The organism is Olleya sp. Ti.3.14 (assembly GCF_038154885.1).
Lineage (GTDB): Bacteria > Bacteroidota > Bacteroidia > Flavobacteriales > Flavobacteriaceae > Olleya.
Genome location: NZ_JBAKAO010000010.1, coordinates 1 through 115,343, shown reverse-complemented (window position 1 = coordinate 115,343; position 115,343 = coordinate 1). Strand labels below are relative to the sequence as shown.

The window sequence follows — 115,343 nt, the reverse complement described above, 5'->3', positions numbered from 1 at the left end:
AACGTATTTACTTTACTGGTCAATCAAAGAATAGTAAAACACCATTCAATATAGAAGATTGGTCTTCTAAAACCGTTCTACCACAAAATGAATGGGAGAAATTAATTAAAGAAAAAATAGCAAAATGCCATTTTCTAATTGTTTTAGTTGGATTAAAAACTTCTACTGCAACTGGTGTAAAAAAAGAAATAGCATTTGCTAGAGACCAAAATGTTCCTGTTTTTGGAGTTTATGTTGGTGGAGCAAACACAACAACAGACTTACCGACTGGTTTACAAAGAAACAGAACAATAAAATGGACTTGGGATGGAATTGCATCAGCAATAGACCAAATGATGACAGAAGGTAAAAACAAATAAAATGAGAAAAGCTTTAGTAGTAGGTGTAGATTATTACGATACAATAAATGGCTTATTTGGTTGCGTAAATGATGCTTATGCTATGAAATCTGTTTTAGATAGACATAGTGATGGCACAAAGAATTTTGATGTAAATATTGAAATTGCAACTGGACCAAAAGCTCGAATAGAAAGAAAAGAACTAAAAAACAAAGTAGAAGAACTTTTTAGAGATAAAAGTGACATAGCACTATTTTATTTTTCTGGTCACGGTTATATTGAAAGTACTGGTGGTTATTTAATAACATCAGAATGCAAAGACGGAGATGATGGATTACCAATGAATGAATTATTGCAAATTGCAAATAGTTCGCCTGCAAGAAACAAAATAATCATATTAGATTGTTGTCACTCTGGAGTAGCTGGTAATAGTTCGCCAAATGAAGATAAAGCAATTATCAAAGAAGGAATTACTATTTTAACAGCTTCAAGTGCTGAACAATATGCAATTGAAGAAAAAGGTTCAGGAGTTTTTACAACATTGTTCATTGATGCAATGAATGGTGGAGCATCAAACCTTGTTGGAGATATTACACCTGGTAGCATTTATGCACATATCGACCAATCTTTAGGTTCTTGGGAACAGAGACCAATATTTAAAACAAACGTTACAACATTTACAACTTTAAGAAAAGTACAACCACCTATAGAACTTTCTGACCTTAAAATGATAACCGAATTATTTCCGAAAAAAGGACAGGAATTTCAACTCGACCCAAGTTTTGAACCAGAAAGCAATAGTCCAGATGATGACAATACAGAGAAATTTGCATTACTTCAAAAATTCAATAGAATTAACTTGGTAGTTCCTGTTGGTGCAAAACATATGTATTTTGCTGCGATGGAAAGTAAATCTTGTAAATTAACAATTTTAGGAGAACATTATTGGGATTTAATAACCAAAGAAAGAATATAAGAACAGAAAGCACTACCCACAACACCGTATATAATTTATTGCTAGTTCTAGCCTACTTACGAAAATCCTCGCGGATTTTCTATTCGGTTTTTATTTGCTAAATTTAGTACTTAAACCACGCAACAAACCATATACAAACACGTTGCCTACAATTGCAAAACTCAATTCAAAACGTGTAAAACCGAATATAAAAACCACTGATTTTAAGCTAACTTAATTAGTCTTTAGCTAACGTAATGCACATAATTAACCAATTCAGAATTTTAGCCAGATTGTGAATCTAAAATACCGATTAAATGCCTGATAGTTTTTCGCGATTTTTTTTAGAATTTTAAGGTAGTAAAAGCCAAAAAGTAAGTAATACAGAATTTTACTCAGACGCAATATTGACGCAAACAGAATTAGCTTGTTGCTCAAAAAAGTAAAATTTAAAAACTGTAGGCAACACAGCATATAAAAAATTGTTTACTTTAGTGCTTAAGTTATGGAAGTTGTCTATTTACTTACTGCTGAAATTCCTTCGGAATTTCATTGCTCGTAAACACAACTTTCCATATGCAACACGTTAGCCACAATTAAATGCAGCACCTACAACTAACAAGAAAAGAAATAGATAGACTGACTGAAATTAAAAATTCAGTTCAAAAACTTGTTGATGAAGTAGAAAAACAAAGAACTCATCTTGAGATATCTGAAAACCACAATGTTTTTATACAAAGAAGAACTGAATATGAAAACCGTTGGAAAAAATACAAAAATCAAATTTTTTATATTGTAAACGATTCAGAATGGAAAAAAAACCTACCAGAATGGATTGCCAAATTATGTATAGAAAAAGAAATAAATAAACATCATTATTTGGATATTTCTGCTCTAAATGTTTTTTTACACAATCTGTTAGTTCTACAATATCCCACAATAACTGAACCGACAACTCGTATGATTAATGCAATTTTTACCGAACAAGGTTACGAAAATGGAATTTCAACCATTAAAGAATTATACAAAGAAGAGAAAGACAAAAATATAAAGTCTGAATTAGAAAAACGAATAAGTAGTTATCAAGTCTTTTCAGAATACAAAACAGAATTAATTGACAACGCATTGAAAAATGAAAATAGCATTTCGGAATGGGCTAATTCAAATCGATTGACATCTGAAAAAAGTTACGAAATATTGCTTGAGTTTTATACTTCAATAGATTACATCGATAAAACTAAAGATAATCGAAAAATTGACGATGAACTATGTAATGTTTTAGATGATTTGTGGAGTAAAAAAATGAAGAAATAACTGTGGCTAACACCGTATATAATTTATTGCTAGTTCTAGCCTACTTACGAAAATCCTTGCGGATTTTCTATTCGGTTTTTATTTGCTAAATTACTTGCTAAACCACGCAACAAACCATATACAACAACGTTGTAGCCAATTTGAGAAAATGAAAAACTTTCGACTAACTTTAATTACTAAAAACCAAAATTCTCTTGATAAAGGGAAAAAGTTTGCGGAATTGATATGCGAAACTCTGAATTGTGAAAACGGATTTGAAATCTCAAAATATGAGAAACTGAAAAACTCATACCGAATTGAAATTATTGGAAAAATAACTGACCAAAATAATTCGATTTCGGAATCAATTGAATTGACTGACAGAATTTGTTCGCCTTGGATTGTAAATTTTGACCGAACCGAAAATGACGTGGAACTGATTTTTAATAAATCGGAATTAACTAATTATCGGAATGTGAATTTCAACACTCTGAATTGGGCAAATTTCGAAATAAAAAAATAATAAAAACTACTATTAAATGAGTATTGAGGTTCCATTTATAATTCTGATTCTTGCCATTCCAACCTACTTTTTATCCAAATGGATTTTAAAAAGACTGAATTTAGGAAATGAGAAGAGCAGAAAATTAATTGCCTTAATTCCGACTATATTTTTTAGCCCGATAATTTACATTGGACTTATTTATTTGTGGATATTTTCAGCATCGTATTATCCATCAAATGATTTTGACAAACAAGAATGGGAAACAAATGTTGAGGAAAGATATAAAATGTCCGAAGACATTATTGAAAGTAAAATACTAATTGGAAAAACGAAAGAAGAAATAACAAAATTATTAGGACAAGATTTTTACTCATACAACGAAAATCACATTGCGTATGAACTTGGATTTGTTCCTGGACTTTTTAATATTGACCCAGACGTTTTGGACATATATTTTGAAAACGGAAAAGTAACAAAAGTTGAACAACATCAAACTTAACGAAAATAAAAACTGGCTACAACACCGTGTATAATTAATTGCTTGGTCACTGCCGACTTACGAACATTCCTGCGGAATATTCTATCTGTGATTTATTTGCTAAATTAGGTGCTGAAACACGCAACAAACCATATACAAACACGTTGCCATTCATTGTGGCTCTGAATTTTCCTGAAATAGGTTGACTAAAAATTAAGCAATTAATTACAGTCACTTATGAAAACAAAAAATGAACACCGGCTAAAAAAAAGCTATCAAAAAGCTACTTTAGAAACCAAACTTTTAGTCGTTGACCAAATCTTAAATGGTCAGATTTCAAACAACCAAGCTTCTAAAAAATATGATATTCCTAGAACAACTATTTCTTATTGGTTAAGAAAATACAGTACCTTAGTGCAACAAAAAATGGGTATAAGCAAAAACGATGAGATTAAAAAGCTAAAGGAGAAGATTGAAGAGCTTGAGTTTCAAAAAGACTTCCAACAGGACATTATCGCTGATATGGAACTTATTACAGGAGTCGATATGTCAAAAAAGTCATTACCCAAAACATTAGCAAAAGAGATAGAGCAAAAGAAAAAACAGCGTATAAAAGAAAATGGCTCTATGGATGTTTTGGGATATCTAAACAAGCCTTCTACAAAAGACTAAGAACGCAACAGAAAAAAGAAATAGATCATCAAAAAATGATCAAAATGGTTAAAGACTACCGTAAAAAAGTAGGCTCTAAAACTGGTGGAATAAAACTACACAAGGAGTTAAAGAAAGACTTTATTAATGCTAGTATCAAGATAGTTAAAGACAAGTTCTATCGCTTCCTAAGACTAAATAATCTTTTGATTCCAAAAACTAAAAATTACATCACAACTACAAACTCAAACCATATGTACAAAAAGTATAAGAACCTTGTAAAAGGCCACGTTCCTAATCGACCGGAACAACTCTGGGTTAGTGATATCACTTATATTAAAACAGAAAACGGACACAACTATCTAGCGTTAGTCACAGACGCCTATTCTAAGCAAATTATGGGTTACAAACTTGATAATCATATGAGAACATCGCTTTGCTCAGATGCGCTAGCTATGGCTATTAAAAACAGAAAATATCCTAATCGAAAACTTATTCACCATTCAGATAGAGGATTCCAATACTGCAACCCCAAATACACGCAGTTTGCTGAAGATAATGGAATTGCAATGAGTATGACTGAACAATACGACCCTTATGAAAATGCAGTAGCAGAACGCATTAACAGAACTCTTAAATACGAATACGGGCTAAAACAAAACATTAAAAACACTGAATTAGCACAAAAAATGACACGACAAACGGTGTATATTTATAACAATTTGAGAAACTATTTTAGCCTGAATCTCAGAAAACCTACTGAAGTCCATCTGAATCCAAACATTAAATACAAATCCTATCGAAAAAATAATGTAAATTTACCTGAACTAACGATTTAAGAATGGACCTAGTTCAAACTATTTTTTTTACCTTCTAAACGTCTAAAAAAAATCTTTTGAACTGGAAAATATTAACAAAAAAAGGTCAACCTATATCAGTATAATACAGTTTTAACTTTCCTGTATTAGGGTCCCGATAAGAAAAATAAACATACCAACGTTTTTTGAGGTCTCCGTTTGCTGAGTAAATCTTAGGGGGAGAATAATTTTTTTTCAAAGTTAAATCGTATTCAATTTCGTATTCATTTTGCAATTCTTGTGCAAGATAATCAAAAATAGTATGCATAAAAAAACGGTTTAGCGAAAGCCAAACCGTTGTTTTTGAAGTAATTCCAATTAGTAGCGGGAACTGGACTCGAACCAGTGACCTTCGGGTTATGAGCCCGACGAGCTACCTACTGCTCTATCCCGCGATTTTTATTTCCGAAGATTATCTTAGCTTTTAACTTTCGATTCATAATATCGACCTAATCGTTTCGGACTGCAAATATACAACCCTTTTTGCATATTACAAGCATTATTTCAACTTTTTTTATTGCTCAATATTAATGGCTTCAAAACCAATAAGTTCAGCCTCCTCAAATTGTGGAGAAATTTGAATTGGATTGCAACACACCTCGCAATCCTCTACATAAGTTTGCTTAGTTACACTTGGATCTAGTAACATTGATATGGTTTCCCAACAATATGGACATTGAAAATAGTGTTCAAACATAACTTACTTTTTATCAAAAATAAAAATAGCCAACCAAAGGTTGACTATTTTAAATATATTTTAACAGAAAGTTATTCTTGGTTTAAAACAACTTCTGAGTCTTCTAAAAATAATGCCATTTTGTTTGGCGAGTCGTCCACTACTGTAAGATAATCATTATTTAGTAAATTATCACTTACCATAACTAATTTTAAATTAGATAATTGAGATAACTCAAAAGGTAACGTTCCAGACAACTTATTGCTTGATAACACTAACTCTTCAAGGTTTGACAATTCGGCAATGCTTTCTGGAATTTGACCCTCTAATTGGTTATCTAATAAGCTTAATTTTTTTAATGATTTTAAGTTACTAATATCAAAAGGTATTGTTCCACTTAAAAAGTTACTTCCTAACTCTAAGTTACGTAATTTAGTTAGACTTGTAATTGACTGTGGAATTTCTCCTGTAAATTGATTACTGTATAATGCTAAAGATTCTAAATTAGAAAGGCTACCAATCCAGTTAGGAATTTCTCCATCAAATTGATTTAAAAACAATTGTAAAGAATACAAGCTTTGCATGCTAGACATAGTTTCTGGCAGATCTCCGGATAACTTATTAAAACTTAGATTTAATACTTGTAAGTTGCTTAATTGTGCTATTTCTGAAGGTATTGATCCTTGTAGATTATTAAATGACAAATTTAAACTTACAATTTTAGAATCTAAAATTGTAACGCCATGCCAAGTATTTATTGAGGCATCAAGATCCCAAGTAGTATTCCACTCTGGTCCATTAGTATTATTATAAAGTGCTATTAAAGCTTCTTTCTCAGAATTTGATACACTTGCGAATGCTACACAAGCAAAAAGAAACATCACTAAAGTTAATTTTATCGTTTTCATGTTAATGATTTAGGATTAACTACATCAAACTTAACACAAAAGAGGTTAAATGACAAATTATTTCGATTAAATGCATTAAACATTAACATTTAATTCGAAATTTAACTCCATTTTACAAAACTAAAGTCAATATCTCGTCGTTCACTAAAATTCTAAACCGTTTTAAACGATTGAAAATAAAAACTTTAAAACTTCACATTCAATAATTCACCGCTTAATTGTAGCAATTGTAATTCTGCTAATTTAGCTTCATATTTTGCTTGGTTTCTACTTAATTCCGCATTAAGTAAGTTAAGCTGAGCTTGTCTAAACTCGATTGAATTAACTTGACCAATTTTAAATTGCTCTTGCGTACGTTCAAAATTACTTTCTGAAGTTATAATATTTTGTTGTTGTATTGTATATATATTTAGCTTATTGTAGAAATCTTCCCAAGCATTTTCAAAATCTCTTTCAATACCTATTAAGATGTTTTGTTTTTGAAGTTGTTGCGTCTCTAGATTAACTTTAGCATTTTTCACTCTAGTTATTGTTCCGCCTCCATCAAACAAATTCCATGTTAAATTTAAACCTCCAGATAAGCCTGTATTTGTACTAACTGCTACAAAAGATGCTGCATTATTATTGTTTTTATTCCAACCGTAAGTTCCATTTAAGCCTACTGTTGGCAAGTAGCCTGATTTACTTGATTTAATATCCAATTGGCTTATTGCAATATTTTTATCTGTTTGAAGTAAAGCTACATTTCTAGTTCTTGCTTTTTCAAATAAGCTATCTTTTTGAAACTGTAAAGTAAAGTCTACTGCTGTACTAACAGAAAAATCCGATTCTAAAGCATTACCTAATACAACATTTAAGTCACGCTTTGCATTTTTTAATTGTTGCGTAGCAGAGATTATATTTATACTGTCGTTATTTATATCCACTTCGGCATTTAAAACACCTAATTTAGTATTTTGACCGTAATCAAATTGGTATTGTGCACGTACTAATCTATCCTTTGAAACATTCAATGTTTCTGATAAGGCATCTAAATTTTCTGTAAGTTGTGCGACGCTATAATATACAGAAAACAACTGTGTAATTGTATTTTCAATAGTCTCTCTGGCTTGCAAATCTGATAATTGGTATTGTTCTTTTAAGCTTTTATAATTATAACGTCTACCTAAACCATCAAATAGTGTATAATTTAAGCTCACTGAAGCATTATACCTATCACTTTCTGCTCCATTTAAAACGGTTGATGTTCCGTTTGAAAATTCAGCTTCGGTGTTATCTAAATTATAAGTTGCTCCTGCATTACCTGTAAGTGTGGGTAAAAAACCAGAATTTAAAATGCTTGTATTATTTTCGGCAACTCTAAGTGCGTTATTCGCTATTTTAATTCCGTAGTTATTTTCTAAAGCTAATTTTACAGCTTGTTCTTGTGTTAAAACATCTTGCGCTTTACCTATGGTAACACAACAAAATATTGCTATAACTAGATTGTAATTAATGCTCATTTTCTTCATTTTGTTCTTTAATAGCACGTTCTACTTCTTCTTTAGTTACCTCATTACCTGTGTACAACCATTTAGCTTTTTGCTTAATAGTATTACTAAACGATAAAAATAAAGGCAACACTAATAAGGTCAAAACAGTTGCATATGCTATACCAAAAGATATAGAGATTGCCATAGGTTTTAAAAATTGTGCTTGTCTACTTTTTTCTAATAGCAAAGGTGCTAATCCTGCAATTGTAGTTAAAGACGTTAGAAAAATGGCTCTAAAACGTGATTTTCCAGCTTCAGAAATTGCTACATCAAACGTCATACCTTCTTTTAAGTTACTATTAAACTTACCGATAAGTACCAACCCATCATTAACCATGATACCTATTAACGCAATTATACCTAATAGCGATAAAATGTTAACCGGAAACCCTAATATCCAGTGTCCCCAAGCTACTGCTGTTAAACTAAAAGGAATTAATAATAACAGTAATATAGGTTGACTGTAGCTTCTAAAAGTAAAAGCTATTGTAATATATATTAGCAATAAAATTGGTATTCCTGCTTGCGCTAAAGAACTTGATAATTTAGTTGCTTCCCTATTTTGTCCTTCAAATGAAGCTGTAATTGTTGGATATTTGGATTGTAATTGCGGAATAAAATTAGCTTTAATATCATCCAAAATATCTGTACTACTTGTACTAGGATCTTTTAAATCTGCAGATACTCTAATTTCTCTTAAACCTTCTAAGTGATTAATTGCGACATCACCTCTTTCAATTGTATAGCTAGCAATATCTTTTAAATTAACACGCTCTCCAGTTGGTGTTAAAATACGCATATCGTCTAAATCGTTAATCGAGTTTCTGTTTGGTCTATCATACCTAACCCAAACTCTAATCTCATCCTGTCCACGCTGAAAACGTTGTGCTTGCACACCAAAAAATCCAGAACGTACTTGAGTCATTACTGTACGTAAATCTAACCCTAAAAGATAAGCACTTTCTTTAAGTTGCAATCTAATTTCTTTAATACCAGCTGGATCATTATCCTCTATATCCTTAAGTAGCGGATTAGTTTCTAAATAGTTTTTCATTTCTATTTTAGACGCTTTAAGCTCTTCGATATTATTACCTAATAACGATACAGATACAGGACTACCACCAAAGTTTCCTCCAGATCCAAATATTAAACGCTCTGTACCAATAACTGGTCCGACTAACTCTCTTAATCTATTAGCAACCATTGACGCTTTAATGGCGTCTGGACGTTCTTCTCCTGGAAGCATATTTAATCTTAAAGATGCGCTAGAACTACTACTTAGTGTCAAAATTGTGTTTTCAAACAATTGTTTATCTGATCCTTTTAAATACTTTTCTGTTAGCTCTTGATTAACTATAAAAGATTTTTCTTCTATCATAGAAATAATAGAATCTGTAACCTTAACATTTGTTCCGTTAGGCATTTCTAGCTGAATGGTAACCGTATCACTAGCTATACTTGGAAACAAAGTTACACCAATAATACCTCCTCCAATAGACCCAAAAGTTAACACTAACAACCCAATAAAAATACCTAAAGACAATATTTTAAACTCAAGTACAAAGTCTAAAGTTGGTGTGTAAACTTTATCTCTTAAAAAGGACATCAATCTATCTCCCGACTTATTAATAAACCTCATTTTACCAAAAAACTGTTTTAGTTTTGATGGATTTTCTTCTTCAACATGAGGTCGTAAAGCTTTAGAATGCGCTAAGTGAGCTGGTAAAATAATTAATGCTTCAACCAATGATACCACTAAGGTTAGAATAACTATGACGGAAACTTCACCAAAAAACTCTCCAATCCTACTATCTAAAAATAAGAATAGCGAAAAGGCTAATAATGTTGTTATAATTGCTGAAACCACAGGAGGAATTACTTCCATTGTACCATCAACAGCTGCTTGAATTGGTCTCTTACCTTTTTCGTAATGTTGATATATATTCTCTGCAATTACAATACCATCATCCACTAAAATACCAATAACAATAATCATCCCAAATAAGGATAATACGTTAATAGTAACATCAAACTGTGCTGCAAAAATAAACATTCCTAAAAATGAAATTGGTAACCCAAAGGCTACCCAAAATGCTAATCTTGTATTTAAAAATAGCGATAGAAATACTAATACCAAAATCATTCCGACAATAGCATTTTCTGCAAGCAACTCTGTACGCTGATTTAATGTAATAGATAAATCTCTTACAATATTTAATTGTGCATTATTATGTTTTTGATTATACGCAATAATGTAATCCTTAACTTTATCTGCAGAGGTTATAAGATCTTCATTATTTGTACTTGTAACAGTAATATTAACTGCTAATTGCTGATTAAAATACGTGGCATTTGGTGTTTCAGAAAAACGATCTCTGACAATAGCGACATCCTTTAAACGCACTACTTTGCCATCTGCTGAAGCTTTGACAATAATGTTAGACATTTCGTCTCCGTAATATTGTTTATTGTTAGCCCTAATCAGATACTCCTCTGCATCTGTTTTTATATTACCTCCTGTTACTAATATATTAGATGTTGATACTGCATTGGCAACATCACTAAATGTTATATTATACGCTAACAAACTGCCTTCATTTACAGCAATTTCAATTTCTTCTTCAGGATAACCAGACACTTCAATTTGCGAAATACCTTCAATAGCACGTAAGTCATTTTCTACCTGACGACCTAATTGTTTTAATGTGGCTAACGGAATGTCTTTTCCGCTTAAAGCGAAAGAAATAGTTTGGCGGACTTCTTCCTGTTTTGAAACGACTAGAGGCTCCATACCTGTTGGAAAGGTTGGCACTCTGTCCACTGCATTTTTCACCTCAAGTAGCATAAAGTCAAGGTTTTCACCTTTTTCAATCTCGACAGTAATTGTTCCGCTATTTTCTCTAGAAACAGAGGTGACACGATCGACACCTTTAAGACCTTTTAAATTTTCTTCGATTTGAAGTACAATACCTTCTTCAATTTCTTGAGGAGATGCTCCAGGATACGCTATACTAACGTTAATAATTTTAGACTCCACTAAAGGAAAAAACGAAGATTTTAAAGACGAATATCCTAGAATACCAAAAACAGCAAATGCTAAAATAAAGACATTAACTGCTACGTGATATTTGATAAAATAAGTGATTATTTTTCTCATTATTCTGCGCTATTGTTTGTTTTGTTATTTTCAACAAATGGCTGTACTAACATTCCTGCATACGCTCCTGGAACGGTACGTTTTAAAATAACTGTTCCGTTAGGTACGTCTTTTAAAACTACTTTAGTATCAGAAAAATGAATTGGTTTAGCTGGCATCACATCCAGCAAACTGTCCTTTATAACAAATATTTCTTGGTTGTCTGTTAGTAAGTTTCGGTCTATCTCAATAGCGTTGTCTATACTTTTAGCATTTAAATTTGCTTCTAAATACATACCTTCTTTAAGGTTACTATCTTCAACTTCAATAAAAGCAGTAACTGTTTGTGTGGTTGCGTCAATACTACCGTTAACACGCGACACTTTACCTGTATAAGATTCTGTTTTATCTAAATTAGTTAAACTAACGGTTTCGCCTACTTTTAAGATATTGGCAAAGCTTTTACTAATAGCAACTTGCATCTCATAAACTGAAGGATTAATAAATTCTCCTAGTTTTTGACCATTTCTAATTAAAGAACCCTCAGTAACTAAAGCCTCAGTCAAAATCCCATTAAAAGGTGCAGATATTGTGTACTTAGATAAGCGTTGTTCTAAGTTTTTTACATTGTAGTAATTAGTTATAATGCCACGACCAGTAATAAAGTAGTTTTCTTTATCTGATGATATTTCTGGTAATTTTGGTGTGGTTTTGTTTAAGTCAAAACTAGTCAAATAGCTTTGCCATTTTTGAAACACATCTGGAAAATCCAAACGTAAATCTGGCATTATTGCAGCTATAGAGTTGTATAAATTACTTTTTGAAGATTGTACACTAGCATAATACTCTGCAGCATCCACACGAATTAAGGTTTGACCTTTGCGATAGTTTTGACCTGGTTTAAAAAGGTAACTACCATTACGAAATATACCTTGTACTTCCGAGTAAAGCTCCACACGTTGCTTAGCTGTTAAGTTTCCATTTGCAGCAATTACAATAGGTATAGTCGTATTATTGACCGTATCTGTAAATACAGTTTTAATAACTTTAGCTGCTATAGGCTTTGGTTTATTTTTATTATCTACTAAAGATTTAGAAATAAAAATGGCAGCAATAATAAATAAAACACCTAAGATTGATAGTATAATTTTGCGCATGTACTTGGTTTTGACGGTAAGACCACAAAATTAGCCTATAGTTTAGACGTTAAATGTTAAAAAAAACCTAAAAGAAATGACTAAAAGGCTTCCAATTGCAACGTGATATCTTCCCAATCTTGCATTAGCTTTGCTAATTGGTCTTTTTTAGCTTGATAATTTTCAAAAAACTTAGGTTTAGCAACGGTTTCGTCGTAATTAGTAGCTAACTCAGCATCAATTGATTTAATATCTTTTTCTAATTGATTAATTTTAGACTCGCAATTACTTAACTTGTTATTTAAGGACTTAACTTTTTTCTGGTCTTCGTAGGATTGTTTAGGTGTTTCTTTAGGCTGACTTTTAATAACCGTTCGTTTTTCTACTTCACGTAAGTTTTCAACATTACGTTGCTCTAAATAATAATCAACATCTCCTAAATACTTTTTAATGTTTCCATCTTTAAATTCAAAAACAGTATTAGTTAATCCTTTTAAAAAATCCCTATCGTGAGATACTAATATTAAAGTTCCTTCAAAACGCTGTAAGGCATCTTTTAAAACGTTTTTAGATTTAATGTCCAAGTGGTTAGTAGGCTCATCCATTATCAAAACATTAAATGGCTGCAACATTAATTTAGCTAGCGCTAACCTGTTACGCTCTCCTCCAGACAATACTCTAACATATTTTTCTGCTTCCTCACCTCTAAATAAAAAAGATCCTAAAATATCACGGACTTTACTTCTATTGGTTTCGTTAGCAGCATCAATCATAGTATCTAATACGGTTTTACTACCATCTAAATATTCTGCTTGATTTTGGGCAAAGTACCCTATTTGCACGTTATGACCTAACTTAAGATGACCATCATGCTTTAAATCTCCAACCAAAATCTTAGCTAAGGTTGATTTACCTTGACCATTTTGACCAACAAAAGCAGTTTTAACATCACGTTCTATTAATAAATCAACACCAGTCAAAACTTGATTATCACCATAACTTTTTGAAACACTATTAGCTTCGACCACAACTTTTCCTGGCGTTATAGACACTGGAAAATTTAGGGTCATTACACTATTATCATCTTCATCCACCTCAATACGATCAATCTTATCTAGCTTTTTCATTAAAGATTGTGCCATAGTTGCTTTACTGGCTTTGGCTCTAAACTTTTCAATCAACTTTTCAGTTTGTTCTATCTGTTTTTGTTGATTTTTTTGAGACGCTAACTGTTGTGTTCTAATTTCTTCTCGCAACACTAAATATTGCGTATAAGGTTTTGGATAATCATAGATACGTCCTAAAGAAATCTCTATAGTACGATTAGTTACATTATCTAAAAACATCTTATCGTGCGACACAATTGCGACAGCACCTGGATAATTTTTTAAAAAACCTTCTAACCAGATAATAGACTCGATATCCAAGTGGTTAGTTGGCTCATCCAAAAGTAGCACATCATTATTTTGTAATAGTAATTTGGCCAACTCGATACGCATACGCCATCCACCAGAAAACGTATCGGTTAGTTTATTAAAGTCTTCTCGTTTAAATCCTAAACCTTGTAGTATTTTTTCAGTTTCACCTTGATAATTATAACCACCTAAAATCTCATATTGATGTTGTATATCACTCAGCTCTACCATAAAATCATGATACGCATCACTTTCATAATCTGTACGCTCAGCTAATTGCGTATTAATATGCTCAATTTTTGCTTCAATCTCTTTAATTTCTGTAAAAGCTTGATACGATTCTTCTAAAACAGTTCTACCTAAAACAAAATCTATGTCCTGTTTTAAGAAACCAATTTTTAGAGTTTTGTCTGCTGCAATCTGACCAGAATCTGGTTCTAATTCCTTTGACAAAATTTTAAGCATCGTTGACTTTCCAGCTCCATTTTTACCAATAAGTCCTACTCTATCACCATTTCCTAATTTAAATGTGATGTCTTCAAAAAGGTATTCTCCTTGAAATGAAATGGATAAATTATGAATATTTAGCATGAATTGTGACTTATGTTACTTAATGTTGAAAGAATAAAACTTAAATTTGTAGTTGAAGATTTAAACTTCACTACCATTTTTTTTGAATTGCAAAAGTACACAATTATTATGTTTAAAAAAGGCTCTAAATTATACTCTATTTTTACAGGTGCTTGTCCAAAGTGTCACCAAGAATCTATGTATACAAATCCAAACCCATATGTACTAAATAAACTTTTTAGTATGAATGAGCGATGTAGTCATTGTAACACTAAATATCAAATAGAACCTTCCTTTTTTTATGGGTCAATGTACGTTAGTTATGGTGTAGGAATTGCTTTTGCTGTTGCTGCTTTTGTAATAAGTTACATATTTTTAGGCAGTACACTTAACACTGCTTTTATTGCTATTATTGCAGCAATGATTGTCTTTTACCCAGTTATAGTTAGACTATCAAGAAATATTTGGATTAATATTTTTATGAGTTATGACAAAAATTTAGCCGAAAAAGCTACTACCAAAAAATAACACTATTTAGTAAAACCTACTGCAATCAATCTCAGTATCTATTGCTACATTGTTTTCTATAAAATTGTATAATTGGTTAGCTACATAAGGTGCTATCATAACTCCACGTGAGCCTAAACCATTAAAAAGGTACATGTTTTTAAAATCTTTATGTCTACCTACCAAAGGTTTTCTATCCTTAACTGTTGGTCTAACACCTGCTACTTGAGTCAACACTTTAAAATCACACTTTACAAAGGTTTTAAGCTTATCTAAAAGCAGATCTTTAGCCTCTGTTGTAATTGTATTGGTCTTATCTTTTTGTTCGTATGTAGACCCAACACGATAAGTATCATTACCTAATGGTATTACAAACACACTGGATTTAAGTACATAATCCAATTTTAATTCTGGTGCATGTATAGTTAACAACTGTCCTTTTGTACCACCTAATGGTAATACATTAAAAAATGGGTTTTGCTTAATTCCAAAACCTTCTGCAAAAACAATGTGTTTAGCCTCAATATCATTATAAACGACTTGATTGTCTTTAAAAACTAAACTATTATGATTAAAAGACTGACTAATCAAGCAACCTTTAGATAATAAATCAGATTTATAATTTTGGACTAACAGTTTAGTGTCTAATCTTCCGGTACTTAAAACCTCTCCAAGCTTAAACTGTGCGTCTACATTAGGATTTGCATTATCTATAAGTGTAGTATTTATAAACGGTTTTAAACTGACTTTATCAGATGCTTCAAACCAATTATTTTGCTCCTCTAAAGACGTAAAACGTCGTCTGACTGGAACCTTATAATCTAAGACGACACCAAAATCTTTTTCCAGTTGATTATAAACAGGTATGGCTGTTTTTAATTGCTCTTCACTTTTCCAAACAGGAGTAAATCTTTTTAAAGTTACAGGATTATATAATCCACCTGCAACAATGGATGATTGCTGAGAGCTATCTTCAAAAACTACAAACGATTTCTTATTTGCTTTAAGCTTTTCGCAAAACGAAATACCAGCAAGTCCACAACCTACAATTATATAATCTACTTTCATAATGCAAAAATAGAATATCTAAATGAATAATATAGAAACTAGTAAAAACAAAAAAACGTTCACTTTTCAGTGAACGTTTTTATATAATTAAATCAAACTGTTATTAGTAAGACCACATGTCTAACTCAAAGTTTCTGATTTTTTCTTTAATTCTTTCAGACTCTAATAATTGCATTAATGAATTTTCAGCAATATATTCTTCAACCTTACGGTCTCCAAAAACATTCTCTTCTTTAAATATGATACCACTAAAACGACGTGCGTTTAATATATGATCAAAAGAGAAAGGCATTGCGCTGTTTTTAGCATTAAATGCTTTAGCTTCATGTAAAATGTCTCTTGCGTCTGGATAAAAAATCCAGAATAAAGGAATAGGTTCTTTATTAGCTTCGTCATTAGAATTAACATAGTTAACATCTGGTGCAGCTGGTGCTATACCTAAAAGTCTATATTTTAATTCACCTTGACGCTTATCAAAATACCACATACCTTTAATTAAGTAAGCAGAAACATCATAAGATGAAATAGTAGTTGTAGTAATATACTCTGGATCAACATAACCATCAGCATTTAACTGATCGTATCCAATGTCCATAGTATCTACAGCTGTTCTAATTTGAGCTAACTCTTTTTTAGTACGTTTTCCTGTAAAATAAGAATCGTTGTATACATTTTCGATTTGACCTTCGTCAATAGCTTTTGTAAGCACATCAAATAAAGAACGTCTATCACTTCCAATGTTATTTGTATCTACTGGGTAGTACAATGGGAAGTTTACACGCTCATCTAATACAACTTTCTCCCAAGTCATTTTAGCAAACATAACATCTCTATCATCAACATAACCGTATTCTAGAGGCTTATCGTTATCTAACGCTTTTTGTTCATCTGTTCTAACACCAATCTCTTTTGGAGATTTAGCATTAAGAATATTAGATTGCGCATTGATTTGTGCGGTAAAAGCAACACCAAATACGACTGCTAATAAAGATTTGTAATTCATCTGAAAATTGTTTTTATAATTTTTAATTAATCAAATAGTTTGATTAGTTAGCTAATTCAATTGCTATTGGACTTGCTGGTTTAATTCTAACGCTTGAATTTGCTTTAGACTTAATATCAAATATTTGTACTGCGTCACCTCTTCTTGCTTTTCTTAATGCAGCTTTAGCAGTTCCATTAAGTTTGTTACCGTTAACATTAACAGTAGCTTGACCAGGTACTTTAAATTTAAATGACGTTACTGATAAAGGTAAATCAAAATCAAAGTCAGTCAATTCTGCTTTAATTGTACCAATTTCAATGTTATTTCTTGGTAAACCACCTTCAGACTGACCTGCAATAGTTCCAGTAGGCTTTGGAATATCTTTAATTCTAAAGACCGCTCTATCTGAAGCATTTGAACCATCATCTAGTTTAGCTGTTACGTTAATAGTAACTTCTTTACCTGTTCCTGGATTCATTGAGTATTTTCCAATACCACTAGCTTTAGATAATCCTGCTCCAGTAGCATTAACTTTATTATCAGGTACACCTGCAAAAGAAATAGTCATTGGATTAGAAACACCTCTATAAACCACATTCATTTTATCAGCTGATATAGTTGCTGAATTTGGTCTTGGCACTACAACGTAGTTTCCAATAATAGGAATTTCTAATTCTTTACCATCTTCTACGAAAGTAAATTTACCGTCAATATCATGCTCTCCAACGTTACCAACATTAAAATCTAATGTTGCTGCTCCAGTTGAATCGATTGCTTTGGACAAATCAACTTCTTTACCTGCTACACTCATTTTAGTTGGTGCAACGTTAGCATATTTACCTAATACTACTTTTCCTTGAAATTTCTCTCCAGCAAAAAACGCAGATTTATCAGCTAAAACAATCGCTGTATAATTTTTTAAAGACGTAGCGTTACTAACTAAGTTTCCTAAAAATCCGTTGTAGATATTAGTCTCAGTAGCTTTAACATCATTTTGCATTGCAGTTAACTTAGTGTAAGATGCGATAGCTGGAAAACCTTGGAAGTGGTAGTCTAACCATTTTTTCTCAACACCATCGTTATCTTTAACAGGAGCAGTACTAAAACGATCTTCAAAACTTTGAACTACAGGCTGCCATTTACCTTCTTTAGGTAATACAGCTTTGATATCTGCCTTATACTTCTCTATTCTGTCTAAAACCTCTTGTCCTCTTTTTGTTAATCTGTCTCCAGTAAACCAAAGCTCATCAAGTTTATCACCTTTATCCATTTCTTCGTAAGGTAAATCACCATTTGCTTCTAACTCATAACCTCCATTTTTAACAATATCATTCGTTTTTACAGTTCCTAAGAATTTATAAAAATCGTCAGATATTGCACTAATTTGGTTAGCTAATTTATTTGCTGAATCAAATTCATCAGGCTTTTCTTCAGCCTGTGTTTTTAACTGCGTTAAAATACCATTATTTGATGCGATAGCTAACTCATTAGCTCTATCAAATTTCTTATCCATTAACCCGAATGCAGATAGCACTTCTTTTGACATAGTCATTGCAATCATTGCAATAAATACTAAGTACATCAAGTTAATCATCTTTTGTCTTGCGGACTGTTTTCCTCCTGCCATTTCTAATTAGTTTATTATTTATTAATATTAGTTGATATTAATCACTAATTAGTTTTTGTTCATTGCAGATAACATACCACCATATACTCCGTTTAAAGAAGATAAGTTAGATGCTAAAGATTGCATTTGCTCTTTTAATTTAGTTGCATTTTCAACAGCTTCTTCATTGATTGAAGCTTGGCGACTTGCACTTTCCATTTGTACTTTATAAAGACTGTTTAAAGACTCCATTTGTGCAGCAGCTAAGGACATTTCTTCACCATACTTTTTAGTTGCAGCCATAGAATCTACTGTTGGAGAAATTCCTTTTGCAGCGCCTTCAAAGTTTTTGATGCTTGCACCTAAGCTACTCATTAATTCACCATCAATTTTAGCTTCTCTTAATAAGTTATCTAATTTTTTAGATAATAATCCTTCAGCATCTTTTGGCTCTTCTTTAGCAGCTTTTTTAGTTGTTGCTTGTCCACCTGCTAATTCTGGGTATACTAATGCCCAATCTAATTCACCACCTTGCTTTTCAAAAGCAGATAAAGTAAATACGATTGCTTCAACAATCATTCCTATTGTTAAAATAAGAGATCCATAAGGCCAGTGTTGTATTTTAAATAAAGCTCCAATAATTACAATTGCTGCTCCAATACCATAAACCATATTCATTGTTGATAATTTCTTTTGTGCCATAATTTCTAAGTTTTTTTAGTTGTTAAGTTTTAGTTGTTAAGTATTTAGTTGTTTAGTTTAATTATTGTCTTGCGTTAGCAGTTACGTCTGTTCCCATGTAATCTTGTACAGTTCTGAAACCAATATAACTTCTTGCAGAATCTGCATATTCATAATCTCTTGAACTTACTTGCAGGTAATATGCAACATCTTTCCAAGAACCACCACGAACAACTTTACGTTTGTTATTAGCATCATTTACACTTGGGTTTATTGTTGAAGCATATTCATATGAAGAAGGATCGTAAGATGAGTCTACCCATTCTGAAACGTTTCCAGCCATATTATATAAGTTAAAGTCATTTGGCTCATAAGCATCAGCCTCTACAGTATATAAAGATTGATCTGCTGCGTAATCACCACGTAATGGTTTAAAGTTAGCCATGAAACATCCTCTATCATTTTTAGCATAAGGTCCTCCCCAAGGAAAAGTTGCAGCTTGAAGACCACCTCTTGCAGCATACTCCCATTGTGCTTCTGAAGGTAATCTATAACGTGCTACGTTATGCATTTTTCTTTCTCTTCTTGCATCATTATGGTGTTTTGTTCTCCACTCACAAAATGCTTTAGCTTGTTGCCAAGACACACCTACTACAGGATAATCACTGTAAGCATCATGCCAAAAGTAGTCATTGTGCATAGGCTCGTTATAAGAATATGCAAAATCTCTAATCCAAGATGTAGTATCTGGATAGATTTCAACCTCTTCTCTAACAATTACATCTTTACGACGTAAGTTTTTATTTTTTGCAGCTTTGGCTATATCCATATAAGTATACTGGAACTTAAATTTAGTTACATCCCAAGTACGTTGACCGTTATAAGATTCTTCTAATGGTAAGTACATTGTATCCATAACCTCTACGTAATACTCATCTGGATAGTCTGCAGTATCAAAAATTAAATCAACATCGTGATTTAGTTTTCTACCTTCATAACCAGTTTCTCCTAGACCACTATAATTATCTAGCATGTATTTTTCGTAAGCTGAAGAATTGGTTGTATCTGCATCTTTAAAAGCAAATTCTCCAATACCACCATCAGCTTGAGTCATTCCAACCTCATCAGCTAATATTGCTAATTTAGTACGGATTGTAGAATCTCTTACCCATTCTACGAATTGACGATACTCACTATTAGTTATTTCTGTCTCATCCATGTAAAATGATGCTACAGTTACTGTTTTTGCAGGTGCGTCTTGGATTCCAGCTAAATCATCATCTGCTTTACCCATAATAAAAGCTCCACCAGGAACTAATGTCATACCGTAAGGTTTTTCTGGGTGCCATTTTTTACCTTTGACACCAACAAGCTGACCCTTATCTTTTGATCCACAACTTACTAATAGTGCGAAAACCGCTGTTAATAATACAAACTTCTTCATATTCATTTAAAACTCGAGGTTAATTTTATACTCTTAAATTTTTTAAGAGCGTAAACATATTTATATATTTTTTAAAAAACAACTTTTTAGACAAAAAAAAATACATTTCGTCGTAAAAATTTAACATTTAAACGATATTAATTGTCGTTTATCTGTTCGTCTATATCGATTACACGCTATTTTTATGAAATGCCTTATACCAACGCTCTGGTATTTTGTCATTACAAGCATCTAGATAGTCTTGATGCGTGCATGGTAATAACGTGTGTTTTTTTAATTTATTATTAACATTTGCTAAAAATGGTATTTCTATCCACCAGCGTCCTGTTTTTGTGCTCTTATAAAAAATTAGTTCGTGAGACTCCGCTAAAGTAATGAATTTTTGATGATTATCACCATTAGAAAAATCATCATCTTTAACTCTGCAATTTACACCTTCTATAAAATACCATATCATTTGAGATATTAGCATGGATGTAATGTCGTCATCTTGAGATGGTTTATACTCGTAAATACCAAATGAAGATACTTTATTGCTGATTCCTGCATATCTTGCTACTGTGCAAATTTCTTTTCCATCCAAACCGTTTGGCGAAACTTTTTGTTTTTGACTTACCTCAGATGCTTTTAAGGCTCCTAAGTCTACCGTAACTATATTAGCATCACGCATTACTGGCTCTACCAATGTAAGATCATTAGATATTTCTCCTAAACGATAAGGTTCAAAATATAAACGCTCCATTAAATCTATCTCTTCTTGACTATTAAAGTAAGTTTGATAACCTATAATGGCGTAATTAAAAAGGTTATAAGGCTCGTCTAAAATAATTTTCCCAACGAAGCTAGTATTTTTTATTGGTTTAGAAGAATCTCCTAAATCAAAAGATTTATCCACATTTACAATGTTAACCATTGGCATTAAACTATCATAAGCACGATAGTTTACGTAGGACAAATCTTGACTACCTCCTATTATTACTGGGATAATCTTATTTTCTATTAAAGTAATTAATGTTTCTTTTAAGGCAAAATAAGTATCCTCAACAGTATCTCCTTTTTGAATATCGCCAATATCTGCAATCGACGAACTCCAACTTCCAGGGTATAAAGTGTAGAATGATTTTCTTATTTCATTCAAATTAAAATCTTCTCCAATGTAATTAACATCGTTTCGATTTTCAAGAACGCCTACAATTGCAATTTTAACGTTATTAAGATCTGGCAGTCCATGCTGCTCAGAATGAATTTTAATTTTTTGACCTAAACTTAAAGGCGATAATAATTGATTATGCGCTAAAACAGTATCTGGGACTGGAGTAAGAAAATTAAAATTCATTATGTAATACTATTTCTTTTTTGCTGTTGTTTTTTTCTTAGTGGTTGTTTTTTTCTTTGCTGGCGCTTTCTTCTTAGCTGCTGCTTTCTTTTTAGGCGCTTTCTTTTCGATCATATCTTTAACCTCATCCAAGGTTAAAGCTGCAGCGTCTACCGTCTTAGGAAGCTCTATTTTAATTTTTCCTTTTAAAATATTATGTCTTCCCCAACGTGCTTTTTCTACACGTATGCCTTCATCTTCCCAATTATGAACAACTTTATCTATTTCTTTTTGAATTTTAGCATCAACTAATTCTTCAATTTCTTCATTAGTTAAGTTATCCCAATCGTATTTTTTATTGACATTTATAAATAAACCATTCCATTTAATGAAAGGTCCAAAACGTCCTTTTCCTTTTGTGACTCCGTGTCCTTTATAATTATACACAGGAGCGTCTGCAATTTCTTTTTCTTTAATAAGTTCTATTGCATCTTCAATCTCTATATTTAATGGATCTTGACCAGGAGCTAAGGATACAAATTTTTCACCGTATTTTACATAAGGACCAAAACGACCATTATTTACTTCTACGGTTTCATCTTCATACTTACCTAAAGTTCTTGGCAATTTAAATAAATCCATTGCTTCTTCATAGGTTATACTACCTAATTGCTGATCTGGACTTAAACTAGCAAAGGTTGGTTTTTCTTCGTCGTCTACAGTTCCCATTTGTACCATTGGACCAAACTTACCTAAACGTACGCTTACTTGCTTACCTGTTTTAGGGTCTTTACCTAAGATACGCTCTCCGGATTCTCTATCTGCATTTTCTTGTACATCAACGACAACTGGATGAAATTTCTTATAGAAGGTTTTCATCATTTTTTTCCAGTCTTCCTTCCCTTCGGCTATATCATCAAATTGACTTTCTACTTTTGCAGTAAAATTATAGTCCAAAATACTTTCAAAATGATTTACTAAAAAATCTGTAACTATCATACCAATATCTGTTGGCACAAGCTTTCCTTTATCTGAACCTACTTTTTCTGTTAACGTATTATCCTTTACACTACCTTCTTCTAACATTAACTGTGTGTACTCACGTTCAACACCATCAATTGCTCCTTTTTCTACATAATTCCTGTTTTGAATAGTAGAAATGGTTGGCGCATATGTAGATGGTCGTCCAATACCTAACTCTTCTAACTTCTTAACCAAAGAAGCCTCAGTATATCTATATGGTGCACGACTATAACGCTCAGTAGCTGATATGTATTTATTTAAAAGCGTCTCATTGGTTTTCATTGCTGGAAGCATACCTTCTTGCTCTAAATCCTCATCATCAGTACCTTCTAAATACACTTTTAAAAACCCTTCAAATTTAATTACCTCTCCATTTGCTGTAAAGGTTTGGTCATGCGTATCTGCTTCAATTTTAACATTTGTTCGTTCTAATTGTGCTTCACTCATTTGTGATGCAATAGCACGTTTCCAAATTAAATCGTATAATCTAGCTTGATCGTAATCTATATCTACGCTATGCGTTTTAAAGTCGGTTGGTCTAATCGCTTCGTGAGCTTCTTGAGCACCTTTGGACTTACCTTTAAAGTTACGTTCTTTAGCGTATTCTTTACCGTATGCTGCTATAATTTCTTTTTCGGCACCTTTTCTAGCTTCATCAGATAAGTTAACACTGTCTGTTCTCATATAAGTAATCAAACCAGCTTCGTATAAACGCTGAGCCATAGTCATAGTCTTACTTACAGAAAAATATAATTTACGTGATGCTTCTTGTTGTAACGTTGACGTTGTAAATGGTGCTGCTGGAGATTTTTTTGCTGGCTTTTTAGTTAAATCAGCAACCTTAAAGTTAGCAGCTGCATTACTTTCTAAAAAGTCAAATGCTTCTTTTTTAGTGCCAAACGTTTTTGGTAATTTAGCTTTAAAAGATTGGCCTGCTTCGTTTGAAAACTCCGCATCAATCCTGTAAGATGCTTCTGGGTTAAAATCTTGTATTTCGCGTTCACGCTCAACAATTAATCTAACTGATACTGATTGTACACGACCTGCAGACAGACCTCCTTTTACTTTACGCCATAAAACTGGAGATAGCTCGTAACCTACAATTCTATCTAATACACGACGTGCTTGTTGTGCATCTACTAAATCGTAATCTATTTGTCTAGGATTTTCTACTGCTTTTTGAATTGCAGTTTTTGTAATCTCATGAAAAACGATTCGTTTTGTTTTATCTTTATCTAGGTTTAAAGACTCGGCTAAATGCCATGCAATAGCCTCTCCTTCCCTATCTTCATCACTTGCTAGCCAAACCATTTCGGCTTTTTTAGCTAAATCTTTTAATTTTTTGACTAGTGACTTTTTATCTGAAGACACTTCATATTTTGGATCAAAATCTCCGTCTACATCTACTCCTAATTCCTTAGATGGTAAGTCAGCAATATGCCCAAAACTGGATTCGACTTTAAAGTCTTTTCCTAAAAATTTCTCTATTGTTTTTGCTTTTGCTGGTGACTCTACTATTACTAAATTCTTCGCCATTCTTCGATTTTTGTGAGTGCAAAGGTATATCAAAAAAAATTTATCATCCTAATTTTATAACGTTTAGCTAAAATTAAAGGTCTGTCAGATTGTCATAATTTTAAAATAATCCTATCTTTGCGTGCTTATTGGAGATGAGTGATTTCAATATATTTATGGAAAAGACAATAGACGAAAACAAACAAGGAGAGACATTAGTTATCCCTGAAAAAAAAGAGAATAGTAAAAAACTTTTTATAGAAAGTTATGGCTGCTCTATGAATTTTAGTGATAGTGAGATTGTTGCTTCTATCCTTCAAAACGAAGGATTTAATACGACACAAGTTTTAGAAGAAGCAGATTTAGTATTGGTTAACACCTGCTCTATACGTGATAAAGCAGAACAAACAGTACGTAAACGTTTACAAAAGTATAATGCTATAAAAAGAGACATCAACCCTAAAATGAAAGTTGGTGTGTTAGGCTGTATGGCAGAACGTTTAAAAAGTAAGTTTTTAGAAGAAGAAAAAATAGTTGATCTAGTTGTAGGACCTGATGCCTATAAAGACTTACCTAATTTAATAGCCGAAGTAGATGAAGGTCGCGATGCGATAAATGTAATACTGTCTAAAGAAGAAACCTATGGAGACATTAGTCCTGTAAGATTAAACAGTAATGGTGTTACCGCTTATGTATCAATAACTAGAGGTTGTGATAATATGTGTACGTTTTGCGTTGTCCCTTTTACAAGAGGAAGAGAGCGTAGTCGTGATCCACAAAGTATTATTGAAGAAGTAAATGATCTTTGGAACAAAGGCTATAAAGAAATTACATTACTAGGACAAAATGTAGATAGCTACCTTTGGTATGGTGGCGGAATGAAAAAAGATTTTGAAAAAGCCACAGATTTTGAAAAAGCGACTGCTACAGATTTTGCTAAGCTATTAGAGTTATGCGCCAAAGCACAACCTACTATGCGTATTAGATTTAGTACGTCTAATCCACAAGATATGCATCTTGAGGTTATTGAAACCATGGCTAAATACGATAATATATGTAATCACATACATTTACCAGTACAAAGCGGAAGTAATCGTATATTAAAAGCAATGAATCGCTTACATACACGAGAAGAATATTTTACCTTAATAGATAATATTAAAAGAATAATTCCAAATTGTGCGATTAGTCAAGATATGATTTCAGGTTTTCCAACCGAAACTGAACAGGACCATCAAGACACATTAAGCTTAATGGAATATGTAAAATATAACTTTGGATACATGTTTACCTACTCTGAGCGTCCTGGGACTTTAGCGGAACGTAAATTTGAAGACGATATACCTGAAGAAACAAAAAGTAGACGTCTAAGAGAAATCATAGCACTACAATTAATACATAGTGAATATAGAACTAGACAGTTTTTAAACACAACAGTTGAAGTTTTAGTAGAAAGAGAATCAAAAAAATCAAACCAAGAATGGTCTGGTCGCACACAACAAAACATTGTTGTTGTTTTTCCAAAAGAACATTATAAAATTGGAGATTTAGTAAACGTAACTGTAACAGATTGTACTAAAGCTACACTTATTGGTAAAGCTGTAAACAGCGCAAACAATTAATCGAATTGACCTTATTATAACATATCATGAAAAAAATAATTATATTACTAGTAACACTTGGCTTTATAACCTCTTGTCAAAACGAACCTTTAGAAGGCTTTGCTGCAGACGACACAATTACAGGCGATCCTGACCCAACAGAAGGAACAGGTAGTGATGATTTACAATTATCAAGCTACACTTGGGATGTTGATACAGAAGTCCCTTTTTTAGGACCAATAACCATAAATACAGATTTTACTTTTAATGACAATAATAAGGTATCAGATTTAGATGTCGAAACTGTTGCTTTTGGTTTTCCAATAGTAGCCAGCGGAACGCTTACTAGAGACGCTTCTGGAAAAATTATTACAGTTAAAAACTTTGAAGGATCTACTCAAATCAACCAAACTAATATTAGCTATTCTTCAGACAATATTTCTCAAATTGCATATGATGACTTTGAAGACGACACAGAAGACTACACCTATAACTTTACAACATCAGGAAATACTATAACTAAAACACAGGCAGGAAATCCAGTAGAGACGCAATACAAAAAAGATGCTTCAGGTAGATTAATTGAAAAAATATCGTTTGAAGACGGTTTTAGCATCCAGCAAGAAATTTTAACTTATAATGCTAACGGAAACTGCATATCTGTAATTTCTTCTGGAGAAAATGACAACAACACAACCTATGGATACGACAACTTTACCAATCCTTTAAAAGCAGGGTTTAGTGATCAATATTGGTTATCTATTTTGGATGATGATTATACTGAAGAGGCTGGACCAATCATAGTTCAGTTTCATAGTACAAATAACTGGAATTCTGTTACAGCAGAAGGAAACACAGTTACATTTATGATGACTTACAATACCTCAAACCGAATTACAAGTAGAACAGGTGTATTTTCTTTAGATGGCATAAGCTTAGTACAAGAAGAAAATTTTAATTACACTAACTAAAAAGTTAAAATGGAATCTATACAATCAATAAAACAACGTTTCGGAATTATTGGAAATAGCCCGACATTAAATCGCGCTATTGAAAAAGCAATTCAAGTCGCTCCAACAGATATTTCTGTTTTAGTAACAGGAGAAAGTGGTGTTGGAAAAGAGAGTATTCCAAAAATAATCCATCAATTATCGCATCGTAAACACGGTAAATATATTGCAGTTAACTGTGGTGCCATTCCAGAAGGAACAATAGATAGCGAGCTTTTTGGACACGAAAAAGGTGCCTTTACAGGTGCTACTGCTACTAGAAGTGGCTATTTTGAAGTTGCAGATGGAGGCACCATTTTTTTAGATGAAGTTGGAGAGTTACCATTAACTACACAAGTACGTCTTTTACGTGTTTTAGAAAATGGTGAGTTTATAAAAGTTGGATCCAGTAAAGTACAAAAAACCAATGTAAGGATTGTTGCAGCAACAAACGTAAATATGTTTGATGCTATTAAAAAAGAAAAATTTAGAGAAGACCTATTTTACCGTTTAAGTACAGTAGACATCAATCTTCCGCCTTTACGAGAGCGACAAGAAGACATCCATATATTATTCCGAAAATTTGCTAGTGATTTTGCATTAAAATATAAAATGCCAACCATCAAATTATCGGATGATGCCATAAATTTATTATTAAAATATCGCTGGAGCGGAAATATAAGACAACTGCGTAATGTTGCAGAACAAGTTTCTGTTTTAGAACAAAACAGGACCATTACAGCACAAGTTTTAGATAGTTATTTACCAAGCGGAAATAATCTTCCAGCAGTTATTAATAATGCCAAGTCCGAAGGTGATTTTAGTAGCGAGCGTGAGATACTATACAAAGTATTATTTGACATGAAAGCCGATTTAAACGACTTAAAAAAGCTAACCATGGAATTAATGAAAACCGGTAATGCAAAAGATGTTCAGAAAAACAATGAAACATTAATTCAGAAAATTTATGGCGAAAATGAAAGTGAAGCCGAGTTTGATGAGCATGTAGAAGACATGGAAGTATTATCTATAGCACAAAATTCTGGGATTTCTAATTCTAATCCTATAGATACTGCTCAAGATAAATACCACTTTGCAGAAGAAATTGAAGAAGAAGAAACCTTGTCATTGCATGATAAAGAACTAGAATTAATAAAAAAATCTTTAGAGCGTCATAACGGAAAACGCAAACTAGCAGCAGAAGAGTTAGGTATTAGCGAACGTACACTTTATCGTAAAATCAAACAATTTGATTTATAATCTAACGTTTTAAAGCAAAACAATAATTACATGAAACCACTTAAATATATTTTATTACTAACCATTATTGCAACCGTGTTTGGTTGTGGTGCATATTCATTTACAGGTGTACAAGACCTAGGAGATGCTAAAACGTTTCAGGTTAATTATTTTCAAAATAATGCACCTTTGGTAGAGCCAGGATTAGAAAGAGATTTTACCATAGCTTTACAAGACTTAATACTAAATCAAACCAGTTTAAGCCTAGTTAACTCAAATGGAGATTTAGTGTACGAAGGCGAAATTACAGAATACCGTATTTCTCCAACTACTGCAACAGCAAACAGTACTGCAGCACAAAACAGATTAACTATTGGTGTAAATGTTAGATATTATAATAAAAAAGATGACGAAAATGATTTTGAAAAAAAATTCTCTTTTTACTATGATTATACAGGTAGCGAGCTATTATCAGGCGCAATCAAAACCACTGCTTTTGAAGAAATTTTTGAACGTCTAACACAAGATATTTTTAACGCATCACTTGCTAATTGGTAAACAAATGACTAGCCAAGAATTATCCAAAATACTTCAACAGCCTCAACTAATAAATACGGATCAAACAGACCTGCTTGATAGTATTATTAAAGAGTTTCCGTATTTTCAATCGGCTAGAGCCATTTATCTTAAAGGTTTAAAAAACAAAGAAAGTTTTAAATACAATCAAGCGTTAAAAACTACAGCTGCTTATACCACAGACCGAAGTATTTTATTTGACTTTATTACCTCTGAGACTTTTAATCAAAATGAAGTTTCAGAATACATAAAACATAATTTAGACTACATCAATAGCATAGAAGTCGTTACAGAAGATATTTCTGCAAGCAATATAACAAGCCATGACGCTGCGCTTAATCAACATATTGAAGACGCTAGACATACTATAAATCCAGAATTATTTCAGCCAAAAACTGAAAACAATAAATTTGAAGACAGCAATTTAGATACCGTCAAAACTAATAACGATACTGAAAAAGCAGAAGCTATACTTAAAATAGGAACGCCTCTACAATTTGAAAAATCAGAAACACATAGTTTTAACGAATGGTTAAATTTAGCGCAATACAAGCCCATTGAAAGAGAAACAGTTGATAACAAAACAACTAATGCTACCGCTGAAACAGAAAAGAGTAATGATATAAATGAAATTGAGCGTGCTAAAAAGTTTGAGTTAATTGATAAGTTTATTACTAAAAACCCAAAGTTAGAAGCAAAAAAATCAAACATTACAAACCACAATATAGCTAAAGAACAAATGATTCAACCAGAGTCATTAATGACCGAAACTTTAGCACGTATTTATGTGGAACAAAAAAACTATAAAAAAGCGATTCAATCTTATAAAATTTTAAGTTTGAAATATCCAGAAAAAAGTGGTTTCTTTGCAGACCAAATTAAAGCAATAGAAAAATTACAAGAATAAATAACATATTATAATGAGCACATTTGCAATCTTTTTAGTCCTAATCGTGATAGTAGCATTTCTACTAGTAGTCGTAATAATGGTACAAAACCCTAAAGGTGGAGGATTATCTTCTTCTTTTGGAGGTGGTGGAACACAACAATTAGGTGGTGTCAAAAAAACAACAGACTTTTTAGACAAAAGTACTTGGACATTAGCAACTATCTTATTAGCATTAATCTTAGCTTCTAGCTTAGGTATTGATAGAAATGGAACTGCTGGAGAATCTAAAATTTTAGAAAGTGATAATATAGAGTTACCAACACCTACTACTCCTGCTCCAACTGCAGATGAAGCAACAAAAGAAATTACACCTGAAGCTGGAGAATAATCCTTTTTCAAAAATATACTTTAAAATGCCAACTTAATCAGTTGGCATTTTTTGTTTCTGCAAGTTTGTCAGTTGTCTTCTATTGGCACATTTTTAGCTTATTGTTAAGCACAAATATTCTAATTAATTAAACATATATATTATGAGTAAATTAAACATTAAGCCACTTGCAGACCGTGTGCTAGTTGAAGCACTTCCTGCGGAAACACAAACAGCTTCTGGTTTATACATACCAGACACAGCTCAAGAAAAACAACATAAAGGAACTATCGTTGCTATTGGAAACGGTAAAAAAGACGAACCGTTAACGGTTAAAGTTGGAGACACAGTACTTTATGGAAAATATTCAGGATCTGAAATCAAATTAGACGGAAAAGAGTATTTAATGATGCGTGAAGAAGACATTATGGCTATTATCTAATATGGCTTACAATTTAGGACAAAGCGTTCTTAAAAGTTTTCAAAACAAAATTATTACAATTAATCAATCTTATAGTTCATAGATAATTCTTCAAACTGTAAGTAAAATAAAATAAAAATGGCAAAAGACATAAAATTTGATGTAGAAGCACGTGATGGATTAAAGCGTGGTGTAGATGCATTAGCAAATGCAGTAAAAGTTACTTTAGGACCAAAAGGAAGAAACGTTATTATTAGCCGATCTTTTGGTGCTCCTGTCGTTACTAAAGATGGAGTAAGTGTTGCTAAAGAAATAGAATTAGAGGATCCATTAGAAAATATGGGAGCTCAAATGGTAAAAGAAGTAGCTTCAAAAACTAATGATTTAGCAGGAGACGGAACAACTACCGCTACTGTATTAGCACAAGCTATAGTAAAAGAAGGTTTAAAAAACGTTGCTGCAGGTGCCAATCCAATGGATTTAAAACGTGGAATTGACAAAGCAGTAGAAGCTATAGTAACTGATTTAGGTAAACAATCTAAAGAAGTAGGAAACTCTTCTGAAAAAATAAAACAAGTTGCCTCTATATCTGCAAATAACGATGATGTTATTGGAGATTTAATTGCTAAAGCATTTGGCAAAGTTGGAAAAGAAGGTGTTATCACTGTAGAAGAAGCTAAAGGAACGGAAACGTACGTCGATATTGTAGAAGGTATGCAGTTTGATAGAGGTTATCTATCTCCTTATTTTGTGACTAACAGTGACAAAATGATTACTGATTTAGAAAATCCATACATTTTATTATACGATAAAAAAGTATCTACAATGAAGGATTTATTACCAGTATTAGAGCCAGTTGCTCAATCAGGTAAACCTTTATTAATTATTGCAGAAGATGTTGATGGAGAAGCTTTAGCGACTTTAGTAGTTAATAAATTACGTGGATCTCTTAAAATTGCTGCAGTTAAAGCGCCAGGGTTTGGAGACCGCAGAAAAGCTATGTTAGAAGATATTGCAATTTTAACTGGAGGAACTGTTATATCTGAAGAAAGAGGATTTACTCTTGAAAATACTACTTTAGAAATGTTAGGTACTGCAGAACGTGTTACAATTGACAAAGACAACACAACTGTTGTTAATGGAGCTGGAGACAAAAGCTTAATTAAAAACAGAGTTAATCAAATTAAAGCTCAGATTGAAACAACAACTAGTGACTACGATAAAGAGAAACTACAAGAACGTCTAGCTAAGTTAGCAGGTGGTGTTGCAGTACTATATGTTGGTGCAGCTAGTGAAGTTGAAATGAAAGAGAAAAAAGACCGTGTAGATGATGCTTTACACGCAACTCGTGCTGCTGTAGAAGAAGGTATTGTTGCTGGAGGTGGTGTTGCTTTAGTTAGAGCAAAATCTGTTCTAGAAAAGATTACTACTGAAAACTTAGACGAAACTACAGGAATACAAATTGTAGCGCGTGCTATTGAAGCGCCTTTACGTACTATAGTTGAAAATGCTGGTGGAGAAGGTAGCGTTGTTGTTTCTAAGGTTATGGAAGGTAAAAAAGACTTTGGATACGATGCTAAGACAGAAACTTACGTAGATATGCTTAAAGCTGGTATTATAGATCCTAAAAAAGTAACAAGAATTGCATTAGAAAATGCTGCTTCTGTTGCTGGAATGATCTTAACTACTGAGTGCGCTTTAATTGATATTAAAGAAGAAAGCGCTGGAGGCGGAATGCCTATGGGTGGAGGTATGCCAGGAATGATGTAATACATTCTAAACCTATCATTAAAATACAAAAAAAGCCTCAACAAATGTTGAGGCTTTTTTATATACTTAAATCTAAATTAGTTAATCGTAACTTTTTTAGATAATGTTCTTCCATCTTTTAAAGTAACATCTACAATGTAAACTCCAGTACTTAAGTTACTAAGTTTAACTCCTGAGCTTACTTGGTTTGCACTTACATTAGTCATTTTCATTACATTTTGACCTAGCATATTAATTAAATTTAAGCTTTTTACATCTTGACTCAAACCTTTAATATGTAGTTGGCTTAGATTATTATTTACAAAAATTGAAATATCGTTAGCAGCTTCAAAGTCTTCGTTTGATAAAGATTCACCTGAATTAAATACAATTTTAAAACGAGTAGTATCTTCTCCTGCTGTCGCACTAAAGTTATAATCTCCTGTTCTTAAATCATGATATACACCTTCTAAGGTATCATATAAATAGATTACTTGATCATCATCAATATTTTCTACCTCAGTCATTCTAATAGAATAAGTTACAGTTGCATCACTATTTAAAACTAATGCTACTTCTTTATCAGATTGAATTGTAGAATATGCTTGAATAGCATATTTTTCGTTATTTAAAGTTGACAATAAATCATTTGCAAATAAATCATTTGCTTTAGCATCATAACCGTAATCAAAAACATCATCTCCAGTATTATCCCCAAATCCTAAAACTAATTCTCTAATTAAATGATTAGATGTTTCAAATTCTAATCTCATAATTTGCATTTCTGAAGCATCATTATTTTGCGTTGTAATTGAGCTAGATCTTAAAAATTGAGATTCACCAGACGCTTCCGTTTTAAACACACGTTGATCGTTGTTAAACTCTATATTTCCACTTCCTACAATTTCAGCCATAAAACCTTGAGCAACTGGAATGTAACGTTTTGGAGTTTTAGTTCCGCTTTGCACACCTGTATCTGCTCCATCTAAACCTACAAATTGATATGCTCTAACTCCAGTTAATTTATTTAAAATAGCATAACCACCTTCATATTGATTTAAAACATGGCTATTACCAGCCCATTGCTCCCAAAGGTAGACTGCTCCATTAATTAAACCCTCATTATCATCAATAAAAGCATTTGCATCGATAGCTGACGGATAAGGATTACCCAATAAATACTGTGTTTTAGATATACCTCCTACAGATCCAGGTCCACCTGCATCATTGACACTAATTAAAATATCACCATTATTTGGTTTGCCTTCAAAAATGTACTCAAAATCAGTAGTCCCTACTCCTGTTCCTTTTTGCGAATAACCTACTCCTGCTTCAATACCAGAATTTTCATCCAATGGAGCCCATTGATAGTAGTTAAATCCATTTTTGTAAGTATATAACCAATACGTACTTAACGTTGCTGGAGTAGTAACTGGAGGCGTATAACCTGTTGTAAACTGTATTGCTCCATCAGCATCACTTAACATATTTAAAGAGAAGTCTGTATTATTAGCCACTGTACTTTGTGCTCCTACAGGAGAACTCCAATAGTTATATCTGTAAACATTATTAGTCCCTTGTTGACGTCTTAAAATTTTACCAGAGCTTGTCACTTTTAATTCACTTAATCTAGTTTGTACTAACTGAGATTCATTTTTTAAATTTAAAACACCATTTAACTCTAAATACCAAGTATTTTTAATCTCATTATCTCCATTAACGACAAGCCTTTTATTATTGTCTATAATTAAACCTAAATGTGTGTGTGACGCATTAGTAGTCACTCGGTTTTTAATATGTACTATTGACCAATCTTTGTTTGGTAAGTTTTCGATATCCCAAACATCACCATGTAACCAAGTGCTTTCGTCTGTCCAAGCTCCATTACTAGATGACTGATAAGGCATAGGTGCAGTTTGTTCTTGTATTGTTGTTATGTTATTTAATTTTAAATGACGCGATGCATTAGATTCGTCATAAGCTAAACCATTAACAATACTTGTCATTGGATAGTATGCTTCTAATGTAGACCATTGTATTGGTGCTGACGTTGTAAAATCAATAATATTTTTTTCAATTGTAGCACCTTGTATTGTTCCAGAATTATTTTCAATTTCTTGATAAACCATACTCTGTAATTGATCTGTAGTTAACGCTTTTTTAAAGACTCTAACCTCATCTATATTACCATCTAAATGTCCAAAACCTGCTGGACTAGTATTGGTTGGATATCTTCCAACAGTAAAAGGTCTACTTGAATAAATATGAGACGTTCCATTAAAATTTTTAGTTAGTAATTCTGAATTTAATAATGGATCTGTTTCAGTACCAACTAACTCACCATTAACATATAGTTTAACAGAGTTTGTTGATGCATCAAAAACACCTGCAATATGATACCATAAATCACTTTCAATTTTTAAATTAAGTGAAGGATCTGGTAATGCTGTAAAACTTGTATCAGGATAGTTATCTGATGCAGTAACTTGATCCTGAGTATACACAAGAAATCCTGGCACTCTACCATTGCTAATGTATAAGCGCATATTTTCTTGTCCGACTATGCTAAACAGATTTGGTAGTGCAGTATTATTCCCTTCAATTTTAACCCAAGCCATCATTGTAGCTTCTGTCCAATTACTAATAAAATTAGGTGCATCCAAATAATCATCAACACCATCAAAATCTATGGTATTAGATCCAATAATAGCTGTATTATTATCCCTATAATCTAAATCACCTCCTGTTGCTGCATCATTATCAAAATCTCCAAAAGAAGACACAAGGTTTGGAATATCTCCTGTAGTCACTTCGTCATTTGAGTCGTATACTACAGTTACAAAATCAAAATTATTATCTAAACCATCTTTATCAGTATCAATATTAGATAATGAGCTAGCCTGACCGTTTTCGTTAATATCTAAAATTCCGTCATTATCAGTATCTGTATCTAGGTAATCTGGTAAATCTGTCCCATCTGTATTAACAGGTGTAAATCCAGAACCATAATTATTATACATACCATTATTAGCACCACTTGTATTTACAACTCCACTTGGAGCTATATATCCAGCTGTTGTCTGTGCTTCAACATTGTCAGGAATACCATCATTATCAACATCAATATCAAATTGTGGTTGACATAAAAAACTGTAAGCTAAACTATCTAATCCATGAGGATCATGAGTGCTCGCTCCTAATTGACCCGAAACTACAATGTGTCTAATAGCAACATGACTAACAGGATCACTAGTAACAAAACCTATAGTGTTTTCAATATTTTGTCCAGCTAAGACAGATCCTCTAAAAGTACCGTTAGCATCATATAAATTAATGTTTCCTAATTGGTCATCTCCAATATACGCATTGCTAAAATATGCGATTAAGTTTCCGTCTGCATATACTTCGTAGTTTATAACCTCAGTATTAGCATTAGTATCGTATATATCTACAAAATCAAAACTAAATGATGCTACAGGTTCAGTAAAATTTACGTTTACAGTATAGTAATCTCCCGTTAGATTACCTACCTCTGGGTGGACATATAAACCATTAGAAGGGCCACTACCCGAAGTAAAACCACCAGAAGTAGTTGTTCTAAATTGGTGAATTGGTGTAGGTCTGTAAATGTAATTATGTTCAAAATCTAACGTACCATTTGCAAATGTCCCTAAAGTAGTTGTAGCTGTACCTGCTGTAGTTTGCGTAAAAGAATAATCCGAAGCACCATTTAAAACCGTTAAAGGCTGACCTCTATCATACACTTCTTTTTGAAAACCAGACTCTTGGTAACCTAAACCGTTAGTATTAGCTCCAATTGTATAAACTTGAATATTATTTAATTCCCAAGAAATTTTATCACCTTGTGCATTAGCAGCTCCAGGAATAGTGGGACACTCTACAGTATCTCTGATCCCATCGTTATCGTCATCGACATCTAATCGATCAACAATACCATCACTATCAAAATCTGATTCTTGAGCTTGGGCTGTAAAAGACAAAAATAACATCGCACACAAAAGCGCACTGAAAAACAAAGTAGTTTTCTTCATAGGTTAAGATTTTTAATTTGAGGGATATATCATCACTTGGGCAAAGTAAATGATATTGAAGCAAAAGTAGGTTTACAACAATAGACTGAAATCATTTAATCGCTAAAAATCAACTATAACCGACTAAGTGTAAGAAAATGATTATTTTAACGATAAAAAACACTAAAAACAAGCATATTAGAGTACTGTAACCTTAAATTATTGGCGTAATTTATTATAATAAAATGCAGGAAACAGCAATAGCAAAATAATAGGTTGTATTAAAAAACGACGAAGGTTAAAAAAGATATAATAATTTTCTTGTTTTGGATCTAAAACAAAATACAAGTAGCACATTATCAAAACAATAAATGAAATTATATAAATTATACTAGAAAATGTTATCAAACTTTTTTCTTTAAAAAAAGCATATAATATAAGTAACGAAATTACTGTATTTAAAAAATATCTAAACGAGGTATTGACCACTAACTTAAACACCTCTTGTCTTGGAGAATCCATGTATAGATAATCATTATGAAAAAACAATAAATAGGGATCATAAAACAACTCATTCTCAAACCATCTTATTAATGCCAAAAGCATAAATAAAAAAGCTACTATAACATATTTATACCATTTTTTCATCTACTTATTGATATTGGAAAACCGATTAACCCAAAACATCCACAATAAAAAAACCATACCATAAATTATAGCGGGAAAAATAACTGTATGCAACTCTTCCTTACGCCAAGGATAATGGTATAATCCAATAGATAATATAACGATGCGTAAAAGATTAACTACATACAATAAGACACAACCTGATAATAAATATAAAACTGTTGTTTTAATTTTTCCTGAAAAAGCTACAATAAAAGAAACAAATAGAATAATTATACTCATACCATTGCAACCCTCTATTACCCTAGCCAAATACTTACCTTCTAGTATCAACTTCATCGATGGTTCATTTGGATGCGGAATAACTTGTGTCGAATATCCAAAATTTTCTAGTAAGTTTTTAGATTGGTTAGCGACCAAATTAGTAATGTAATCGGGATAATACAAACTACTTTTTGATGCGTCTAAATAAAAGTTATATGCCAGAGATAAAAATCCGTATACCAACAAAAAAGTAAGTATAAACTTGATTACTAGTCGATATTTTACAATTAAATCTTTCAATAAAAAAGAATAAATTTTAAGTTTTTATAATGGTTAAAATTACGTCTTTTTAAATACTTTTACCAAAATTTTCAAATAAATGGCTTTCGAAACTTTAAAACCTCAGATTGAAACTATTGTTTCCAATACAAATAACACTAGAGACGAAAAATTATTACAAATTTGCCAACTACTAGATGACAACGTTTCCTATTATAATTGGGTAGGTTTTTACTTTAAAAATGGAGATAAAAACGAGCTTAAACTAGGACCATACGTTGGCGCACCAACAGACCATACCATTATCCCTTTTGGAAAAGGTATTTGTGGTCAAGTCGCAGTAAGCAATCAAAATTTTGTAGTCCCTGATGTTGCTGCACAAGATAATTATATTGCATGTAGCATAACTGTTAAGGCTGAAATTGTCGTTCCTATTTTTGTAAATGGAGAAAACATAGGACAAATAGACATCGACTCTAACACTCCTGATCCTTTTACAGAAGCTGATGAGCGCTTTTTAGAGTTTGTTTGTAGTAAAGTTTCAGAAATACTTTAGATGTTAATAACTACTTGTTTTAGTTGAAAAACCACTAAAGTTTTTCAACTAAAACAATTTCCTTTTGCTTAAATTTGCTTGCTTATTAACACAACTATAATGAGCAACAAAACAATTAAATCTGCATTAATCTCAGTATTTAGCAAAGATGGACTAGAACCTATCGTTAAAGAGCTAAATAAACAAGGTGTAACCATTTACTCTACTGGTGGAACCGAAACTTTTATTAAAAATCTTGGTATTGATGTCGTTCCTGTAGAGGATGTGACCTCTTACCCTTCTATTTTAGGTGGTCGCGTAAAAACGTTACACCCAAAAGTATTTGGAGGAATTTTAAATAGACAAAACCATGATGGTGATGTTAAAGAAATGAAAGACTTTGACATTCCACAAATAGATGTCGTTATAGTTGATTTATATCCTTTTGAAAAAACAGTAGCTTCTGGTGCTTCTAACCAAGATATTATCGAAAAAATTGATATTGGAGGGATTTCTTTAATTCGTGCTGCTGCAAAAAACTATGCAGACGTCATTTGCGTGTCTTCTGTTGATGATTATGCTGAATTTTTAGAATTAATTACTGATAAAAAAGGAAATTTATCTGAAGCTGACAGAAAAGCATTTGCTGCAAAAGCTTTTAATGTGTCATCGCATTACGACTCTGCTATCTTTAACTACTTTAATGCAGACCAAACTATTCCTGCTTTAAAAATTAGCGAGACTAATGGTAAAGTTTTACGTTACGGAGAAAACCCACACCAAAAAGGGTTTTTCTACGGAGACTTTGATGCACTTTTTACACAACTACATGGTAAAGAACTAAGCTACAACAACCTTTTAGATGTTGATGCTGCAGTAAATTTAATTCAAGAATTTAAAGGTGAACAACCTACATTTGCAGTACTAAAACATAACAATGCTTGTGGGTTTGCACAACGTGACACAGTATTAAATGCGTATTTAGATGCATTAGCTGGTGATCCAGTATCTGCTTTTGGTGGTGTTTTAATTAGTAATACTGAAATTGATGAGGCTTGTGCTTCAGAGATTCATAAATTATTTTGTGAAGTTGTAATTGCACCTTCTTTTACTACGGAAGCCGAAGCAATTTTAAAAGGTAAGAAAAACAGAATCTTACTTGTTTTAAAAGACACTGATTTTGCTCCAACAACAGTTAGAACTTGTTTAAACGGAGTTTTAGTACAAGATAAAAATAATAAAACAGACCAAATTGAAGATTTAACTTATGTAACAAATAGCAAACCTTCTAGCGATGCTATTGATGATTTAATTTTTGCCTCAAAAATATGTAAGCACACAAAATCAAATACTATTGTTTTAGTAAAAAATAGACAATTATGTGCTAGCGGAACTGGTCAAACTAGTCGTGTTGATGCTTTAAATCAAGCCATACATAAAGCTATGTCTTTTAACTTTGATTTAAAAGATAGCGTCATGGCTAGTGATGCATTTTTTCCGTTTCCTGACTGTGTTGAAATAGCTGCTAACGCAGGAATCACTAGTGTAATCCAACCTGGAGGATCTATTAAAGATCAATTAAGTATTGATTATTGTAACGATAATAATATTGCAATGGTTATGACTGGTACGCGTCATTTTAAACACTAATCAGTTTTATTTTTAAACGAAAGAATTTCAAATAACTAAAAGCTTCAGTTTAAAGACTGAAGCTTTTTTTTATACCATTTGGCTAAATTTCCGCGAAAGCGTAAAACGTCCAAAACTTGTTTTTAAACGTATCTTCTAATTGTGTGACGATTAATAAAATTTGTAAGGTATTAAATCCTTATATTACCATACTTTTATTACTTTTACCGCATCTTTTTAATAACGCCTTATAATTACAAATAAAACATGGGATTTTTTGATTTCCTGACAGAAGAAATCGCTATAGATTTAGGTACTGCCAACACTTTAATTATTCATAACGACAAAGTCGTTGTCGATGCTCCTTCCATAGTTGCACGTGACCGTATTAGCGGAAAAATCATTGCTGTTGGACAAGAAGCCAACATGATGCAAGGTAAAACGCATGAAAACATTAAAACTATTAGACCTTTAAAAGATGGTGTAATTGCAGATTTTGATGCGTCTGAGCAAATGATAAGTTTGTTTATTAAAAATATTCCTGCGTTAAAAAAGAAATTATTTACGCCTGCTTTACGTATGGTTATTTGTATTCCGTCTGGAATTACTGAGGTAGAAATGCGTGCGGTAAAAGAAAGTGCCGAACGTGTAAATGGTAAAGAAGTTTACTTAATACATGAGCCTATGGCTGCTGCTATTGGTATTGGTGTAGATATTATGCAACCAAAAGGGAATATGATTGTGGATATAGGTGGTGGTACTACTGAAATTGCAGTCATTGCTTTAGGAGGTATTGTTTGTGACAAATCTGTAAAAATTGCAGGTGATGTTTTTACTAACGATATTATTTATTACATGCGCACACAACATAACTTATATGTTGGAGAGCGTACTGCTGAAAAAATTAAAATACAAATTGGTGCTGCTACTGAGGATTTAGACCTTCCGCCAGAGGATATGAGCGTTCAAGGACGTGATTTATTAACTGGAAAACCTAAGCAAGTACAAATTAGTTATAGAGAGATTGCTAAGGCTTTAGACAAATCCATTTTACGTATTGAGGATGCGGTTATGGAAACTTTATCTCAAACACCTCCAGAGTTAGCTGCTGACATATACAATACTGGTATTTATCTTGCTGGTGGAGGATCTATGTTACGTGGTTTAGATAAACGTCTGTCGCAAAAAACAGATTTACCTGTTTATATTGCAGAAGACCCATTACGCGCTGTTGTTAGAGGTACAGGAATCACACTTAAAAATATTCCGAAATACAAAAGTGTATTGATAAAGTAGTAACAAAAACCAAATGCAACAAATTGTAAATTTTATACTTAGAAACAAATCGTTTTTGTTTTTCTTGTTGTTGCTTTGCGTTTCAGTAGGACTGACAATACAATCGCATTCTTATCATAAAAGCAAGTTTATAAACTCGGCTAATAATGTTACTGGTGGTGTTTATAATTTAGGAAACTCGGTTAGCAGTTATTTTCATTTAAAGGAAGAAAATGACAAACTACATGAGGAAAATACACGTTTACGATCTATATTAAATAATCAAGCGGAAAAGTCTGAGACCTTTATAGACTCGACTTCCTACAACACTAAATATAAGTTTACAACCGCAAAGATTATTAAAAATAGCTACGCGTTACAAAACAATTTTTTAACTATCAATAAAGGTAGTAAAGACAGTATTAAACCAGATTTAGGGGTGATTTCGTCTAAAGGTATTATTGGTATTATTGGTAATACTAATAGTAAATATGCAACTGTAGTATCAATTTTAAACACGACTAATAAAATTAGCGGTCAGTTAAAAAAATCAAATCAGTTTGGTACTTTAAGTTGGAATGGTAAATCACCAAGATATATTCAGTTATCAGATATTCAAAAAAATGCAAAACTTAACAAAGGTGATACTATTATAACCTCTGGACGCTCTTCCATTTTTCCTAAAGGAATTTTAGTAGGTCAAGTTGAAGGTTTTAAACTAGATGCTACCAAAAATTACTACGAAGTAGAAGTACTATTGTTTAATGACATGACTAATCTTGAGCATGTTAGTGTGATAGAAAATAAGGATAAAAAACTAATTATTAATTTACTTCAATCTAATGAATAACCTACTATCTATACATACTGTAAGATTTGTTGTTCTTATATTACTGCAAGTACTTTTATTTAGTAAAATAAACTTTTTAGGTTATATAAACCCTTACATCTATATTCTTTTTATCGTTTTATATCCTGTTAAAAACAATCGCATTCTGTTTTTATTTATTAGTTTTTTAATGGGACTAATAATTGATATTTTTATGGATTCTGGTGGAGTAAATGCTACAGCTGCTTTGGTAGTTGCTTTTATAAGACCTGCTGTTTTAAAGTTTAGTTTTGGAGCAGTATATGAGCATCAAGCCCTAAAATTTAATAACATTGATTTTGGTCAAAGACTAACGTATATAACGATACTAACATTTATTCATCATTTTACTTATTTTTTATTCGAAATATTTAACATATCAAAAATAATTTTAGTCCTTCAACACACGTTATTCTCTAGTATATTCACAATAACGCTATGTATTTTGATAACTTCTATATTTAGCACAAAATCTAAATGAGAAAATTATTTCTTCTTCTTTCTGTAATTATTGTAGGCCTTGTTTTTACTGGACGCTTGTTTTACTTACAAGTATATAAAGCAACCTCAACAAATTTATACGAAGATAATGCGATTAGAAAAGTTTTTGACTATCCTAAGCGTGGTTTTGTATATGACAGAAATGGTAAACTTTTAGTATCCAACCAACCATCATACGATGTCATGGTAATCCCAAGAGAGGTTAAACCTTTAGATACTATTGAGTTTTGCAATCTTCTAAAAATAGACAAGCAAACTTTTATTGAAAAATATAATAAAGCTTATAGATATTCGCCACGATTACCATACGTATTTGTATCGCATTTATCCAAAGAGGATTATGCTGTATTACAAGAAAAAATGCGTAAGTACGAAGGGTTCTATATTCAAAAAAGAAATTTAAGAAAATACGAAACAGCTATCGGAGCCAATGTTTTAGGAGACATTGGAGAAGTTAACAATAGAAATATACAAAACGATAGCTATTACCAATCTGGAGACTTAATTGGTAAACAAGGGGTTGAAGCCTCTTACGAAACGACTTTACGTGGACAAAAGGGAATTAAATTTATACAAAAAGACAGATTTAATAGAAACCTTGGACCTTACCAAGACGGTATCCATGACACGTTACCAGAAGCAGGTAAAGACATAAAAATAACTATTGATGCTACTTTACAAGCCTATGGCGAGTTATTAATGACTAATAAACGAGGAGGTATTATTGCCTTAGATCCTAAAACGGGCGAAATTTTAGCTTTAGTGTCTGGACCTAGTTACGACCCTAATATATTGGTCGGTAGAGATCGATCAAAAAACTTTACAAAACTTTATAACGACTCTATAGCTAATCCAACTTTTGATAGAGGATTACAGGCACAATATGCACCAGGTTCTCCTTTTAAAGTTATTAACGCACTTATAGGATTGCAAGAAGGTGTTGTTAACCCAACCGAACAATTTAGTTGCAGAATGGGTTATTATTATAACGGTAGAAAATTACATGGATGCCACAGTCATAGAAGTCCTGTTGATATGAATTTAGGGATCTACGAATCTTGTAATGCTTATTTTGTGAATGTCTACAGACGTATCGTAGAAAAATATCCAAATGCAGCCACAGGAATGGACGCATGGAGTAAGCATGCTAAAAGTTTTGGTTTAGGTGATTATCTTGGATATGATTTAGTTGTGGGTAGAAAAGGACGCATTCCTGACAGTAAATTTTACGACAAATGGTATGGTAAAAATAGATGGAGCTCTACCTTTATGACCTCTAACGCAATTGGTCAAGGTGAAGTCGAAGCAACACCTATACAACTGGCAAATATGGTTGCAGCAATAGCTAATCGTGGCTATTTTATAACGCCTCATATTATTAAAGAAATAGAAGGAGAACCAATTGACGAAAAGTATAGAACACCAAGATATACTACCATTGACAGAAAACATTTTGAGCCTGTTGTACAAGGTATGTTTGATGTTTATAACAAGGGTACAGCAGCAAGTCTTCAAGTGGAAGGTATAGAAATTTGCGGGAAAACTGGGACTGCAGAAAACTATGCAAAAATTGATGGCGTACAAACTCAGCTTACCGATCACTCCATATTTGTTGCTTTTGCACCAAAAGACAATCCTAAAATAGCGATTGCTGTTTTTGTTGAAAATGGGTATTGGGGAAGCCGATTTGCTGGTAGAATGGCAAGCTTAATGATTGAAAAATATTTAAAAGGAACCATATCACGAACAGATTTAGAAACTTGGATTTTAACACATAGTCTAGAAAACGAATATGCTAAACCGCAATCCGGAGCACCTTTTAAAATTAACAGAGAAACACAAATGCAAATTGTGCCTGCACCTACATCAAAAGATGCCGACTTATTGCAGGAAGTGACACCTAAACTAAAAGATGAGGCAAACTGATAGATATTATAAATTTGATTGGTTAACAATCTTCCTATTTTTTATTCTAGTCATTTTTGGTTGGGTAAACATAATCTCTGCATCCCATTCTGGTGAAGCTTTGGAGTTTACAAATTTCTCTCATTTTTACAGTAAACAACTAGTATTTATAGGACTATCTATAGTATTAATTGTTTTGGTACTCTCCATAGAGTCTAAGTTTTACGAGCGGTTTTCTAGCATTATTTATTTTGTTGCCTTAATATCCTTAGCTGGTCTTTTTGTTTTTGGTAAAAATATAAATGGAGCAACATCTTGGTATCCAATCGGATCATTCACCTTTCAACCAGGCGAATTTGCTAAGGTTGCTACTGCGTTAGCTGTTGCTAAATATGTTAGCGATTTAAATACTGATATAAGACGATTTAGTGATCAACTAAAAACCTTTGCTATTATAGTTGTACCTGCTCTTTTAGTTTTACTACAACCAGATGCTGGAAGTGCCATAGTTTATGGTGCATTTTTCTTTGTATTATATAGAGAAGGATTACCACACATTTACTTAATTATTGGTGTTTTATTAATACTTCTATCCATATTTGCTCTAAAATTTGGAGTTATTAGCACACTATTAATTACTTCAATTGTAGTACTTACATACTATTTTACACGAAAAAAGAAGCCTTCTATAATACAACCATTAGTTGTAATATTACTGTGCACATCTTTAGCATTTACTGTCCGTTTTTTTTATGAAAACATACTGCCTGATCATCAAAAAGATCGTATTACAGTTTGGCTAAGTTTAGAGAAAGATCCTGATAAACTAGAACGCATGAAGAAGACCGTTGCTTACAACCTTAACGAGTCTGAAAAAGCAATTAGTAGTGGTGGGTTTAAAGGAAAAGGCTTTTTAGAAGGCACACGTACAACTGGTAATTTTGTACCAGAACAACACACAGATTACATTTTCAGTACAGTTGGTGAAGAATGGGGTTTTATTGGAAGCTTCTTAACAGTCGTTGTATTTTTACTTTTAATTGTAAGAATATTAGTTTTAGCCGAAAGACAGAAGAATCAATTTAGCAGAATGTATGGTTATGCTGTAGGTGCCATCTTATTTTTACACTTTTTAATTAATATAGGCATGGTTATGGGATTGATACCTACTATTGGTATACCTCTACCCTTTTTTAGTTATGGAGGTTCTGGACTTTGGGGCTTTACTATATTAGTTTTTATTTTCATTAAGTTAGATTCTAACCGTATAAACCAATGGTAATACCAATAAAAATTACACTTACCAATCTAAAACGCTCAACCAAGCATACAACAATATTAAGACTACTCTATATAGAAAAGCCCTTTAAACAATTGTTTAAAGGGCTTTTACCTAAGACTAATTATGTAACTTATAGATTATAAATAAACCTTGCAGTTAAAAATCTTGGTTGTATAAAATACTCACTAGTGCTAACTGAAAATGCTCCATTACTATTCTGTATTCTAGAATCTGTATCTAATAAGTTAGTTGCTTTTAGTTCATATTCCCATTTACTATCACTGGTTTTACGGTATGCTAAATTAGCATTCCATAACCCAAAACTATTACTATTACCATCAATAGTTTGACGACTATAAGTATAATCTGTTTTAAAAGTAAACTTTTTAAATATTAATGCGTCAAACTCAACAGCTGGTGCGTTAGTATAAATTTTAGTTCTTCTAGTACCTTGATCATTATCATTAATACCATAAGTGTAACGCAACTCAAAGTTAGGTGCATCTCTAAAATTAGATCTTAACTCTGTTGTGTAGTTTTGACTGTAGTTTTGGTTTTCAGAAATTTGAGTATTAATAAATTGATTAAACTTAGAGTAATTAAAGGTTCCCCTAACACTAGCTTGTAACTTACCAAAACGTCTCTGAAAACGTCCACTAGCGCTTAAACTTTCATCCTCTAAGCCAGAATTATAAGGTGTACTAGTTCTAATAACCGATCCAGGCTGAAACTCTGATACGTTTCTAATGTTATCAATATTCTTAGAATAATTTATAAATGCAAATACATTAGTATAATTAAACATATTAAAGCTAAAGTAGCTTAAGTTTATATTATGTGATAATGCACTTTCTAGCTCTGGATTACCAATAAACTGCGAGTTATAATTATTTAAAACTAAACCTTGAGCAAACTGATTTACATCTGTAAATTGGGTTTGCATTTTGTATGATAAATTTAAGTTTTCAGTTCCTTTTAATTGCACACGTACATTTAAATCAGGAAGTACTCTAAAAAAGTTATCTTTAGTTGTTGTGTTAAATTGATCATTAACTGCACTATAAGCATGCGCAGATAAACCTGGGCTGATAGTAAATTTACCTGTTTTAAATCGGTAATGCGCACCAAGATATATATCGCTAAATGTATATTTAATATCATTTATATCTGACACTCCTGGTATTGATGTGTTGGTGTCAACCTCGCTACCATCATCCAAAGTCTGAAACACATTAGAATCAAACTGTTGATTACTATATATGGTACCAACAGTAAAGTTAATATCACTTTTTTTGTTTAAAATATTCCAGTAGTCAACCTTAGCATCCAATTGATTAGTCTTAACACGTTTTTGTTGATTTACATCGTAAGAAACCTGCGTACCATCTAAACCTAAACCTACTGCAGTATTATCAAATGGATCTGCAGAACTTGTTGGGTCATTTTGTAATAGTGCATTATAAAAAGGATCTTCATCTTGTAATAAATGTTGAACGGATAATGCAAAAATATTATCTTCATCCATGGTATAATAATAATTCAGGTTTTGATTTATTTTATACGGATTAGTTTCTTCAAATTGCTCAATAGCACCAACAACATTAGAAAAAGTTCCATTTAATTGTTGATCCTTAGAGGTACGTCCAAGTATATCATAATCCAATTGATTATTAGCATTTGGCTTATACTTAGCACTAAATTTAACTAGTCCTAAATCACTTTTTTGTTGCGTATTACTAGCTGTAGTTTCATCTGGAATCCCTAATGTCTGATCTGTATATAAGACTTGACTATCTTCTTGTAATTCAATTCTGCTACTAGCAAAAATCGCAAATCCACTAACGTCCAAAACACTTGATGGCGAGTAACTAAAGTTAGCTGCACCAAATTTGGTATTTAAACTTTTAGCTTGATTATTTTGAAGCTGTCTAAAGCCCAAATCATTGCTTCCTAAGCTAATATTGGTTCCGCTTTGCTGACTAGGTTGTTGGAAACCACCTGAAAAATTAAATATATCTCGTCTAGATAAAGCCAACTCTCCAATATTGTTTAAGTCACCAATAAAGTTTATACTTTTTTTAGGACTATAGTAAAATAATTTAGGTTGCGCTAAGTACAACTCGCCACTACTAGAATCTCCTGCTCCAGCTGTTATTGTACCAAACCAAAAGTTTTTCTTACCTTCTTTTAATTTAATATTAATAGCAATATTATCTTGATTATTAGTCACACCACTTAACTGTCCAACTTCAGAGTAGTTTTTTAATACTTGTACTTTATCAATAGCATTTGCAGGAATATTTTTTGTTGCTAATTTAGTATCTCCATCAAAAAACTCTTTACCATCAATCATGACTTTACCTACCTTTTTCCCTTCTATTTCTACCTCACCATCATCATTAACCTCAACGCCTGGCATTTTCTCTAATACATCACCAAGTTTACGTTCTGTTCCGTTTTTAAAAGAATCTGCATTATAGGTTATTGTATCTCCACTTATGGTAACAGGCATTTCATAGGTGATTTCAATTTCATCTAAACTATTATCCATAGCCATTACATAATCTTTAAAAAGATCAGCTTCCTTAGTTTGAATGGTTTCAGAAATTTGTTTCATTCCAATATAACTAACCTGAATGCTATAAGAAGAATTAACATCTAAATTTAATTTATAACGTCCTTTATCATTAGTGATAGAATACGCTTCAAGCGTTTTTGTTGCTTGGTTTATAGCAACAACATTAGCTAACTCTAGTCCATATCCAGTACTATCCTTAACGACACCTTCAAACTTGACTTGAGCAAAAGTGGTACTTACTACTAAAAACAGTAGTGTTGTAAATAAGTGTTTCATTTGTTATTTTTGATTGGTTTTTATTGAAAAAAATTAATTTCTACCTCTTCCACCACGTGATCTAAACATCTCGCGCATTTCTTCCATTTTTTTCTTTACAATGTCTTGGTATTCTTCCATTGTCACTTCTTTACCTTTGGTTGGTTTTTTAATTTCGTTTTTATCAGAAGGATTCATAACAATTTTAGAACATAATATAGTTGTTCTACCTGCATTAACCTCTAATATTAAACCTGGAAGTCCCCAATATTCACCAGGACCACTATTAACTGGTATGTCCATTGTGTACCATGCAGTCACTTCAATTTCTTCTGGAATTTCAATATCATCAAAAGGATCTTTTGGTGCATCAGTTTTAGTGCTATCTTTTTTTACTTCTGCAACTTCTTTATTATCCTCCTTCTTTTTATCTCCATCATTTCCTCTTCTTCTCATATTTGTCCAATCTGCAGCGTCTACTTTTTTGGTTGCAGTAGCCTTAAAAGCAGTGTATTTACCTATTTGCTTAGACTCACCACTCATTTTCCAATCTAATTTTACTAAACTATCGTTAATTAAAAACTGCTTACCAAAAAACTCTTGGTCATGTAATAGTACGTTTTCTTTTACATCCTTATAGATTGTTCCAGCAGCCATTCCACCCATCATAAAACCTCTACCTCCACCACCAGGAGCCTCTAATGCTTCGTCTTCTTTATAAGTAGATTCTGATTTATTAAAATCTAAAATAAATGTTTTTTCAAGCATTGTTTTCATACGCTCCATTATCATTTTTTTACGCTCTGGACTTAACTCACGACCACCAAAATTATCCATATCCATTGTCGTTTTTGACATGTAAGTTGCCTGACCCTGAAAAGCATCTTGCGCAAAAACGCTTGAAGTGATAATCAATACTAACAGTGTTGCTAGATTTTTAAAAGTTGATTTTAATTTCATTTTATTTAAATTTTATTGTTTGATATTCCACACTTTAGACTCTTATTTTTACAGATAGTTTAATCTATATCAGATAAAAGTTACTAATAAAATTATTAGTCTACTTGACAAACAAATTGTTACAGGTTTGGTTTAGTTTTTGTACATTGTTAACCCATGAAACAACTAGTGCTTTTCTTTTTTATCAGCTGCTTAACACTGTCCGCACAAGACAAAATATCTGCAAATTACATAGCATTGGACAGCCTCAATGCTGATGTTTTTATTTCTAAAAATAATTTTGAAAACCTATATTATGTTCAAAATAATGTGCTTTTTAAAAAATCGGATAAACACACTATTAATTACAGCAATATCCAATTAGGCAATATAACGTCTGTACACACTTTTAATCCATTAAAAATTAATGTGTTTTATGGTGACTTAAACACTGTAATTATATTAGATAATAGATTAGCCGAAGTCTCTAAATTAGACTTTAACACGTTACAACCTTATAAAAATATTTCTCACGTTACAACGGGATTTGACAATACGATATGGTTATTTAATCAAGATTTTCAATACTTAGAGCTGTATGATTATCAAACCAAAACCACACGTTATAAGACAATTCCGGTTAGCTCCAAAGTATTAGACCTGACTAGCAATTATAATTATTGTTGGCTTCTTACCGAAAACAACTTGTATTGCTATAATTATTTTGGAAGCTTAGTTTATAAGTTTAAAAATGATGGCTACACAAACATTAAAGCTTACAACGAAAATTTAATACTTCAAAAATCAAATGATTTGTTATTTTACAATAATAAAACAAAAACTATAAGTGCGATCGATATACCAAATATGTTAATAAGTCAGTTTTTTGTAACCAATCAAATCCTGTATATTTACACTCGCAAATTACTTTATCAATACCAACTTAAAACAGACTAACTATGCACGTTGCCATAGCAGGAAATATAGGCGCAGGAAAGACGACGCTTACTAAATTATTAGCCAAACATTTTAACTGGGAGGCTCAATTAGAAGATGTTGTAGACAACCCTTATCTTGACGATTTTTACAATCAAATGGAGCGTTGGAGTTTTAACCTACAGGTTTACTTTTTAAATAGTCGTTTTAGACAAGTATCACAAATTCGCGAAAGCGGAAGAGATATTATTCAGGATAGAACAATATATGAGGATGCGCACATTTTTGCACCCAATTTACACGCAATGGGTTTAATGACCAATCGTGATTTTGAAAACTATAAATCGCTATTTGATTTGATGGAAGGTTTTGTTGAAGGTCCAGATTTATTGATTTACCTACGTAGCTCTATCCCAAATCTAGTATCGCAAATACATAAACGTGGTCGTGATTACGAAAACTCAATTAGTATTGACTATTTAAGTAGATTAAATGAACGTTATGAAGCTTGGATCCATGGATATACTAAAGGTAATTTATTAGTAATTGATGTAGATAATATGGACTTTGTTGCTAATCCTGAAGATTTAGGAACTATAATTAATAAAATTGATGCTGAAATAAATGGATTATTTTAGAATAACTTAACTTGTTTAAAAAACAGTTTAAATATAAAAAGGTTACATAATTATGTGACCTTTTTTTTATGACTATAAGGGTAACTACTTAATAAATCCGTTTGTCCTAGCATGTATTATAGCGTCCTTGCTAGAATTAACTAATAAAACAGGCGTTTTATTATAAGCGTTAAGTAAACTTTTTACTCTTTTAATTTTTTTATTATCGTTTACACTTCTTAAATAAACCGCTTTAATACGATTGGGAAAAGTATTAACAATCTCTAGATAAATATCTGGATCATGCTCTCCGCTATCACCTATTAATATAAAAGTAAAATCTGGATATGTCTTTAATATGTTTTGTATTTCTAACTGTTTTGCTGGCTTACAAGTAGATGACTTTTTCTTAAAAATAGTTCTGAAACTTCTAAGTAAAATAGGGCCTTTTGGGAAATTATTTTTTTTGAGAAAAAACTCTAAGTAGCGATACAAATTCCATGGACTATGACTAACATAAAAAATAGGATTAGCCTTATCTCCATTTGGTCCTTTATGCAATAAATGATAAAACTCAGCTGCGCCTTCTAGTGGTATTCTATTTTGAGCATGCTTAAAAAAAGTATTATATAGTACACGCCATTTTAATATAGAAACCACTCCTGTATGTAATATAGTGTCATCAATATCACTAATAATTCCAAAATCAGAATTTAAATTAGGGATAAGTATTTGTGCAGGAAACTTATTTTGATTTTGTATGGTTCGCTTTAGGGTAGCATCGTCATAGGCGACTTCAATATTTAACCAACCTTCTGTGTTTATTAAGGACTCTACATCCTCAATTGCTCTATCTATTTTATAATAACCATCTTTATCTGTCTTGGTATAAATGACTTTATTATTAGGCAATGTTATTTTTAGCTTTGTCTTTTTAACCTCATCTGTTTCAAATCTTTTCCATGTATTTAAAACTAAAGCTAGTAAGCTTTTTTGTTCCAAATCAATAGTTTCATCTTCCAACGCACGACCACGATGGTATAATCGCTTAGATGTACCATAACTTAAAAATGAAATAATTTGCAAAGGATCTTTCTTAAACCAACTCATCACATCAAATATAATATAAAAAAAACCTGCTAAAGTCATTAGCAGGTTTAAAATTTAAATTTCTGATATAGGATTACCCTTTTTTGACATCAATTTTTTTAATTGTTTTTTTGTTTTGTTCAGTCGCTACGTTATTGGACGCTTCAAAGTCTCTTAATTTAGCATCCACATCTTCCTTACTTCCTCTAAATTTTTCCTCTTTAACAACCTCTTCTCCGTCAATAATTACAGAATATGTTATTGTTGCCTCAGCAATATTATCTTTAACTATCATTTCTTTTTCAATAGTTACTTGGTCTGTATTAGCTACTCCAGTTTCGGTATGACCTCCTAAAATTGGTGCAATCACTAAACCAATTAAACAGGTTAACTTAATTAAAATATTCATTGATGGTCCAGAAGTATCTTTAAATGGATCTCCAACAGTATCTCCAGTTACTGCTGCTTTATGTGCATCACTACCTTTAAATGTCATCTCACCATTAATTTCGACACCTGCTTCAAAAGATTTTTTTGCATTATCCCATGCGCCTCCAGCATTGTTCTGAAAAATAGCCCAAAGCACACCACTTACAGTAACACCAGCCATGTAACCTCCTAGCATTTCAGCAATCGCTAAATGTTCCATCCCAAAAATCATAGGAACAAAAGCAATAACCAAAGGAAACCCAATGGTTAATAATCCTGGTAACATCATTTCTTTTAAAGATGCTTTAGTTGAAATAGCAACACACTTATCGTACTCTGGCTTACCTGTACCTTCCATTATACCTGGAATATCTCTAAATTGTCTACGGACTTCTTCAACCATTTCCATAGCTGCTTTTCCTACAGCATTCATTGCTAATGCAGAAAAAACTACAGGCACCATTCCTCCAACAAATAACATTGCTAAAACTGGTGCTTTAAAAATATTAATTCCGTCAATACCTGTAAATGTGACATAAGCAGCAAATAAGGCCAATGATGTTAATGCTGCAGACGCAATCGCAAAACCTTTACCTGTTGCTGCAGTTGTGTTTCCAACCGAGTCAAGTATATCTGTACGTCCTCTTACAATTGGTTCTTGCTCACTCATTTCGGCAATACCTCCTGCATTATCAGATATTGGTCCAAACGCATCAATTGCTAATTGCATTGCAGTTGTTGCCATCATCGCAGAGGCTGCTAAAGCAACACCATAAAATCCTGCCAATGCGTACGATGCCCATATTGCTCCTGCAAATAGTAATACTGAAGGAAATGTAGATATCATACCTGTTGCTAAACCTGCAATAATATTTGTTCCTGCTCCTGTACTAGACTGTTGTACTATTTTTAAAATTGGCTTTTTACCTAATCCTGTATAATATTCGGTTACCGAAGAAATTACTGCTCCTACAAATAAACCCACTAAAGTGGCATAAAACACTCTTATGCTAGAAATATCTTGCAAACCTTCTCCAAAAAAGTTCATTTGCATTGTTTCTGGTAGCATCCAAGTCACTAATCCATAACATGCAGCAGCGACTAAACCAATAGACACCCAGTTTCCAAGGTTCAAAGCTCCCATTACTTGTGACTCTTTAGCGTCATTACTACTAATTTTAACTAATAGCGTCCCAATTATAGAAATTATTATTCCCACTCCTGCAATAGACATAGGAAGTAAAATAGGACCAATACCTCCAAAAGCATCAGTGATTGCTCCACCCATATCTTTAATTACATAATTACCTAAAACCATTGCTGCTAAAACAGTTGCAACATACGATCCAAATAAATCGGCTCCCATACCAGCAACGTCTCCAACATTATCGCCAACATTATCTGCAATAGTAGCAGGATTACGTGGATCGTCTTCTGGTATACCAGCTTCTACTTTACCTACTAAATCAGCTCCAACATCTGCAGCTTTAGTGTAAATCCCTCCACCAACTCTTGCGAATAGTGCAATAGACTCTGCTCCTAATGAAAAACCAGCCAAAGTCTCTAATACAATAGTCATATCCATAGTATTAGTCCAAGCTCCATCCATAAATACTTGAAAGAATGCTATAAAAAATATCGTTAAACCTAACACTGCTAATCCTGCAACTCCTAATCCCATGACAGTTCCTCCTCCAAACGAAATTTTAAGCGCATTTGGTAGACTTGTTCTTGCAGCTTGTGTAGTCCTAACATTTGTTTTAGTTGCTATTTTCATACCGATATTTCCTGCTGCTGCAGAAAAAACAGCTCCACATACAAAGGCTATTACAATTAAATAACTTGTAGTTGGTACAAAATATGCGACAACAGCAAGTAGCACACTTACAATAACCACAAAAACTGACAACAATCTATATTCTGCGTTTAGAAAAGCTAGAGCACCTTCGTAGATATGGTCCGAAATCTCTTTCATTTTACCATCACCTGCATCTTGCTTCATTACCCAAGATTGTTTAATAACCATGTAAATTAAGCCCAAAATTGCCATAGCAATAGGCATATAAATCATCATTGATTCCATATAAGTTTGTTTGATTAGTTTTTAATTACTGCTAAAGTAACAAAATCAAACAGAAGTTAAAATATTAACATCGCAATTTTTTAACATTAAATTTACATTTATAATAATATTTAAAAACAAAACTAAAGTTATTATTTGCTATTATGACAAAACTACAAGTAATTACAAAACAGATAAATCAAATAGTATTGCAAACAAAAAACCCTCTCATTATACAATGAGAGGGTTTTAATTAAAATTTAAACATATTACTTAGATAGTAAAATCTCCATTTGTTTTATGCTCGCTATTTTCATAACGCTCTACACATTTATTTAAGATTTCATATGCCTCTTTAGCATCTCCCCATCCACCAACATCAACTTTCTTTTTCTCTAAGTCTTTATACACTTGAAAAAAGTGAGTAATTTCTTTTATTCTATGTGGATTTAAATCCTCGATATCATTACAGCTATTCCAAATAGGATCTGTAACAGGTACACAAATTATTTTTTCATCAGGACCTTTTTCATCTGCCATATGGAAAACACCAATAGGTTTTACTTCCATTACACACATTGGAAAAGTAGGCTCTGTTCCCATTACTAAAACGTCTAATGGATCTCCATCTAAAGCTAAAGTTTCTGGTATAAAACCATAATCTCCTGGATACATCATTGAAGAAAACAACATACGATCAAAACGAATTTTGTTTAATTCAAAATCGTACTCATACTTGTTTCTACTTCCTTTAGGTATTTCAATTAATACGTCAAATGTCTTTTTTCCAGATGGACTCATATAATATTATTTTAGTTTTCCGTCAAGCGGAATTTAAATTTTGCTTTACTTTTTCGGCTTGCAAAAGTACAAGATTATTTAGGTTTTGACAAATATAAAAAACGAAAAATACCGATTAAGGTTTTAATTGTTAAGTTAATATAAAATCAACCGCTAAATTTTTACAATAATTAAAAATTATCCTAATTATTTGTTTTAGTAATTCCTATACAATTAATATTTATCCTTGTACAATTTACAGTAAACGTGTTGTGTATTTATTTAAAAATAAAAGCCAAAGCTTCCAGTAACTCCAAATTTTCTAGCATCTGGGTTGGTTACTGCGTTTAAGTAATTACCTCTAAAATTAAAATCTATTCTTAGTACTTTAAATATGTTACCTACTCCAACGCTATACTCGTAATACGCTTCTTTAGTTGGCGCTCTATATATTAATCCCGAAGCATTTATATCGCGATTTTCTTGACTAACATCTCCAATAACACCTCTTGCACCAACTATGGCTCTTAAATTATATTTTTTTAAGAATGGTATACGAGAAAACAGACGTCCATTAAAATTATGCTCGACATGTAACGTTGCATATTCATCTGTAACAAACTCGTAAAAATCTAAATTAGAGAAGGTGTTATAAATTGAAAAATAACTTTGATTTCCAGGTACAACACTTAATAAACCTAATGGTACTTCACCATAAGTCTTTCCTGCTTCTACGGTTGTGTATAATCGTCCAAAACCACCTAAAGACCATGGTTGTGTATATGAGAATTGTAATTTAGTATAATCAAAATCACTGTCTAAAACCCCTTGATTACCGACTGATACTTGTGCAAATAATCTAGCAAAGTCATCATTTTTAGTTCGTCTTTCTACACCATAACCTGTCATTTCTCTGTTAGGGAAAAAGGACATAGAAAATGCTGTTTCGTATTGTTTAAGATCCGACTTGGTAGTGGTTTGTGTTGCATCTGTAAAGTAATCTAAACTAAAGGTTGGTGATGCTGACTCTAAAGTCCTATAGCTTCCGCTGACACGTGTTACCAAATTTCTAAATGGCTCTGCTTCGATTGATAACGTGCTTAAATTGATGTTTGTTAATTTATCGTTTGTACCTGTTCCAACTACTGAGCTACTGGCTAAACTTCGACCTAAAACATCTGTACTTGTTGTTAGACTTGCTCCAATTTGCTCTACATCACGTCGGTTTCCTCCTGATATAATTAATCGACTACGTTTATCTAGTAACCATTTACCTGATAATCCATATTTAAATTTATTATCCTTAAATCCATAAGCTGTATATCCTTCTATACGCCACATATCGTTTTGACCAAAGTATGTACGTCCACCTGCTCTTAGTCTTACGCCTTCTACTTCGTTATAACCAAAGGTTGAGAAGATTGGTCCATAATCCAAATTAAGCTCTGGAAACTCGACATAACCTGAAGCTAATATGCTTCCAAGATTATAAAGACGTTTAAACTTTTGGGTGTTTTTTAATGAGTCTAACATGACATAAACACCTTTTTCGTCTTTACTTAAAGATTCCATTCTGTTTTTGTCCCAAAAGCTATCGTCTTGATTATAGATGTCTTGGTCAAAGGTGTAAACTTTTTCTTTATAAAATTTAGGATCTTTTACTTCATCAAACGTATAGTTATCATATAGTGTGGTACGTTTACCGTAAATTCCCTTTGATTTTTCTTTTTTATTAAATGCAAAATCACTCATGAAGTAATCTCGTTTAATAAGAAAGACAGAATCGTTAAGGACTTCAAATTCTTGTTCTATATAAATTTCCTTAACCCAGTTTATATTTGCGCTTTTAGAGGCTTGCATGTTAATTTCTTTAATAGCAAAAGTGGTGTCTGCCACCCAAAAATCTCCTTTAAAGGTTAATTCGTTTTTACGCCTTGGATAGTAAATGATATTATAACACCATTTGTTATCTATAAAACTACTGTCTGCTAGCACGTAATTATAGGTCTGAATTCCGGTTCTAGAAATTGGACTTGTAAAACTTTTATCAAAAAACTTTAAGTAGTTATCATATACATCGTAATCCGAGTATAGGTCATCTACAAAGTCTATAATAATTTGATTATTACTAAAACCTGAGTTTTTATTACCTTTTAATACTTCGCGTTTTTCGTTTATAATATTATCACCATACACTTGGCTAGAGGACTCATTAATAAACATTGGCAAATACGTTTTACCTGTTACGTTAGAGGTATCTACTTGCTCAAAAACAAACTCCATACCTTTAAATAGCTTACTTTTCATTAATGAGCTATCGATTGTATTTAGGTCAAATTCTACTTTTTCGTATTTATCGTATTGGTATTGTTTGTACTTTTTTAATCCATTGCTACGTTTATTTGCCCATATTTTTCGGAGGATATCAATCGCTGGATTATTTTTTTTGGATTGCTTACCAGATACTATGACTACTTCATCTAAAGCTGCAACTTCTTCTTTTAAAATAACTTTTAAGTCGTAATTTACTTTTTTAGTTAGCTTAATTTCTTGAGTTTCAAAACTTATAAATGATATAGATAGTGTTTCCCAGGTATTACTATCTTCCATATAAAAACGTCCTTCTTCATTAGTAATAACACCAATTGAAGACCCTTTAAAAATTACATTTGCAAAAGACACTGGCTGGTCATACTCATCAAATACAACACCACTTACTTTTGTTTGTGCAATTGCAAAAAGACTTCCAAATAAAAAAAAGAGGCAAAAAAATTTACTATTCATATATGGTTATTTAATACAAAAAGCTTCATCAACAATCATGCTAATGAAGCTTTTGATAAATCTAAAATACTATTTTTTATTTATACATTACCTTTTTAACAGCTGTGATAACATCTTTATGGTCTGGTAACCACTCTGCTAACAATACTGGAGAGTAAGGTGCAGGTGTATCTGCTGTATTAATTTTTATAACTGGCGCATCTAAATAGTCAAATGCTTCGCTTTGTACTAAATATGTAATTTCTGTCGCTACGTTACCAAAAGGCCAAGCTTCTTCTAAAACAATTAAACGATTAGTCTTTTTAACAGACTTTAAAATTGCTGCTCTATCCATTGGACGCACTGTACGTAAATCGATAATCTCACAAGATATACCTTCTTCAGCTAATTTATCTGCTGCGATATAAGCTTCTTTAATAATCTTACCAAAAGATACGATTGTTACATCTGTACCTTCTCTTTTTATTTCGGCAACACCTAATGGTATTGTGTATTCTCCTTCTGGCACTTCACCTTTATCACCATACATTTGCTCGCTTTCCATAAAGATCACAGGATCGTTATCACGAATAGCAGATTTTAATAACCCTTTAGCATCATACGGATTTGATGGCACTACAACTTTTAAACCTGGTGTGTTTGCAAACCAATTTTCAAAAGCTTGAGAGTGTGTTGCTGCTAATTGTCCTGCACTTGCTGTTGGACCTCTAAATACTATTGGACAATTAAATTGACCTCCAGACATTTGTCTAATTTTAGCTGCATTATTAATTATTTGGTCAATACCAACTAACGAAAAGTTAAACGTCATGTATTCTACGATTGGTCTGTTACCTGTCATGGTAGACCCTATAGCAATACCTGCAAAACCAAGTTCGGCAATTGGTGTGTCAATAACACGTTTTGCACCAAACTCATCTAACATCCCTTTTGACGCTTTATAAGCACCATTATATTCTGCTACTTCTTCTCCCATTAAAAAAATGCTCTCATCTCTACGCATTTCTTCGCTCATGGCTTCGCAAATAGCTTCTCTAAATTGAATTGTCTTCATCTAATTAATAATTTGAAAAGCAAAAATAACAATAAATGAAAAACTTTAGACTAAAGAATTATTTAAAATTTACTATGCATGCATAGTATTTTTTCAAAATAAAATAATTATCTTCGTAACCGTAAGATTTAAGCGCATTTTTTATGCCTAAATTTGTTCAAAAATAAAATTAAGGTTAGACGTACTATATCGTTATAGTTGATTACATCTAACGTAACAGAACTCATAAAAAACAAAAAAATATGAAAATTTTAGTGTGTATTAGTCATGTACCAGATACGACATCAAAAATTAATTTTACAGATGGAGATTCAAAATTTGACACAACTGGAGTACAATTTGTAATTAATCCTAATGACGAATTTGGTTTAACACGTGCCATGTGGTTTAAAGAAAAACAAGGTGCATCTGTAGATGTTATTAATGTTGGAGGTCCTGAAACAGAACCTACATTACGTAAAGCATTAGCTATTGGTGCAGACTCTGCAATTAGAGTGAATACTGAAGCTAAAGATGGTTACCAAGTCGCTAAAGAAATTGCTAAAGTTGTAAAAGATGGTAGTTATGATTTAGTAATTGCTGGTCGTGAGTCTATTGATTATAATGGAGGAATGGTACCTGGTATGATTGCAGAAATGGTTGACGCTAATTTTGTAACTAATTGTATCAGTTTAGAGTTAGATGGCACTAACGCTAAAGCTGTTAGAGAAATTGATGGTGGTAAAGAAAGCGTATCTACTGCACTACCTTTAGTAATTGGTGGTCAAAAAGGATTAGTTGAAGAGAGTGATTTACGTATACCAAATATGAGAGGTATTATGCAAGCACGTCAAAAACCATTAAATGTTTTAGAACCAATAGGTGCATCAGTAGAAACAGCGTCTGTTAAGTTTGAAAAACCAGCTCCAAAAGGTGCTGTAACGTTAGTGTCGCCAGATAATTTAGATGAATTAATTAACTTACTTCATAACGAAGCTAAAGTCATTTAATTAGTAATTAATCTTAAAACAAAAAAAACATGTCAGTTTTAGTATATACAGAATCAGAAAACGGAACCTTTAAAAAAACAGCTTTTGAAGTTGCATCTTACGCCAAAGCAGTCGCTGACCAATTAGGTACGACAGTTACAGCAGTTGCAGTTAACGCCAATGATGTTTCAGAATTAGGAAAATACGGAGTAGATAAAGTATTAAAAGTATCTGATGATGCTTTAAAAAACTTTAATGCAAAATCATACGCTTCGGCAATTGCACAAGCAGCAAAAAACGAAGGGACTAAGGTCGTAATATTAAGTCAAAGTGCAGATAGTAAATATTTAGCACCAATATTATCTGTAGGTTTAGAAGCAGGTTACGCATCTAATGTAATGGAAGTACCAACTTCAACAGCTCCTTTTACAGTTAAACGTACTGCTTTTACAAATAAAGCATTCAACTTAACAACAATAGATACAGATGTTAAAATTGTTGGAGTCTCTAACAATTCTTACGGATTAATAGAAAATAATGGTGCAGCTGCAGCTGAAGATTTTTCGCCTAGCTTACCAAATTCAGGTGTAAATGTAGAGTCGGTTGATAAAGCAACAGATAAAGTTACAATTGCTGATGCAGAAATAGTAGTATCTGCAGGTCGTGGAATGAAAGGACCAGAAAATTGGGGAATGATTGAAGAGTTAGCAGATGTTTTAGGTGCAGCAACAGCATGCTCTAAACCAGTATCTGACTTAGGTTGGAGACCTCATAGTGAGCACGTTGGACAAACAGGAAAACCTGTAGCTTCTAACTTATACATTGCTATCGGAATATCTGGAGCTATACAGCATTTAGCAGGTATTAATGCCTCTAAAGTAAAAGTAGTTGTTAACACAGATCCAGAAGCGCCTTTCTTTAAAGCAGCAGATTATGGTGTTGTTGGAGATGCTTTTGAAGTTGTCCCACAACTTATTGAAAAATTAAAAGCGTTTAAAGCAGCAAACGCATAATTTTTTATAAATTTAAGTTCTATTAACAAAGGACTGTTTAAATTATGTACAAAAACTGCCTAGTGCAGTTTGGTAAAGTCCTAATTTAAGCAGTTCTTTGCTTTTTAAATACTATGAGTTTAGTCCGATTAAATATAAAAGGCATATCGTATAGCCAAACACAAAATGGCGCTTACGCACTAATTTTAAACGAATTAGATGGCGACCGAAAACTACCAATTGTTATTGGTGCTTTTGAGGCGCAATCCATTGCTATAGCTTTAGAAAAAGAAATAAGACCTCCAAGACCATTAACTCACGATTTATTTAAAAACTTTGCTGACCGCTTTGATATTGTAGTCAAACAAGTCATTATACATAAATTGGTAGATGGTGTTTTCTATTCTTCTTTAATTTGCGAACGCGATAATATTGAAGAAATTATAGATGCTAGAACTAGTGATGCTATAGCATTAGCATTACGATTTAATGCTCCTATTTTTACTTATAAAAACATATTAGATAAAGCAGGAATCTATTTGAAAGTAGATCCAACAAAGAAAGAGGATCCAGATAATATCTTAATTGAAGATATTATTAACGAGGAATTAGAGATGGAACCTTCTCAAGACGATTATATTTCCAAAACAGTAGAAGAATTACACAACCTTCTAGACGAAGCTGTAACTAACGAAGATTACGAAAAAGCAGCTAAAATAAGAGACGAAATCTCTAAACGATAATCCCTTTACAATGAAACATTTTGCACTTGCTATTGTAGCGACCCTAATAAGTATTACGTCTATTTTTGCCCAAGACATTGAAAAAGATTGGCAACTCGAGGCCAGCAAAACAAAACTAGACTCTACAAGTATTAACCTATTGGCTAATGACATACTTACTTTAAAAGAAGGCGCATTTACACACAATAATCAAACGGGAGATTATCTATTTCAAAATAATGTATTAGTCTTTTATTACGATACTCCAGCAGATGTAACTAAACGACTTAAAGTACAAACATTAACAGACTCTACATTAGTATTCAAAGAAAAACAAAACGTCTATTTTTTTAAAATAAAAGAAAAAACAGCTGCTCAACTAGCAGTATCAGAAGCCAATAAAATTATACCAAGCGAAGGATTTTCGTTTAATAGTTTATGGCGTGGCGCCTTAGGTATGGTAGCCCTAATTTTTATCTCGTTTTTATTTAGTAGTAACCGTAAAGCAATCGATTGGAAGATTGTTGGAATAGGTCTAGCCTTCCAACTATTAATTGCTATTGGTGTTTTAAAAGTTGAATTTATTAAAACTGCTTTCGAGTTTGTTGGTGGTTTATTTATAAGTGTATTAGATTTTACTAGAGCAGGAAGTAAATTTTTATTTGAAGGTTTAGTGGTAGATATGGATACCTTTGGATTTATTTTTGCTTTTCAAGTTTTACCAACTATTATATTCTTCTCTGCATTAACGTCTTTATTATTTTATTTAGGAATTATCCAACGTGTAGTAAAAGCTATGGCTTGGCTATTATCTAAAGCACTTAAAATATCTGGTGCAGAAAGCTTAAGTGTCGCAGGAAATATCTTTTTAGGTCAAACAGAAGCACCTTTACTTATTAAGGCATACCTAGAAAAAATGACTAAATCAGAAATGCTATTAGTTATGATTGGTGGTATGGCAACAGTTGCAGGAGCAGTACTTGCTGCCTACATAGGCTTTTTAGGAGGAGATGATGAAGCTTTAAGATTATTTTATGCTAAGCACTTATTAGCAGCATCTGTAATGGCAGCTCCAGGAGCGATAGTAATCTCAAAAATACTATTTCCACAAACAGAAGAGGTAAACACTGACGTTGAAGTGTCACAAGATAAAATAGGGTCAAATATTTTAGATGCTATAGCAAACGGAACGACTGAAGGATTAAAATTAGCTGTTAATGTTGGTGCAATGCTACTAGTTTTTGTTGCATTTATTGCAATGGTTAACGGAATCCTTGGATGGGTTGGAGATGTTACTTCTTTAAACGAATGGATTGAACATAATACAAGCTACACTGCCTTATCATTAGAGCTTATTTTGGGTTACATATTTGCACCTTTAATGTGGTTAATTGGTGTTGCACAAATAGATATGGCACTTATGGGACAGTTACTAGGTATTAAATTAGCAGCAAGTGAGTTTGTTGGATACATCCAATTAGCAGAACTTAAAGACGTTGCCCAAGCAACTCACTTAACTTACGAGAAATCTATAATTATGGCAACGTATATGCTTTGTGGTTTCGCCAACTTTGCATCTATTGGTATTCAAATTGGAGGTATTGGATCATTAGCTCCAGGACAACGTAAAACGTTATCTAAATTTGGAATGAAAGCATTATTGGGTGGTACTATAGCCTCACTAATTTCTGCTACAATTGCTGGTATGATTATCGGATAGACAGTTAATAACTTTTTATATATATTTTAGGGTTGACATTTTAATGTTAACCCTTTTTTATACTTTTAAATTCTTGAAAACTTAATAAAAATGAAACAATACCACGACCTAGTACAACATATATTAGAACACGGAAACGTAAAAGGAGATCGTACAGGAACAGGCACAAAAAGTGTTTTTGGCTATCAAATGCGTTTTGATTTAAGTGAAGGTTTTCCAATGGTAACCACTAAAAAATTGCATTTAAAATCCATTATTTATGAGTTATTATGGTTTTTAAAAGGCGATACAAACATTAAGTATTTAACAGATAATGGAGTTAAAATCTGGAATGATTGGGCTGATGAAAACGGAGATTTAGGACCTGTTTATGGACACCAATGGAGAAATTGGAATAGTGATGAAATAGACCAAATTAAAGATGTTATACATAGCTTAAAAAACAATCCAGATAGTAGACGTATGTTAGTCTCAGCATGGAATCCTTCAGTATTGCCAGACAACTCAAAAAGTTTTTCAGAAAACGTTGCCAATGGTAAAGCTGCATTACCACCTTGTCATGCTTTTTTTCAGTTTTATGTAGCAGATGGTAAACTTTCGTGTCAATTATACCAACGTAGTGCTGATACTTTTTTAGGTGTTCCTTTTAATATTGCATCATATGCATTATTTACTATGATGATGGCTCAAGTTTGTGGTTATAAAGCAGGTGATTTTATACACACCTTTGGAGATGCACATATTTATAGCAATCATTTTGAACAATTAGAATTACAACTTTCTAGAGAGATTAGACCATTGCCAACAATGAAAATTAACCCTGATGTTAAAGATATTTTTGAATTTAAATTTGAAGATTTCACCTTAGAAAATTATAATCCACATCCACACATAAAAGGTGCTGTAGCTGTATAAATTTATCAAATGAAATATATCTATTTATGTTTATTTTTGTTTTCAAGTTTTGCATTTAGCCAATCAAAACCTGAATATAATCGCGAAAAAGCAATATTTCCTGGTTGCCAGAGTGCAGAGGATTTAGAATTATGTTTTGAAGATAAGGTTTTACAATTCATAGATTCTTCATTAACAAAAAGTGTAAAAACTAAAATAATCCGTCATTCAAAAAAAGATACACTAGACCTATCTGCCAATTTATTTTTTAACGAAGAAGGAGATTTAATAAAAAAAATGTCTGGATTTCATATTTATATGGACAGTTTAAAAAATGAATTAAATTATCTTGAGGATAGTTTTCCTAAAGTATTACCTGTATTAGACAAATATGATAATGGAGTTGCCGATTATAAAAACCTACTCCTGGGTTTTAAAATTAATAGAGCAGATAGTACCATTATACCATTAAAAAACTACATACCTAAAGATGTTCCGTTTTCTCTAGTAGAACAAGTACCTGTATATCCAGGTTGCGCTCCAAGTTTACTCCAAGAAGCAGCAAGAAAATGTATGAGCAATGCTATTGGCAGACACGTGCTACAAAATTTTAATACTAACTTAGCATCTACACTTAATTTGCCTTCTGGAGTTATCAGAATATATGTTGGTTTTAAGATAGACAAAGAAGCCAAAGTTGTGAACATACTAACTAGAGCGCCACATCCTGCTTTAGAAAATGAAGCCAGAAGGGTAATAAAACTTTTACCTCAACTAGAATCACCAGGAATGCAAAAAGGTAAGGCAGTAAACGTTCCTTACGGTTTACCAATAACCTTTAATATTGCAGAGACAGCTGCTCAAAGAAAAGAACGTAAAAGGCTTAAACGCAAAAAAAGAAAGGAATAACTGTAGACCAATTTTAGCATATTAAAACCTTATAACTTTATAACACTATTATCTGTGGCTGCATAATCACTCCATACATAAGCGTCTGCCTCTACTTCGTTTTCCCATTGTCCATCAACAACATATTTAAACTCGTAAGCCTGACCAGCTTCTAGATTTACAGTCCCTTTAAATGTTCCGTTTTTCAACTTTTTTAATGGTTCGGCTGCAGTATTCCATTCATTCCAATTACCTGCAACAGTAACTTGCTTTGCTCCTGCTGCTGGAACAGTAAAAGTGACTTTACAAACGGGTTTACTCTTTAAAAATTGTTTCTTAATAGCCATAATATTAATGTTTTAAAGCTCTAAAATTAGATAAGATTTTTTCAGTCATCAACATAAAAATTAATTAATTTTAAACTTTTATGAGATTATTAAAATTAACGCTTAAAATCATCATTTTCATTAAATTAAGTATACTAAATTGTTAATAATAACAGCACAAAAACAACTGTAAATAACTGACAATCAAACTAAATCGATTTCGTTTAAAATTTACAAAATCAAATATCATAAAATCATTAACTTTACATTATAATAGTTAGCTATGTTTGGATTAAAGAAAAAAGAAAAACCGCAAATAGATAAAGAACAGTTAGAATTAATTAAAAATGCACAACGCAGGATTAAGCAAAAAAAGCGATTATACGCTCATTTTGTAATTTTCTTAATTGGGGCAATTTTTTTAATAATTGCAAATACAGTTTTAGGCATTGGCAAAGACACTAAGTTTTTTGGCATTAATTGGTTTGTATTTGCCATAATGGCTTGGTTATTTATCTTTTTATACCATGTATTTAATGTGTTTGTAACCTCTAAATTTATGGGTAAAGAATGGGAAGATCAACAGTTAGCCAAACTTGTAAATAAACAAAACGTTAGAATAGAAAAACTTAAACTACAAGTTGAAAAAGAAGATCTAACCATTGCTAAAAGTGAAGTATTTAATAAACAACAAACTAAAGCTGTAAACAACCTCACCATGATTGTTGCTGCTGGCGAAAATAATGAAATTGGTAAAAACAACGACCTTATATGGCATTTACGCGACGATTTAAAACGTTTTAAAGCCTTAACTTCTGGTCACTACATTATTATGGGTCGCAAAACGTTTGAGAGCTTTCCAAAGCCACTACCAAATCGTACTCACATAGTAATATCTAGGCAATCTAATTATAAAGCACCTGAAGGTGTTATAATTGTTGGTAGTATAGAAGAAGCTATTAACTTATCTAAAAATGATTCGCAACCCTTTATAATTGGTGGAGGAGAAATTTATAAACTAGCCATGCCTTATGCATCCAAAATTGAATTAACTCGTGTACATTCTAATTTTGATGCAGACACCTTTTTTCCTGAAATTGACATGATACAATGGAAAGAAACCGCAAATACCTTTCATAAAAAAGATGAAAACCATCAATTTGAATTTTCTTTTTTAACTTTCCAAAGAGTGTAATCAACTTTAAAACAACACATAAAACAACTTAAATTAATTTTAATTCAAGTTTAACACCAAAAACATACCTACTAGTATCTTTTAAATTTATTTTTGTTACATGCTACAAAACGAAAAATCAGAACTTACTAAACAAATTATTTTAGACGAATCGTTTAAGCTGTTTTATGAAAACGGTTTTAAAACCACGAGTGTTGACAAAATAATGAAGGCAACCAACTTAACTAAAGGTGCTTTTTACCATCACTATAAAAACAAAAAAGAACTTGGACTTGCAGTGATAAGTTTAAAAGTACAAAAAAGAGTTTATAAGGGTATGATTGATCCTTTGTTCCAATCTGGAAATGCAATACAGATTTTAGAAACAACATTTTTAGAACGATTAAAATCTTTTCCTGTTTATGAAAAGCAACATGGCTGTCCAATGAATAATTTTATAAATGAAGTTGGAGATTTAGAAGTAGCCTATCAACTAGTATTAAGACGAATTATTGATGATTGGAAAAAAGCATTAATACAGCTAATTGAAAGAGGTCAATATGAAAACACTATTAAAAAAAACATATCAAGCAATGCAATTGCAGTTTATTTAATCAGTGCTTTTGAAGGGATTAGAGGTATAAGAAAATTGTATAATAACGATGACATCCTTGAAGAGTACATTACAGCCTTATCATTATACATAAAACAAATAAAAACTTAATTTTTTTTATAGCAAAACATACCTCTTAGTATGTTTTATTTAAAATAATATATATTTATATGAAAACTGAACAAAACAAAAGAAGAGATTTCATCAAAAAAGCAGCATTAACAAGTTTGGTAGCTCCACATTTAGCATTTTCTAGTTCTGCTAAAGACAATAAAACACCTAATTTAGATGTAACTCCACCTAAAGTATTATTTTTTGATGTCAATGAAACTTTATTAGACTTAACAGCTATGAAAGATAGTGTAGGTAAAATATTAGATAACAGAAAAGATTTATTACCCTTATGGTTTACAACAATGTTACAATATTCATTAGTTAGTACAGTTGGTAATCAATATAACGATTTTGGTATAATTGGTGCAGCTGCTTTACAAATGGTAGCTTCAAACCACGGGATTACACTATCCGAAACGGAAGCAAAAGAAGCTATTTTGGGGCCAATAAGATCTTTACAAGCCCATCCCGAAGTTAAAGCTAGCTTAAAAAAGCTAAAAGATGCAGGATATACATTGGTATCATTTACAAATTCTTCTAACAAAGGTGTCGAAACTCAGTTTAAAAACTCTGGATTACTTGACTATTTTGACAAAAGATTAAGCGTAGAGGATATTGGTAAATTTAAACCTCATGCTGATTCTTATCGTTGGGCTGCAAGACAAATGAAAATAAAACCTGAAGAGTGTCTTTTAGTTGCTGCACATGGTTGGGATATTGCTGGAGCACTTTGGGCAAATTGGCGTGGCGCATTTATAAGCAGACCAGGAGCACAATTGTATCCTTTAGCGGACAAACCAGAAATAATTGCAAAAGATTTAGCTTTAATTACAGAACAATTAATAGCTTTAAAATATAATAACAACTAAAAAAACAATATATGAAATTAGAGAACAAAGTCGTTATAGTCACTGGATCATCTAGAGGAATAGGCAAAGAAATAGCTGAATTATTAGCAAAACATGGTGCCAAAGTAGTAGTAAATCATTCCAATAGCAAAAAGGATGCTGACCTTACAGTACAAAGCATTACAGACAATGGTGGTGACGCAATAGCTATTAAAGCAGATATAAGTAACAGAGAAGCTGTTACAAAACTTTTTAACCAAACTTTATCACATTATGGCAAATTAGACGTGCTAATTAATAATGCAGGTGTAATGATTTCAAAAAAAATAAAAGATAATAATCAAGAGGATTTTACAAAACAATTTGATATTAATGTTAGAGGTGTATTTAATACTTTGCAAGAAGCCGATAGCAAATTAGCAGATAATGGTATAATTATTAACGTGTCGTCTAGCACTGTAAAGCTTATGTTTCCAACTTATGCACTTTACTCTGCTTCTAAAGCTGCTGTAGAGCAAATGACAAGAGTATTTTCTAAAGAAATTGGTAGAGGTATCTCTGTCAATGCAATTGCGCCTGGAGCTACAGAAACTGAATTGTTTTTAAATGGAAAATCTCAAGATTTTATAGATAAATTAAGTAGCATGAATGCTTTTAATCGATTAGCAAAACCAATAGATATTGCAAAAGTCGTTTTGTTTTTAGCTAGTGACGATTCTAAATGGATATCTGGACAAGTCATTGGAGCAAATGGCGCTTTGATATAGGCTTAGAATATTTTTTGAAAGTATAAATCATAAATTAAAATACTTGAATCTTATCTTTTAATTTTTGTTAATTTTGCAGCATGGTAAAAGACATTCAACTTCGTATTTCTTTAAAGGAAGAAGAGATTCCAGATATTTTAATTAAAAAATCTGCAGAATGGCTATCCATGTCTAGAGAGGACATCACTGGTATTAAAATATTACGTAAATCTATTGATGCCAGAAAGCCTAAAATAATATTAAACTATAAAGTATCTGTTTACATAAAAGAACCAGTTCCAGAAACTTCAGATTATACGTTTAACTATAAAGATGTATCCAAAGCTAAACCAATTCATATTATTGGATTTGGTCCAGCTGGTATGTGGGCAGCATTGCGCTGTATAGAATTAGGATTTAAACCAATTGTTTTAGAGCGTGGTGCCAATGTAAAAGACAGACGTCGTGACTTAAAAGCTATTAATCAGGACCATTTTGTAAATGAAGATTCTAATTATTGTTTTGGAGAAGGTGGAGCAGGAACCTATAGTGATGGTAAATTATATACACGAAGCTTAAAGCGAGGTGATGTACGTCGTATTTTTGAAAACCTTGTATATCATGGTGCAACAGATCAAATTTTGGTTGATGCCCATCCACATATTGGGACCAATAAACTTCCTAAAGTCGTTCAAAACATTAGAGAAAATATAATAAAGTTTGGAGGCGAAATTCATTTTAATACGCGTGTTACAGATTTTACCATTAAAAATAATAAGATTGAAGCTATACAACTGCAAAATGGCGAGGAGTTAAATACAGACAAAGTAATTTTAGCCACAGGACATTCTGCTCGTGATATTTTTCAATTATTACACGATAAAAATATTGCAATCGAAGCAAAATCTTTTGCAATGGGTGTCAGAGCAGAACATCCACAACATATTATAGACAGCATACAATACCATTGTGAAGGACCAAGACCAGAATTATTACCTGCAGCATCCTATAGTTTGGTGCAGCAAGTTAATGGTCGTGGTGTTTACAGTTTTTGCATGTGTCCAGGCGGATTTATAGTACCTGCAGCAACAGCCAACGGAGAAGTTGTTGTTAACGGAATGTCACCTTCTAGACGAAATAATAAATTTGCAAATTCTGGAATAGTTGTAGAAATTAATGCAGAACGTGATCTTAAAAAATACGAACAATTTGGTGCTTTAAAAGCTTTAGAATTTCAAAAGGATTTAGAAAAACTAGCCTTTACTGCAGGAGGACGTAGCCAAGTTGCACCAGCACAACGCATGACCGATTTTGTAGAAGGAAAGCTATCTAATACTTTAAATGAAACTTCTTATCAACCAGGTTTAAATAGTGCACCACTACATAGTTTATTTCCTAAATTAATTGGAGCGTCTTTAAGAAAAGGCTTTAAAGCTTTTGGTGATAAAATGAAAGGTTATTATACTGAAGAAGCTAATATAATTGGTGTAGAATCACGTACCTCATCTCCTGTTAGTATACCAAGAACTGAAAATTTAGTACATCCAGAAATCATAAATTTATTTCCATGTGGTGAAGGTGGTGGTTATGCTGGCGGAATTATTAGTGCTGCTATGGATGGTGAGCGTTGTGCAGAAGCTGCAACAGGAAACCTTTAATTTAATTAGACTTTAATTATAGTCATTAATAGCGATACAACCTTAATTACTAAGGTTAAACCTTAAGTAAATCTTAATATCTGACATGCTACAGATACAGATATTATTCTTATTTTCGCTACTTAAATAAGAAAGCAATGAAAGCATATATATTTCCAGGTCAAGGTGCCCAATTTACAGGAATGGGTCTTGATTTATACGAAAACTCACCAGAAGCACAACATTTATTTGAAGATGCTAATGCCATTTTAGGTTTTAACATTACAGACGTTATGTTTGAAGGTACTGCAGACCAACTAAAAGAAACGAAGGTTACGCAACCTGCTATATTTTTACACTCTGTAATCTTAGCTAAAACTTTAGGTGATAGTTTTAAACCAGAAATGGTTGCAGGACATAGTCTAGGAGAATTCTCGGCATTAGTAGCTGCTGGAGCTTTAAGCTTTGAGGATGGTTTAAAATTAGTATCGCAACGTGCTCAAGCTATGCAAAAAGCATGCGAGTTACAACCAAGTACAATGGCTGCTGTTTTAGGTCTTGAGGATAAAGTTGTAGAAGATATTTGCGCGCAAATAGATGGTGTTGTTGTTGCAGCAAACTATAATTGTCCTGGACAATTAGTAATCTCTGGAGATGTTAGTGCTGTAGAACGTGCTTGCGAAGCGTTAAAAGAAGCTGGTGCAAGACGTGCTTTAATGCTACCTGTTGGTGGCGCATTCCATTCTCCAATGATGGAACCTGCAAGAGAAGAATTAGCTGCTGCTATTGAAAATACAACATTTAGCAAACCAAATTGTCCTATTTACCAAAATGTAACTGCAACAGCAATTACAGATGAAAACGAAATAAAAGCAAATTTAATATCTCAATTAACTGCTCCAGTACGTTGGACACAATCTGTACAACAAATGATTAAAGATGGTGCTACTTTATTTACTGAAGTAGGTCCAGGAAAAGTACTTCAAGGGTTAGTTAAAAAAATAGATAGAGAAGCGCAAACCGAATCTGCAACTTTAGAAACTAAAACGGATGAGTAGTAGAAACATACTAATACTTGGTTTAATTGTTTTTAATATTATTTTAGATCAAGTCTCTAAATTTATTGTTAGAGCTGATGTTATTGCTGGTTCTGAAACTGAAATTTTTGGACAATATTTTACACTTCATAATGTAGAAAATAAAGGTGCCTTTTTAGGTATGGGAAGTGACTTTAGTCCTACCCTTAGAATTGCTTTATTGTTAATCCTACCAATTATTGTTTTAGCATTGGTGTTAAGACACATTATTAAAGATAAAACAATTAATACAATGACCTTAGTCGGGTTTTGCTGCATTATTGGTGGTGGAATAGCTAATGTTTATGACCGAGTTGTTTATGGGTCTGTTACCGATTTTTTACATATCGATTTAGGAGGCGTATTTAGAACTGGTATATTTAATCTGGCAGATGTCTCTGTTATGGTTGGTATGGGTTGCTTAATTGTAGGCAGTTTTAAAAATAAAAAAGCATAAAAAAAAGCCTCGATTTAAATCGAGGCTTTTTTATTTATCTTGCTAAATTACAATCTCTGCAATCTTTTACTTCTCCGTAATACGTTTCACGATATTTATGAAGCGTTTTTACTGGTATGCCTAGCACTTGTTTTTTAATATAAGTTACTTTGGCATTTAGTCGTCCCATTTTAGGAGCAAATCTGTTTTCTTGTCTTGTCTGACGTTTTACTGTAATCAATTTCATTATTTTGTCATTTGCATTAGCGTACAAAGTAAAACAGAATAATTACCAACTACGAATTTAAATAACTAAAATATTGTTAATCAGAATATTAATATGAAATCTCTAAAAATAAGACGCAAAAATTAAGAGATTATCAGTCATAATACTATCTAATTTAGGATTTGTTAATCCTTTTTTAAGGTCTTTTGCCAATTCCAAGCGGATAAAATAGCATCCTCTAAATCATATTCTGCCTGCCAACCTAAAATTTTATTTGCTTTAGATGTGTCTGCGTATGCAGTTACTACATCTCCTGGTCGTCTGTCTACTATATTATAATTTAGCTTTATATTAGATACTTTTTCAAAGGTTTTAATCACTTCTAAAACGGTACTCCCTTGTCCTGTACCAATATTAAACACTTCACAATTGGATTGGTTTTCATTATTTAATAATCTTTGTAAAGCAACAACGTGTGCTTTAGCTGTGTCAACAACATGTATATAATCTCTAACACAGGTTCCGTCTTTTGTTGGATAGTCATTACCAAACACGGATAACTGATCACGTTTACCTATTGCTGTTTGTGTAATGTATGGTATTAGATTTTGAGGGACACCAATGGGCAACTCTCCTATTTTTGCAGACTTATGTGCTCCAATGGGATTAAAATATCGTAATGCTATACTTTGTAAATTAGGATATACTTGACAAGCATCCTTTATAATTTCTTCTCCAATTTGTTTAGTATTACCGTAAGGTGATTGGGCTTCTTTAATTGGTGCTGTTTCGGATATTGGCATACTATCTGCCTGACCATAAACGGTACATGAGGAACTAAAAATAAAGTTAGACACTTTTAATTTTGTTAACTCTTGTAATATATAAACTAAAGTGTTTACGTTGTTCTCATAATACATTAATGGATTAACCACACTCTCTCCTACTGCTTTACTTGCAGCAAAATGAATAACGCCTTGTATGTCTTGATGCGTTTTAAAAAAGGTTTGTACTGCTACCTTACTTTTTAAATCAAGTTTTTCATAAATTGGTGGTTGTCCTGTAATAGATACAATACCTTCTAACACCTCTAGTGAGGCATTAGAGAGATTATCTATAATTACGACTTGATATCCACTATTTTGAAGCTGAACAACTGTGTGCGACCCTATAAAACCTAAACCTCCTGTAACTAATATCTTCATTTGCTTATGCGTGCGTTAAGGATAGAAACGGTATCCTTTTTTTGCTGCCATATATGGCAAAAAAAGATTTTAGTGGATAGCCCGACCCTTGTGGTAACGTCCTAATTGTTTGCTATAAAATCTTTAATAGTTTTTGTTATAAAATCTATTTGATCATCTTCCAACTCGGTATGCATTGGCAATGAAATCACTTCTTTTATTAATTGATTGGTAACTTTAAAATCGGCCTCGTTATACCTTGTATCGCGATATGCTTTTTGTGCATGCAATGGTATTGGGTAATATACACCACATGGGATTCCGTTATCGTTTAGATGCTTTACCAAAGCGTCTCTGTCTACATTTTTAACTTTTAATGTATATTGATGAAACACGTGACAGTTACAGGTATCACAAATACCTTCGCATCCATTTACGGTTTTTGGTGTAATTATGTTTTTTATGTCTTTAAATGCTGCGTTATATTTTCTAGCTGCATTACGTCGTGCATTATTATAGCTATCTAATTTAGGTAATTTTGCATCTAAGACTGCTGCTTGTATTGAGTCTAAACGCGAGTTTACACCTACTACGTCGTGGTGATAACGCTCATACATTCCGTGATTTACAATCCCTCTAATGGTGTGTGCTAAATCATCATCGTTAGTAAATATTGCTCCTCCATCTCCATAACACCCTAAATTTTTAGATGGAAAAAAAGAGGTTGATGCGACATGACCAATGGTTCCTGATTTTGCTTTAGTACCATCAGAATAGGTATAGTCTGCACCAATACCCTGTGCATTATCCTCTATTATATATAAATTATGCTGTTTTGCTAAATCCATTAATGCTTCCATATTGGCACACTGACCAAATAAGTGGACAGGTACAATCGCTTTGGTTTTTGGCGTAATGGCTTTTTTAACAGCGTCTATATCTATATTAAAAGTTTCTGGATCTACATCTACTAAAACTGGAGTTAGCTTTAATAAAGCTATTACCTCAACGGTTGCTGCAAAGGTAAAGTCTGCAGTTATGACTTCATCACCTTGCTCTAAACCTAATCCCATCATTGCTATTTGTAACGCATCTGTCCCGTTTGCACACGGAATGACATGTTTTACACCTAAGTAGTTTTCTAAGTTTTTTTGAAACTCGTGTACTTTAGGTCCATTAACAAAAGTTGTATTGTCAATTATTTCTTGAATTGAAGAATCTACAACATCCTTTATAGCTGCGTATTGACCTTTAAGATCAACCATTTGTATTTTTTTCATGTCTGTATATATGGTAAACTAGCTTAAGAAGCTTAGCTTTACTTTTAATTTATAATTATCGAATTTACAAAAATACCAAACGCTAAGCAATGAATTGTTTATTTTAGCAAAAATAGATACGTGAATTTACTTTATAATATAGCAATACAACTTACTTCTGTTGTTTTAAAACTTTTAAGTTTGTTTAATAATAAACTTAAATTAGGAGTTAATGGTCGTGCGACAACTTTTACTAAACTAAATCAATTATTACACAAGAAGTCAAAAACATTATGGTTTCATTGTGCGTCTTTAGGCGAATATGAGCAAGGTTTACCCATCTTTACAGAATTAAGAAAGGATTATCCAAATCATAAAATTATACTCTCTTTTTTTTCACCATCAGGTTTCGAAATAAGAAAAAACGCTCCCTTTGCAGATCTTGTAGTTTACTTACCGTTAGACACAAAACAGAATGCCAAGCGTTTTATTAGTCTTGTTAATCCTGAATTAACAGTATTTGTTAAGTATGAAATATGGCCTAATTATTTAAATGAATTAAAAAATAAAACCCTTAAAGCCATATTAATTTCCGCTGTATTTAGAAAAGATCAATCTTTTTTTAAATGGTATGGCAGTCAAACTAGAGATGCTTTATTTGCTTTTGAACACATATTTACTCAAAATGAAACCTCTAAGAAACTTTTAGAATCTATAAATTATAAAAATGTAACCATCTCTGGTGACACACGATTTGATCGTGTATCAAACCAATTAAACATAGATAATAATTTAGAGTTTATTAACGCGTTTAAAAACAATAAACTTTGTATCGTTATTGGAAGCTCATGGCCAGAAGACGAGTCGTTAATAATTGAATTTATTAATAACTATAGTGGTACACCTGTTAAATTTATAATTGCTCCGCATAATATTAAGCCTAAACAAATAGAGAATATCCAGTCAGGCTTAATTAAGCCTACTGTTTTATTTTCCAAAAAAGAAAAACAGGATTTAAAACAATATGACGTTTTTGTTTTAGACACCATTGGTTTGCTAAGCAAAACATATAGCTATGCAGATATAGCTTATGTAGGTGGTGCAATGGGCAACACTGGATTACATAATATACTAGAACCTGCAGTATTTGGAATCCCTATAATTATTGGAAAAAACTATCAAAAATTTCCAGAAGCGTTTGATATGATTAAAAATAAAGGCGTCCAATCAATTTCTAATTTTGCAGAATTAAGCTCTGTATTAAATAGTTTAATAAGCGATACAGATTTAAGATTAACTACCGGTAAACAAAACGAAGATTTTATTAAAAAAAATAAAGGAGCTATAATCCAAATCATGCAGTATTTACGTAAATAAAGCACTATGTACCAAAACCATAATTCTTTATTTACTAATTTAAGTATTATGTTTGACAACATATTAAACACTAAAAACAATAACTAATGAAAAAATTACTATTAAGTGCTGTTCTTGTATCAGCAATAACTTTTACATCTTGTAGAGAAGAGGATAAAAATAACGCAGAACAAGCAGGAGACGCTATTGAGAATGCTGCTGAAGAGACTGGTGAAGCTGTTGAAGATGGATTTGAAGCTACAGGAAAAACAATAGATAATGCTGTAAATGAAACTAAGGAAGCAGGAGAATCTGTTAAAGATGCAGTCAATGAGGTATCTGATGACTTGAAAAAAGATTAATTCTTTTTTTTAATACTTACTAAATTTAAAAAACCTTATCAATTGATAAGGTTTTTTTGTTTTAAACGGACTTGGTTTCAACTTTTATAAATGAAAAAACCTCTTGAAAATCATATGATTAACAAGAGGTCTAGTACTCGGGACGGGACTTGAACCCGTACGTCCTAATGGACATTGGATTTTAAGTCCAACGTGTCTACCAATTCCACCACCCGAGCGAAGGAATATTTTAAGGAAAATTCTCAGAGCGAAAGACGGGATTTGAACCCGCGACCCCCACCTTGGCAAGGTGATGCTCTACCCCTGAGCTACTTTCACAGTCTTTAAATGAACGTGCAATATCGTATTGCGGTTGCAAATTTAGTACTTTTATACAAAGTACAAAGCTTTTTTTGAAAAAATTTTAAAATAATTTATACTTGCTTCTTTTTCACCAACATACGTTTGATCTCATTTAGCTTCATTAAAGCTTCAACAGGTGTTAAGGTGTCAATATCGATATGTAAGATCTCCTCTTTTATATTTTCAAGCAACGGATCGTCCAAATTAAAAAAGCTTAATTGCATTTCATCTTGCATCGATTTTACTTTATCTGTCAATTCTTCGCTTGAATGACTTTTTTCCAGTTTTTTCAAGATCTGATTAGCGCGTCTTAGAACTTGTTGTGGCATTCCAGCCATTTTTGCTACATGTATACCAAAACTATGTTCGCTACCACCTTGGACAAGCTTACGCAGAAATAGCACATTGTCTTTTAACTCCTTTACAGAGACATTAAAGTTTTTAATGCGCTCAAAGGTCTCTGTCATTTCATTTAACTCATGATAGTGGGTTGCAAATAACGTTTTAGGTTTTGCTGGATGCTCGTGTAAATACTCACTAATAGCCCAAGCAATAGAGATTCCGTCATAGGTACTTGTTCCTCTTCCAATTTCATCTAACAAGACTAAACTACGATCTGAGATATTATTTAAGATAGATGCTGTTTCATTCATCTCTACCATAAACGTAGATTCTCCCATTGAGATGTTATCACTTGCACCTACACGTGTAAATATTTTATCGACAACACCTATTCTAGCCTCTTTTGCAGGCACAAAACTACCTATTTGAGCTAATAATACTATTAATGCTGTTTGACGTAAGATTGCTGATTTACCTGACATGTTTGGTCCAGTAATCATTATTATTTGTTGTGCATCTCTATTTAAAAACACATTATTAGCAATATAGGGCTGATCAATTGGCAGTTGTTTTTCAATAACTGGGTGACGACCATCAATAATATCTAAATCATGTGAGTCATCTAATGCTGGATACACATAATTATTATCTGATGCTAATTGTGCAAAACCACATAAACAATCTATTTTGGCTATTAAATACGCATTTTGCTGTACTGGTTTTATATACTGATTCATCCATTGTACCAAATCTGAAAATAATTTTTGCTCGATTGCCATGATGCGTTCTTCTGCTCCTAAAATTTTAGATTCGTATTCTTTAAGTTCTTCAGTAATGTAACGCTCTGCGTTTACCAACGTTTGTTTACGGATCCACTCTTCCGGAACTTTATCTTTGTGTGTGTTTCTTACTTCTATATAATACCCAAAAACATTATTAGATGCTATTTTAAGAGATGTAATCCCTGTACGCTCACTTTCGCGTTGTAACATTTTATCTAAATAATCTTTTCCTGAAGTAGACAGTGCTCTAAGCTCATCTAATTCGGATGAAAATCCAGCAGCAATCGTGCTTCCTTTTAGGATATTAACTGGTGCTTCCTCGTTTAAAGTTTCTTTAATTTTTTCGCGAAGCACATTACAACTTTGCAAATTATCTCCTATAACTTTAAGAGACTCATTATCGCAACTAGATGACAACTCCTTAATAGGGATTATAGCTTCTAAAGAATTTTTAAGTTGAATTACTTCCCGAGGACTTACTTTTTGCGTTGCTATTTTAGAAATCAAACGTTCTAAATCGCCTATTAGTTTTATATGATGCTGAATCTTGTCCAATACAACACCTTCAGTTTTTAGATAATACACCACTTCGTGACGTTGCTTAATTTGATCTATTTGCTTTAAAGGCAATGCTAGCCAACGTTTAAGCAATCGTCCTCCCATTGGAGAAATGGTTTTATCAATAATATTTAGTAAGGTAACAGCGTTATTGTTTGTAGAGTTGTAAAGCTCAAGGTTTCGGATGGTAAAACGGTCCATCCATACATAGTCATCCTCTGCTATACGCGAAATTGAAGAGATATGCTCTAGTTTGTTGTGCTGTGTTTCGGCTAAATAATGAAGTATAGAACCTGAAGCTATAATACCTTCATTTAAATTTTCAACTCCAAATCCTTTTAAGGACTTAGTATCAAAATGTTTTAATAATGTCTCATTTGCATAATCTGATTGATAGACCCAATCTTCAAGATTAAACGTGTGAAAATCTGCACCGAAATAATCTGTAAATTTATTACGCTTTGGTTTTGCAACTAATACTTCACTTGGACTAAAATTTTGAAGTAGCTTATCTATATACTCTTGATTTCCTTGAGAGGTTAAAAACTCTCCTGTAGATATATCCAAAAACGAAATCCCAATATTAACCTTGCCAAAGTAAACTGAACATAAAAAGTTATTTGTTTTGGATTGTAACACCTCATCATTTAGCGCAACTCCTGGCGTTACCAACTCGGTTACACCACGCTTAACGATATTTTTGGTTTGCTTAGGGTCCTCTAATTGGTCACAAATAGCAACACGTTCTCCTGCTTTTACTAATTTAGGCAAATAGGTATTTATAGAGTGATGCGGAAAACCTGCCAGCTCTGTCTCGCTATCACTTCCTGCGCCTCGTTTAGTTAAAGTAATACCTAAAATACCTGCTGCCTTTATAGCATCTTCGCCAAAGGTTTCGTAAAAATCCCCAACTCTAAATAATAACATTGCATCAGGATACTTAGCCTTGATTGCATTGTATTGCTTCATTAACGGAGTGACTTTTTTGCTTTTTGTTGCCAAAGGATATACGTTTTTATTAAGTTTGCAATGTAACTAAATATTGATTTTTTAAGAAGTCTATTTAAGTTTAGTTATTGATAATTATTCACAATTATTTTGATGAGAAAACTAAAAAACAGCGAATTAGACCGATTGAGTGTAAACGACTTTAAATCTGCAGAAAAAACACCGTTAATTATTGTTTTAGACAACATTAGAAGTTTAAATAATATTGGTAGTGTATTTAGAACTAGTGATGCCTTTTTAGTTGAAAAAATATACTTATGCGGAATCACTGCAACACCACCACACAAAGACATACATAAAACAGCTTTAGGAAGTACGGACACTGTAGCTTGGGAACATATTGAAAACACTTTAGATTTAGTTGAAAAACTTAAATCTGAAAATGTTACTATTTGCGCTATTGAGCAAGCTGAAAATGCCACCATGTTAGACGACTTTAAAGTCGAAACTAATAAAAAATATGCTTTGGTTTTTGGTAACGAAGTTAAAGGTGTTGCTCAAGATGTAGTCAACGCAAGCGATGTTGTTATTGAAATCCCTCAGTTTGGGACCAAACACTCGCTTAATATTAGTGTTAGTTGCGGTGTTGTTACTTGGGATATTTTCTCTAAGATAAAAGCCTTATAAGTTTAAATTTCAATTATTCAACTAGTATATCGTTTAAAAACTTTATTTCGCTAATTAAATCACCATTATCGGAAAACCCTTGTATGGAAAGCAAATAATTTGTTTCTGGACCATTGATTATTTTAAAAACCGATTGCCCTTTGCTATCGGTAAAAACTATTGGCTTCCAATCCACCTCTTGCTCTAAATTATCTAAAGTATTAATATATTTGGGAGTATAATAAGTTTTTGCTTTATCAAATCCTGATTCGAAAAAATGTTTTCGGAATAATTCCGTTATATTATTTTTATAATTTGCTGTAGTAAACACATGAAAAATCGTAATTTTTGGCTCTCTTCTAAAAGCTATATCACTAATATCTTCCATCCGGATTTGCAATGCATTAGGCAAACTATAAGTATCCATCCCTTTACCATCCACTTTTAAAAACGCCTCTAAACCTCTGGCTACAAGATAAGTTTCCACACCTCTCCAACTAACCAAACTAGCACCTTCAGCTGCTTTTAAATATTCAAATAAAGTTAGATTTTCGTTATAATAGTGTTCCGGAATCCTCATTGGGTCATAAAACATTATACTGTCTTCGTATTCTCTATATTTTTTCATAAAAGCCCTACTATCCAACCTCATCTTATTAGCCTTACTAGATTTAAGCTTAACAGTGTCTAAATAAGTTGAACTAGTATATATATAACCCAAATCATTATTTTCAAGATTTGTTTTATAAAAATCATTTACCACTAAAGGCGCTCCATTATTTTTATTATAATAAAAGCTATTTAAACTATTAGCCAGCTTTGGAACACTATCAAAATACATGTTAAGAGGCTTGACTAATTTTTCTCCATTGCGAATAAAACCTATTTTTATTGAATCCCCTTTGTACGCTATTAAGTTTTTAAATTTAAAATTAAGCTTACTATTTAAATACGTTTTAGCCACAATTTGATTGTCATCAGAAAGCAAAACCAAATTATTTGACTTTAAAGGACTTACTGTACCTGTTAGACTAAAACCAGATTCAAAATCATAACTATATTTAGGATTGTTATAATCCACAAACGCTTTAGTCGTATACTGCGACCAACCTTGAGTTAAAAGTAACAAATCAATCTTTCTAGTTTTATCTTTTGTGTTTTTATCAAAATAAATCGCTGGATTTTCCACGTAGCCTTTAACATAAGGTGATAGCAAAAAAGCACTTTGTATTGTTGTATATGGTTTATATTCTGTATCAGATTTTAGCACTGATATACTTATGTTACTTTTTACATTTAAGTCTTTTAACTTAAGTTGATATATAATAGAATCTTGAAGAACATTTAATTTTTCAATTTCAATTGTTGAATATTTTTCCGGCTTATACACAAAAAACTGTCGTTCCAATATTGGATTATTATTTTCAAAAACAGTAACTGTATTTACGCCATTAAATAAGGATTTTTTATTTAACTCTAAGATTACAGGCAAACTGTCTTTGATTGCGATCTCAACAAAATCAAATATTTTATTTTTTTGATGAAATAACAACGTGTACTTAGGATGATTGGTTGTTACAGTTGCGCGATTAGATTGAAGTTTTACACTAACAACATCTTTATTTGACGTGTTAACCATGACCGAAACTCCTTGTTTATTAGCCTCAGGAATCATCACTTTAATAATAGTGTCTTTTATAAAAAACTCGGCTATATAAGACTCTGTAGATTTATACTTAAACCTAACACTACCCATCCCTAAATGATACTCATTAAATGTGGTAATTTCTTTTTGATTTGAATCTAAAATGCGTCCACTAAATGCACTGCTCTTACCATTAACCAAAACCTTTAACCCTAATGTATTGCTCACATCCTTTAAAAGGTAACCGCCTTCCGGAAACACCTGAGCGTCGTATACAGTTTGCTTTAGTGTGTTTGTTTTAGGTTTTGGGATATTTCCTTTTATAAAAACCTTAGAAACAAACGTATTAGTCTCTCCAAAGTTTTTCATGTAATTAGTATTAGCTTGGATGAAGTAAAACCCTTCTGGTAAATCTTGATAAAACTGAAATTGTCCAACACCAACACCATTTGTGATTAAGACATTTTTAGTATCCATAAGCACACCATTATCAGTAAACAAACTTACGTATAACACTGAAGTTTGCACTGAAGGCTTATTATAAGCGTCCGAAACATAGGCTTTAAACCAAATAACATCTTCAGCAGAATAGCTTGTTTTATTAGTATGCACATACACTTTTTCAAAAAGTAATTGGTCTTTTTGTAAGGCGGTAATAACAGAATCCAAAGTATTACTTTGCGCGAATGCAAGTTGCGTAATAAAAATAAAAACAAACCTTAGATTATATTTCATTTTAATTGATTGATTGATTGATTGATTGATTGCCAATCAAATTACACAAAATCAACGAAATAAATACTAATGATTATAAAATAAAAATGCAACTAAAAAGAAGAAGCGTTACTTTAACCAAGTAAGGATTAAATAATAGGAACCCAGATTTGCTCTTCAACTTCAGGATTTGAAGGATGGTAATCTTCTGGGAGTTTTTCAAAATGTGGTCTATCATCTAAGTTGTAACCAGATTTAGGCAACCAAGTCGTGTGTATGTATTGCCAAGCCTTAAAAAAACCATCAGGTTTACCCTTATAATTAAATACAGCATACTGACCTGTTGGTATTGTTAAAACCTCCATATCACTTGGTAAAGCTTTTGCATTTGACACCTCAACGCCTATCCATTTTTCAAATAATGTATTAGGAGACATTTTACTGTAATCAAATTGATCATAGATCTGAATTGAAAATTTTTCTGACCCAACACGGTTTACAATATGGTTGCGATTTGGCATAAACTGTTTAGCCAACTTCGCAGTTCCTGGACCATTAGTTGTAAAAGATAAATTTGCTTTTAATCCAACTATAATAATAGGCTTAGTGTTAATAATTTTAGGCGTCATCATTACATATTTGTTTTAATAACCATAAATAATCTGACCTATGTTTAACAAAATCTTTATCTGAGATATCAATAATTTTGACATTAAATTCGGTTTGACTTTTCAAAAACTCTAAATAACCTGCATTAATTTTTTCCAGATAATCATCTTCAATTTCGCTTTCGTACTTACGACCTCGTTTTTTTATATTAGCTTGTAAACGCTCTGTGTTTTGGTATAGATATACATACAAATCTGGTTTTGCAATGTCTTTGTACATCAAGTAAAACAGTTTACGATACAGCTTAAACTCGTCTGGTTGCAGTGTGATTTTAGAAAAAATTAAAGATTTAAAAACATCATAATCGCTAACAATAAAATCTTTAAACAAGTCTAATTGTCCTAAGTCGTCTGTTATTTGCTGGTAACGATCTGCAAGAAAAGACATTTCTAAAGTAAAGGCGTAACGTTGCGGTTCTTTATAAAATTTTGGTAAAAAAGGATTATCTGCAAAACGCTCTAACACTAACTTAGCATTAAAATCTGAAGCTATTTGTGTGGACAAACTGGTTTTACCTGCTCCAATATTACCTTCAATAGCGATGTAATTATGTTTAGAAAAGTCAAATTGCTTGTTAGGATTTTTCAACCAAATTTTAATTTGTTCTAATTCATTAGTATCATCGCAAGTAGCTAACAAATCGTCAACAGACTGTTTTAGTTCTGGATGGATAAAGTTGCCAGCAATTAACTGTAAAGGCTCCAATACAAAACGACGTTTATGAGCTTCGGGATGCGGAATTATTAAATTTTTGTCTTCAATAATTTCATCTTCAAAAAAGATAATATCTAAATCTATTATCCTTGACTCATACCCTTCTGTTTGTTTTGGCGTACGTCCTATTTTTTTTTCAATTTGCAATAAAACACTCAATACCTTTTTAGGTTTAAGCGTTGTTTTTACAGCAATACATGTATTTAAAAAATCATCACCTTCAAACCCAAAGGCTTTACTTTGATACACTTTTGCTATACTTATAATAGTCCCAACTTCTGCAAACACAGCGTCTACAGCGTTTTGTAAGTTTTTAAACTTATCGCCTTTATTACTTCCTAATGCTATGTATACTGTTTTAATCTCCTGCATAATTTCTTCAGCAAAATAACTAAAAGAAATTCACTTAGTGCTTATCTTTATCAAATCTGTTAATAAGTTTTTATGACCTTAAAAGACAAATTGCTTGCTCAAAAAATCTATCTACTTCTAGGTGCGCTTTTTATAACCTCCTTAGTGGTATCTAATCTTATTTTTCAAAAATTTTTTTATTGGTATCCTTTTGACATTGAAATTTTTGGTTCAAAATTATTTGAAGTTTCCGTTGGCATTTTACCTTATCCAATCACCTTTTTAATCACGGATTTAATAAGTGAGATTTACGGTAAAAAACGTGCTAATCAAGTAGTTATTGGCGGAATATTTGCTTCGTTTTTTTCATTATTAATAGTCTTTACCGCTAATGCTGTTTCTGCAACAAGCTGGTCGCCTGTTAATGACAGCCTATTTACTACTGTATTTGGTAATACTATGATTGCTGTATTTGCTAGCATGATGGCTTATTTATTAGCACAATTAGTAGACATCCAGATTTATCATTTTTGGAAACGTATTACTAAAGGCAAGCATTTATGGCTACGTAATAACTTCTCGACTTTTTTATCGCAATTTGTTGACACCTTTTCTGTACTGTTTTTATTATGTGCTTTTGGTGAGATTGGTTGGGATAAATTTGCAGGACTATTAATAAGCGGATTTATATTTAAAGTACTAATTGCCATACTTGACACACCATTTTTATACTTGGGTGTTTACTTATTTAAAAAACGCTTTAAACTTAAGCAAAACGAAGAATTACAACTACTTTAACAAATGCTAAACTTTTATTAAATACTTTTGTTTGGACAACTATTTACTTAAGTTAAACGTAGATAGCTTAAAGATTAAACAACACCATTTAATGAAAAAGAAGCTAAAAATCGCAGGTATATCATTACTAATTCTTGTAGCCTTATTAATTGCAAGTCCTTTTATTTTCCAGAGTCAAATAAAGGATATGGTTAGAAATTATATTAATGAAAGCGTAAATGCCAAAGTTACTTTTGATGATGTAGACTTAAGTTTTATGAGAAGTTTTCCGCAGGCTAACGTTACTTTAGACAATTTAACAATAACCAATGTGGCTCCTTTTGAAAACGATACTTTAGCTAAAGTCCAAATCTTATCGTTAGACATGTCTATTAAAGAGCTTTTTAAAAATGCTAGCGAAGAGCCTATAATTATCAACTCAATAGCAATTGATAATGCATTTATAAATTTAAAGACTAATAAAGATGGTGCTGCAAATTGGGATATTGCCAAAGCATCAGACACACCATCATCAAATAACAATTCAAGTAGTGATGGGTTTGTTTTTGATATCGAAAACTATGGCATTACCAATAGTGCATTTAATTATTTAGATGAAACTAACAATACTATATTTAAAATCACCAATTTAAATCATTCCGGAAACGGAACCTTCTCTGGCGACACATCAGAATTAGACACCAAAACAGAAGCCAACGTAACCTTTAGTATGGATGGCACGGAATTTTTAAGCAACAACAGTTTAAAACTAGATGCCTTAATAGATTTAGATTTAACAAATAGCAAATATACTTTTAAAGAAAACAAAGCTTTAATTAATGATTTGCCATTAGAGTTTAAAGGCTATGTACAATTAATAGAAGCTGGTCAGGATATTGATATTTCATTTGAAAATCCAGGATCTACGTTCAAAGATTTTTTAGCTGTTATACCAAAAACTTATGCTAAAAACTTAGACAATGTTGATACTAGTGGTAACTTTAAAATAAATGGAATAATTAAAGGTCAGTCTACTGAGGCTACCATTCCGACATTAGATATTAATATACTATCAGACAATGCCTCTTTTAAATTTGCCGAACTACCTAAACGTGTAGAAAACATTAATATAAACGTAGAAATTAAAAATGATAACGGAATCGTAGATGATACTTATGTTAACATTAATACATTAAATTTTAAAATAGACCAAGATCAATTTAAGAGTTCGGCCACTATTAAAAATTTAACCAAAAACATGCTGGTTAACGCTAATTTAGATGGTGTTTTAAACTTAGCAAACTTAACAAAAGCGTATCCGATTGAGTTAGAAAATGAATTAAAAGGAATTTTAAAAGCAAAATTAAATACTAGTTTTGATATGAATGCTATTGAAACTAATGCTTATGAACGCATCAAAAACAACGGAAGCGTTAGTCTATCGGATTTTGTGTTTTCGTCTGCAGATATTGTAAATCCAATTAACATCTATAAAGCTTCCATAAATTTTAATCCAGGCACTATCACTTTAGATAATTTTATAGCTACAACAGGTCAATCAGACCTAAATGCAACTGGAAGTATTAATAATTTACTTGGCTTTTTATTAAGTGATAAAAAACTAGAAGGAAACTTTAATGTTAAGTCTAATGTTTTTAAAATTAGCGATTTTATGGTTGAAGGAGGCAGTGAAGCTCCTATCAATCAAAGTACAGAACCTGCTACTGCTTTAAAAATTCCAGCATTTTTAGATTGTACAATTATGGCTGATGCAAAAACTGTGTATTACGATAACTTAATACTAAAAGATGTAAAAGGAAGTCTTAAAATCGCAGATGAGACTGCACGATTAAACAATGTAACCTCTAGTATATTTAATGGTAATTTAAGCCTAGAAGGACTAATAGACACCAAAACAGCAAAACCTACTTTTAATATGAATGTTGGTGCAAAAAACTTTGACATCGCACAATCATTTAATGACTTAAATTTATTACAAGCATTAGCTCCAATAACCAAAGCATTACAAGGTAAGTTAAACAGCTCTATTAACCTATCTGGTACATTAGGCGAAGACTTTACTCCGCTTTTAAATACCATTTCTGGAGATGCGTTAGCAGAGTTGATAACAACACAAATTCAACCTAAAAACAAACAATTATTTTCGTTATTAGAAAGTAAATTAAACTTTTTAGATTTCAGTAAATTAGATTTAAAAGATTTAAAAACTAAGCTTTCATTTAACGATGGTCAAGTAAGTGTTAAACCATTTGATATAAAATATAAGGATATTAAAATGACCGTTGGTGGATCACACACCTTTAGTAATACTATGAACTATCAAGTTGTATTAGATGTGCCAGCAAAATATTTAGGTACAGAAGTCAATAATTTGATAAACAAAATAAATGATGCAGCTGTAAATGACATTAAAATTCCTGTGACTGCATCCATATCTGGAAACACACTAAAACCTCAGGTAACAACAGACCTAACTAGTGGTGTTAAAAACCTAACCTCTCAATTAATTGAAATTGAAAAACAAAAATTAATTAATAAAGGGAAGGACAAACTTACTGATGTTGTTGGTAACATATTAGGCGGAAATAAACCTAAAGACAGCACTAACACACAAAGTAATGCTGGTGTTAAAGATGTTTTAGGTAATATATTAAACGGAAACAACACACCAAAAGACACAACCAAAACAACAAATGACAAGCCTAAAGATCAAGTAAAAGATGCTATAAAAGGGTTGTTTGGTAAAAAGGATAAATAATAAAATTTAAAATTTTAACATTTTTTAGTCGTTTTTAAATGATTTTTTAATGAAATTTAGTTGTTTGGGCTGTTTCTTAAAAAGAAACTGTTAATAATTAGGATTTGTCAAAAATTATGTTAGATTGTAGGTATAACTTTAAAACAATTTGGACTGAATGAGGCAATTAAAAATTACCAAGCAAGTTACCAACCGCGAATCTAAATCACTAGACAAATACTTACAAGACATTAGCAAACTTCCCATGATTACAGCAGAGGAAGAGGTCGAGTTAGCTCAAAAAATTAGAGAAGGCTGTCAAAAATCTTTAGATTTACTTACCACTGCTAACTTACGTTTTGTAGTTTCTGTTGCAAAACAATATCAAAACCAAGGATTAACGTTACCAGATTTAATTAATGAAGGTAATGCAGGACTTGTAAAAGCTGCCAAGCGTTTTGATGAAACTAGAGGATTTAAATTTATTTCTTACGCTGTTTGGTGGATCAGACAAGCAATTCTTTCTGCTTTAGCAGAACAATCTAGAATTGTTAGATTACCATTAAATAAAATTGGATCTATAAATAAGATTAGAAAAGTAACCTCTCACCTAGAGCAAGTTAATCAAAGACCTCCTAGCGCTTCAGAAATCGCAAAAGAGCTTGATTTGACTATAAGTGATGTTAAGCAATCTATGAAAATTTCTAGCAGACACGTGTCAATGGATGCACCTTTAAAAGAAGGTGAAGATTATAGCTTATATGACTTAGTTAGCTCTAACGACTCTCCAAATCCAGATACGCAGTTAATGCGTGAGTCACTAAATACTGAGATTGACAGAGCTTTAGAAACTTTAACACCTAGAGAAAGTGATGTTATTAGACTTAACTTTGGTTTAAGTGATCAACCAGCAATGACGCTAGACGAAATAGGTCGTACTTTTGATTTAACACGTGAGCGTGTAAGACAAATTAGAGAAAAAGGAATCAGACGTTTACGTCAAACTTCTAAGAGTAAGATATTAAAAACCTATTTAGGATAAACTAAATAGACTTTTTTAGATATTAAATAGTAAAAAAATGCAATATTAATTTGAATTATATTTTAATTTAATAGATATTTGCACCAGATTTAAAATTTAGATATGTTAAGAATTGAAATAAAAGAAGGCGAAAATATAGAACGTGCTCTAAAACGTTACAAACGTAAGCACAGAAACGTAAAAGTTATGCAAAACTTAAGAGAGAAGCAGTACTTTACAAAGCCATCTGTAAAAAACAGAAGACAAATACAAAAAGCTAGTTATATTCAAGGTCTTAGAGACGCAGAGAATATATAATTAACTACTTTATTTATATAAAAAAACCACGCATTTTTAAATGTCGTGGTTTTTTTGTTGACTTTTATTTCGTAATAATCTTATATTATTAGATAAGTGTAGTGCTTATTTTAACGTGTTTGGCCCAATCTATTAGTGGTTGTGAATAGTTGGTATTTAAATCTTAAAATGCAACCTTAAAATCACCTCAAAGCATCTATTTGTACTTATTTAGACTCAGATTTATATATCCTGTACAAACGATAATTAAAATCTTTATAGTCAGTGCTACAAACACATATAATAAGAATTACTAAAATGTAAAAACCACAAGGCTTTTAGGCTTGTGGCTTTTCTATACTATTTTAATGAATCTTGAACTATTGTTTTGACATTAAAATTTTTGGCAATAACACTATCCAAAAACTTTTTACCATCATCCACACCATCCATATTAAAACCTTCACCAGGTTTTATTGTCCTATCTAATTCAAAATTTAGATTTTTATCATTTCTAAAAATATATTCTCCAAGTAACAAGGCTTTTAACTCACCTTTGGTATAACTATTTAAATAGAAAGAGTCAAGTCTTCGTCTTATTCGTGCTGGTTTAACGTTATTATTTAAACTTTTAGATACTAAAAACAATACAGAATCTATACTTTTAATTTGTCTAAATTGCTGGTTACTTAAATCTAATTTATTTTTAATAATAGATGAGCTAGAACTACAATTAAAAAATATTAAAATAAAAAAATAGCAAAATGCCTTCATTTAGATTTTCTTATAAGTTTATAAATAAATATACCAATTGCTAAAAATATAATTATTCCCAAATCAAACAAAAAAAAACTTCTAAACTAATTTCTTTTTCAAAAAACAGTGCATTTCATCGAAAAAGCCATTTTTTTAAAAATATTGCTGTGGCTAAAACCATACTTCGGACTTTATTGGGTCAAAAGCTTAAAAATTCAACTTCAAAATCACCATTTAACAAACTTTTCAAAACAACAGGATTTCCGTTAGAATAAAATTTTAAAGCAGGTTTATTAATTACTTGATTTAATAAATTGTGTTGTTCCAACACCGTTTTAGTCTGTCTAGCAACTGCAGCACCAGAATCTATAATTTTTACGTGACTAGGTAATAATTTTAAAAGTTGAGGGACTAAATAAGGATAATGTGTACACCCTAAAACTAGATAATCAATATTTGCTTGTATCATAGGTTTAAGATAGGTTTTAAGCAAATCTGTCATTTGACTAGATACGATATTACCGCTTTCTATTAATTGTACAATACCTTCGCCTTCTTGCTCAATAATTGTAATACCATCACTATACAACAAAGAGGTGTTATGAAACAACTCACTACTTAAAGTACCTCTAGTTGCCAAAATACCTATGGATTTAGTTTTTGTATTTAAAGCTGCTGGTTTTATAGCAGGTTCTATACCAATAATAGGAGTCTTATATTTTTGTCTAAGGTGTTTAATTGCATTGGTCGTCGCTGTATTGCAAGCCACTACAACTAGCTTACTGTTTTGATTAAGCAGATATTCTGTATTTTTCTCAGAAAGCGCTATAATAGCCTCTTTTCCTTTTGGACCATAAGGTGCATTTTTACTATCTGCAAGATAAATTGTATTCTCGTTAGGAAGTAATCCATGAATAGCTTTCCAGATGGATGTTCCACCTACTCCAGAATCAAAAATACCAATGGGTTGTTTACTCATAATTATAAATAAAAAAAGCTGTCTAAAGTTAGACAGCTTTTTTTAATTTGAAAGGGATTTTAATTAAAATCCTAATTCTTTTTGAACGTCTTTTAAAAGGTCTTTACCTGCAGCCATAATTACTCCAGATCCTTGAGAAGAATCTAATACGTAATTAAAACCTTGTGCTTTACCAACTTTTAAAATAGCTGCTTTAGCTTTTTCTGTAATTGGCTTTAATAAATCTAATTCCTTTTTTTCTATTTGTTGTTGAGAATCTGCTTGAAACTGACGGATACTTTGTTGCATTTGTGCTAACTCTTCACCACGTTGTTGGTTTACTTCGTTAGTTTTTGTAGGTGCTTCAGCTTCATATTGCTTAGCTTTAGTTTGGTATTCTTGCACCATTTCTTGGATATCTGCTTGATATGTTTTACCCATTTTTTCCATTTCAGCTTTAGCTGAAGTCATTTCTGGCATAGACTCTACAAGGACTCCTGTATCAATATGAGCTACTTTGGTTTGAGCATTTGTAAAACTTGTTGCACCAATAAATAATGCTGCTGCAAATAAAAGTGTTTTAATTTGTTTCATTTTTAAAAAAGTATTTGTGTGTTATAATTATTAATAGTTGTCTTAGTTATCCTCGTTGTCTTCGCTCTGGTTTTCGTCTTTAGCTTTATTACGGTCTTCTAAGATTTTCTTCTTTTTAGCTTCTAGCTCTAATTTTCTTGCTGCTCTATCTGCTAGTTTTTGTTGTCTTCTTTCTTCTAAAATCTCTTCTCTTGTTTTAGGAGTTTGATCTTGCTTAGCGCTTTCGTCTTCATTTACATTTTCAGGAGCGTCATTGGTTTCACTTTCGGTATTACCATTTCTTTCATTAAGCTTATCCTCTCTTGCTTTTGCACGATCTTCTAATATTTTAGCTCTTCTGTCTGCTGCTTCTTGCTTTTTAGCTTCTCTAGCTTCTAATATTTCTTTTTTTCTTGCTTCTGTCGCAGCTTCTCTTGCTGCTTTTTTATCATCTAATATCTTTTGACGTTCTTCTTGGGCATCATTTATTTCTACTATAACATCTTCGTCTTTAGCTTCTTTTCTTTCTGCCTTATTTTTTGCTTGTGTACGCTTTGATGCTCTAGAAATAGTTCTGATAATTTGCTCACTCATATCAAATCGCTCAGCAGAATATAACATGACTACGTCTGCTGATTTATCAAAAACAAAATCATACTTTTTAGCTTTAGCAATATCTTGCACTGCTTGAAAAATCTGATCTTGAACAGGCTGCATTAATTGTCTTTTCTGGATAATTAAATCTCCATTTGGACCAAAACGTTTTTGTTGATAATCTAAAATCTCTTTTTCTTCAAATAATAAATCTTCTTCACGCTCATCAATCAGCTCTTTAGTTAGTAAGGCTTTTTCGTTATTAAGCGCTTCACGCTTTTGTTTAACATCATTAAGCTTACCTTCTATTTCTGTTTTCCATTTTTGGACTTTGCTTTCTAATTGACTTGTAGCATCTGTATATTCTGGAATGTTTTCTAAAATATATTCTGTATCTATGTAACCAATCCTAACGCCACGCTGTGCACTAGCAGAAAAACCTGCAGCTAGCATTACCAATACAATAAGAACTTTTATTTTCATTTTGGAATTTGTTTTATTATTTCTTGATTATAAACTCAAAATAACTTAATTCATTGTAAATAGAATAGTTTTTTGAGTAAGTATTTTCAAAATAACGAATTTTAATTTTAAAAATTTTAATTCTTTTATCAAATCCTTATTAGGTTATTAGAAAATATCGTGCCAAAAATATAAAAAACAAAAAACTATAATTGTTATTTATTGATTTAATTAGGTTTACTGATATATTAATTAAAATTGTTGACCAATAATAAAGTGCGTTTCCCAACCATGTTTAACAGAGCTTCCTGGTAAAGGATCAAATCCATGACCTAAGTCAATCCCTAATAATCCAAATGCTGGCATAAAGATTCGGACTCCAAAACCTGCGGATCTTTTAAGTGTAAAAGGATTGTAGTCTTTAAAATTATCGTAAGATGAACCTGCTTCTAAAAATCCTAATGCATATATTTTAGCAGATTGCTTTAAAGTAATAGGGTATCTTAACTCTAATGAGAATTTGTTATAAATTGTTCCTCCATCTTGAGATGATAATGCTTGATTTGGGTAACCACGTAAGGCTACTGCTTCTCTACCATCTAAACTATAACTTCCTAGTCCATCTCCTCCAACAAAGAAACGCTCAAAAGGAATCACACCTCTATCTTGATTGTAAGCTCCTAAAAATCCAAACTCTACACTTGGTCTTAGTACTAACTTATCTACTAGTCTTGTATACCAATCTCCTCTAAATTTAATTTTATAAAACTCTAACCATTTAAAACGTTCTTGGTCAATTTCGCTAATTCTAGCTGCAGCTTCATTTCTAAGAATTACGTTTGCATTTCCATCATTAACAATTGCTTGATTCTCTGCTCTTTCTACACTTAAAGCAGTATAATCTACACTACTAAACATAGAGTAAGGTATAGATAGTTTTGCTGTTGCAGTAAAACTTGATCCTCCCATTGGGAAAATAGGATCATTAAATGTATTATTTCTGCTTAGTCCTAATGTGTAAGATAAGTTATTAGAGTAACCGTCTCCAAACGTAAATAATCCAGTATTATAGTTTTTTAAATTGTAATGTTGAAAACTTACAGCTTGTGATAATGTGAAAAAATCATCTGGTGTTGATAAACGTTTTGCTAATCCAAAAGTTATACCTGTAATATTAAAACGTTTGTCTTTATCTGCATTTCCAGTAGTTGCATCATATAAAAATTGCTTTGTATGCGATAATGATGTTGAAAACTGTACAGGTTTTTTACCACCTAACCAAGGCTCAGAGAATGAAAAACTATAGGTTTGGAAAAATCTACTAGCTTGCAGTCTTAATGCTAATTTTTGACCGTCTCCCATTGGGATTGGTTTATAAGCATCTTTTTTGAAAAGGTCTTTAATAGAAAAGTTATTAAAAGATAATCCTAAAGTCCCTATAAAACCTCCTCCACCGTAACCTCCTTGAAGTTCGATTTGACTAGAACCAGACTCTACTAGAGAATATTCCATATCAATCGATCCTTCTTCTGGGTTTGGATTTTTAAAGTTAGGTGTTAACTGTTCTGCATCAAAAAATCCTAATTGACTTAGCTCTCTAATAGTACGTACTACGTTTTCTTTACTATATAATTCGCCTGGTCTTGTTCTGATCTCTCTATAAATAACGTGATCGTTGGTCTTTTTGTTACCAACTACAGATACTTTATCAAAATACACAGGTTTACCCTCTGATATTCTAATTTCCATATCAATTACATTACCATCTGCATTAACCTCAACTGGGTTAATTGTAGAGAATAAATATCCATTGTTTTGATATAAGTTTGTTAAATCATCACCATCTGGCTTTGTGTTATCTGCAATTCGTTTTTGAAGTTGTACACCATTATATGTATCTCCTTTTTCAATGCGCAACTTTCTTTTTAAAACCTCATCAGAGTATACTGTATTACCAATAAATGTTACTTCTCCAAAAGTGTACTTTTCTCCTTCTTCTAATTTAATATTTAATGATACTGTTTTATTATCATTAATAATTAACGAGTCAGAAATTATCCTAGCATCTCTGTATCCAACCTCTTTATATCTATCGATTAAGCTAGATAAGTCTTCTTTATAGTCTGCTTCAATAAATTTAGAACGTTTTAAAATTCTAATAGGATTAATTTTTTTGGTGTTTTTCATAGCTTTTCTAAGCTTCTTATCGCTTAAAACACTATTACCTTCAAAATCAATACTTTTTACTTTAACTTTTTGACCTCTATCAATAGCAACCACCATGTTTACAAGAGACTTGGCTATTGAGTCGTTTTTAATTTCGGTAGTTTTTACTTGCACATTGGCATTTAAAAAACCGTCTTTTTTATATTTATTCTCTAAATAATTTTTTGTGGTAGTTACTAAGTTTTCAGTGACTTTAGTACCTTTTTGAAGCTTATTTTCTTTAAGAATAGTTTCGTGTTTACCTTTTTTAACACCAGTAATTTTAACTTCGTTAAGTTCTGGAAGGTCTGTTAATCTAATTTCGACAAAAGCACTATCGCCTTCTACTTTAAGCAAGTAAACTTCGATATCATTAAATAGGTTAGATTTCCATAGTTTTTTGATAGCGTCACTAATTTCTTCTCCAGGAATCATTACCTCACTACCTTTTCTTAATCCGGAATAGGTTATAATGGTTTGTTCACTAAAACTAGTGTTCCCTTTTACGGTAATTTCGGCTAGAATTAATTTTTTACCGTCTTCGTAGCTTAAATCTTGTGCTTTAACAGATAAAGCACTAATAAGCGTCAGTGCTAACAAGGTGTAATTTAAAATTGTTTTCAATGGTAATTGTTTAGCTAATTTGTTCACTGGTTTTCCCAAATCGTCGTTCTCTTTTTTGATATTCTATAATAGCTTCACATAAGTGTTGCTTTGTAAAGTCTGGCCAAAGTACTGGTGTAAAGTACAATTCTGCATAAGCTATTTGCCATAACAAAAAGTTACTAATGCGTTGCTCTCCACTTGTTCTAATAAGTAAATCTACATCTGGTAACGTCTGCGTGTAAAGATGTGCATTAAATACCGATTCGTCAATATTTTCTGTAGAAATTATATTATTTTTAACTTTAGTACTTATTTCTTTAACAGCATTTAGCAGCTCTTCTCTAGAGCCATAGCTTAATGCTAAAGTTAAATCCATGTGTGTATTGTCCTTAGTTAAATCCATAACTTCGTGCAACTCCTTATATACTTTTTTTGGTAATGATTTTAAATTACCTATTGCTTTTAGTTTTATATTATTATCTATAAGCGTCTTGATTTCTTTTTTTAATGAGGACACTAAAAGCTTCATTAATGTATCAACTTCTAACTTTGGACGATTCCAATTCTCTGTAGAGAAAGCGTACAATGTTAAATGTTTTATACCTAATTCTACACAAGACTCTACTGTTTGACGTACAGATTTTGTTCCATTTTCATGACCAAAAGCACGCAACATCCCTTTTTGTTTTGCCCAACGACCATTACCATCCATAATTATGGCAATGTGCTTTGGTAACTGTTTTTTATTTATTTGGTCTTGTATATTCACTTTAAAATCCGCAGTAACATGGGTTTTTTCCAAAGGTGTAAGTTAACGTTACGCCTGTAAAAGTATACCAATCATTATTATTTAAATTCCCAAAACTTCTGCTTGACAGTTCTCCTGCGTCTGGAACGCTTCCATCTAACTCGTCTGAGAAGGTGTAACGTGCTCCAACTTCAAAAGCTAAGACAAACTCTGGTGTCACAGCTGCTTTAAAACCAATTACCATTGGTATTCCCCAAGCATAGCTTTGTGTGTCCTCAGACTGTGTTTCTCCTAAGTTATTGTAATAAAAGTTATCGTGTTGTGCTACACTAAACCCTGTATATAAGTATGGTGTTGCCACAAAGTTACCTTGATGTAAATCAAAATCAAAAAAAGTAAATTCTAAACCAGCAGATAATTCTATAATTTGATTATTAAATTCAAATCCTCTAATTTGTCTACTTGTATCGTCAGAGTCGTTATCTATTCCCTCTAATTCTGTAAAGGTTAAAGAGATCCTGTAAGAGTGTCTAGGACTTCTGTTCCATTTATAAATAGCACCAATTGCTAATTGGCTAGGTGCAATATAGTCTGTAGCACCAACATCTCCAATAAAATTAGAACCACCCAAATACAACCCAAACTCGTTGATTTGTGCACTACTTAATTGTATGCATAAAAATGTTAAAACTACTACTGTTAACTGCTTCATAAATCTTCAAAGTTTGCAAATATAATAAATAAGATTAGCCTATAACAATTTGATTGAAATAGTTACACTTTTAAACAGATTTAACAACAAATTATTGTTTAGTTTCTATTATCCTCACCCCAAAGTAGCTTTTTACGGAGTGTATCTAGAAAAGTTTCGTTATTTAAAACTATCATTTTAATAGTAAATGGTGCTTTTTTGATTGTGATAGTTGTTTTATTGGACAATGTTGCTATTCTAGAATCTAAGGATACTAAATGTTTTTTTTCGCGTCCATTAACTTTTAAAGTTATAACTGTAGTGTCGTCTATAACTAATGGTCTCGCACTTAAATTATGAGGTGCAATTGGTGTTAACACTAAACTTGCAGCATTAGGTGTAATTACTGGACCACCACAACTTAATGAGTAGCCTGTAGATCCTGTTGGTGTAGAAATTATTAAGCCATCACTCCAATATGACGTAAGATATTCTCCATTTAATTCGGTTTCAACCGTAATCATAGAGGTGGTATTTTTTCTGCTTACAGCAATTTCATTTAAAGCAAAATTGCACGAATTAATTTCGGAGTTATCCTCAGAACTTTCAATGGTTAACAAACTACGCTCTGAAATAGCGTACTTTTTATCTAAAATGGCATGTATTGCAGCTTCTATCTCGTCATATTGGATAGTTGCTAAAAACCCTAATCTTCCTGTATTGACACCAACTATTGGGATATTTAAATCTCGCACTAATGTTATTGCTCTTAATATGGTACCATCTCCACCAATGCTTACTAAAAAGTCATAGCTAGAGTCTAATGCAGTAAATGTTTGATAAGTGGTATTTAATTTTGACGATACACCTTTATAAAAGGCATCCTCAATATTAACTTCAATATTTTTATTATTTAAAACATCTAACAATACCTCTAGAGATGCTAGTGGCTTTTTTTTCTGAAATTGGCTAAATATGGCAACTTTCATTATTACATGTTTAAGTATTTATTAAGATAATCAGAGCGCTCTTTTAAGCCATCCAAGTAACTATCTTCCTCGTGACCAGATACAATATTATAACTGTAACGTCTAAAAGTTTGCATGATCTCACTTAATCCTACATTACCAATTTTTAGAGTTATTTGTGCAATATCATTTTCTATTTTAGAAATAAACGCACCATATAATTTACCGTCATTACTTTCTACAATCTGACTAATTTCGCTAAACGAATAATCTGGCAATCCTTTTTCAATGATTAAAACCGCTCCATTTTCTGAGAAAAAAGGGGTTTCATTAAATAATCCAATAATATCATTAAGCTCATAATACCCTAAATATTTATTATTGTTATTTAAAACAGGCATTATATTGGCAGAGTTTTGTGCAAAAGCCTCCAAAACATCCAACCAATTAGTATCCTCTCTAACAAAAAAACCTTCGGTAGCGTAAGCACAATCCGAAATAACCTCAACTTTTTGAAAACAATGTGCATCATTCTCTGATATACATCCCAAATACACACCTTCGTCATTTTTTATAGGAATATGAGAATAAGTCAACTGATTAAAAAGCAATTGCAAATCGCTTACTAACCCAGAATTAAGTAATGGTTTTATATCGTTTATTATGTAATCTGAAAGGTTCATTTTATTAAATCTTTAGATTTGCAAATTAATTAAAAATTAGCACAAAAAGCCTCTTATACTTTGTATTTTTGTATTATTAAATTAAATAATAGTATGACAAAATTAAGCGTAAATATCAATAAGATTGCTACTTTAAGAAACTCTCGTGGAGGCAACACACCTAATGTCGTTCAGTTTGCTAAAGATGTACAACGTTTTGGTGCCGAAGGCGTCACTATACATCCAAGACCAGACGAACGTCATATAAGATACCAAGATGCTTACGATTTAAAACCAGTAGTTTATACCGAGTATAATATTGAAGGTAATCCAATCTCAAAATTTATGGATATGGTTTTAGAGTTACAACCGACACAAGTAACCTTAGTACCTGATAGTATTGACACATTAACAAGTAATGCAGGTTGGGACACCATTAAAAACAAATCTTTTTTAGTTGAAGTTATTACTGAATTTAAGAAAAAAGGCATCAGAACATCTATTTTTGTCGATCCTGATTTAGCACAAATAGAAGGTGCCAAAGCAACAGGAACAGATAGAATTGAGTTATATACCGAAGCTTTTGCACATCAATATAGTTTAGGTAACAAAGAAGCCATACTACCTTATACAAAATGTGCCGAACTAGCCAATAAATTAGGACTTGGTGTTAATGCAGGACATGATTTATCTTTGGATAATATCCAGTATTTTAAACAAAATATGCCAGGATTATTAGAAGTATCCATAGGACATGCTTTAGTTTCTGAAAGTTTATATTTAGGTATAGAAAACGTGGTTAACATGTATAAAAACAAACTAAAATAAATCCATATGCTCTTACACTCAAATATTATTGGAGAAGGAAAACCATTTGTAATACTACATGGCTTTTTAGGCATGAGTGATAATTGGAAAACTCTAGGTAATCAATTTGCTGAGCATTTTCAAGTCCATCTTGTAGACCAACGTAATCATGGTAGAAGTTTTCATGATGATAATTTTCATTATGAAGCTTTAGCAGAAGATCTAAAACATTATTTTGACGCTAACAATATAAAGGACGCCATTTTATTAGGACATTCCATGGGAGGAAAAACAGCTATGTTATTTGCTACGCTGTATCCAGAACTTGTTAGCAAATTAATTATTGCAGATATATCTCCACGTTTTTATCCTATCCATCACGATGCCATTTTACAAGGTTTAAACAGCTTAGACTTTAATGTTTTAAAAAGTCGAAGTCAAGCCGACAAACAACTAGCCAACTATGTATCAGATTTTGGCACAAGACAGTTTTTATTAAAAAACCTGTATTGGATAGAAAAAGGAAAATTAGCACTAAGGATGAATTTGGAAGCTTTAACAGAAAATGTTTCGGAAGTTGGAGAAGCATTACCTATACACGCAAAATTTGAAGGAGACACACTATTTTTAAGAGGTGATAAAAGCGAATATATAGGCAACCAAGATGAAGCAATAATTAAAAACCATTTTCCGGAAGCAAACATAATTACCATAAGTAATGCAGGACATTGGTTGCATGCAGAAAATCCGGAAGATTTTTATAATGCTGTAACAAATTTTGTAAATTAAGGTCTAATAACTAAAACATAAATTATGAACTTAATTATAAGATTATTACTTAACGCTATAGCAGTATTTGTTTTAGCACATATATTAAACGGAGTGGTTGTAGACAGCTATCTAACTGCAGTAATTGTAGCCATAGTATTATCTGTTTTAAACCTATTAATCAAACCTATACTTGTAATACTAACCTTTCCTATAACCATCTTAACCTTAGGATTATTTTTATTTGTTATCAATGGTTTAATAATACTATTAGCAGACAAATTTATTGATGGCTTTGCTGTATCAAGTATTTGGACAGCCATATTATTTAGTATTCTACTATCAATTTTACAATCCCTATTACAATCCTTTTTAAAATCAGATACTAAAACTAAGTAAAACTTAAAAATAGTCTGTAACACAACATGTTAAAAACTTTGCAATACTATAAAAAAGTAGTACTTTTGCACACCTTTTTAATTAAAAAAAACTAGTGTTAAATGCCCTTTTAGGGCTTTATATCATTTATAAATGAATATTACAAGAGAAAACATTGATGCATTAAATGCTGTAGTAAAAGTAGAAATCGTTAAAGAAGATTATAACGATAAGGTTGAAAAAATCTTAGTAGACTACAGAAAAACAGCTAACATCCCAGGATTTAGAAAAGGTCAAGTACCAATGGGAATGGTAAAAAAACAATACGGTAAAGCAGTATTAGTAGATGAAGTAAACAAATTACTTCAAGATGCATTAAACAAATATTTAACTGAAGAAAAATTAGATGTATTAGGGCAACCATTACCTAAGCAGCAAGAAGAAATAAACTGGGAATCTGATTCTTTTTCATTTGAATTTGAATTAGGTCTAGCTCCAGAATTTAGTGTTGATTTAAAAAGCAAAACAGCCATTACACATTACAACATCGTTGCAGATGACAAAATGATTGATGAGCAAGTTGAACGTATCCAAAAACAATACGGTAAAATCACACCTGAAACCGAAGTTACAAAGGATAGCGAAATCACTGGTACTTTTAAAAACGAAGAAAAAGAAATAGATAACACAGTTACTATCACTTTAGATAAGTTTAAAGGAAAAGCAACAGAAAAGAAATTTGTTGGTGCTAAAGTTGGTGATGTAATTACATTAAAAACTAAAGGATTATACGAAGACGATCATGAATTAATGAACGCTTTAAAAATCCAACACGATGATGCTCACGGATTAGATATAGAAGTTACTTTTACTATAACAGAAATAAACAGTCGTGAATTAGCAGATTTAGATCAAGATTTATTTGATAAACTTTTTGGAAAAGACGCAGTTAAATCAGCATCAGAACTTAAAGCTAAAATCAAAGAAGATGCAGAAAAGCAATTTGTACAACAATCTGATCAAAAGTTATTAAACGACGTAACAGAATACTTAGTTGACAACACTAAATTTGATTTACCAGCAGCATTCCTAACAAAATGGATGCAATCTGCAGGTGAAAAAGAAATGGATGAAGCAACAGCTAAGGAAGAATACGAAAAGTCAGAAAAAAGCTTACGTTACCAACTTATCGAAGGTAAATTAATGTCGGACAACGACCTTAAAGTAGACTTTGAAGACGTTAAAACAAATGCCAAAAACATGATTAAAATGCAAATGGCACAGTTTGGACAATTAAATCCTTCTGAAAAAGAATTAGATGACATCGCAGCACGTGTATTAGGAAACCAAGATGAAGTAAGACGTATTTCTGAGCAAGTAGTAAGTCAAAAATTACTGGACCTATACAAAGAAAAAGCAAACATCAAGACTAAAGAAATGTCTTATGATGCTTTTGTTAAAGAAGTGTATGGTGATAAATAATAAATCTTCCCAAATATTTTTATCAATTTGATAAGAATGTATTAGGAACGGTTTAACAAAATAATCATTATCTTTAGGCGTTGTTTAGCAAGACTAAACAACGCCTAATTTTTTCAATTAAAATAACATTTAAGCAGACTATGGATTACGGAAAAGAATTCGAAAAATTCGCTATAAAAGATCAAGGTATAAGTAGTACGTATTACAACAAAATTATAAGTAGTATGTATCCTACTAACTTAACGCCTAATATTATTGAAGAGCGTCAAATGAACATTGCTATATTTGATGTGTTTTCGCGTTTAATGATGGATAGAATTATATTTTTAGGAACAGGTATCAATGATCAAGTTGCTAATATAATTCAAGCGCAATTATTATTTTTAGAAAGTACAGATGCTAATAAAGACATCCAAATATACATTAACTCTCCAGGAGGAAGTGTTTATGCAGGATTAGGTATCTATGACACCATGCAATTTATTAAACCAGATGTTGCTACAATTTGTACAGGTATGGCAGCCTCAATGGGAGCAGTATTATTATGTGCAGGAGAAAAAGGTAAACGTAGTGGTTTAACGCACTCTCGTGTAATGATCCACCAACCTTTAGGTGGTGCACAAGGTCAAGCTAGTGATATAGAGATTACTGCGCGTGAAATTTTAATCCTAAAGGAAGAGCTTTACAAGATTATTAGTAAGCATTCTGGACAAGATTATGATAAAGTGTATGAAGACAGTGATAGAGATTACTGGATGAAAGCTGATAAAGCTAAGGAATACGGAATGATTGACGAGATTTTAGCTCGTAACTAAATATTTAAATTAAAGGGTCTTTTTAATTATAAGTTATCATTTTATAGCTTACAATTAACTATTGACTTTTAAACAAAAAAAATGGCAAAGGAAGAATTAGAATGTTCGTTTTGTGGTAGGAAAAAGCCAGAAACCAATTTATTAATTGCTGGTTTAGATGCACACATCTGTGATAGATGTATTGAGCAAGCACATGGTATTGTTGTTGAAGAATCTAAAGAAGAAGACACTAAAGATCTTTCAGCAGAATTAATGCTGAAGAAACCGCAAAAAATAAACAGCTTTTTAGACCAGTATATTATAGGTCAAGAATATACAAAAAAAGTAATGTCTGTAGCAGTTTACAACCACTACAAACGTTTATTACAACCGCCAACTAATGATGATATTGAAATTCAAAAATCAAACATTATAATGGTTGGGCAAACAGGTACAGGTAAAACATTAATGGCTAAAACCATTGCAAAAATGTTAAACGTACCTTTAGCTATCGTCGATGCTACTGTATTAACAGAAGCTGGTTATGTTGGTGAAGATGTAGAAAGTATTTTAACACGATTATTACAAGCTGCAGATTACAATTTAGATAAAGCACAAAAAGGGATTGTGTTTATAGACGAAATTGACAAAATAGCACGTAAAAGTGATAACCCTTCAATAACTAGAGATGTCTCTGGTGAAGGTGTACAACAAGCTTTACTAAAACTTTTAGAAGGTACTGTAGTTAACGTTCCGCCAAAAGGTGGTCGTAAACATCCTGACCAAAAATTTATTGAAGTAGATACCGAAAATATTTTATTTATTGCTGGTGGTGCTTTTGATGGTATTGAGCGTGTCATATCTAAACGATTAAATATGCAAGCTGTTGGATATAGCGCTTCTATAAAAGAAGATGTTGTAGACCACAATAATTTATTACAATACATTATCCCAAAAGACTTAAAAGACTTTGGTTTAATACCAGAAATTATTGGACGTTTACCTGTTTTAACTTACATGGATCCACTTGACGGTAAAACGTTAAGAGCTATTTTAACAGAGCCTAAAAACGCTATTATCAAACAATATAAAAAGCTGTTTGAAATGGACGAAATAGAGCTGAGTTTAACCGATGGTGCTTTAGACTTTATTGTTGACAAAGCTATAGAGTATAAACTTGGTGCTCGTGGATTAAGAAGCTTATGCGAAGAAATCCTTACGGACGCCATGTTTGAACTTCCTGGAAGTGACACTAAAAAACTAAACGTAACAAAAGCTTACGCTGAACAAAAATTAAGCAAGACTACTATTAAAAAATTAAAAGCAGTCTCATAAATTATAGTTTACGCAATTAAAAAAAGCCACTTTAATCAATAGATTAAAGTGGCTTTTTATTTATTATTCAACCTGCTGTATTACATCTTCTTCAATAATAACAGTAACTGATTTTGTCCAATTATTAGTATTTTACAAATTATAAGATTGTATTTATCATTTGACTTTATTGGGTTACAACCTATGCAACAACCTAAACTACTAAATGTGCATTTACTCCTATTTTGTTGAATTACCTATTTTATAAAAAACACCGTCTTTTTCTGCCACCTCAATCGCAGTCTTTAAGGTTTGGTCAACACTAGTTAATATTAATAAATAACTATTAAACGCAGTAATGGACTTATCTCCTTCAACAAGTTTAAATTGATTACTATATTCTGGATTATAGCCTTGAGATTTTGATATTAGCTTAAACTCTGCTTTTAATTGATTTGGGTTTAAAATTTTTAAAGTCTCTTCTTCCATTCTAGCCACTTCTTCTCCAAAAACAACAGTATCTAAGGCCTTTTTTACATTAGAATTTTCTAGATTTTGATCGGCTTCTGTTTCTGATGAACACGAAATAAACAAACTAATTAAAAATAAATAGCTGATTTTTTTAAAAAATTTCATAATACTTTTAATTTATAATTAATTATATAAACTTAAACTTATACAAATTTTTTATACATTTATTTTAATAATCTAACTTTGTAATAAATAAAAACCACTTTAGACAAATCGTTTAAAGTGGTTTTTCTTGATTAAATTCAATATGACTTCCCTTAAAGCCAGATTAATAGCAAGACTAATATATGTTTTATTTATTTGATAACCAAATAAATAGACTGATTTATTTAAACTATGATAATTACAAAATAGACATTAGCTAAAAAGAACAGCACATAACGCCAACTATTACCTATGTATTTAAAAGTATTAGCTCGTCCATATATTGACGCGTATTAGATAGTCTTGGGACTTTGTGTTGGCCTCCAAGCTTATTATTTTGCTTTAACCAATCATAAAACAACTGCTCTCTAGCTATGTGTATTTTTGGTTTATTTAATGTCATATTATTATAACGTTTAGCTTCATAGTCTGAGTTTAGACTTTTAAGTGCATTATCAAACAGCTCATTAAAATAATTAATATCCTTTGGAGGCGTTTTAAACTCGATTAACCACTCATGCGCACCTTTTTCTTTACCTTCCATAAATATTGGAGCTGCTGTGTAATCTACAATTTCTGACTTCGTCTTTTTACAAACTTTTTTTAAAGCATCTTCAGCGTTTTCAATAATCAACTCTTCGCCAAAAACATTAATATGGTGTTTTGTGCGTCCTGACACTTTTATACGATATGGACTGATAGACACAAACCTTACGGTATCACCTATCATATAACGCCAAAGCCCAGCATTAGTAGTAATTACAACTGCATAGTTTTTATTAAGTTGTACCTCACTTAATGGTATTACCTTTTGATCTTTAGTCCCAAATGTATCCATAGGGATAAACTCGTAAAAAATACCATAGTCTAACATTAACAATAAATCGCCAGAGTAATTTTGATCTTGAATTGCAAAAAACCCTTCCGATGCATTATAAATTTCGTAATATTTAAAATCTTTTTTAGGTAGTATATTTCGGTATTGCTCGATATATGGATTAAAGCTTACACCTCCATGAAAATACACTTCTAGATTAGGCCAAACGTCAAATAAGCTTGTTTTATCGGTTTTATCTAAAACGTTATTAAGTAAAACTAACATCCAACTTGGGACACCTGCAAGACTGGTAACATTCTCGTTTATAGTCTCGTTAACTATAGCTGCCATTTTGGTTTCCCAATCACTCATTAAACTAACCTTACTACTTGGCGTGCTACTAAACTCTGCCCAAAAAGGCATATTATCAATTAAAATAGCGCTTAAATCTCCAAATGCAGTTCCGTTTTCTTTGTATAGCTCTTTACTACCTCCTAACCTTAAGCTTTTACCAGTAAATAATTGCGAATCTTCATTATTATTAAGGTACATGCATAATAGGTCTTTACTTGCTGCATAATGACAATCTTCTAGACTGTCAAAACTAACAGGAATAAACTTACTTTTAGCACTGGTTGTACCGCTAGATTTTGCAAACCACTTAATTGGCTTTGGCCAAAAAATATTATTTACACCTTGTCTTGAGCGTTCAATACTATCCTGTAAATCCTCGTAAGTAGATATAGGTACGCGATCTGCAAATGTTGCATAGTTTTTTATTGAAACAAATCCGTGTGTTTTACCAACCTCAGTGTCTTTAGCTATGTCTAACAAATTAAACAACAGCTCTTGCTGCACCTCATTTGGATACTTTAAAAACAACTCTATTTGATGAAAACGCTTCTTTAAAAACCATGAAGCAATAGAATTAACAAGAGGAATTGGCATAGTTATTTGTATCTTTAAGTTTTAAAAATAATACTTTTTTTTATGACCTACCAAGGTGTGTTGACAAAAATGCAAACCGAGTTTTCTAAACCTATAAATTACTATATGGTTTTTAAAAATGACTTTATTAATATTAACCAATTATTAGACAAAACCTTAACGTTTAGTTTTGTAAAATACGAGTGTCTAAATTGCCATTTAGATAAGCCTATTTACCGTCAAGGTTTTTGTAAAAGTTGCTTTTTTGAGATTCCGCAAGCAGCAGATTGGATCATGAAACCCGAGTTAAGTCAAGCCCATTTGGATATTGAAGAGCGCGATTTAGCCTATGAAAAACAAGTACAATTACAACCACACATTGTCTATTTGGCCAATTCTAGCAATGTAAAAGTTGGTGTTACCAGAAAAGGTCAAGTCCCAACGCGTTGGATTGATCAAGGTGCACATGAAGCTATTGAGATTGTTGAAGTCCCTAACAGGTATTTAGCTGGAATTACAGAGGTTGCTTTAAAGGATTATGTTGGTGATAAAACTAATTGGCGTACCATGCTTAAAAACGATATTAAGGATGAAAATTTAATTGAATGGCGAGATAAGCTAAAACAGTATATACCTGATGAAGCAAAACAATATTTTATTGAAGACAATCAGGAAACTAATATTGAATTTCCGGTGTTACAATATCCAACAAAACCTAAGTCTTTAAATTTTACAAAGACACCACATTACACAGGTGTTTTAAAAGGTATCAAAGGACAATATTTAATTTTTGAAGACAATACCGTTTGTAATATTAGAAGTAATGAAGGTTTGGTTGTAAACATTAGTATTACTTAATTTTATAAATAAATTAACGAGTCACACAAAACATATCTCTCTAGTTTTTAGTAAATTGTAAATAAAAAAACTATGAAAACGCCTGCTATGTTTTGGGTGGCTATTACCACCTTGTTATTAATTACTGTTACTATTATGGTAGCAATGAATATGTCTTTTAGTTGGGTCTTTTACCTAACTGTTATTGGTCAATTATTTGTAGCTATTATGGTTTATAAGGTATTAAAAGACCATTATTTTACAGATAAAACATTTGAACATTTTTACGAAGACAAACCTTATAATTACAGAAAGTAATTATTTTTATTGTTTTACGACTTAGTGTATATGACTACGCTACTATTTGTTTATAATGCTAAATCAGGTTTAAAAAACCTAGCAATTGACATTGCACATAAATTATTTAGCCCTAAAACTTACGCTTGTAAATTATGTGCTTTAACTTTTAATACGTTTACAGAAAACACAATTTGGAAAGATTTTAGAAATAGAACTGATTTAGAAATTGAATTTTTACATAGTGACGCGTTTGAAGCAAAATTTAAAGCTAAAAATTTTAGCTACCCAATTATATTATCCAAAACCAATAACACGTTACAACCCTTTTTGTCAAGCAAAGCTATTGCGTCCTTAACATCTGTGGAAGAACTAATTCTTACTATTGAGTCCAAGTCTTGCGATAGGTTGCGTTAGCGGTAGTAATGACATCCTTTTTTTGCTGCCGTATATGGCAAAAAAAGATATAATGGATGACGCGACCCTTGTGGTAACGCCCAAAAATTACTCTTTAAACCATCCTGAGTATTTGACGTAATTATTGGCAATACGATTTATTTCTCCATTGATTAACTCTTTACTAATATCTTTGACTTTTTTTGCTGGTACACCTGCGTAAATGCTTCCTGATTGGACTATTGTATTTTGGGTTACGACAGCTCCTGCTGCTATTATACTGTTACTTTCTACAACGCAATTATCCATTACGATGCTTCCCATACCTATTAACACGTTGTCGTGGATTGTGCATCCATGGACTATAGCATTGTGACCAATGGATACATTATCACCTATTATTGTTGGGTATTTTTGATAAGTACAATGCACGACTGCTCCATCTTGGACATTGACTTTGTCTCCTAATTTAATATAATTTACGTCTCCACGTAGCACTGCATTAAACCAAATGCTGCATTGTTTGCCTATTTGAACATCGCCTACTATGGTAGCGTTTTCGGCTATGTAACAGTCTGCTGTAATTTGTGGTGCTTTACCATTTACTGGTTTTATTATTGGCATGTGTTGTTTGTTTTTTATTTTTTTTTGTTAGTTTCTCTAAAACATCCGAATAGAGGTATTGGGTTATTTAAAGTAAGATAATAAATCCGATTTTTTTGAAGCAGACACCATAATTTCTTGTCCGTTACTAAGTATAACACTTCCTCCTTTTCCTTTAACGTATTTAACGACTTCGGCTACATTAATTAGGTAACTTTTGTGTACACGTGCAAATCCTGATGGTGTTAACGCGTCTTCAAAATATTTTAGTGTCTTACTGACTACTTTCTTTTTATTGTTGTTTAAATAGATCTCTGTATAATTATCATCTGCTTTACAATACAAAATATCTTTGGTATTTAACACCTCAAAACCGTCTTGTTGTGGTATGGTTATTTTGCCTGCTACATTATTGGTTTTAGGTATTAATACTTGGTCTTGTAATGCGTCTTCTTTTGACTTAATTTCGGACACATAGTCAACTGCTTTAATCAGCTCGTCAATATCTATTGGTTTCATTAAATAATAAGATGCGTGTGCATTTAGGGCATCCATAGCGTAATTGTTATATGCGGTTACAAAAATGGTTTCGAAATCACGATCACCAACTTTGTCTAATAAATCAAATGCGTTACCGTATGGCATCTCTACATCTAAAAATACTAAGTCTAAATCTAAGGTACGTATTAACTCTAAGGCTTCGTTTATGTTTTCTGCCTCGCCAATTATATTAACTTTTGGACAGTATTTAGTTAAGTAGTTTTTTAATATGGCTCTACTTTGTGCTTCGTCTTCTACTAATATTGCGTTTAGTTTCATTTTTAATCTTTTTTTATTGTCACTACTACTTTTGTCCCTACATCTCCTTCTGTTCCATTATCGTCTATAAACACATCTACTTTGTCTTTATACATTTGATTTAAAATAGTGACACGTTTTTTAATATTTCCTAACCCTTTAGAGTTATGTTTTTGTTGATTTTGGGTCTTTAAACTTTTAGATTTTTTGCGTCCAATACCATTATCTGCAATGGTAATTGCTATTACACCTTTTTGTTTTTTGGTTATTGAAATTTCTAACAATCCCATGTCATTTTTATAACGTAGTCCATGCCATACTGCATTTTCTATGTAGGGTTGTAGTAACATAGGCGGAATCTGATAGGCTTCGATATCTATAGTTTTGTCTATATTAATAGTGTATTCAAACTTATCTTTAAACCTGAAATGCTCTAATTTTGAGTATAATTCTATAAGTTCAATTTCTTTTTGAAGCGGAATAAAATCTTCTTCAGAGTTTTCCAAAACTGCACGCATTAATTTAGAAAAATCGGATAGGTATTTGTTTGCAGTCCTCTCGTCATTAGTCGCAATAAAACTGTTTACCGAGTTTAGTGCATTGAAAATAAAATGCGGATTCATTTGACTACGTAAAGACTTTAAAGCTAATAAATTGTTTGCCAATTTTTGTTGTTTTATATATTTAAACATTAAATAAGCTGCAACTGCCAATAGGAATAAACCACCTATTAATGAGTATATAATAAGTTGTTGACTTTTATTTTTTTCTTCAGACAATTCAACTTGACTTAGCGTTAACTTTCGGTCTGTTTCTAGAGTTGTGATTCGGTTTTGCTTTTCGGCAATACTCTTATTAAATCGTGCTGCTTGCGATATTTCTTGCTCTTTTTTAATGTATAGTTGGTCCACAGTTTTAACGTACTCGTCAAACATTAATTTAGCTTCGCTAAAATTACCAGACTCGACATACACATCTGTTAGTTTTTTAGTCGCATCTTTTTTAACTATTAAGTCTTCTTTTTTGTCTGCTTCTTCAATACTTTTTTCTAGATACGGAATGGCTTCTTTATATTCCTTTTGAAGGAAATACGCATTACCAATTTTATAGTTTTGTTTTTGTTTTGTGATGTTACTCTCGTTAGCTATTACAGAGTCTTTTTCAATAACAGCTATATCCTTAATAATCTCTTTTCTGGTTTTAATTTCTTGATCGTAAGATTGATTGACATTTTGAAAATCTGCAAACTTAATTTTTTGTTCAACCTCTCTTGTTTTATTTTCTTGAGCTGCAAGTGCTACAGAGTTTTCTAGTAACACTTCGGCTTTAGCCTTTTTACCTTCTGTATTGTAAACCTCTCCTAATTTAGAATTTAGATCTGTTATTTTTGGCAAAATTTGATTGGTAGTCGCTACTTTTAATCCTTCTGTATAAGCTTGGGTTGCTTTACTGTTTTGATTGATTTGAGCATACACATCACCTAATCCTTCATAACGTATTACGTTTTGCCAATTAGACAAATCGCTAGTTTTTAAACTATTATAAATTGCTAAACTTTCTTGGTGGTTTTTGTTTTTAAAATAGGCTTTAGCTAGTTTTAAATTAACATCTGTTGCATTTACATTATTTAAACTTATACGATAGTTTGTTACTGCTAAATCGTATTGTTTCCAATACATATAGACATCTGCCAAGACCTCAAAAGCTTCGGCATTTTGCTTAACAGATGTGCTTTTTGGAATACTTTCAGTTATAAACTGTATACTTTTTTCGGCTGAAATTTTCTTGTAAAAAACAGCTGAATCAATGGTGCTTTTAAATGTATTAGATTTGGTTTTTATCTTTTTAACATAGGCATCCTCGATTAAAGCATGGACTTCTACGGTTATATCGTCATCGGATTTTACGGTGTAATAAATAGTCTCAAAATCCTTGTGACTAATCATAATCTCATCTCCTACTTTTACATTAATTCTAAACTCACCACTTAAACTAGTACTAGTATAAGATCCTCCATTAACTTGGATGTTAACATCAACTATTGGATTATAAGTATCCACCTCTCTAACTAATCCTTTTATTGTAAAAGTAGCATCATCATCAGTTATATTAAACTGTTGTTGAGCTTGCATGATATGCTGTGCTGTTAGACACAACAAAATAATTAGTAGTATGCGTAGGTTTTTCATTTATTAAATTATAGAATATAAACTTACGCACTTTAGCCCATTAAATAAAATGTACTTTTTTCAATTTGATAAGTAAAATAACTAAAATTATAGTCTTAACTCATTTATATACCAAACTGACTCATTTATATTGTTAGTTTACTCAATCTGGCTTTTGTTTTAAATATGTTGCTTATAGGTTTACCAAAATTAAAACTTAAAGCCATTATGAAATACTCTAAACTATTTGCCCTATTCACTTTACTATCTATTAACATCCAAGCACAACACATGGGAAATCTTAATCAAGGCATTTCCAGACAAAATATTACTAGCGGAAATGCAATTGCTTATGGTAACTCACCTAGACAAGTCACACCTAATTTAAATCCTAATAGTACTATAGTAATTGACGTTAGAGCGTTGCAAAATGAAAAGGCAACTAATTACACTGCTATTTTTAATGTTACTCAAATTGGCGAAACTGCAGAAATTACTAATACCCTTTTAAATGATCGTATTGCAAATATCAAAACAGAGTTATCGTCAATTGGAATTTTAGAAAAGGATATTGCAATTGACGTGATTTCGTTTGTTCCTGTTTATGAGGTAGAGGTCACTAAAAAGCTATTTAGCAAAACGTATACTGAAGTCCCTAAAGGATTTGAACTGCAACAAAACATACACATCCAATTTACTAAGACACAACAATTTGAAAAAATTCTTACTGCTTGTGCTAAAAACGAAATTTATAACTTGGTAAAAGTGGATTATTATATTGAAAACATTGCTGATGTGTATAAGAATCTACAAACTAAACTTTTAAATTTAATTACCGAAAAAAAAGAATATTACAATCTACTAGGTTTTAAATTAGAAAACTATAATGCTGTCATGGCTGATCAAAAATATTGTTACTTCCCTAAAGATTTTTATCAAAATTATCAGGCTTATAACAGCATATCTTTCCAAGCTTTAAAACAGGATAAAGGTGTTACTGAAGTAAAAAAACAAACCTCATATTATTACCAACCTTTATCTTACGAGAACTACGATATTGTAATTAATCCTGCAATATTAGAGCCTGTTGTACAAATTGGCATGGAAATAAAATTACATTTTACACCTAAACCAGCTGAGCAAAAACAAGACCCTATTGTTAAAACAGAAATCAAACATAAATACTTTGTTATATCACCTGACGGAACCATTGACGTTAAAGAGTTAAATACTAACCATTAATTAAAACCATAAAAAAAAGCCTCATTAAAATGAGGCTTTTTTTATAAATTATATATTGACAATTAGTTAATTGCAGGACAATTACAACTGTATCTTTCTTTACCACAGTTAAAGTTAAACCCTAATGTTAATTGGTGGAATCCACCATTATTAAATACTACAGAGTTTGCTTGGTAGCTATAGTTGTAAGCAAACACAAAGTTGTTTACTTCCACACCTAATATTGGTGTAATATATTGTAATTTTTGACTGCTTACTCCAGATCCATCTCTAAATTCTGCACCATCTAACGATCGTCTGTAAGATAATCCTCCCCAAACCTTACCAAAGTCTACGGATTTGTATGCTTTAAGGTTAAGGTCAAAAGATGCTTCCTCTGTAGCATCTCTATACATAAACATTGCAGAAGGTTCAAAACTCCATTCGCTACCATAGCTTCCAAAGGTATTTCCTACAGATACTAAGTAAGTTCTTAAATTATCATAGCTTATACCTTGCTCATTAAAATTAATACCATCATTTTTTAATAAGTTTTTAACTGTTGCGTGTGCATAAAAATCATATAAGAAGTAAGAAAAACCAAAGTCTACATTAAAATTAGTAGCAGACTGCTCTATTCCAGCTATAATAGGATCAAATCCATCAGCTAAAAAACTAGTTTCATCTAACTTATATTGTATAGCTCCAACACTTAAACCAAAAGATAATTGGTTTAGGTCAGTAGTACTTCTAGAAAACATTAAATGGTGTGCGTAAGTAAAATAAGCACCAGTTTGAGAGTGGTATCCATTTTTATCACTGTATACAATAGCTCCAATACCAGATTGCGAGTCTCCAATTCTACCATTTACACTTGCAGTAATTAACTTAGGAGCATCATCATCTCCAAACCACTGCTGTCTTCCTGTAACCCTAAGCTTAGCGCAATTTGCTGCACCAGCCATAGATGGGTGAATCAAGTAGTAGTTATCCGTTAAGTAATCTGAGTAGATTGGTAATCCCTCTTGGGCTTTTGAAAATTGAGTGCCAAATAAAGCAACAATTGCTATTAAAAATATGTTTTTTAATCTCATAATCTCTTATTTCGAGGTAGACAGGTCTATAAAAATAGCTACGCTATTGGGTTTATAACTAACTTTTAACTTAAAATCAAAAGTGAGTCTCAAATATATAAATTTACTCTTTATAATTTCAATCCTAAAAGTTAAAGGTTCAAGATAAAAATGTTTTATTAAATAAACTTCAAAAATCGTTAAATTTTATAAAAATCAAATATAATAGATATCTATACTTTTCTTTAGTATTTTTGCAAAAAAAAAGTAACAATGAGTGATTTTAAAGTTTCAATACAAGAAACCTCTAACCCTACCATAATTAAATTCGAATTAAACCAATTTATAACAAAGCACCAAAGCTTTGAATTTAACAACATTGACGAGGCTAAGGACTCACCTTTAGCACAACAATTATTTTATCTTCCTTTTGTAAAAAAAGTTTACATATCTAGCAATTTTATAGCTATTGAAAGATATAATATTGTAGAATGGAACGATGTTAAGACTGAAGTAGCAGAACAGATTGAATCCTATCTAAACGATGGTGGAATAGCTGTGTCAGATACTGCTGTAACAAAAAAGGTTGCTGTAACCGTTTACACGGAAAGCACGCCAAACCCATCAGTACTAAAATTTGTTTCTAACAAAAAACTAGTAACTTCTTCCTACGAGTTTACCTCAATCGAAACAGCTAAACCATCACCTATGGCTACAGCGTTATTTCATTTTCCATTTGTTAAAAGCGTCTTTTTTGACGAAAACTATGTATCAATCACAAAATATGATATCGCAGAATGGAATGACATTTCTTTTGAATTAAGAGAGTTTATAAAAAATTACATAGAGGATGCTAAAGAAATAGTATCACCTAATGCACCAGAAGTTGTTGAAAAATCTGTAGAAAAAGTAGAAGCACATTTTGAAACATTAGATGACACCTCTAAGCAAATTGTAAACATTCTAGAAGAATATATTAAGCCTGCAGTTGCAAGTGATGGAGGGAACATCCAATTTGAATCCTATGATGAAACTACTAAAACCGTAAAAGTAATTTTACAAGGTGCATGTAGTGGTTGTCCATCTTCAACATTTACATTAAAAAACGGAATTGAAAATATGCTTAAAGAGATGTTAGCAGGAAAAGTAGAATCTGTTGTAGCTCTAAATGGTTAATTTCAACCCATAAAACACACTGTTTAACCCAAATACTATATTGTTATAAGATTTAAATCATCAATTATTGTATTAAAATTTGTAATTTTAAGGAACAAACAATAATTAAAATTTAAATATTATGGCAGTATTAAAAGTAATCGAAGTATTATCAAACTCTGAAAAAAGTTGGGAAGATGCAACTAAAAAAGCAGTAAAGCATGCGTCTAAAAGCGTTAAAAACATTAGATCTGTTTATGTACAAGATCAAAGTGCTAGCGTTAAAGATGGCGAAGTTGTAGACTTTAGAGTTAATCTTAAAATTACTTTTGAAGTTAACT

At 31.9% G+C, this 115,343-nt stretch carries 102 protein-coding genes and 3 tRNA genes (1 of these 105 running past the window's edge); 56 read left to right on the top strand and 49 right to left on the bottom strand.

Annotation, left to right across the window (positions count from 1 at the left end):
- The 6 genes from V6251_RS13255 to V6251_RS13230 form a co-directional block, all read left to right on the top strand.
- Positions 1-359 carry the 3' portion of a TIR domain-containing protein gene (locus V6251_RS13255; protein WP_341588604.1) on the top strand. The gene continues 52 nt to the left of window position 1, outside the view, so only the last 359 of its 411 coding nucleotides appear in the window; the start codon falls outside the window, past its left edge; the stop codon is at positions 357-359.
- A gap of 1 nt (position 360) precedes the next feature.
- Positions 361-1,314 carry a caspase family protein gene (locus V6251_RS13250; protein WP_341588602.1) on the top strand — a complete coding sequence of 318 codons (954 nt, stop codon included), beginning with the start codon at positions 361-363 and terminating at the stop codon, positions 1,312-1,314.
- A 579-nt stretch (positions 1,315-1,893) separates the two neighbouring features.
- Positions 1,894-2,607, top strand: coding sequence for a hypothetical protein (locus V6251_RS13245; RefSeq protein WP_341588601.1), 714 nt, complete (start codon positions 1,894-1,896; stop codon positions 2,605-2,607).
- 518 nt (positions 2,608-3,125) lie between these two features.
- Positions 3,126-3,590 (top strand): hypothetical protein, encoded by a 465-nt coding sequence (locus V6251_RS13240; RefSeq protein WP_341588600.1) that lies wholly within the window; start codon positions 3,126-3,128, stop codon positions 3,588-3,590.
- Positions 3,591-3,806: 216 nt separating this feature from the next.
- Positions 3,807-4,241 (top strand): helix-turn-helix domain-containing protein, encoded by a 435-nt coding sequence (locus tag V6251_RS13235; protein ID WP_341588598.1) that lies wholly within the window; start codon positions 3,807-3,809, stop codon positions 4,239-4,241.
- On the top strand, positions 4,130-5,059 hold the full coding sequence (locus tag V6251_RS13230) for an IS3 family transposase (RefSeq protein WP_341588617.1): 930 nt from the start codon (positions 4,130-4,132) through the stop codon (positions 5,057-5,059). Before V6251_RS13235 ends, V6251_RS13230 begins: the two co-directional genes overlap by 112 nt.
- Before the next feature lie 340 nt (positions 5,060-5,399).
- On the opposite strand, the gene V6251_RS13225 is transcribed toward V6251_RS13230, so the two are convergent.
- From V6251_RS13225 to V6251_RS13195, 7 genes are all read right to left on the bottom strand, one after another.
- Positions 5,400-5,472: transfer RNA gene (locus V6251_RS13225), tRNA-Met, on the bottom strand.
- Between the two features lie 119 nt (positions 5,473-5,591).
- The gene (locus V6251_RS13220; protein WP_341588597.1) at positions 5,592-5,774 is read right to left on the bottom strand and encodes a CPXCG motif-containing cysteine-rich protein; all 183 of its coding nucleotides are present in this window, start codon (positions 5,772-5,774) and stop codon (positions 5,592-5,594) included.
- Between the two features lie 71 nt (positions 5,775-5,845).
- Positions 5,846-6,661, bottom strand: a complete 816-nt coding sequence (locus tag V6251_RS13215; protein ID WP_341588596.1) for a leucine-rich repeat domain-containing protein — start codon at positions 6,659-6,661, stop codon at positions 5,846-5,848.
- Between the two features lie 185 nt (positions 6,662-6,846).
- Entirely contained in the window at positions 6,847-8,163 is a 1,317-nt protein-coding gene (locus V6251_RS13210) for a TolC family protein (RefSeq protein WP_341588594.1), read from the bottom strand.
- Positions 8,153-11,350, bottom strand: a complete 3,198-nt coding sequence (locus tag V6251_RS13205) for an efflux RND transporter permease subunit (RefSeq protein WP_341588593.1) — start codon at positions 11,348-11,350, stop codon at positions 8,153-8,155. Before V6251_RS13205 ends, V6251_RS13210 begins: the two co-directional genes overlap by 11 nt.
- Entirely contained in the window at positions 11,350-12,486 is a 1,137-nt protein-coding gene (locus V6251_RS13200) for an efflux RND transporter periplasmic adaptor subunit (RefSeq protein ID WP_341588592.1), read from the bottom strand. The genes V6251_RS13205 and V6251_RS13200 overlap by 1 nt, the downstream gene beginning before the upstream one ends.
- Before the next feature lie 80 nt (positions 12,487-12,566).
- Positions 12,567-14,471 carry an ABC-F family ATP-binding cassette domain-containing protein gene (locus V6251_RS13195; RefSeq protein ID WP_339809175.1) on the bottom strand — a complete coding sequence of 635 codons (1,905 nt, stop codon included), beginning with the start codon at positions 14,469-14,471 and terminating at the stop codon, positions 12,567-12,569.
- A gap of 108 nt (positions 14,472-14,579) precedes the next feature.
- On the opposite strand from V6251_RS13195, the gene V6251_RS13190 reads away from it, so the two are divergent.
- On the top strand, positions 14,580-14,978 hold the full coding sequence (locus V6251_RS13190; RefSeq protein ID WP_292942819.1) for a DUF983 domain-containing protein: 399 nt from the start codon (positions 14,580-14,582) through the stop codon (positions 14,976-14,978).
- Positions 14,979-14,984: 6 nt separating this feature from the next.
- Here V6251_RS13190 and V6251_RS13185 read toward each other — a convergent pair whose 3' ends face one another.
- The 7 genes from V6251_RS13185 to topA form a co-directional block, all read right to left on the bottom strand.
- Entirely contained in the window at positions 14,985-16,025 is a 1,041-nt protein-coding gene (locus V6251_RS13185; protein ID WP_341588589.1) for an NAD(P)/FAD-dependent oxidoreductase, read from the bottom strand.
- A 103-nt stretch (positions 16,026-16,128) separates the two neighbouring features.
- Entirely contained in the window at positions 16,129-17,028 is a 900-nt protein-coding gene (gene porN / locus V6251_RS13180) for a type IX secretion system ring protein PorN/GldN (protein ID WP_145003276.1), read from the bottom strand.
- Positions 17,029-17,071: 43 nt separating this feature from the next.
- A complete protein-coding gene (gene porM, locus V6251_RS13175; RefSeq protein WP_145003279.1) occupies positions 17,072-18,637 on the bottom strand; it encodes a type IX secretion system motor protein PorM/GldM in 1,566 nt (521 codons plus the stop codon).
- A gap of 48 nt (positions 18,638-18,685) precedes the next feature.
- A complete protein-coding gene (gene porL / locus V6251_RS13170) occupies positions 18,686-19,318 on the bottom strand; it encodes a type IX secretion system motor protein PorL/GldL (protein WP_145003282.1) in 633 nt (210 codons plus the stop codon).
- Between the two features lie 61 nt (positions 19,319-19,379).
- Complete coding sequence (porK, locus tag V6251_RS13165; RefSeq protein ID WP_445933623.1) at positions 19,380-20,741, bottom strand: type IX secretion system lipoprotein PorK/GldK; 1,362 nt, start codon at positions 20,739-20,741, stop codon at positions 19,380-19,382.
- A 169-nt stretch (positions 20,742-20,910) separates the two neighbouring features.
- A complete protein-coding gene (locus V6251_RS13160) occupies positions 20,911-22,077 on the bottom strand; it encodes a formimidoylglutamase (protein ID WP_341588586.1) in 1,167 nt (388 codons plus the stop codon).
- Between the two features lie 9 nt (positions 22,078-22,086).
- Positions 22,087-24,615: a type I DNA topoisomerase gene (topA, locus tag V6251_RS13155; protein ID WP_341588585.1), complete on the bottom strand. Its 2,529-nt coding sequence runs from the start codon at positions 24,613-24,615 to the stop codon at positions 22,087-22,089.
- A 155-nt stretch (positions 24,616-24,770) separates the two neighbouring features.
- Here topA and miaB point away from each other — a divergent pair, with 155 nt between their 5' ends.
- The 8 genes from miaB (at position 24,771) to groL (ending at position 32,446) form a co-directional block, all read left to right on the top strand.
- Complete coding sequence (miaB, locus tag V6251_RS13150; RefSeq protein ID WP_145003294.1) at positions 24,771-26,216, top strand: tRNA (N6-isopentenyl adenosine(37)-C2)-methylthiotransferase MiaB; 1,446 nt, start codon at positions 24,771-24,773, stop codon at positions 26,214-26,216.
- Positions 26,217-26,242: 26 nt separating this feature from the next.
- Positions 26,243-27,166 carry a hypothetical protein gene (locus V6251_RS13145; RefSeq protein ID WP_341588582.1) on the top strand — a complete coding sequence of 308 codons (924 nt, stop codon included), beginning with the start codon at positions 26,243-26,245 and terminating at the stop codon, positions 27,164-27,166.
- Positions 27,167-27,175: 9 nt separating this feature from the next.
- Positions 27,176-28,444, top strand: coding sequence for a sigma-54 interaction domain-containing protein (locus V6251_RS13140; RefSeq protein ID WP_292942796.1), 1,269 nt, complete (start codon positions 27,176-27,178; stop codon positions 28,442-28,444).
- Between the two features lie 30 nt (positions 28,445-28,474).
- Positions 28,475-28,981 carry an LptE family protein gene (locus tag V6251_RS13135; RefSeq protein ID WP_145003303.1) on the top strand — a complete coding sequence of 169 codons (507 nt, stop codon included), beginning with the start codon at positions 28,475-28,477 and terminating at the stop codon, positions 28,979-28,981.
- 4 nt (positions 28,982-28,985) lie between these two features.
- On the top strand, positions 28,986-29,906 hold the full coding sequence (locus tag V6251_RS13130) for a hypothetical protein (protein WP_341588581.1): 921 nt from the start codon (positions 28,986-28,988) through the stop codon (positions 29,904-29,906).
- Between the two features lie 13 nt (positions 29,907-29,919).
- Positions 29,920-30,276 carry a preprotein translocase subunit SecG gene (secG, locus tag V6251_RS13125; RefSeq protein WP_145003309.1) on the top strand — a complete coding sequence of 119 codons (357 nt, stop codon included), beginning with the start codon at positions 29,920-29,922 and terminating at the stop codon, positions 30,274-30,276.
- A 142-nt stretch (positions 30,277-30,418) separates the two neighbouring features.
- The gene (locus V6251_RS13120) at positions 30,419-30,697 is read left to right on the top strand and encodes a co-chaperone GroES (protein ID WP_028283491.1); all 279 of its coding nucleotides are present in this window, start codon (positions 30,419-30,421) and stop codon (positions 30,695-30,697) included.
- Between the two features lie 117 nt (positions 30,698-30,814).
- Positions 30,815-32,446: a chaperonin GroEL gene (gene groL / locus V6251_RS13115; RefSeq protein WP_341588579.1), complete on the top strand. Its 1,632-nt coding sequence runs from the start codon at positions 30,815-30,817 to the stop codon at positions 32,444-32,446.
- Between the two features lie 77 nt (positions 32,447-32,523).
- On the opposite strand, the gene V6251_RS13110 is transcribed toward groL, so the two are convergent.
- The 3 genes from V6251_RS13110 to xrtF all read right to left on the bottom strand — a co-directional run bounded on the left by V6251_RS13110 (position 32,524) and on the right by xrtF (position 37,647).
- Complete coding sequence (locus V6251_RS13110) at positions 32,524-36,477, bottom strand: LamG-like jellyroll fold domain-containing protein (RefSeq protein WP_341588578.1); 3,954 nt, start codon at positions 36,475-36,477, stop codon at positions 32,524-32,526.
- Between the two features lie 198 nt (positions 36,478-36,675).
- Entirely contained in the window at positions 36,676-37,104 is a 429-nt protein-coding gene (locus V6251_RS13105; protein ID WP_341588576.1) for an exosortase F system-associated membrane protein, read from the bottom strand.
- Positions 37,105-37,647, bottom strand: coding sequence for an exosortase family protein XrtF (xrtF, locus tag V6251_RS13100; protein WP_341588575.1), 543 nt, complete (start codon positions 37,645-37,647; stop codon positions 37,105-37,107). It abuts the gene before it with no gap.
- 79 nt (positions 37,648-37,726) lie between these two features.
- Between xrtF and V6251_RS13095 the strand changes: the two genes are divergently transcribed.
- The 7 genes from V6251_RS13095 to rodA all read left to right on the top strand — a co-directional run bounded on the left by V6251_RS13095 (position 37,727) and on the right by rodA (position 45,621).
- The gene (locus V6251_RS13095; RefSeq protein ID WP_145003324.1) at positions 37,727-38,182 is read left to right on the top strand and encodes a GAF domain-containing protein; all 456 of its coding nucleotides are present in this window, start codon (positions 37,727-37,729) and stop codon (positions 38,180-38,182) included.
- A gap of 99 nt (positions 38,183-38,281) precedes the next feature.
- Positions 38,282-39,811, top strand: a complete 1,530-nt coding sequence (purH, locus tag V6251_RS13090) for a bifunctional phosphoribosylaminoimidazolecarboxamide formyltransferase/IMP cyclohydrolase (RefSeq protein WP_341588574.1) — start codon at positions 38,282-38,284, stop codon at positions 39,809-39,811.
- 246 nt (positions 39,812-40,057) lie between these two features.
- A complete protein-coding gene (locus V6251_RS13085) occupies positions 40,058-41,086 on the top strand; it encodes a rod shape-determining protein (protein ID WP_028283484.1) in 1,029 nt (342 codons plus the stop codon).
- A 13-nt stretch (positions 41,087-41,099) separates the two neighbouring features.
- On the top strand, positions 41,100-41,915 hold the full coding sequence (gene mreC / locus V6251_RS13080; RefSeq protein ID WP_341588573.1) for a rod shape-determining protein MreC: 816 nt from the start codon (positions 41,100-41,102) through the stop codon (positions 41,913-41,915).
- On the top strand, positions 41,908-42,414 hold the full coding sequence (locus tag V6251_RS13075; RefSeq protein ID WP_145003330.1) for a rod shape-determining protein MreD: 507 nt from the start codon (positions 41,908-41,910) through the stop codon (positions 42,412-42,414). The genes mreC and V6251_RS13075 overlap by 8 nt, the downstream gene beginning before the upstream one ends.
- Positions 42,411-44,360 carry a penicillin-binding protein 2 gene (gene mrdA / locus V6251_RS13070; RefSeq protein ID WP_341588572.1) on the top strand — a complete coding sequence of 650 codons (1,950 nt, stop codon included), beginning with the start codon at positions 42,411-42,413 and terminating at the stop codon, positions 44,358-44,360. Before V6251_RS13075 ends, mrdA begins: the two co-directional genes overlap by 4 nt.
- The gene (rodA, locus tag V6251_RS13065) at positions 44,347-45,621 is read left to right on the top strand and encodes a rod shape-determining protein RodA (RefSeq protein ID WP_341588571.1); all 1,275 of its coding nucleotides are present in this window, start codon (positions 44,347-44,349) and stop codon (positions 45,619-45,621) included. Before mrdA ends, rodA begins: the two co-directional genes overlap by 14 nt.
- A gap of 130 nt (positions 45,622-45,751) precedes the next feature.
- On the opposite strand, the gene V6251_RS13060 is transcribed toward rodA, so the two are convergent.
- Positions 45,752-48,475, bottom strand: a complete 2,724-nt coding sequence (locus tag V6251_RS13060; protein ID WP_341588570.1) for an outer membrane beta-barrel protein — start codon at positions 48,473-48,475, stop codon at positions 45,752-45,754.
- A gap of 33 nt (positions 48,476-48,508) precedes the next feature.
- Positions 48,509-49,414 carry a GLPGLI family protein gene (locus V6251_RS13055; RefSeq protein WP_341588569.1) on the bottom strand — a complete coding sequence of 302 codons (906 nt, stop codon included), beginning with the start codon at positions 49,412-49,414 and terminating at the stop codon, positions 48,509-48,511.
- 156 nt (positions 49,415-49,570) lie between these two features.
- On the opposite strand from V6251_RS13055, the gene V6251_RS13050 reads away from it, so the two are divergent.
- On the top strand, positions 49,571-50,350 hold the full coding sequence (locus V6251_RS13050; RefSeq protein WP_341588568.1) for a hypothetical protein: 780 nt from the start codon (positions 49,571-49,573) through the stop codon (positions 50,348-50,350).
- Positions 50,351-50,352: 2 nt separating this feature from the next.
- The gene (locus V6251_RS13045; RefSeq protein ID WP_145003349.1) at positions 50,353-50,967 is read left to right on the top strand and encodes a deoxynucleoside kinase; all 615 of its coding nucleotides are present in this window, start codon (positions 50,353-50,355) and stop codon (positions 50,965-50,967) included.
- Between the two features lie 84 nt (positions 50,968-51,051).
- On the opposite strand, the gene V6251_RS13040 is transcribed toward V6251_RS13045, so the two are convergent.
- The 5 genes from V6251_RS13040 to V6251_RS13020 form a co-directional block, all read right to left on the bottom strand.
- Positions 51,052-52,095 carry an App1 family protein gene (locus tag V6251_RS13040; RefSeq protein ID WP_341588567.1) on the bottom strand — a complete coding sequence of 348 codons (1,044 nt, stop codon included), beginning with the start codon at positions 52,093-52,095 and terminating at the stop codon, positions 51,052-51,054.
- Between the two features lie 34 nt (positions 52,096-52,129).
- Positions 52,130-54,547, bottom strand: a complete 2,418-nt coding sequence (locus V6251_RS13035; protein ID WP_341588566.1) for a sodium-translocating pyrophosphatase — start codon at positions 54,545-54,547, stop codon at positions 52,130-52,132.
- Between the two features lie 252 nt (positions 54,548-54,799).
- Positions 54,800-55,327, bottom strand: coding sequence for an inorganic diphosphatase (locus V6251_RS13030; RefSeq protein WP_145003354.1), 528 nt, complete (start codon positions 55,325-55,327; stop codon positions 54,800-54,802).
- A 261-nt stretch (positions 55,328-55,588) separates the two neighbouring features.
- Complete coding sequence (locus tag V6251_RS13025; protein WP_341588565.1) at positions 55,589-58,090, bottom strand: DUF5686 family protein; 2,502 nt, start codon at positions 58,088-58,090, stop codon at positions 55,589-55,591.
- Positions 58,091-58,166: 76 nt separating this feature from the next.
- Positions 58,167-59,144, bottom strand: a complete 978-nt coding sequence (locus V6251_RS13020; protein WP_145003360.1) for a pyruvate dehydrogenase complex E1 component subunit beta — start codon at positions 59,142-59,144, stop codon at positions 58,167-58,169.
- Positions 59,145-59,386: 242 nt separating this feature from the next.
- Between V6251_RS13020 and V6251_RS13015 the strand changes: the two genes are divergently transcribed.
- From V6251_RS13015 to V6251_RS12990, 6 genes are all read left to right on the top strand, one after another.
- Positions 59,387-60,133: an electron transfer flavoprotein subunit beta/FixA family protein gene (locus V6251_RS13015; RefSeq protein ID WP_341588564.1), complete on the top strand. Its 747-nt coding sequence runs from the start codon at positions 59,387-59,389 to the stop codon at positions 60,131-60,133.
- Between the two features lie 29 nt (positions 60,134-60,162).
- Complete coding sequence (locus V6251_RS13010; RefSeq protein WP_341588563.1) at positions 60,163-61,125, top strand: electron transfer flavoprotein subunit alpha/FixB family protein; 963 nt, start codon at positions 60,163-60,165, stop codon at positions 61,123-61,125.
- 113 nt (positions 61,126-61,238) lie between these two features.
- Entirely contained in the window at positions 61,239-61,847 is a 609-nt protein-coding gene (locus tag V6251_RS13005) for a bifunctional nuclease family protein (RefSeq protein ID WP_341588562.1), read from the top strand.
- 10 nt (positions 61,848-61,857) lie between these two features.
- The gene (locus V6251_RS13000; RefSeq protein ID WP_341588561.1) at positions 61,858-63,546 is read left to right on the top strand and encodes a NupC/NupG family nucleoside CNT transporter; all 1,689 of its coding nucleotides are present in this window, start codon (positions 61,858-61,860) and stop codon (positions 63,544-63,546) included.
- A gap of 90 nt (positions 63,547-63,636) precedes the next feature.
- The gene (locus tag V6251_RS12995) at positions 63,637-64,461 is read left to right on the top strand and encodes a thymidylate synthase (RefSeq protein WP_341588560.1); all 825 of its coding nucleotides are present in this window, start codon (positions 63,637-63,639) and stop codon (positions 64,459-64,461) included.
- Between the two features lie 9 nt (positions 64,462-64,470).
- The gene (locus V6251_RS12990) at positions 64,471-65,349 is read left to right on the top strand and encodes a hypothetical protein (RefSeq protein ID WP_341588559.1); all 879 of its coding nucleotides are present in this window, start codon (positions 64,471-64,473) and stop codon (positions 65,347-65,349) included.
- A gap of 29 nt (positions 65,350-65,378) precedes the next feature.
- Here the strand turns inward: V6251_RS12990 and V6251_RS12985 are convergent, their stop codons facing one another.
- Entirely contained in the window at positions 65,379-65,675 is a 297-nt protein-coding gene (locus V6251_RS12985) for an isoamylase early set domain-containing protein (protein ID WP_341588558.1), read from the bottom strand.
- Between the two features lie 262 nt (positions 65,676-65,937).
- On the opposite strand from V6251_RS12985, the gene V6251_RS12980 reads away from it, so the two are divergent.
- The 7 genes from V6251_RS12980 (at position 65,938) to lspA (ending at position 72,319) form a co-directional block, all read left to right on the top strand.
- The gene (locus V6251_RS12980) at positions 65,938-66,849 is read left to right on the top strand and encodes a dihydrofolate reductase (protein ID WP_341588557.1); all 912 of its coding nucleotides are present in this window, start codon (positions 65,938-65,940) and stop codon (positions 66,847-66,849) included.
- Positions 66,850-66,949: 100 nt separating this feature from the next.
- Positions 66,950-67,552 (top strand): TetR/AcrR family transcriptional regulator, encoded by a 603-nt coding sequence (locus V6251_RS12975; RefSeq protein WP_341588556.1) that lies wholly within the window; start codon positions 66,950-66,952, stop codon positions 67,550-67,552.
- A 59-nt stretch (positions 67,553-67,611) separates the two neighbouring features.
- On the top strand, positions 67,612-68,424 hold the full coding sequence (locus tag V6251_RS12970) for a haloacid dehalogenase type II (RefSeq protein WP_341588555.1): 813 nt from the start codon (positions 67,612-67,614) through the stop codon (positions 68,422-68,424).
- A gap of 11 nt (positions 68,425-68,435) precedes the next feature.
- A complete protein-coding gene (locus V6251_RS12965; RefSeq protein ID WP_341588554.1) occupies positions 68,436-69,170 on the top strand; it encodes an SDR family oxidoreductase in 735 nt (244 codons plus the stop codon).
- Positions 69,171-69,250: 80 nt separating this feature from the next.
- The gene (locus V6251_RS12960; protein ID WP_341588553.1) at positions 69,251-70,807 is read left to right on the top strand and encodes an NAD(P)/FAD-dependent oxidoreductase; all 1,557 of its coding nucleotides are present in this window, start codon (positions 69,251-69,253) and stop codon (positions 70,805-70,807) included.
- Between the two features lie 137 nt (positions 70,808-70,944).
- Positions 70,945-71,844 carry an ACP S-malonyltransferase gene (gene fabD, locus V6251_RS12955; protein ID WP_341588552.1) on the top strand — a complete coding sequence of 300 codons (900 nt, stop codon included), beginning with the start codon at positions 70,945-70,947 and terminating at the stop codon, positions 71,842-71,844.
- Positions 71,837-72,319, top strand: a complete 483-nt coding sequence (gene lspA / locus V6251_RS12950) for a signal peptidase II (protein ID WP_145003443.1) — start codon at positions 71,837-71,839, stop codon at positions 72,317-72,319. Before fabD ends, lspA begins: the two co-directional genes overlap by 8 nt.
- A gap of 34 nt (positions 72,320-72,353) precedes the next feature.
- Here the strand turns inward: lspA and V6251_RS12945 are convergent, their stop codons facing one another.
- The 3 genes from V6251_RS12945 to V6251_RS12935 form a co-directional block, all read right to left on the bottom strand.
- A complete protein-coding gene (locus tag V6251_RS12945) occupies positions 72,354-72,545 on the bottom strand; it encodes a hypothetical protein (RefSeq protein WP_028283458.1) in 192 nt (63 codons plus the stop codon).
- Positions 72,546-72,709: 164 nt separating this feature from the next.
- Positions 72,710-73,729 (bottom strand): UDP-glucose 4-epimerase GalE, encoded by a 1,020-nt coding sequence (gene galE / locus V6251_RS12940; protein WP_341588551.1) that lies wholly within the window; start codon positions 73,727-73,729, stop codon positions 72,710-72,712.
- Positions 73,730-73,830: 101 nt separating this feature from the next.
- Positions 73,831-74,988, bottom strand: a complete 1,158-nt coding sequence (locus V6251_RS12935) for a DegT/DnrJ/EryC1/StrS family aminotransferase (protein WP_341588550.1) — start codon at positions 74,986-74,988, stop codon at positions 73,831-73,833.
- A 120-nt stretch (positions 74,989-75,108) separates the two neighbouring features.
- Between V6251_RS12935 and V6251_RS12930 the strand changes: the two genes are divergently transcribed.
- Both V6251_RS12930 and V6251_RS12925 read left to right on the top strand, forming a co-directional pair.
- Complete coding sequence (locus V6251_RS12930) at positions 75,109-76,344, top strand: 3-deoxy-D-manno-octulosonic acid transferase (protein WP_341588549.1); 1,236 nt, start codon at positions 75,109-75,111, stop codon at positions 76,342-76,344.
- 86 nt (positions 76,345-76,430) lie between these two features.
- Positions 76,431-76,685: a hypothetical protein gene (locus tag V6251_RS12925; RefSeq protein ID WP_341588548.1), complete on the top strand. Its 255-nt coding sequence runs from the start codon at positions 76,431-76,433 to the stop codon at positions 76,683-76,685.
- A 134-nt stretch (positions 76,686-76,819) separates the two neighbouring features.
- On the opposite strand, the gene V6251_RS12920 is transcribed toward V6251_RS12925, so the two are convergent.
- The 3 genes from V6251_RS12920 to mutS form a co-directional block, all read right to left on the bottom strand.
- A tRNA-Leu gene (locus tag V6251_RS12920) sits at positions 76,820-76,903 on the bottom strand.
- Positions 76,904-76,931: 28 nt separating this feature from the next.
- A tRNA-Gly gene (locus V6251_RS12915) sits at positions 76,932-77,003 on the bottom strand.
- A 95-nt stretch (positions 77,004-77,098) separates the two neighbouring features.
- On the bottom strand, positions 77,099-79,711 hold the full coding sequence (mutS, locus tag V6251_RS12910) for a DNA mismatch repair protein MutS (protein ID WP_341588547.1): 2,613 nt from the start codon (positions 79,709-79,711) through the stop codon (positions 77,099-77,101).
- 99 nt (positions 79,712-79,810) lie between these two features.
- On the opposite strand from mutS, the gene V6251_RS12905 reads away from it, so the two are divergent.
- A complete protein-coding gene (locus tag V6251_RS12905) occupies positions 79,811-80,344 on the top strand; it encodes an RNA methyltransferase (protein WP_341588546.1) in 534 nt (177 codons plus the stop codon).
- 13 nt (positions 80,345-80,357) lie between these two features.
- On the opposite strand, the gene V6251_RS12900 is transcribed toward V6251_RS12905, so the two are convergent.
- The 3 genes from V6251_RS12900 to folK form a co-directional block, all read right to left on the bottom strand.
- A complete protein-coding gene (locus V6251_RS12900; RefSeq protein WP_341588545.1) occupies positions 80,358-82,703 on the bottom strand; it encodes a hypothetical protein in 2,346 nt (781 codons plus the stop codon).
- Between the two features lie 128 nt (positions 82,704-82,831).
- The gene (locus V6251_RS12895) at positions 82,832-83,314 is read right to left on the bottom strand and encodes a GyrI-like domain-containing protein (protein ID WP_341588544.1); all 483 of its coding nucleotides are present in this window, start codon (positions 83,312-83,314) and stop codon (positions 82,832-82,834) included.
- Positions 83,301-84,437, bottom strand: a complete 1,137-nt coding sequence (gene folK, locus V6251_RS12890) for a 2-amino-4-hydroxy-6-hydroxymethyldihydropteridine diphosphokinase (RefSeq protein WP_341588543.1) — start codon at positions 84,435-84,437, stop codon at positions 83,301-83,303. The genes V6251_RS12895 and folK overlap by 14 nt, the downstream gene beginning before the upstream one ends.
- Before the next feature lie 72 nt (positions 84,438-84,509).
- Between folK and V6251_RS12885 the strand changes: the two genes are divergently transcribed.
- From V6251_RS12885 to rpsU, 4 genes are all read left to right on the top strand, one after another.
- Positions 84,510-85,214, top strand: coding sequence for a queuosine precursor transporter (locus V6251_RS12885; RefSeq protein WP_341588542.1), 705 nt, complete (start codon positions 84,510-84,512; stop codon positions 85,212-85,214).
- Positions 85,215-85,305: 91 nt separating this feature from the next.
- Positions 85,306-87,972, top strand: coding sequence for an AsmA family protein (locus V6251_RS12880; protein WP_341588541.1), 2,667 nt, complete (start codon positions 85,306-85,308; stop codon positions 87,970-87,972).
- Between the two features lie 157 nt (positions 87,973-88,129).
- Positions 88,130-88,993, top strand: a complete 864-nt coding sequence (locus V6251_RS12875) for a sigma-70 family RNA polymerase sigma factor (protein WP_145003481.1) — start codon at positions 88,130-88,132, stop codon at positions 88,991-88,993.
- A 102-nt stretch (positions 88,994-89,095) separates the two neighbouring features.
- The gene (gene rpsU, locus V6251_RS12870; RefSeq protein WP_028283445.1) at positions 89,096-89,290 is read left to right on the top strand and encodes a 30S ribosomal protein S21; all 195 of its coding nucleotides are present in this window, start codon (positions 89,096-89,098) and stop codon (positions 89,288-89,290) included.
- Between the two features lie 339 nt (positions 89,291-89,629).
- Here the strand turns inward: rpsU and V6251_RS12865 are convergent, their stop codons facing one another.
- The 9 genes from V6251_RS12865 to V6251_RS12825 form a co-directional block, all read right to left on the bottom strand.
- On the bottom strand, positions 89,630-90,043 hold the full coding sequence (locus V6251_RS12865) for a hypothetical protein (RefSeq protein ID WP_341588540.1): 414 nt from the start codon (positions 90,041-90,043) through the stop codon (positions 89,630-89,632).
- A 181-nt stretch (positions 90,044-90,224) separates the two neighbouring features.
- The gene (gene murI / locus V6251_RS12860; protein WP_341588539.1) at positions 90,225-91,004 is read right to left on the bottom strand and encodes a glutamate racemase; all 780 of its coding nucleotides are present in this window, start codon (positions 91,002-91,004) and stop codon (positions 90,225-90,227) included.
- 63 nt (positions 91,005-91,067) lie between these two features.
- The gene (locus tag V6251_RS12855; RefSeq protein ID WP_292942639.1) at positions 91,068-91,577 is read right to left on the bottom strand and encodes an OmpH family outer membrane protein; all 510 of its coding nucleotides are present in this window, start codon (positions 91,575-91,577) and stop codon (positions 91,068-91,070) included.
- Positions 91,578-91,619: 42 nt separating this feature from the next.
- Positions 91,620-92,633: an OmpH family outer membrane protein gene (locus V6251_RS12850; RefSeq protein ID WP_341588538.1), complete on the bottom strand. Its 1,014-nt coding sequence runs from the start codon at positions 92,631-92,633 to the stop codon at positions 91,620-91,622.
- Between the two features lie 231 nt (positions 92,634-92,864).
- Positions 92,865-95,441 carry a BamA/OMP85 family outer membrane protein gene (locus V6251_RS12845; RefSeq protein WP_341588537.1) on the bottom strand — a complete coding sequence of 859 codons (2,577 nt, stop codon included), beginning with the start codon at positions 95,439-95,441 and terminating at the stop codon, positions 92,865-92,867.
- A gap of 10 nt (positions 95,442-95,451) precedes the next feature.
- The gene (locus V6251_RS12840; RefSeq protein WP_445933622.1) at positions 95,452-96,135 is read right to left on the bottom strand and encodes an isoprenyl transferase; all 684 of its coding nucleotides are present in this window, start codon (positions 96,133-96,135) and stop codon (positions 95,452-95,454) included.
- A gap of 58 nt (positions 96,136-96,193) precedes the next feature.
- Entirely contained in the window at positions 96,194-96,883 is a 690-nt protein-coding gene (gene porG / locus V6251_RS12835; protein ID WP_341588536.1) for a type IX secretion system protein PorG, read from the bottom strand.
- Positions 96,884-96,981: 98 nt separating this feature from the next.
- Entirely contained in the window at positions 96,982-97,851 is an 870-nt protein-coding gene (locus V6251_RS12830; RefSeq protein WP_341588535.1) for an NAD kinase, read from the bottom strand.
- A gap of 2 nt (positions 97,852-97,853) precedes the next feature.
- A complete protein-coding gene (locus V6251_RS12825) occupies positions 97,854-98,513 on the bottom strand; it encodes a CBS domain-containing protein (protein ID WP_341588534.1) in 660 nt (219 codons plus the stop codon).
- 93 nt (positions 98,514-98,606) lie between these two features.
- On the opposite strand from V6251_RS12825, the gene V6251_RS12820 reads away from it, so the two are divergent.
- The 6 genes from V6251_RS12820 to clpX all read left to right on the top strand — a co-directional run bounded on the left by V6251_RS12820 (position 98,607) and on the right by clpX (position 104,056).
- Positions 98,607-99,320 (top strand): pyridoxine 5'-phosphate synthase, encoded by a 714-nt coding sequence (locus V6251_RS12820; protein WP_341588533.1) that lies wholly within the window; start codon positions 98,607-98,609, stop codon positions 99,318-99,320.
- A 6-nt stretch (positions 99,321-99,326) separates the two neighbouring features.
- Positions 99,327-100,088, top strand: a complete 762-nt coding sequence (locus V6251_RS12815; protein ID WP_341588532.1) for an alpha/beta fold hydrolase — start codon at positions 99,327-99,329, stop codon at positions 100,086-100,088.
- 24 nt (positions 100,089-100,112) lie between these two features.
- Positions 100,113-100,466 (top strand): phage holin family protein, encoded by a 354-nt coding sequence (locus V6251_RS12810; RefSeq protein WP_341588531.1) that lies wholly within the window; start codon positions 100,113-100,115, stop codon positions 100,464-100,466.
- 132 nt (positions 100,467-100,598) lie between these two features.
- Entirely contained in the window at positions 100,599-101,927 is a 1,329-nt protein-coding gene (gene tig / locus V6251_RS12805; protein ID WP_292942606.1) for a trigger factor, read from the top strand.
- Between the two features lie 140 nt (positions 101,928-102,067).
- Entirely contained in the window at positions 102,068-102,742 is a 675-nt protein-coding gene (gene clpP, locus V6251_RS12800) for an ATP-dependent Clp endopeptidase proteolytic subunit ClpP (RefSeq protein WP_145003521.1), read from the top strand.
- 81 nt (positions 102,743-102,823) lie between these two features.
- Positions 102,824-104,056, top strand: a complete 1,233-nt coding sequence (clpX, locus tag V6251_RS12795; RefSeq protein ID WP_028283431.1) for an ATP-dependent Clp protease ATP-binding subunit ClpX — start codon at positions 102,824-102,826, stop codon at positions 104,054-104,056.
- Between the two features lie 219 nt (positions 104,057-104,275).
- Here clpX and V6251_RS12790 read toward each other — a convergent pair whose 3' ends face one another.
- On the bottom strand, positions 104,276-104,671 hold the full coding sequence (locus V6251_RS12790) for a hypothetical protein (RefSeq protein WP_341588530.1): 396 nt from the start codon (positions 104,669-104,671) through the stop codon (positions 104,276-104,278).
- Between the two features lie 289 nt (positions 104,672-104,960).
- A complete protein-coding gene (locus V6251_RS12785) occupies positions 104,961-106,475 on the bottom strand; it encodes a GH3 auxin-responsive promoter family protein (protein WP_341588529.1) in 1,515 nt (504 codons plus the stop codon).
- A 42-nt stretch (positions 106,476-106,517) separates the two neighbouring features.
- Between V6251_RS12785 and V6251_RS12780 the strand changes: the two genes are divergently transcribed.
- The 3 genes from V6251_RS12780 to V6251_RS12770 all read left to right on the top strand — a co-directional run bounded on the left by V6251_RS12780 (position 106,518) and on the right by V6251_RS12770 (position 108,005).
- Entirely contained in the window at positions 106,518-107,312 is a 795-nt protein-coding gene (locus V6251_RS12780) for a DUF2797 domain-containing protein (RefSeq protein WP_292942590.1), read from the top strand.
- 72 nt (positions 107,313-107,384) lie between these two features.
- Positions 107,385-107,609: a hypothetical protein gene (locus tag V6251_RS12775; protein ID WP_341588528.1), complete on the top strand. Its 225-nt coding sequence runs from the start codon at positions 107,385-107,387 to the stop codon at positions 107,607-107,609.
- A gap of 30 nt (positions 107,610-107,639) precedes the next feature.
- The gene (locus V6251_RS12770; RefSeq protein WP_341588527.1) at positions 107,640-108,005 is read left to right on the top strand and encodes a GTPase; all 366 of its coding nucleotides are present in this window, start codon (positions 107,640-107,642) and stop codon (positions 108,003-108,005) included.
- Between the two features lie 87 nt (positions 108,006-108,092).
- Here the strand turns inward: V6251_RS12770 and V6251_RS12765 are convergent, their stop codons facing one another.
- From V6251_RS12765 to V6251_RS12755, 3 genes are all read right to left on the bottom strand, one after another.
- A complete protein-coding gene (locus V6251_RS12765; protein ID WP_341588526.1) occupies positions 108,093-108,608 on the bottom strand; it encodes a gamma carbonic anhydrase family protein in 516 nt (171 codons plus the stop codon).
- Between the two features lie 63 nt (positions 108,609-108,671).
- On the bottom strand, positions 108,672-109,406 hold the full coding sequence (locus V6251_RS12760; protein WP_341588525.1) for a LytR/AlgR family response regulator transcription factor: 735 nt from the start codon (positions 109,404-109,406) through the stop codon (positions 108,672-108,674).
- Between the two features lie 2 nt (positions 109,407-109,408).
- Positions 109,409-111,574, bottom strand: coding sequence for a tetratricopeptide repeat-containing sensor histidine kinase (locus V6251_RS12755; RefSeq protein ID WP_341588524.1), 2,166 nt, complete (start codon positions 111,572-111,574; stop codon positions 109,409-109,411).
- A gap of 207 nt (positions 111,575-111,781) precedes the next feature.
- Here V6251_RS12755 and V6251_RS12750 point away from each other — a divergent pair, with 207 nt between their 5' ends.
- Positions 111,782-112,795 carry an SIMPL domain-containing protein gene (locus V6251_RS12750; RefSeq protein WP_341588523.1) on the top strand — a complete coding sequence of 338 codons (1,014 nt, stop codon included), beginning with the start codon at positions 111,782-111,784 and terminating at the stop codon, positions 112,793-112,795.
- A gap of 62 nt (positions 112,796-112,857) precedes the next feature.
- On the opposite strand, the gene V6251_RS12745 is transcribed toward V6251_RS12750, so the two are convergent.
- Positions 112,858-113,868 (bottom strand): PorP/SprF family type IX secretion system membrane protein, encoded by a 1,011-nt coding sequence (locus V6251_RS12745; RefSeq protein ID WP_292942577.1) that lies wholly within the window; start codon positions 113,866-113,868, stop codon positions 112,858-112,860.
- A gap of 252 nt (positions 113,869-114,120) precedes the next feature.
- On the opposite strand from V6251_RS12745, the gene V6251_RS12740 reads away from it, so the two are divergent.
- Together V6251_RS12740 and V6251_RS12735 are read left to right on the top strand one after the other, a co-directional pair.
- The gene (locus V6251_RS12740) at positions 114,121-115,023 is read left to right on the top strand and encodes a NifU family protein (protein ID WP_341588522.1); all 903 of its coding nucleotides are present in this window, start codon (positions 114,121-114,123) and stop codon (positions 115,021-115,023) included.
- 121 nt (positions 115,024-115,144) lie between these two features.
- A partial coding sequence (locus V6251_RS12735) for a dodecin family protein (protein ID WP_282069359.1) occupies positions 115,145-115,343 on the top strand: 199 nt, incomplete at its 3' end.

What these genes read in the sequence shown, in the direction of transcription:
- V6251_RS13250 (WP_341588602.1), top strand. Translation starts at nt 361, where the DNA reads ATGAGAAAAGCTTTAGTAGTAGGTGTAGATTATTACGATACAATAAAT.
- V6251_RS13245 (WP_341588601.1), top strand. Translation starts at nt 1,894, where the DNA reads ATGCAGCACCTACAACTAACAAGAAAAGAAATAGATAGACTGACTGAA.
- V6251_RS13240 (WP_341588600.1), top strand. Translation starts at nt 3,126, where the DNA reads ATGAGTATTGAGGTTCCATTTATAATTCTGATTCTTGCCATTCCAACC.
- V6251_RS13235 (WP_341588598.1), top strand. Translation starts at nt 3,807, where the DNA reads ATGAAAACAAAAAATGAACACCGGCTAAAAAAAAGCTATCAAAAAGCT.
- V6251_RS13220 (WP_341588597.1), bottom strand. Translation starts at nt 5,774, where the DNA reads ATGTTTGAACACTATTTTCAATGTCCATATTGTTGGGAAACCATATCA.
- V6251_RS13215 (WP_341588596.1), bottom strand. Translation starts at nt 6,661, where the DNA reads ATGAAAACGATAAAATTAACTTTAGTGATGTTTCTTTTTGCTTGTGTA.
- V6251_RS13210 (WP_341588594.1), bottom strand. Translation starts at nt 8,163, where the DNA reads ATGAGCATTAATTACAATCTAGTTATAGCAATATTTTGTTGTGTTACC.
- V6251_RS13205 (WP_341588593.1), bottom strand. Translation starts at nt 11,350, where the DNA reads ATGAGAAAAATAATCACTTATTTTATCAAATATCACGTAGCAGTTAAT.
- V6251_RS13200 (WP_341588592.1), bottom strand. Translation starts at nt 12,486, where the DNA reads ATGCGCAAAATTATACTATCAATCTTAGGTGTTTTATTTATTATTGCT.
- V6251_RS13195 (WP_339809175.1), bottom strand. Translation starts at nt 14,471, where the DNA reads ATGCTAAATATTCATAATTTATCCATTTCATTTCAAGGAGAATACCTT.
- V6251_RS13190 (WP_292942819.1), top strand. Translation starts at nt 14,580, where the DNA reads ATGTTTAAAAAAGGCTCTAAATTATACTCTATTTTTACAGGTGCTTGT.
- V6251_RS13185 (WP_341588589.1), bottom strand. Translation starts at nt 16,025, where the DNA reads ATGAAAGTAGATTATATAATTGTAGGTTGTGGACTTGCTGGTATTTCG.
- porN (WP_145003276.1), bottom strand. Translation starts at nt 17,028, where the DNA reads ATGAATTACAAATCTTTATTAGCAGTCGTATTTGGTGTTGCTTTTACC.
- porM (WP_145003279.1), bottom strand. Translation starts at nt 18,637, where the DNA reads ATGGCAGGAGGAAAACAGTCCGCAAGACAAAAGATGATTAACTTGATG.
- porL (WP_145003282.1), bottom strand. Translation starts at nt 19,318, where the DNA reads ATGGCACAAAAGAAATTATCAACAATGAATATGGTTTATGGTATTGGA.
- porK (WP_445933623.1), bottom strand. Translation starts at nt 20,741, where the DNA reads ATGAAGAAGTTTGTATTATTAACAGCGGTTTTCGCACTATTAGTAAGT.
- V6251_RS13160 (WP_341588586.1), bottom strand. Translation starts at nt 22,077, where the DNA reads ATGAATTTTAATTTTCTTACTCCAGTCCCAGATACTGTTTTAGCGCAT.
- topA (WP_341588585.1), bottom strand. Translation starts at nt 24,615, where the DNA reads ATGGCGAAGAATTTAGTAATAGTAGAGTCACCAGCAAAAGCAAAAACA.
- miaB (WP_145003294.1), top strand. Translation starts at nt 24,771, where the DNA reads ATGGAAAAGACAATAGACGAAAACAAACAAGGAGAGACATTAGTTATC.
- V6251_RS13145 (WP_341588582.1), top strand. Translation starts at nt 26,243, where the DNA reads ATGAAAAAAATAATTATATTACTAGTAACACTTGGCTTTATAACCTCT.
- V6251_RS13140 (WP_292942796.1), top strand. Translation starts at nt 27,176, where the DNA reads ATGGAATCTATACAATCAATAAAACAACGTTTCGGAATTATTGGAAAT.
- V6251_RS13135 (WP_145003303.1), top strand. Translation starts at nt 28,475, where the DNA reads ATGAAACCACTTAAATATATTTTATTACTAACCATTATTGCAACCGTG.
- V6251_RS13130 (WP_341588581.1), top strand. Translation starts at nt 28,986, where the DNA reads ATGACTAGCCAAGAATTATCCAAAATACTTCAACAGCCTCAACTAATA.
- secG (WP_145003309.1), top strand. Translation starts at nt 29,920, where the DNA reads ATGAGCACATTTGCAATCTTTTTAGTCCTAATCGTGATAGTAGCATTT.
- V6251_RS13120 (WP_028283491.1), top strand. Translation starts at nt 30,419, where the DNA reads ATGAGTAAATTAAACATTAAGCCACTTGCAGACCGTGTGCTAGTTGAA.
- groL (WP_341588579.1), top strand. Translation starts at nt 30,815, where the DNA reads ATGGCAAAAGACATAAAATTTGATGTAGAAGCACGTGATGGATTAAAG.
- V6251_RS13110 (WP_341588578.1), bottom strand. Translation starts at nt 36,477, where the DNA reads ATGAAGAAAACTACTTTGTTTTTCAGTGCGCTTTTGTGTGCGATGTTA.
- V6251_RS13105 (WP_341588576.1), bottom strand. Translation starts at nt 37,104, where the DNA reads ATGAAAAAATGGTATAAATATGTTATAGTAGCTTTTTTATTTATGCTT.
- V6251_RS13095 (WP_145003324.1), top strand. Translation starts at nt 37,727, where the DNA reads ATGGCTTTCGAAACTTTAAAACCTCAGATTGAAACTATTGTTTCCAAT.
- purH (WP_341588574.1), top strand. Translation starts at nt 38,282, where the DNA reads ATGAGCAACAAAACAATTAAATCTGCATTAATCTCAGTATTTAGCAAA.
- V6251_RS13085 (WP_028283484.1), top strand. Translation starts at nt 40,058, where the DNA reads ATGGGATTTTTTGATTTCCTGACAGAAGAAATCGCTATAGATTTAGGT.
- mreC (WP_341588573.1), top strand. Translation starts at nt 41,100, where the DNA reads ATGCAACAAATTGTAAATTTTATACTTAGAAACAAATCGTTTTTGTTT.
- V6251_RS13075 (WP_145003330.1), top strand. Translation starts at nt 41,908, where the DNA reads ATGAATAACCTACTATCTATACATACTGTAAGATTTGTTGTTCTTATA.
- mrdA (WP_341588572.1), top strand. Translation starts at nt 42,411, where the DNA reads ATGAGAAAATTATTTCTTCTTCTTTCTGTAATTATTGTAGGCCTTGTT.
- rodA (WP_341588571.1), top strand. Translation starts at nt 44,347, where the DNA reads ATGAGGCAAACTGATAGATATTATAAATTTGATTGGTTAACAATCTTC.
- V6251_RS13060 (WP_341588570.1), bottom strand. Translation starts at nt 48,475, where the DNA reads ATGAAACACTTATTTACAACACTACTGTTTTTAGTAGTAAGTACCACT.
- V6251_RS13055 (WP_341588569.1), bottom strand. Translation starts at nt 49,414, where the DNA reads ATGAAATTAAAATCAACTTTTAAAAATCTAGCAACACTGTTAGTATTG.
- V6251_RS13050 (WP_341588568.1), top strand. Translation starts at nt 49,571, where the DNA reads ATGAAACAACTAGTGCTTTTCTTTTTTATCAGCTGCTTAACACTGTCC.
- V6251_RS13045 (WP_145003349.1), top strand. Translation starts at nt 50,353, where the DNA reads ATGCACGTTGCCATAGCAGGAAATATAGGCGCAGGAAAGACGACGCTT.
- V6251_RS13040 (WP_341588567.1), bottom strand. Translation starts at nt 52,095, where the DNA reads ATGACTTTAGCAGGTTTTTTTTATATTATATTTGATGTGATGAGTTGG.
- V6251_RS13035 (WP_341588566.1), bottom strand. Translation starts at nt 54,547, where the DNA reads ATGGAATCAATGATGATTTATATGCCTATTGCTATGGCAATTTTGGGC.
- V6251_RS13030 (WP_145003354.1), bottom strand. Translation starts at nt 55,327, where the DNA reads ATGAGTCCATCTGGAAAAAAGACATTTGACGTATTAATTGAAATACCT.
- V6251_RS13025 (WP_341588565.1), bottom strand. Translation starts at nt 58,090, where the DNA reads ATGAATAGTAAATTTTTTTGCCTCTTTTTTTTATTTGGAAGTCTTTTT.
- V6251_RS13020 (WP_145003360.1), bottom strand. Translation starts at nt 59,144, where the DNA reads ATGAAGACAATTCAATTTAGAGAAGCTATTTGCGAAGCCATGAGCGAA.
- V6251_RS13015 (WP_341588564.1), top strand. Translation starts at nt 59,387, where the DNA reads ATGAAAATTTTAGTGTGTATTAGTCATGTACCAGATACGACATCAAAA.
- V6251_RS13010 (WP_341588563.1), top strand. Translation starts at nt 60,163, where the DNA reads ATGTCAGTTTTAGTATATACAGAATCAGAAAACGGAACCTTTAAAAAA.
- V6251_RS13005 (WP_341588562.1), top strand. Translation starts at nt 61,239, where the DNA reads ATGAGTTTAGTCCGATTAAATATAAAAGGCATATCGTATAGCCAAACA.
- V6251_RS13000 (WP_341588561.1), top strand. Translation starts at nt 61,858, where the DNA reads ATGAAACATTTTGCACTTGCTATTGTAGCGACCCTAATAAGTATTACG.
- V6251_RS12995 (WP_341588560.1), top strand. Translation starts at nt 63,637, where the DNA reads ATGAAACAATACCACGACCTAGTACAACATATATTAGAACACGGAAAC.
- V6251_RS12990 (WP_341588559.1), top strand. Translation starts at nt 64,471, where the DNA reads ATGAAATATATCTATTTATGTTTATTTTTGTTTTCAAGTTTTGCATTT.
- V6251_RS12985 (WP_341588558.1), bottom strand. Translation starts at nt 65,675, where the DNA reads ATGGCTATTAAGAAACAATTTTTAAAGAGTAAACCCGTTTGTAAAGTC.
- V6251_RS12980 (WP_341588557.1), top strand. Translation starts at nt 65,938, where the DNA reads ATGTTTGGATTAAAGAAAAAAGAAAAACCGCAAATAGATAAAGAACAG.
- V6251_RS12975 (WP_341588556.1), top strand. Translation starts at nt 66,950, where the DNA reads ATGCTACAAAACGAAAAATCAGAACTTACTAAACAAATTATTTTAGAC.
- V6251_RS12970 (WP_341588555.1), top strand. Translation starts at nt 67,612, where the DNA reads ATGAAAACTGAACAAAACAAAAGAAGAGATTTCATCAAAAAAGCAGCA.
- V6251_RS12965 (WP_341588554.1), top strand. Translation starts at nt 68,436, where the DNA reads ATGAAATTAGAGAACAAAGTCGTTATAGTCACTGGATCATCTAGAGGA.
- V6251_RS12960 (WP_341588553.1), top strand. Translation starts at nt 69,251, where the DNA reads ATGGTAAAAGACATTCAACTTCGTATTTCTTTAAAGGAAGAAGAGATT.
- fabD (WP_341588552.1), top strand. Translation starts at nt 70,945, where the DNA reads ATGAAAGCATATATATTTCCAGGTCAAGGTGCCCAATTTACAGGAATG.
- lspA (WP_145003443.1), top strand. Translation starts at nt 71,837, where the DNA reads ATGAGTAGTAGAAACATACTAATACTTGGTTTAATTGTTTTTAATATT.
- V6251_RS12945 (WP_028283458.1), bottom strand. Translation starts at nt 72,545, where the DNA reads ATGAAATTGATTACAGTAAAACGTCAGACAAGACAAGAAAACAGATTT.
- galE (WP_341588551.1), bottom strand. Translation starts at nt 73,729, where the DNA reads ATGAAGATATTAGTTACAGGAGGTTTAGGTTTTATAGGGTCGCACACA.
- V6251_RS12935 (WP_341588550.1), bottom strand. Translation starts at nt 74,988, where the DNA reads ATGAAAAAAATACAAATGGTTGATCTTAAAGGTCAATACGCAGCTATA.
- V6251_RS12925 (WP_341588548.1), top strand. Translation starts at nt 76,431, where the DNA reads ATGAAAAAATTACTATTAAGTGCTGTTCTTGTATCAGCAATAACTTTT.
- V6251_RS12905 (WP_341588546.1), top strand. Translation starts at nt 79,811, where the DNA reads ATGAGAAAACTAAAAAACAGCGAATTAGACCGATTGAGTGTAAACGAC.
- V6251_RS12900 (WP_341588545.1), bottom strand. Translation starts at nt 82,703, where the DNA reads ATGAAATATAATCTAAGGTTTGTTTTTATTTTTATTACGCAACTTGCA.
- V6251_RS12895 (WP_341588544.1), bottom strand. Translation starts at nt 83,314, where the DNA reads ATGATGACGCCTAAAATTATTAACACTAAGCCTATTATTATAGTTGGA.
- folK (WP_341588543.1), bottom strand. Translation starts at nt 84,437, where the DNA reads ATGCAGGAGATTAAAACAGTATACATAGCATTAGGAAGTAATAAAGGC.
- V6251_RS12885 (WP_341588542.1), top strand. Translation starts at nt 84,510, where the DNA reads ATGACCTTAAAAGACAAATTGCTTGCTCAAAAAATCTATCTACTTCTA.
- V6251_RS12880 (WP_341588541.1), top strand. Translation starts at nt 85,306, where the DNA reads ATGAAAAAGAAGCTAAAAATCGCAGGTATATCATTACTAATTCTTGTA.
- V6251_RS12875 (WP_145003481.1), top strand. Translation starts at nt 88,130, where the DNA reads ATGAGGCAATTAAAAATTACCAAGCAAGTTACCAACCGCGAATCTAAA.
- rpsU (WP_028283445.1), top strand. Translation starts at nt 89,096, where the DNA reads ATGTTAAGAATTGAAATAAAAGAAGGCGAAAATATAGAACGTGCTCTA.
- V6251_RS12865 (WP_341588540.1), bottom strand. Translation starts at nt 90,043, where the DNA reads ATGAAGGCATTTTGCTATTTTTTTATTTTAATATTTTTTAATTGTAGT.
- murI (WP_341588539.1), bottom strand. Translation starts at nt 91,004, where the DNA reads ATGAGTAAACAACCCATTGGTATTTTTGATTCTGGAGTAGGTGGAACA.
- V6251_RS12855 (WP_292942639.1), bottom strand. Translation starts at nt 91,577, where the DNA reads ATGAAACAAATTAAAACACTTTTATTTGCAGCAGCATTATTTATTGGT.
- V6251_RS12850 (WP_341588538.1), bottom strand. Translation starts at nt 92,633, where the DNA reads ATGAAAATAAAAGTTCTTATTGTATTGGTAATGCTAGCTGCAGGTTTT.
- V6251_RS12840 (WP_445933622.1), bottom strand. Translation starts at nt 96,135, where the DNA reads ATGGATGGTAATGGTCGTTGGGCAAAACAAAAAGGGATGTTGCGTGCT.
- porG (WP_341588536.1), bottom strand. Translation starts at nt 96,883, where the DNA reads ATGAAGCAGTTAACAGTAGTAGTTTTAACATTTTTATGCATACAATTA.
- V6251_RS12830 (WP_341588535.1), bottom strand. Translation starts at nt 97,851, where the DNA reads ATGAAAGTTGCCATATTTAGCCAATTTCAGAAAAAAAAGCCACTAGCA.
- V6251_RS12825 (WP_341588534.1), bottom strand. Translation starts at nt 98,513, where the DNA reads ATGAACCTTTCAGATTACATAATAAACGATATAAAACCATTACTTAAT.
- V6251_RS12820 (WP_341588533.1), top strand. Translation starts at nt 98,607, where the DNA reads ATGACAAAATTAAGCGTAAATATCAATAAGATTGCTACTTTAAGAAAC.
- V6251_RS12815 (WP_341588532.1), top strand. Translation starts at nt 99,327, where the DNA reads ATGCTCTTACACTCAAATATTATTGGAGAAGGAAAACCATTTGTAATA.
- V6251_RS12810 (WP_341588531.1), top strand. Translation starts at nt 100,113, where the DNA reads ATGAACTTAATTATAAGATTATTACTTAACGCTATAGCAGTATTTGTT.
- tig (WP_292942606.1), top strand. Translation starts at nt 100,599, where the DNA reads ATGAATATTACAAGAGAAAACATTGATGCATTAAATGCTGTAGTAAAA.
- clpP (WP_145003521.1), top strand. Translation starts at nt 102,068, where the DNA reads ATGGATTACGGAAAAGAATTCGAAAAATTCGCTATAAAAGATCAAGGT.
- clpX (WP_028283431.1), top strand. Translation starts at nt 102,824, where the DNA reads ATGGCAAAGGAAGAATTAGAATGTTCGTTTTGTGGTAGGAAAAAGCCA.
- V6251_RS12790 (WP_341588530.1), bottom strand. Translation starts at nt 104,671, where the DNA reads ATGAAATTTTTTAAAAAAATCAGCTATTTATTTTTAATTAGTTTGTTT.
- V6251_RS12785 (WP_341588529.1), bottom strand. Translation starts at nt 106,475, where the DNA reads ATGCCAATTCCTCTTGTTAATTCTATTGCTTCATGGTTTTTAAAGAAG.
- V6251_RS12780 (WP_292942590.1), top strand. Translation starts at nt 106,518, where the DNA reads ATGACCTACCAAGGTGTGTTGACAAAAATGCAAACCGAGTTTTCTAAA.
- V6251_RS12775 (WP_341588528.1), top strand. Translation starts at nt 107,385, where the DNA reads ATGAAAACGCCTGCTATGTTTTGGGTGGCTATTACCACCTTGTTATTA.
- V6251_RS12770 (WP_341588527.1), top strand. Translation starts at nt 107,640, where the DNA reads ATGACTACGCTACTATTTGTTTATAATGCTAAATCAGGTTTAAAAAAC.
- V6251_RS12765 (WP_341588526.1), bottom strand. Translation starts at nt 108,608, where the DNA reads ATGCCAATAATAAAACCAGTAAATGGTAAAGCACCACAAATTACAGCA.
- V6251_RS12760 (WP_341588525.1), bottom strand. Translation starts at nt 109,406, where the DNA reads ATGAAACTAAACGCAATATTAGTAGAAGACGAAGCACAAAGTAGAGCC.
- V6251_RS12755 (WP_341588524.1), bottom strand. Translation starts at nt 111,574, where the DNA reads ATGAAAAACCTACGCATACTACTAATTATTTTGTTGTGTCTAACAGCA.
- V6251_RS12750 (WP_341588523.1), top strand. Translation starts at nt 111,782, where the DNA reads ATGAAATACTCTAAACTATTTGCCCTATTCACTTTACTATCTATTAAC.
- V6251_RS12745 (WP_292942577.1), bottom strand. Translation starts at nt 113,868, where the DNA reads ATGAGATTAAAAAACATATTTTTAATAGCAATTGTTGCTTTATTTGGC.
- V6251_RS12740 (WP_341588522.1), top strand. Translation starts at nt 114,121, where the DNA reads ATGAGTGATTTTAAAGTTTCAATACAAGAAACCTCTAACCCTACCATA.